This is a genomic window from Inquilinus sp. Marseille-Q2685 (assembly GCF_916619195.1).
Classification (GTDB): domain Bacteria; phylum Pseudomonadota; class Alphaproteobacteria; order DSM-16000; family Inquilinaceae; genus Inquilinus.
Map to the genome: position 1 here is coordinate 1 of NZ_CAKAKL010000010.1, position 115,343 is coordinate 115,343.

A 115,343-nucleotide genomic window follows, 5' to 3' on the forward strand; every position below is an offset into this window, starting at 1 on the left:
CGGCCCCGTCGCGGGCGCAGAGGTCGGCGGCGGCGCGGGAGCGGAGGTCGAGCGAGCGCTGCACCGAGCGGGAGAAGCGGCCGAAGGCCATCCCGGCCTCCTGCGCCTCGGCCCGGGCCGCCTGCACCGAAGCTTCGTCGGCCTCGGGCTGGGCGGCCCGGCCTGCGCTTCAATGGCGCGGGTGCCTTCGGCCTCGGCCAGCTGCATGGCGATCTCGGCCAGGCGGGTGAGCATCCGGACCTGCTGCAGCGCGAGGCTGCGGCAGGTGGCCTGGATGTCGAGATCGGAGTCCGCGCCTGTGTCCATAGAACATATCATGAACGAGGTGCAGGCGGTTAAGCAATGAACATTGCGTGAACCATATGCGTCCGGATCAGCACACCATTGCTACCGATTTCGGGAATCGGCGCGTCCTCGCAGACCAAGGTCTCGGGACCGCCATAGCATGGATGCGCCACGCTTTCATTTTTTCCCGCGGACGGTGATTGTTCCCCCCGTTCAAAGATTGCGCGCCCGCTCGGCCAGAAAGTCGGCGAACGAGGTTGGCACGATGTCGGGATAGCGACTATTGCCGAGGTCGGTCAGCTTCGCCTTCCCCGACACCATCGCCCATTGGTACTGGGCGGCAATCGGCGCCCAGAAATCGGCGTTGGCCGACCTTGTATTCGCGATCCAGCGCTCCAGCTCCGCGACCGTGCCGAGTTGCCGCACCTCAAATCGGCGGCCGAAAGCCTTTTCAGCCGCTGCAATAGCCTGGTTCATCGTGATCTGGTCACCAGCGACAGACAGCTTGCCCCTCGGCAGATCGGGGTCGAGGGCCGCCGCCGCTGTGTAGAGCGCCGTGTCGGCTACGGTGGTGACGTCAAAAACAGCGTCGCCATCGCCCCAATAGCTGACCTTACCGGCTTCCAGATCGAAAACCTGGAAAAAGGGGGCGATTACGACTTCGTGGAAGGCGCCGTTGAGCACATGGACATGCTCGAGGCCGCTTTTGGCGATCGCTTCGTCGGCCTCGCGTCGCCAGTCCAGCATGGGATGGCTGCCGGCCTCCAGCTTGAACAGGTCAATGGCGAAGTCCGACGGAATGATGCGCCGCACGCCGTTGCGCTTGGCAGCGTCGAGCAGAGCAAGCTGGCCATCAACGATCGTCTCGCGCATGCCTTGCACCGTCGAGATGACGACATCGACGGCGCGGGTCGCGGCGACAAGGCTGGCGGGCTCGGCGAGATCGCCCTCCAGGATCGTCGCCCCGCGGCTGGTCAGGCGCTCGAGCTCCGCCTTTCTCGTACCAGCCTCAAGCGTCCGTTTGCGAACCAACACCCTGAGTTCGACCTCAGGGCGGTCGAGCAACCTGTCGGCCACCTTTGTGCCCAGCATGCCCGTCGCGCCGGCAAGAAGAACGGTTGTTTTGCCTGTCATCTGAAGGTCTCCTGGATGGAACGTCCCCAGATCTATTGGCGTTCCACGGAGTGGACAATTCCGCCGAACAGGAACATCATGTTCCCATGGGCGAACACCTCATTTCCGATCTCAACCAGGTGCGACTGTTCGCGAAGATCGCGGAGTTGAAGAGCGTCACCGCCGCTGCCAGGTCGCTCGGCAAGCCAAAATCCACGGTCAGCCGCGACCTTGCGCGGCTGGAGGCAAGCCTTGGTGTGACGCTGATACTGCGCTCAAACCGCCGGCTGACGCTGACCGACAGCGGACGGCTTCTCCTGCAGCATGCACAGCGCATTCTCGGCGATTTGGCGGATGCGGAAGCCGCCGTCGGTCGGCTCAATGCCGTACCGCGCGGGCTTCTGCGTGTCAGCGCGCCCTTTACATCGGGCCATGCGTTGGTGGCGCCGCTGCTCCCAGGCTTCCTCGAACGATATCCTGAGGTGCAGCTCTCGCTGGAGCTGGAAAATCGCCGCGTCGACGTCATCGGCGAGGAATTCGATGTTGCTATTCGCGTCGGCCGCCTGGAGGATTCGAGCCTCACCGCCCGCAAGCTCGGTCATGTGGTGTTTGGATTGTTCGCCAGTCCGGCATATCTGGCGCGGAGGGGCCAACCCGAGAGCCTCGGCGATCTCGCGCACCACGACATTGTCGATAAAGGCGGCTTGCCCGGCCCGAAACGCTGGACAGTCGAAACGCCGGAAGGAAGCACTGAGCTCGAGGTAACGCCGCGTCTATCGATCAACGATCCTGCGGCGCTGCGGACCGTTTTGAGTGGCGGTGCCGGTATCGGCTGGCTGCCGACTTTCTTGGCATCGGCCGATGTAAAAGATGGCCGGCTTGAGCGGATGCTACCTGAGGTCCATCGCGATCGAGCTGACATTCACGCCTTGTTTCGGACGCGCAAAACCCTCGCGCTGAGCGTGAAAGCGTTCGTGGATTATCTCATTGAGAATTTTCGGATTTGATACGGTGAGCCAAGTGATCGTCATCCCGTGCGCGCTGCGGCGCGCAGTGCCGCTGCGCGGACACGGGATCCCGCTGCCATCGTCGAAGAGATCCCGGTTCTGCGGTGCACCACTTCGCGCTGCACCGCCCCCGGGATGACGATCGTGACGATGCCGGAAACAAAAGAGCCCGGCCCGAAGCATGGTGGGGGGAGCCCCGGGCCGGGCCGGGCGCCGTCATCGACGGAAGGCACCTGAGTCAGCTTGGACCGAAGCGGGCCGCCCATACAGGGTTGCCAGCCCCCCTATTTGCAGGCCCCGCCGACGGAACCCCGGTCTCGCCGCTGCCGTTGCGTTGACGACGCAGCGTGGAGGCCAGCATGACGACGCCCCGCAAGCCCATCGAGGAGCGGCCGCCGCAGGACCGGAAGACCGCCAACCGGAAGGTCGACGAAGCCTCGGCCGAGAGCATGGACGCGAGCGATCCGCCCTCCTTCAACCCCGGCACCGCCGGCGCCGGGGAGGATCGCCGCTCGGCGCCGGAGAAGCCGAAACCGCGGCGCTGAGCGGTCGTCCGCGCCGCCTTGCCGATCGGCAAGCGGACAGGCAGGGCCGGCCATGGCCGGATGAGCTCCGGCGCCGCCCCTCAGCAGCCGGCACCGATGCCCGGCCCGGCCTCTCCCCCAGCACTGGTCCGGGCCGGGCGCTTCTTTGTCGTCAGCGCCCCGGCCGCAGCCGCCAGCTGCGCAGCTCGAACGGCTCGAGGTCATGCGGCCGGCCGCGCGGCGCCGGCTCCTCCAGCAGCGACACCGCCTCGCCCAGGCGCCAGCCTTCCGGCACCGTGATCGACAGCGGACCGCGCGCGCCGGCCGGCTCGTAGAGGCGCAGCACCAGCCCCTCCCCTTCCTCCGCCGGCTTCAGCGCGGCGAGCCCGGCCTTGATGCCGGAGACCATCAGCGGCGTGTGCAGCCCGGCCGCGAGGCCGCGCGCCGGCAGCGCCAGCAGCGGCTGGTTCAGGTCCTCCGCCGCCTCGCGCACCCCGCCTTCGTGCCAGTTACCCTGATGCGGCAGGATCGCATAGGTGAACTCCTGCACGCCTTCATCGGCCAGCGGGTCGGGGTAGATCGGCGCGCGGACGAGGCTGAGACCCAGCACGTTGCCGAGCGCGCTGTGGCCGTATTTGCCGTCGTTCAGCAGGGCGACGCCGAAGCCCGGCTCCGACAGGTCGGCGAAGCGGTGGCCCGGCACCTCGAACCTGGCCTGGTCCCAGGAGGTGTTGCGGTGGGTCGGCCGCCGCACCACGCCGAAGGCGCATTCGAAGCTCGCCGTTTCCGCCCGCACCGCGACCGGCACCAAGGCGCGCAGCAGCACCCGGCGGTCGTGCCAGTCGAGCCGGGTGTGGATGTCGAGCCGCGGGGAATTGGCCCATAGCGTCAGGGTCTGGGTGACGGTCGAATCGCGGAAGCGGCGGACCAGCCGCAGCGCCGCCCGGTCCGGCCCGTCCTCGACCAGCTCCGACGTCTCCAGCCCGGTCAGCTCGAAGCCCTGGCGGTCGTAATCCGCCTCGATGTCCCAGGCGTCCCAGCTGCGCGGCTTGTCGGCCGGGTAGAGCCACACCTGGTTGCCGCGCCCGGCCAGCGCGTCGCGGCCGGTCGGCTGGTGCAGCAGGCGGGCGATGGTGCCGTCGGCGCCGATCTCGGCCCGCAGGAAGCGGTTCTCGAGATGGCTGCCCGTGGTCGACCACCCGGCCGACAGCCCGGGCGCCGGTCGCAATGCCGCCCGGTCGAGCACGACGATGCCGAGCGGCGGCACGGTCAGGTCGGGCGCTGCGGCCCGGCCGTCGAGCTCCAGCCGCAGCGGGCGCGGCGACAGGTCGGGGTTCACCCCCACCAGCGCGTCGGCCGTGCCGCCCGCCGGCAGGGCGGCGGCGATCGCCGCCATCGCCTCGGCCTGGCGGTCGAGGCCGGCGTCGCGCGCCGCCGCCAGCTCGCGCTCCGCATCCTCATAGACCTCACGGATGCTGGAGCCGGGCAGGATGTCGTGGAACTGGTTCTTCAAGAGGCCGCCCCAGGCCGGCTCCAGGCTGTCGAAGGCAGGGCCGCCGAGCAGCGTCGCCAGGCTGCCGGCGACCTCCGCGGCCAGCAGCGCCCGCTCGGCCTGGCGGTTCAGACGCTTGGTGCGGCCCTGGCTGGTCAGGGTGCCGCGGTGCAGCTCGAGATAGATCTCGCCCAGCCAGACCGGCAGCTCCTCGACCGCCGCCCGGTCCCGGATCCGGCCGAAGAACTCCTCCACCCGCGCCGGGCGCAGCTCCGGCAGCGCCGGGAAGTCGGCGAGCTGGGCCTGGCGCTCCAGCATCTCCGGCGTCACCCCGCCGCCGCCGTCGCCGAAGCCGATGGCGAGCAGGCTTTCGTCATGCGCCGTCTTGCCCCGGAAGTTGCGCCAGGTCGGCAGCACGCAATCGGCCCGGATGGTGCCGTTGTAGCCCTGGATCGGGTTGTCGAAGGTGTGGGCCAGGACCCGGCTGCCGTCGAGGCCTTCCCACTGGAACAGGTCATAGGGGAAGCGGTTGGTCTCCGACCAATTCACCTTGATGGTGAAGAAGCTGTCCATGCCGCCCTGGCGCAGGATCTGCGGCAGGGCGGGCGAGAAGCCGAAGCAGTCGGGCAGCCAGCACACGGTGTGGCGGCGGCCGAAGGCGCGCTCGAAATAGCGCTGGCCGTAGAGGGCCTGACGAACCAGGCTTTCGCCGGTCGGCATGTTGGTGTCGGGCTCGACCCACAGCCCGCCGATCGTCTCCCAGCGCCCCTCCGCCGCCCGCCTGCGGATCGCGGCGAACAGGTCCGGGTCGTCGGCCTCGACCTGGGCGTAATAGGCGGCGGTCGACTGGTTGAAGACGAAGCCGGGGAACTGCTCCATCAGCCGCAGGGCGGTGTGGAAGGTGCGCCGGGCCTTGCGCCTTGTCTCGGCATAGGGCCACAGCCAAGCCAGGTCGATATGGGCGTGGCCGGTGATGGCGAGCCTGCCCTGCGGCGGGAAGCGCTCCTTGAGCCCGCGCAGCGCCGCCGCCAGCCCGTCATGCGCCGCGACGGCCGAGGCCCGCTCCGCCTCGCCCAGCGCCGGCGGCTGCGGGTCGAGCTCGGGCAGGCGCCAGATCGCCTGCTGCTGCGGCAGCGGCGCGGTGCGGGCGAGATAGGATCCTGTCGCCGACGGCCAGTCGAGCGACCGCAGCGCCGCCTCGGCCGCCGCCAGCAGATGCGGCACCGCCTCGTGCCCCTCCAGCGCCAGCGCCGCCTCCCACACCTGGCGCAGCAGCAGCGCCAGGCGGTGCACCGCCGGGTCGATCCAGACCAGCCGGGCCTCGGCCAGGCGCGGGTGGTGCACCGGCTGGCCGAAGGGCAGGCGCGGCACGCTCTCGGTCTCGATCCGGACCCGGCGGGCGCGCAGCGGGAATTCGCGGTGATTGATGTCGAGGCCGAAGCGGGTCGGCCCGGCGCCGTCCTCATGCAGCGTCAGCAGGCTTTCGCCGCCGACATCGAGATGCAGCCGGACGTCATCCAGCGGCCAGGCGGCCGGAACCTCGGCTTCGGCGGTGAAAGCCAGGACGCCTTCCTTGTGCGGCCAGGGATCGCCGAGCGACAGGGGCCGGCCGTCGCAGCGCCAGCCCCCGATCGGCTCGCTCGCCCGCTCCCGCCAGCACAGGATCTCGGCGATGCGGCTTTCCAGGCGGTGCAGACGCTGGGCGACGGACAGGCTCATTCCGATCTCTCCGATGGGCAGGGCGGGGCGGCCGAGCCGCCTGCGAAACCTTGGGAGACGCGATTCGCTTCGCCCTCCTAGTTACCGCATTCCGACGCCGCAGGCACGGGGCCGCGACAAAGGCGGCCGCTCGCGCGAAGCCTCGCCGCAGGGCTTCGTTTCGCTTGGATTTTACAGATTTTATCGCTCATCTTGTCAGATATTTTGCGACGCAAAAAAGATTTCCTATTGCTTCGAAACTGATGATAGCTTACCCGGGACTTGGTTTCGGGTTCATGCACAGGCGGTCGTCGCAAAAGCCGTCATGCCGTCGGACAAGGATCGCACGATCCGGGCACCGGCAGACCAGGGGGAGCGTAACGTCCCGACAGGTTTCGGTCCGGACGATGGTTTCCCTTTGACGACCGTGCCGCCGGTTCCGGCGGCCGGACGACAGCTTGCAGAGGAGCAGGACGTATGGCTCAAGACCAGATCCTGTTCGACGTGACCCGGCTGGTGCGCCGATCCGGCAGTGCGACGCCGACGGGCGTCGATCGCGTCGAGCTCACCTATGGCCGGCACATGCTGGAGCGCTATCCGGGCGACGTCCAGTTCATCGCCCGCTGGCGGTCGCGTTACTGGCAGCTCTCGACCCCCGCCTTCGCCCAGTTCGTCGCCAGCCGGTGGGAGCGCTGGAGCTACGGCGCCCACCGCATCCGCAGCAGCGATGCGGAGCGGATCGCCCGCTTCATCGGCGTGCCGGCGGAGCAGTTCGGCAACGGCCGGGCCGTGACGGCCCCGGCCTTCACGCCCAAGCCTTCCGCGCCGCTGCTGCAGCTCGGCATGGACGCCCTGCTCGGCGCCCGCGGGCTGCTGTCGCGCATGATCAGCATCAGCGCCCGGCGGCAGCAGGCGATCTACGTCAATGTCTCGCATGAAGGGCTGCACCAGCCGGCGACGCTGCAGCGCCTGGTGTCGCGCCGCAAGCTGGCGCCGATCTACCTGGTGCACGACCTGATCCCGATCGACCATCCGGAATATGTCCGGCCCGGCCATGCCGAACGGCACGTCGCCCGGATCGAGGCGATCTCGACCACCGCCGCCGCGACCATCGTCAACTCGCAGCAGACCAAGCGCGACCTGCTGAAGCATGTGCAGCGCCACCACGGCAGCATGGACGACGTGTTCGTCGCGCCGCTCGGGGTCGACCGCCGCTTCGCGCCGCAGAAGGTCAACGACCTGGAGAGCGAGCCTTATTTCCTGATCATCGGCACCATCGAGCCGCGCAAGAACCACCTGTTCATGCTGCAGGTCTGGCGCGCCCTGGTGCAGAAGCTGGGCAAGGCGGCGCCGAAGCTGGTGATCGTCGGCCGCCGCGGCTGGGAGAACGAGAACGTCATCGACATGATCGAGCGCTGCGAGCAGATCTCGGACCATGTCATCGAATGCGGCCGGGTGCCCGACGCGGTGCTGCACCGGCTGATGATCGGCGCCCGCGCGGTGCTGTTCCCGTCCTTCGCCGAGGGCTACGGCCTGCCGCTGGTCGAGGGCCTGTCCTGCTCGGTGCCGGTGATCTGCTCCGACCTGCCGGTGTTCCATGAGCTCGGCAGCGGCATCCCGGAATATCTCGACCCGCTCGACGGTCCGGGCTGGATGGACATGATCACGGAATACGCCCAGCCGAACTCGCCGCGCCGCCAGGCGCAGATGGCGCGGCTGGCGCGCTTCAAGGCGCCGACCTGGGACCGGCACTTCGACATCTTCGACGACGTCGTCGAAGATGTGCGCCGGAAGTACAGCATCTGCTGAGAGACCGCCTGTAAATGCACCTGGCGCGGCCGTCTGGCGGCGGACTCGAAGCTTCCGGTGCTCACGCACCAAACGTGCGCTGCGCTCCGGTTCTCGAAACCACCGCCAGCCGACTCACGCCAGCGCATTTTCCAAACGGTCTCTGATGCAGCCGGTCACATCCCCCGGAACAGGGCCGCGACGATCGCCTCGGGCGCGTCCTCCTGCATGAGATGGCCGGATTCGGGGACGCGGGTCAGCGCCCCGCCGGTCAGCTTCGCCGCCAGCCGCTCGCCCTGGGCGATCGGGATCCAGGCGTCCTCCTCGCCCCACAGGATCTCGACCGGCCAGTCCATCGGGCCGTAGGACGGCGCGATCTCCTCGAGATAGCGGTCGTGCATCTGCGCGATCTGCCGGTAGAAGGCGGGCCGCCCCACCTCCCCCTGCCAGGGCCGCATGTGGATCGCCATCGCCGCTTCGGTGAGCGGAGCGTGCGCCGCGCCCTGGATATAGGCGCACAGCAGGGCGTCATGGGCGTAGTCCGGCAGCCCGGCGAAGGCCTGCTCATGCGCGGCGACGTGGCGGAAGAAGGGAGAGCCGGAGGGCGGCAGCGCCACCGGATCGACCAGGGTCAGGCGACGGTAGCGGCAGCCTTCGAGGTAATGCGCCCGCAGCGCGGCCATGCCGCCGAAATCATGGGCCAGGACCTCCGGGTCCTGCAGCCCCCATTCGTGCAGCAGCGCGGCGAACAGCGCGGTCTGCACGGCCGGGGACACGTCCTGGCCGTCGCGCTGCTCCGATTGCCCGTAGCCCAGCAGGTCGAAGACATGGACCCTCCGGCGCGTCGCGGCCAAGGGCGCGATCCGGCGCCAGACCTGAGACGAGAACGGGGTGCCGTGCAGCAGGACGAGCGGCGGCCCGTCGCCGATCGCACCCCAGGCCACGCTCTGGCCGCGGAAGGTGAAGCGCCGATCGAGGGTCAGCATGGACAATTCCCCTGGAGTTGCTCCTCTTACGACGGATCGTGCGCGACCTCGGTTCCTTGTGCGGCGGCCTCGAGGGAGTCCCTGCCCAGCCAGGAGCGGATGAAGCGGTTGATCTGCTCAGGCCGCCATTGCACCGGGGCGACGCTCCCGCCGCTTTCCCGGGGCGCGGCGCGGCCGCAGTCCAGGATCATGAAATCGGTGCGCCGCTCGCGCTCCGGATCCACCTCCTGCAGCACCGGCGCGTGGTCGCCGTAGAAGGCCAGCAGCACCCGTTCCGCCGCCGAGTCGAAATGCGCCGCCAGCCGGGCCAGCATCGCATCGGCGTGGCCGATATGGTGCAGATACTGCTGCAGCGGCGAGTCCTTGCCCGGCACGCGGCCGGGGCGGTAGGGGTCGTGCGCCTCCATGGTGACGCAGACCAGGAACAGCCGCATCCCGTCCGCCCGTGCCCGCCGCAGCTCGTCCTCGATCACCCCGGCCACCGCGGCGTCGGAGATGTAGTAGCCGCAGCGTTCGGCATCGGGCAGGTCGCGCCGGCCGATGAAGCGCTCGAAGCCGAGCGCCGGGATCGCCTCGCGCCGGCGGAAGAAGCGCTCGTCATAGGGGTGCAGGAACACCGTGCGCCAGCCCCGGCGCCGCAGCGCCGCCGCCAGCGAGGACGGGGCGAAGCGCCGCGGCCGCAGATACGGATGGAGGCCGTCGAAGGACTGCTCCTCCGCGCCGAGGCCGGTGATCGCCGAGATCTCCGGCCGCAGCGTGTAGGCGCCGAAGCACGGCACCTCGAGCAGGCCGTGCGCCAGGGCGCGGGGCCTGAGCCGGTCGAACTCCGGCAGCTCCGTCGCGATGCCGATGCGGCGCAGGTCCATGAAGGATTCGGACTGCACCACGACCACGGCGTCGACATCCTCCCGGGGATCGTCCGACGGCGGCGCAGGCAAGGGCCGGCGGCCCTCGCCCCGCCAGCGCAGCCAGGCGGTCGGCAGCGACAGGGCCAGGCCGAAGCGCCGGATCGTGTCGCGCGGGTCGCAGGGATCGGCGAAGGTCAGCGCCTTCGGCCAGGGAACGAAGGCCGCGACGCCCAGCAGCGCCGCCTCGCCCGCCAGCAGCGCCAGCTGCGCCGGCACGGGAAGGCTGCGCGGCTCGATCCCGACCCAGGCGGCGATCACCGCGACCAGCAGCGCGGCGCCGCCGATCAGGGCCGAGCCCTCGCGCCGCTCGATATAGAACAGGCTTGGATGCCGCAGCATCGGCAGGATGAAGGCGAAGTCCGAGAACACCAGCGGCTCGTAGAGGCTGCGCCGCTTCGCGTTCGAGATCGCCACCAGGATGGCGAGGGTGACGAGGCTGGCGGCCAGCGCGAACCAGAAGCGGCCGAACAGGCCGAGCCAGGCGCCGAGCAGCAGCAGGGACACGATCGCCCGGCCGGGGATGGCGGCAGGGCTGCCGCCGAAGATCCCCCGCCGCGGCCGGGCCAGGGCGTCCACCGCCTCCCAGGCGACGGCGCCGCCGGCCAGGCCGATCAGCTCGGGCACGACCGGCATGACGCCGCCTCCCCCCGCGGCCGGCCTCAGCCGCCGCCCGAGACCACCGTGGTCGCCGGGGTGCCGACCGAGATCGCGCCGCGCACCACCGACAGGAACTTCAGGAATTCGACCGAGGACGCGGTGCCGACATAGATCAGGTCGCGGGGGCGCACCGGGAACTGCTGGGCGTAGAAGAAGCCGCGCGGGTCCTCGAAGCTGAGGCGGTAGACCACCGGCACCGGCTGCCGCGCGGCGAGCAGCGGCGAGGTCGGCCGCATCGACTGGAACACCGCCCGCGATTCGAAGCGGAAGACGAAGACGGCGCTGGCGTCGGCGGCGTTCGGCGCCAGCCCGCCGGACCGGCCCAATGCCTGAGCCAGGGTGAACGGCTCCTGGTCGATCGGCAGCTCGCCGGAGCTGCTGACCGCGCCCAGAGCCGTGTAGGTCTGCGGCCGGCGGGTGACGTAGATGGTGTCGTCGGGCTGGATATAGATGTTCTCGGCCGGGTTCTGCAGGAGGGTCGGAAGGCCGACCGTCTCCGACACTCCGGCCCGGGTCAGGGTGATAAAGGTCTCGGCCGGCTGCGACCGGATGCCGCCGCCCTGGGCGACGACGTCGAGCAGCCTTTCGCCCCGGATGTTGAGCGGCACCCGCGCGGCACCGGTCTGGTCGCCCAGCACCGAGGCCGAGGCCGAGGCCGATTCCGGCACCGTCACGATCACCTGCGGCTGGCTGGCTTGGCTGGTCAGCGCCTTCTCGATCGCATCGGCGACCTGGGTCGGGGTCCGGCCGACGGCGCGGATCGGCGTCGCCGCGTAGGGCACGGAGATGTTGCCGCGCTGGTCGACGACCTGGGGCGGCAAAGTGACGCTGTGCGCGCCGTTATCGCCGGTCGGAGTGACGGCGCCGCCGCCACCGGCGGCGAACAGGCCGGTGCCCGCCTCCCAGATCGACACCGAGACGGTGTCGCCGACGCCGATCTGCTGCGACGGCGCCGGCGCCTTGTCGCCGAAGCGCTGCATCAGGCTGGGGCGCGGCGCCCGGCTGAACGCCGCGATCGTGGTCTCGTTGAGATCGACGATGGCGTAGCGGGTGTCGACCTCCTTGGCCGCCTCCGCCGCCGACGCCTTCTCGCCCGACGCCAGAATCTGGCCCGCCAGGGGACCGTTGCTCGGCAGCTCGCCACAGGCGGGCAGCGCGAGAACGGCAGGAACGAGCCAAGCCAGTCGCCAGGTCATGGAGCCGTCGTCTCTCTGCTATGCGCCGGAGCGCGAATGCTTGGTTGCATACCAGATTTCGAACCCGCGAGCCAACGTTACGTTCCCTCTCGCTTTCACTTTTGTGTCCTGAATCTAAGGCACCGTGCGGCCTTCAGGATCGCGAACCTGAAATTCCGGTTTTCGTGGACCTCTTTAGGTTTTATATCTATAGGGGCATGCCAAATCTCTGATGGCGGCACGGTCGCAGCTGTGTTCCGATACAGCGCACCGCCATCGGGGTGTGCCGGAGCCTTCGCTTCGAGTCGCAGGACAGCAGGACCACGCCGTGACGCCTCAGACGATCATGATCGACGGCTACAATCTCGGCCTCGAAACCGGGACGGGGGTGGCGACCTATGCCCGCAACCTCAGCTACGAGCTGCACAATCTCGGCTACCGGACCGAGGTGCTGTACGGCGGCAAGGCGGCCCCGAGCACCCAGCAGTTGCTGCGCGAGATCGCCTTCTTCGACCCCACCAATGTCGGCGAGCCGCCGCGCTGGCTGGAGTTCCTGCGCTACGTCAACGAGCTGATCCATTCGCCGGCGGGGGTGCGGGCCAAGCCGGTGCCGATCACCGGCAAGGTGATCGCCCGGACCTACCGGTCGCGGATGCCCTATTACGACAGCATCAGCTCGGTGCCGGACCTGTGGAACCGCGCCTACCGGCACTTCGCCATCTACCGCAACCGGATGACCGTGACGCTGCGCGACGCGCCGCAGCTGATGCACTGGACCTATCCGCTGCCGCTGCGCATGGCCGGCGCCCGCAACATCTACACCATCCACGACCTGGTGCCGCTGCGGCTGCCCTACACCACGCTGGACAACAAGCGCCGCTACCACCGGCTGACCCGGATGCTGCTGCGGAAGGCCGACCACATCGTCACGGTGTCGGAGACCTCGAAGCGCGACATCGTCGACCTGTTCGGCTACCCCGAGGAGCGCATCACCAACACCTACCAGGCGGTCGACATCCCGGCGAAATACGCCGAGAAGCCGGAGGAGGCGGTCAAGCGCGAGGTCGAGGGCACCTTCAACCTGACCTACAAGGGCTACCTGCTCTATTTCGGCGCAATCGAGCCGAAGAAGAACATCGGCCGGCTGATCGAGAGCTATCTCGGCAGCCAGATCAAGACGCCGCTGGTGATCATCGGCAAGCTGGCCTGGAAGACCGACCAGGAGCTGAAGCTGCTGAACGATTCGACCATCCGCTACCTGGAGCAGGTCGACACCCTGACCTTCACCCGCAACCGGGTGCTGCGCATCGACTACGCCCCCTTCCCGCTCCTGGTCAGCCTGATCCGCGGCGCCAAGGCGGTGACCTTCCCGTCGCTGTACGAAGGGTTCGGCCTGCCGGTGCTGGAGGCGATGCGCCTGGGCACGCCGGTGCTGGCCTCGACCGAAGGCGCCGTGCCGGAGGTCGCGGGCGACGCGGCGCTGCTGGTCGACCCCTACGACACCTACGCGCTGGCCGACGCGATCCGCGCCCTCGACGGCAATGCCGAGCTGCGCGGCGATCTGGCGCAGCGCGGCGCCCGCCAGGCGGCCCTGTATTCGCCGGAACGCTACCGCGCCCGGCTGGCCGAGATGTACCGGCGGCTGCTGCCGGCCGGGGCACGGGCGCCCGCCCTGGCGGAGCCGGAAGCGGCGACCGGGACGCCGGTTCTGGCGGATGCCGATCAAAGGTTTCGTTGAAGAATCCAGGGCGGAGAAACAAGGTTTGGTGGTTTCGCAGGTTTCCTCAGGGCACCCTCTCTGCTATGCTGCGGTGCAGCGAACGGAACCGCAGCCGCCACGACTCTCGTGAGGTATGGCTTGGGCAAGACACCGGACAACCCCTCGGAAGATCTCTCCGAAAAGCTGGACCAGCAGGCATCGGTCCCAGACTCCCAGGACGCTTCCCAGGATGCGCGGGTGTCGCGGCGGACCATTGCCGAGCTGCGCGCGGCCCGGGCGCGGATGGCGGCCCGGCGCGGCGGAGAGTCGCCCGATCAGGACACGGCGGCGCCGGCCGAGGCCGAGACGGGCCCGGCCGATGCCAAGGTCACCTCGCTGCCCAGCCGGCGGCGGCCGTCCGATGAGCTGGTGACCGGCTTCCGCGACGTGCCGGCGGTGCGGTCGGCGCCGCCGCCGACGGCCCGGCGCACGCCCCTCGAACGCCGCTTCGACAGCCAGGCCGAGACGCTGCGGCTGCCCAGCCGCAAGGCCAGGCTGTCGGTCGGGTTCTGGCTGTCGCTGCTGCTGATGGTGGTGCTGCCGACCGCGCTGGGTGCCGCCTATTACCTCTACTTCGCCGCCGACCAGTACGTCTCCGAGTTCCGCTTCGCGGTGAAGTCCTCGAACGCCTCGGCGTCCTCGGCCACCACCGACCTGGTCGGCGCCGCGCTGGGCCAGTCGGCCCGGCTGTCGGCGTTCAGCGACAACTTCATCGTCGCCGACTACATCACCAGCCGCGAGGCAGTGACGGACCTGCTGAAGACGGTCGACCTGCGGGCGATCTACAGCAACAAGAACGCCGACTATCTGGCCCGGCTAGACCCCAACGTGCCGATCGAGAAGCTGGTGGAGTACTGGCAGAACCGGGTCGACGCCAGCTTCGACGTGTCGACCGGCATCTCGATCGTCCAGGTCCGCGCCTTCACGCCCGAAGAGTCGCTGCGCGTCGCCAAGGCGCTGATCGCCTCCAGCGAGGACCTGGTCAACCGCATCGCCGAGCGCGCCCGCGAGGATTCGATCCGCTTCGCCGAGCGCGACGTCAAGAATGCCGAGGACCGGCTGCGCGAGGTCACCGCCAAGCTGCGCCAGTTCCGCAACGTGCAGCAGACGCCCGACCTGTCGACCAGCGCGTCCTCCACCCTCGGCCTGTCGCTGCAGCTGCGCACCAACCTGGCGCAGATGGAGGCGCAGCTGACCTCGCTGTCGACGCACATGTCGCCGGACGCGCCGACCATCAAGGTCTTGAAGAACAACATCGCCGCGACCCGGGACCAGCTGAACAAGATCGAGGGCGAGCTCGGCGCCGGCGCCGCCCCGGCCGACGACCCGTCCCGGGAAGGCTACGCCGCGACGCTGTCGGACTACGAGGACATCCGGCTCGAGCTGCAATTCGCGCAGCAGAGCTACCAGAACATGCTGACGGCGCTGGACCAGGTGCGCAGCAGCGCCATGTCCGACCGCACCTATCTGATGCCCTATGTCGAGCCGCAGCTAGCCGAGTACGCGCTGTATCCGGAACGGGTCGAGGACGTGCTGATCGTGTTCCTGATCGCCTTCGTCGCCTGGGCCATCACCATGCTCACGGTCCATTCCGTGCGCGACCACATGATCTGAGGCGGGCCGAATGACGCCGACGATCGCCCCCCCGTCCGGAGCCGCGCCATGACCGCGCTGGCGCGGCCCAGCCTCGGCACGGCCCTGGCGGTCCAGGTCCGGGTCCTGGTGTCGCTGATGCTGCGCGAGATGCGGATGCACGCCAAGCATTCGCGCCTCAGCTACCTGCTCGAGATGCTCGAGCCGATGCTGCAGCTGTCGATGATGATGGCGGTGTTCTCCGCCATCGGCCGGCAGGCGGATTTCGGCACCAGCATGCTGCTGTTCCTCGGCACCGGCATGATCCCGTACTTCACCTTCATGCACATCTCCTCCAAGGCGATGACGGCGCTGCGCGGCGGCGGGCTGACCAAGGGCGTGCCGCTGGTGAAGCCGCTGGACCTGCTGCTGGCCCGCGCCTTCCTGGAGACGCTGCAGCTCGCGGTCGTGGCGATCGTGCTGTTCAGCTTCATCCACATCATCATGGGGGTGCCGGAGGCGGCGCCGATCCAGCCGCTGAAGGTGGTCTCCGCCTTCCTGGTGATCGCGGCCACGGCGATCGGCGTCGGCATCGTCAACGGCGTGATCGGCACCTTCTTCCGGCTGTGGGCGGTGGTCTACGGCGTGTTCGGCCGGTCGCTGCTGTTCCTCAGCGCCGTGTTCTACGTGCCCGACTACATGCCGGCGCAGATCCGCGACTGGCTGGTCTGGAACCCGGTGCTGCACGGCGTGGAATGGTTCCGCACCGGCTTCTACCTGACCTATCCGACGATGTGCCTGGACAAGACCTACCTCCTGTCCTGGGCGCTGGGGTCGATCTTCCTGGGCCTGATCATGGAGCGGGCGCTGCGGCGCCGCCGGATGGCCGCGAGATGATCGTGCTGGACCGCGTCAGCAAGCGCTACAAGTCGCATGGCAGCGGCCACAGCAAGCTGGTGCTCGACGAGCTGAGCGCCGTGTTCGAGCCGGGGCAGACCGTCGGCATCCTGGGCCGGCGCGGCGCCGGCAAGTCGACGCTGATCCGCCTGATCGCCGGCTCCATCCCGCCGGATTCCGGCCGGGTGCTGCGCCAGGGGCGGGTGTCGTTCCTGGTCGGCACCGCCGGTCCCTTCGTCAGCACCATGACCGGGCGCGAGAATGTCTGGTTCACCGCCCGCATCTACGGCGCCGACGCGACCGAGGTGATCCGCTTCGTCGAGGCGCATAGCGGCATCGGCGCCGATTTCGACAAGCCGTTCTCGAGCCTCACCGGCGACAAGCGCAGCCGCCTGCTGTTCACCACCGCCTACGCCCTGCCCTTCGACATCTATCTCGCCGACGAATCGGTGATCGGCGGCCCGCCCGGCTTCCGCGACTGGTGCGAGCAGCTGGTCGATGCCCGGCGGCGGGAGGCGACACTGGTCTTCACCACCAAGCGGCCGCGGATGCTGCGCCGCTTCGCCGACACCGGGGCGATCCTGTCGGACGCCCGGCTGCTGACCTTCGAATCGGTGCGCGACACCATCCTGGCCTTCAAGGCCGATGATTTCGCCGCGGATGACGAGCCGCCGATCGAGTTCGACGAGGAGGACGAGGATGACGAGCTGCCCGCGCCGCTCCCCTGACCTCCGCCCGTCCGTCCCGACATGCTCGCCTGAGCATGCGCCACGGGCATGGGGCCGTCCCCATGCCTTCCACCGGGTGCGCGGCACCCATTTCCATCTAGAGGATCGTCGATGAACACCTCGGAGCTGATCGAACAGCTGGCCCAGGACCACAAGCTGTCGCGCGTGAAGGCCAAGCGCATCCTCACCAGCATCTTCCAGGCGATCACCGAATCGGCCGCGCGGGGTGACCAGGTCTCGATCTCGGGTTTCGGCCGCTTCAAGGTCGCGGTCCGGCCGGAGCGCGAGAGCCGCAACCCGACCACCGGGGCGCCGATCACCATCGCCGCCTCGAAGAAGGTGGTGTTCAGCCCGTCCAAGCCGGTCCGCGAAGCGCTGAACGCCTGAACCCTTTGAACCGGGATCCGGCCGCGCCGCCGGATCCCGGCTGATATCGACAATCGATCCGCTGCGAGGGCCCCGCCTTCGCCATTGACGCCGATCCGGAACCGCCGGGTCGGCGGTCGGATGTCCTTTGCCTGCCCCCGCCTCCCCTGCCGCCCCGAGGATCTCCCGATGCTGCCCAAGCCTTCCGCGTCGCTGGTTCCGAACACCTACGCCTTCGAGACCACGCCGCTGGTCAAGCCGACCGGCTTCCGCGAATACGACGCCCGCTGGTGGTTCGGGCATCCCGGATCGGACAAGCCGCCGGAGCTGAACCTGATGGGCGTGCAGGCGCTGGGCCTCGGCCTCGGCACCTATCTGCACGAGGCGGGCGTCAAGCCCGAGGTGGTGGTCGGCCATGATTTCCGCGGCTATTCCATGGCGATCAAGATCGCCCTGGCGCAGGGGCTGATGGCGGCCGGCTGCACCGTGCACGACATCGGCCTGGCGGTGTCGCCGATGGCCTATTTCGCCCAGTTCGCGCTCGACGTCCCCGCCGTGGCGATGGTCACCGCCTCGCACAACGACAATGGCTGGACCGGGGTGAAGATGGGCTGCAGCCGCCCGGTCACCTTCGGGCCGGAGGAGATGGGCCGGCTGCGCGACATCGTGCTGTCCGGCGCCTTCGTGCCGCGTTCGGGCGGCGGCTACCGCTTCGTCGAGGGCTTCGCCGAGCAGTATGTCCGGGAGCTGACCCAAGGCCGGAAGATCGAACGCAAGATGCGCGTCGTGGCCGCCTGCGGCAACGGCACGGCCGGCGCCTTCGCCCCGCGGGTGCTGGAGGCGATCGGGATCGAAGTGATCCCGCTGAACGTCGAGCTGGACCACACCTTCCCGAACTACAATCCCAACCCCGAAGACATGGAGATGCTGCACGCCATTGCCGCCAAGGTGCGCGAGACCGGGGCCGATTTCGGCCTGGGCTTCGACGGCGATGGCGACCGCTGCGGCGTGGTCGACAACGAGGGCAACGAGATCTTCGCCGACAAGATCGGCGTGATGCTGGCGCGCGACCTGTCGGCGCTGCACCCGGGCGCCCAGTTCGTGGTCGACGTCAAGTCGACCGGCCTGTTCGCGGCCGACCCGGTGCTGCAGGCCCAGGGCGCGAAGACCGACTACTGGAAGACCGGCCATTCCTACATCAAGCGCCGGGTGCGCGACCTGAACGCCCTGGCCGGCTTCGAGAAATCCGGCCATTTCTTCTTCAACCCGCCGATTGGCCGCGGCTATGACGACGGGCTGGTCACCGCCATCGCGGTCTGCGAGATGATGGACCGCAACCCCGGCAAGAGCATGGCCGACCTCTACCGCGCCCTGCCGCAGACCTGGGGGTCGCCGACCATGTCGCCGCACTGCGCCGACGAGGTGAAGTACGACGTCGTCGAGCGGGTGGAGAAGCGCTTCCGCGAGATCGCCGCCAATGGCGGGCTGGACGGCCACCGCATCGTCGACCTGGTCACGGTCAACGGCATCCGGGTAACGACCGAGGACGGCACCTGGGGCCTGGTCCGCGCCTCCTCCAACAAGCCGGAGCTGGTGGTGGTGGTCGAGAGCCCGGTGTCCAAGGACCGGCTGCACGAGATGTTCAGGGCCGTGGACGGCGTGCTGCGTGAGAATCCCGAAGTGGGCGCCTACAATCAGACGATTTGACGACAGGGACCTGCCGCTGGAGCCGATGTGATGAGCACCCCGAACCCGACCGAGCAGATGGCCAACCTGCAGGGCCTGCGCGACCGGCTGACGACCTGGCTGACCACGCAGGCCCTGCCGATCTGGTGGGAGGCCGGCGCCGACTGCGAACGCGGCGGCTTCCACGAGCGTCTGGCGCTGGACGGCAGCCCCTGCCTCGAGCCGCGGCGCGCCCGGGTGCAGGCGCGGCAGGTCTTCACCTTCGCCGTCGCCGGCCGGCTGGGCTGGACCGGCCCGTCGCGCCAGGCGGTGGAGCACGGCCTGGAGTTCTTCCGCCGCGCCTATGAGCGGCCGGACGGCACCTTCCGCACCCTGGTCGGGCCGGACGGGGCGACGCTGGACGACACCGTGGTGCTGTACGACCAGGCCTTCGCCCTGTTCGCGCTGGCCGTCGCCGGCACCGTGGTCGCCGACCCGGCGCCGCTGGCCGCGGCGGCGACGCGCCTCAGGCAGCGGCTGGAGACAACGCTGAAGCACCCGCTGGGCGGCTTCGAGGAGGCGGCGCCGCGCAAGCTGCCGCTCCTGGCCAACCCGCACATGCACCTGTTCGAGGCGTCGCTGGCCTGGGTCGAGCTGGGCCGGGGCGCCGACCAGGCGGCCTGGAACGCCCTGGCCGACGAGATCGCCGGGCTGGCGCTGTCGCATTTCATCGACCCGAAGACGGGATATCTGCGCGAGTTCTTCGACGGCGAGTGGCGGCCGGCCCCGGGCCGCGACGGCCGCATCGTCGAGCCCGGCCATCTGTTCGAATGGGCCTGGCTGCTGGTCCGCTGGGGCAAGCTGCGCGGCCGGGCGGACGCCGTCGCCGCCGCCCGGCGCATGGCCGAGGCGGCCGAGGCCACCGGCGTCGACCCGGTCCGCAACGTCGCGGTCAACGCCATCCTCGACGACGGCGCGCCGGTCGATTCCGGCGCCCGGCTATGGCCGCAGACCGAGCGGATCAAGGCCGCGGTGGCGCTGGCCGGCGCCGCCGAGACCGAGGCGGAGAAGGCACTGTGGCGCGGCCGCATCGCCGCCGGCGTGACAGCGCTGTTCACCTATTTCGACGTGCCGGTGGCAGGCCTGTGGCGCGACAAGCTGCAGCCCGACGGCACCTTCGTCGAGGAGCCGGCGCCGGCCAGCAGCTTCTACCACATCATCTGCGCCATCGAGGAGCTGGACAAAGCCTTCGCCGCCGGCGCGCTGGGACCGGTGCCCCTGGCCGGGGCGGCGTAAGGCAGCGGGCTGCTATTCAGGACGGACCGGCCCCCCGGTCGTCGTTCTCCCCTCCCCTCGCGGGAGGGGGCTTTCGGCCCTTCTTGTGGCCGTCATTCCCGGCACTGTGGTGCAGGCCACCTGCACCACAGTGCCGGCAGGCCGCAGAACGGTGCGGTCGAGCCGAACCCCCGCCAGCCCCAGGCCGGACCCCTGGAAGGTCGACAACGCGACACAGGCCGCGAGGATCAGGAACCGCATGGTCCTGGCGCCGCCTGGTTGATCCACCTCTTCGTTGTCATCCCGTGCGCGCTGCGGCGCGGAGTGCCGCGGCGCAGACACGGGATGACACTGGGTATGAACGCGCGTCAGCCCTGCTGCCGCGCCAGTTGGTCGCGGATCCGGACGGACAGGCCGCTCTTCCAGTCGTCGAAGCTGTAGTCGGCGAGGATCCGCGCCTGGCCCTTGAGCGCCCGGGCCTTGGCTGCCTCGCGGTCGGTCAGGATGGCGCGCATCGCCGCCGCCGCCTGGTCGATCCGCGGGCTGGCCCAGTGGCCGACATAGGACTTGCTGCGCATCTGCTCCGGCGGCGTCGGCACGATGTCGACCCCGACCAGGAAAGCGTTGCCGGGATCGCAGAAATCCTGGGTGCCGGAGTAGTTGGAGACGATCACCGGCTTGCCCAGCATCATCGCGTCGGCGATGCCGTAGCCGAAGCCTTCGGCCCGGTGCAGGGCGACGAAGACGTCGGAGGAATCGATCAGCGACCAGTACTCGGCGTCGGTCAGGTTGCCCTCGACGATCTCGATCCGGCTGTCACCGGTGATGCGCTCCTCCACCTCTTCCCAGTAGCCGTCGAAGTTGCTCCAGTGCCCGGGGTCGATCTCGCGCATCTTGAGCAGCAGCCGGACCTCCTCCTCGCCCTCGGGGAAGGCCTGCTGGAAGGCCTTGACCACCGCCAGCGGGTTCTTGCGGACGATCGAGGAGCCGAATTCGGCCAGAGTCAGGAAGATCAGCTCGCTGGGGCTGCGCCGGAAACGGTCGAGGAACGGGCTGAACACCCGGGCCGGCGGCTGTGCGAGGCCCTTGCGGATGTTGCTGATCGGGGTCGAGGTGATCTTGCGGTAGCCGTCGGCAACGAAGCCGGACGGGGCCCAGATCTCGTCCACCGCATTGGCGCCGAGCAGATGGGTCTCCGGCGGGGTGTCGGTCTCCCACAGGTAGAAGCCGATGATGTGCGCGTCCTCGCAGATCGGGGCGAAGCGGGCGATCATCTCCGGCGCCCGGTCGGCGTTGACGCAGAGCACCACCACCCGGGCGCGCAGGTTCATGTCCTCGCGGTACCGCCCCTCGGGATTGACGCACTGGCCGTCATCGGCGTTGAAGATCAGCGGATCGAAATCCGACAGCGCCTCGACGAACATGTTGAGGTTGCGGCCGAGGCCGGTGGCGTTGGCATGGCCGATGATCACCAGGTCGATGCGCTGGATCTCCGGCTCGTCCTCCGGCGCCGACGCCAGCTCGGGCGCCACGGCCGAGATCGCGGCCAGGCGCGGCGACCGGCTGTAGACCCGGTCGATCAACTGCCGGCGCAGCACCTCGGGCCCGCGCTCGGCGATCAGCTCCTCCGGCACCGCGCGGCCGTTCAGCAGCGAGATCAGGGCCAGGTCGAAGCGGGTGAAGTGGCCCGCCACCTCATGCGGCGTCGAGCCCCAGTAGGACATCCAGTTGCGCGGGTTGAAGGAGCAGCGGTTCTGCTCGATCAAATCGGCCAGCACCTCCTTGAACGACAGGGTCAGCGCGTAGCCAGCCTCCATCATCTTGTGGGTGGTGCCTTCGTCCTCGTGCCGGAACAGCCAGTACCAGCTCCACGGCAGGGCCCGGCTGCGGTAGGCGTCGACCACCGCGCTCAGCCGCTCCTTCAGCGCCTTGGAGATCAGCAGCTGGTTGTTCTTGTCGCTGATGAAGGGCGCGGTGGCGAACTTGTACTGGACCTTGCGCAGCCCCTCGTCGCTGAAGATGTCGATGTGCTGGTAGTGCCGGCGCCAGAAGGCGAACAGCGCCAGCGAGACGTCGTTCTTCAGGGCGCGCTTGTTGAACACGCCCTCGGACAGCGCCTCGTGGATCTCGTTGGTCATGCAGAAGATGCTGCGCCGGTCGGCATATTCCATGACGTCGGAGATGATCCACTGCGCCGTGCCCTGGTAGCCGACCAGGTTCTTGGTGTCGCAGTCGTACCGGTTCGCCATGTAGCGGACGAATTCCGGGATGCGGCCCTTGACCTTGTCGTCGCCCGAGGCGTCGAGCCGGGCCATGGTCTTCGGCAGATGGCACTTGGCGGCGTAGCGGGCGCCGAGATAGCCGGTGCGGTTGACCATGTCGGCCAAGTGGTCGGCCAGCTCGTTCAGCGCGTCGGGATCCTTCCAGAAGGACAGCGCGGTGAAGGCCGGGCCGGCGATCACCGTGCCGTCCAGCTCGAATCCGAGCGAACGGTGACGGCCGTGCAGCCGGGTGGCGGCGAAGGCGACGCGGCCAGTGGCCGGATCGGTCCGCGCATCGAAGATCCGGCGGCCGTCGATCACCAGGCCGAGGTCGACCGGCTGGGCCGGGTCGAGCTGGTTGATGCCCCAGAGATGGAGCATGCCGTCCTCGACGAAGATCCCGCCGATCGCCGGCCGGTCCAGCGGCGACAGCACGTGGTTGTGCTGGGAGAGGCAAAGCGCCGCGGCCGCCTTGGTCGCCGCCACGGGATCGAAATCCTCCTCCGAGTCCCGGGCCACGCTGTACAGCCGGTCGAGCAGGACGGTGCGCCGGGCCTGCGGCGTCCCCGCCGCCCCATCACGTGACGCGGCGGCGCGCGATTCCATCGAGCGGGCATTGACGCCGTCCCAATCCGCCGCATCGATCAGATCCTGCAGCTCGTTGGGATCGATCGTCGAACCGGAGGCATCAGGAATCACAGCTGCGACCAAGGCTTGAATCTTCATTGCCGACGATCCTTCGACCGAGGAAATCTGGGATTCGAACGGGCGACTGGACGTCCCGCTCGGAATCGAAGACTATGCTGCAGCGCACCTAAATTCAAATCATAACGACGCGAAACCTGATTTCGCATCAGCCCAGTGGCGGAAACCCCACAAGACCGGACGCCAGGAGAGTGTTCCGCGGCTTTCGGGCTTCATAACTCCGTATGAGATCATCGGAGGAAGTTCGGAATAGCGGAAGATTTTCCCGGATTTTGATGGTCTTCAAAGTGTTGAATTCGCAAACCTGATGGCTGATACAAGATCAGCGCCTGAAATCTGGAGCAGGTCATGAGCGTGATCGAGCGAGCTGTGGTGCCGGTGGTGTTGTCGGGCGGGTCGGGGACGCGGCTGTGGCCGCTGTCGCGGGCGGGCTATCCCAAGCAGTTCCTGCCGCTGGTGTCGGGCAGCACCATGATCCAGGAGACGGTGGCCCGGGTCGGCGAGGCCGACGGCTTCGCCGCGCCGGTGTTCATCTGCGCCGACGACCACCGCTTCATCGTCGCCGAGCAGATGCGCCAGATCGGCGTGGCGCCGGACGCCATCATCCTCGAGCCCTCGGCCCGCAACACCGCCCCGGCCGTCGCCGTCGCCGCCCGCTTCCTGGCCGACCGCGACCCCGACACGCTGATGCTGGTGCTGCCCGCCGACCATCACATCGCCGACCCCAAGGGCTTCCGGGCATCCATCGCCGCCGCGGCGCCGGCCGCCCGCCAGGGCTATCTGATGACCTTCGGCATGCAGCCGACCGCGCCCGAGACCGGCTACGGCTACATCCTGCCGGGCGACGCCATCGCACAGGCCCCCGGCGCCCGCACCGTCGCCCGCTTCGTCGAGAAGCCGCCGCGCGAGACCGCCGAGCGCTTCCTGGCCGAAGGCCGGCACCTGTGGAACGCCGGCATCTTCCTGTTCACCGCCGGCCAGTACCTGGCCGAATGCGCCCGCCACGCCCCCCAGGTCCTGGCCGCCGCCGACGCCGCGCTCAAGGCCGCCTCGCGCGCCCTCACCTTCCTGCGCCTCGACCCTGCTGCCTTCGTCCAGGCCCCCTCGATCTCGATCGACCACGCCGTCATGGAGAAGACCGACCGCGCCGGCATCGTCCCCGCCTCGATCGGCTGGACCGATGTCGGCTCCTGGTCCTCGCTCTGGGAGATCGGCGACCGCGACGCCGCCGGCAACCTGACCCAGGGCGACGCCCTGGCTCTGGCCTCCCGCAACTGCCTGGTCCGCTCCGACGGCATCCTCACCGCCGTCATCGGCCTCGACGACGCCATCGTCATCGCCACCGACGACGCCGTCCTGGTCGCCGCCAAGGACCAGGTCCAGGACGTCAAGGCCGTCACCGACGCGCTGAAGAAGGCCAGGCGCCCCGAGGCCGTGATCCACCGCGAGATCTACCGCCCCTGGGGCACCGTCAAGTCGCTGCATGCCGGCGACCGCTTCCAGGTCAAGCGCGTCCTGATCCATCCCGGCCAGGCCATCGCCCTGCAGCGCCACTACCACCGCTCCGAGCACTGGGTCGTGCTCTCCGGCACCGCCCGCGTCACCATGGAAGGCCAGTCCCGCATCCTGCGCGAGAACGAGGCCGTCTACCTCCCCATCGGCACCGACCACAAGCTCGAGAACCCCGGCAAGATCGACCTCGAGCTCATCGAGGTCCGCACCGGCCCCTATCTCGGCGAGGACGACGTCGTCCGCCTCGAGGCGGCCGACGAGCTGCTGTTCGGATGACCGATCGAGCAGGGCTGTTCCGGACCGAGCGTAGATTTAAAATCTATGGTGTCATGGAGGCCGCCATCGATTGCAGGTTTCGTAGCGCGCTTCCTACGGTAGAGTAGCTGCCGCTGCGGTCCGCTGCCCGCCCGCCCATGCCGAATCGTTGAAAGAAGACCGACATGCCAGCAGGCTCTCCGAGACTCCAGGACCAGCCCATCGCGGTGATCGGCATGGCCTGCCGGCTACCCGGCGCGGCCGGCCTCGACGACTTCTGGTCGCTGCTGCTGCAGGAGCGCTGCAGCGTCTCCACGCTCGGCAGCGACCGCTGGGCGATCGAACGGTTCTACCACCCCCGGCGGGGCGAGCCGGGCCGCAGCTACACCCTGGCCGCCGGGCTGATCGAGGATCCGAACGGCTTCGACGCCGGCGCCTTCCGGATCGCGCCGCGCGAGGCCGAGCAGATGGACCCGCAGCAGCGGCTGCTGCTGGAGCTGGTGTGGGAGGCGCTGGAGGATGCGGGCCTGCCGCCCTCCACCCTCGCCGGCCAGCCGGTCGGCGTCTTCGTCGGCGCCTCTTCGGTCGACGCCTATACCCGGATCGTGGGCGATGCCAGTGGTATCGACACCCATTTCATGACCGGCAACACCGCGTCGATCATCGCCAACCGCATCTCCTACATCTACGACCTGCGCGGGCCGAGCCTGACCATCGACACCGCCTGCTCCTCGTCCCTCGTCGCGCTGGACGCGGCGGTGCGGGCGCTGGCCCGGGGCGAGATCGACACCGCAGTGGTCGCCGGGGTGAACATCCTGGGCGCGCCGCAGGCCTTCTACGGCTTCTCCCGTGCCGGCATGCTGTCGCCGACCGGGCTGTGCCGGCCCTTCGCCGCGGCGGCCGACGGCTATGTCCGCGCCGAAGGCGGCGCCGTGCTGGTGCTGAGCCGCCTTGACGCCGCCCGTTCGAACGGGCGCGTGCCGCGCGCCATGATCGACGCGACCGGCGTCAATTCCGACGGCCGCACCGTCGGCCTGTCGCTGCCCTCCACCGACGCCCAGCGCCGCCTGCTGGAGCAGGTCTACGGCGAGGCCGGCATCGACCCGAACGGCCTCGCCTTCGTCGAGGCGCACGGCACCGGCACCCGGGTCGGCGACCCGGCCGAGGCCGAGGCGATCGGCCGCGCGCTGGGCCAGAAGCGGGACGCGCCGCTGCCGGTCGGCTCGGTCAAATCCAACATCGGCCATCTCGAGCCGGCCTCGGGCCTGGCCGGGACGATCAAGGCGATCCTGGCGATCGAGCACCGGCTGCTGCCGGCGACGCTGCATCTCGACAGCATCAACCCGGACATCCCGTTCGACGCGCTGAACCTGGTGCCCGCGCGCGGCCCCGTGGCGCTGCAGCCGGGGCGCGGCCCGCTGACGGCCGGCGTCTCCTCCTTCGGCTTCGGCGGCACCAACGCCCATGCGGTGCTGCGGGCGCCTCGGCCGGAGGAGATGCCGGAGCCGTCGCCCGACATCCCGGCCGGCATCCTGCTGCTGTCGGCCCATGGCGAGGAGGCGCTGCGCAGCCTGGCCGGGCGCTATGCCGAGGCGCTGGAGCGGCCGGACGCGGTGCCCGCCCGGATCGCCCGCCACGCTGCCTATGACCGGGAATGGCTGCCGCACCGCCTGGCCCTGCCCCTCGGCGACGACGCCGCAGCGCTGCTGCGACGCTTCGCCGAGGGCGACCTAGCCCCAGGCGACCAGTCGGGGCCGCTGCTGTCGGCCCGCGGCGAGGGGGCCGCCGGGCCGGTCTGCTTCGCCTTCTCCGGCAACGGCTCGCAATTCGCCGGCATGGGCCTGCGCGCCTACCGCGCCAGCCGGCCGTTCCGCGAGGCCTTCGACGAGATCGATGCGCGCTACGCCGCCCTGGCCGGCTGGTCGCCGGCCGAGGCGCTGCAGGACCCGGCGCTGGAAGAGCGGCTGCACGCCACCTCCACCGCCCAGCCGCTGCTGTTCGCGGTGCAGGCGGCTCTGACCGCGGCGCTGGCCGCGGAGGGGCTGCGGCCCGCCATGGTGATCGGCCACAGCGTCGGCGAGGTGGCGGCGGCGCTGGCCGCCGGCATGGTGACGCCGGACCAGGCGGTCCGGATCATCCACTGGCGCAGCCGCTGCCAGGAGCAACTGCGCGGCCTGGGCAGCATGGCGGTGCTGATGCTGTCGCGCGAGGAGGCCGAGGCGGTGCTGGCCGAGGCCGGCCTGGCCGGGGTCGTGGTGGCCGCGGTCAACAGCCCGGTCTGCGTCACCGTCTCCGGCCCCAGGGACGAGATCGAGGCGCTGCTGAAGCTGGCGCGGCAGCGCCGGGTCGCGGCGCAGCGCGTCGGGGTCGACTACCCGTTCCATTCACCGCTGACCGCGCCGATCGAGGCGCCGCTGAAGGCGGCACTGGCCGGCACCGTCGCGGCCGACGGCCGGATCCCGTTCATCTCCGCCGTCACCGGCGGCCTGCTGGCCGGCGCCGCGCTGGATGCCGACTACTGGTGGCACAACATCCGCCAGCCGGTCGATTTCGCCGCGGCGGCGCGGACCGCGCTGGACCTCGGCGCCGCGATCTTCGTCGAGATCGGCCCCCGGCCGGTGCTGACCGGCCATCTGCGCGACATCGCCAAGGCGGCGGAGCGGGAGGCGGCGATCCTGCCGACGCTCGACAACCGGCCCGGCAAGCAGGCGACCGAGGACGGGCGGGACCCGGTCCGGCCGGTCGCGCTGCAGGTGCTGCTGCGCGGCGGCGCCGTCGACCGGGGGCCGCTGTTCGGCGCCCGCCCCGCCGGCCGGCGCCAGGCCCTGCCGCACTATCCCTGGCAGCGCCGCGACCTGCGCCAAGCCCCGACGCCGGAGCGCATCGACCTGTCGCTGGCCAAGCCGGCCCATCCGCTGCTGGGCGCCCGCCTGGGCGAGGGCACGCCGGAATGGCACGGGCTGCTGGACCCCGAGCTGCTGCCCTACCTCGCCGACCACAAGGTGGCGGGCGAGGTGGTGGTGCCCGGGGCCGCGCTGCTGGAGATGGCGGTCGCCGCCGGCCGGCAGTGGTTCGGCGCCGACGCCGTCGAGGTCGAGGATTTCGACATCCTGCAGGCGCTGATGATCCCCGAAGGGACGACGCGCGAGACCTGGCTGCGGCTGGCGCCGGCCACCGGCGCCGTCGAGATCCTGGCGCGGCAGCGCATGGCCGGGGAGGACTGGACGCTGCACGCCCGCGGCCGGGTCGGCCCGAGCCCGGTCGCCGCCGCGCCGGAGCGGGACGGCGCCCGGGACGACGACGCCCTACGCCCGGTCGATCCGGCGTCGATCTACGCCGCGGCCGCGTCGGCCGGGCTGGACTACGGTCCCGGCTTCCGCCGCGCCGCAGCCATCGCCAGCGACGACGAGCGGAGGATCACCGTCGACCTGGCGCCGGAGGCCGCGCAGAACGGCCTCTACACCACGCCGCACGCGCTGCACCCGACCACGCTGGACGCCGCCTTCCACGGCTTGTTCGCGCTGTACGAGCGGCTCGGCGGCGGCGAAGGCGGCGCCTTCCTGCCGGTGCGCTTCGCCGCGCTGCGCGTCTACCGCTCCGCCCCGGCCTGCCGGGCGCGCCTGGACCTGCGCCGCGCCACGCCGCGGTCGATCCTGGTCGACATCGCGCTCGAGGACGAGGCGGGCTCGGGGGGGGCCGAGCTGCGCGGCGCCCGCTTCCAGCGCAGCGCCCTGCGCCTGGCGGGCGGGGACGAGCTGTTGTACCGCCCGGTGCGCCAGCCCTGGGACGACGGCACCGCCGCCGTCACCGCGGCGGATCTCGACCAGGCCGCCGCCGGGCTCCTGGACCGGCACCAGGCCGGCGACGACTGGCTGCTGCTGACCGCCTGGGCGCGGTCGATGGCACATCGCGCCGTGCGGGCGGTCGCCGGATCCTCCCGCTTCACCGTCGAGCGGCTGTGCCGCGGCGGGCGCCTGGCCACGGCCGCGGGGCCGCGCTTCGAGGGGCTGCTGCGGATCCTGGCGGAGTTCGGGCTGGCGACCGAGCAGAACGGCGCCTGGCACCTGGCCCCCGCCCGCCTGCCGTCGCCGCAGGCGATCCTGCGGTCGATCCTGGCCGCGCATCCGGAGCGCGGCGCCGAGACGGTGATGGCCGCCCGGCTGTCGCGCGATCTGGTCGCGGCGCTGCGCAGCGGCGAGCCGCTGCGCTTCTCCAAGGGCGTCGAGGCGCATGCCCGCGCCGCCTCGCCGCTGCTGCCGCTGGCGGCGGAGCTGGTCGGGCGGCTGGCCGCCGGCCGTGCCGCGCCCCTGGCCCTGCTGCTGGTCGACCCCGAGGGCGAGCTGGTGCCGGCGCTGCTGCCGCTGGTCCGCGAGCGCGCCCTGACCGTGGCGGTGACCGGGCCGGAGCCCAAGGCGCTGGCCGGCCTGGCCGCGCGGACCCCGCGCCTGCCCGGGCTGCGGATCCTGGACGACCAGGCCGCGGCGCCGGCGGGCCGCTTCGACCTCGCCTTGGCCGTCGACGCCGTGCCGGCGGGGGACCCGGCGCGGCTGGCCCAGCAGATCGCCGGGCTGCTGCGCCCCGGCGCTCCGGCCGTCGCCATCGACACCATCCCGGACACGGTGACCGCCCTACTGCTCGACGGCAGGACCGACGGCGCCGCGGCGCCGGACGGGCTGGCCGGGGCCCTGGTCCAGGCCGGCTTCCGGCCGGCCTCCAGGCACCGCGCCGGCACCAGCGGCGCGACGGCGCAGCTGGCGGTCTGGGACCGGCCGGCCGCCGCCGTCCCGGCCCGGTCGATCCTGATCCGGCCGCCGGCCGCCGAGGCCGAGCTGCTGACCGACCTGGCCGACCGGCTGCGCCGGCAGGGGCACCAGGTCCGCATCGACCCGGCCGCCGCCGCGGCCGAGGGCGACACCGTGCTGCTGCCGCTGATGCTGGACGCGGCGCGCGACCCCGTCACCTTCCTGAGCGGCGCGATCCTGGCGCTGCGGGCGGAGGCCGAGGCCCTGCCGGCCGGCAAGGCCACCCTGTGGCTCGTCGCCCGCTGCGGCAAGGTGAACGGCAAGGCCGATGGCGGCCGCGGCCTGGCCGAGGCGCTGGCGGCCGCCGGCCGCACCCTGGCCAACGAGCATTCCGGCCTCGCCCTCCGCTTCGCCACCCTGGCCCCGGCGCTGGCCGACGACGCCGCGGCCGCGGCGCTGGCCGGGCTGATCGCATCGGACCCGGCCGAGACCGAGTTCGAGATCGACCGCGACGGCATCTTCGTCGGCCGGGTGGAAGCGGTGCGGCCGGCGCCGCAGGAGAGCGCGGCGGAGGACCGGGCCGCCCGCCTAGTCCTGGCCGCGCCGGGCAGCCTGGGCCGGATCGGCTGGACCGCGGCCGAGCGCCGGGCCCCCGGGCCGGAGGAGATCGAGATCGAGGTCGAGGCCAGCGGGCTGAACTTCCGCGACGTGATGTTCTCGCTGGGCCTGCTGCCGGACGACTATCTGGAGGACGGCTTCGCCGGCCCGACGCTGGGCTTCGAATGCGCCGGCACCGTCCGCCGCGTCGGCGCGGCGGTGACCGGCCTGCAGGAGGGCGACCGGGTGATGGCCTTCGCCCCGGCCGCCTTCGCCACCCATGTGACGGTGCCGGCCCAGGTGGCGATGCGGGTGCCAGAGGGAATCGACCCGGCCGCTGCGGCGACCATGCCGGTCGCCTTCATCACCGCCTGGTACGCGCTGGTGCACCAAGCCCGGCTGGGCCGCGGCGAGAGCGTGCTGATCCACGGCGCCGCCGGCGGCGTCGGCCTCGCCGCGCTGCAGATCGCCAAGCTGCGCGGCGCCACCGTGGTGGCCACCGCCGGCAACGAGGACAAGCGGGCCCTGGCCCAGCTGCTGGGCGCCGACCTGGTGCTGGATTCCCGGTCGCTGGCCTTCGCCGACGAGATCCGCTGGAAGCTGGGCGGCGTCGACGTGGTGCTCAACTCGCTGTCCGGCGACGCGATGCGCCGCAGCCTGCGGGCGCTGAAGCCCTTCGGCCGCTTCGTCGAGCTGGGCAAGCGCGACTTCGTCGTCGATACCGCGGTGGGGCTGCGCGCCTTCGCCCGCAACGTCTCCTATTTCGGGGTCGACGCCGACCAGCTGCTGAACGCCCAGCCCGCCCTGACCAGGCGCCTGCTGCGCGACCTGGACCGGCTGTTCGCGCAGCGCCGCCTGACCCCCCTGCCGCACCGGGTGTTCCCGGCCGACCAGGCGGAGGAGGCGTTCCGGCTGATGCAGGGCGCGGGCCATATCGGCAAAATCGTGATCACCCCGCCGCGCGAGATCCCAGCGGCGCCGGCGGCCGAGGCCCGGTTCGAGGCGCAGGGCACCGGCTTCCACCTGGTCACTGGCGGCACCGGGGGCTTCGGCTTCGCCGCCGCGCTGTGGCTGGCGGAGCACGGGGCGAAGACGATCGTCGTCGCGTCCCGCCGCGGTACGCTGGGCCCGGCGGAGAAGGCCGAGGCCGAGCGGCTGGCGAAGCAGGGCGCGACCCTGGCGGCCGAGCGGCTGGACGTCACCGACCGGGCGGCCTGCGAGAAGCTGCTGGCCGGGCTGGAGCGCCGGCACGGCCCGCTGCGCGGCATCATCCACGCCGCCATGGTGCTGGACGACGGCTTGCTGCGCGACCTGGACGCGGCGCGGATCGAGCGGGTGCTGGCGCCGAAGATCAAGGGCGCGATCCATCTCGACCTGGTCAGCCGCACCCGGGCGCCGGACTATTTCGTGCTGTTCTCCTCCGCCACCACGCTGATCGGCAATCCCGGCCAGGCCAATTACGTCGCCGCCAACGCCTATCTCGAGGCGCTGGCGCGGACCCGGCGGGCCCAGGGGCTGCCGGCGCTGGCCGTGGCCTGGGGCGCCATCGCCGATGCCGGGGTGCTGGCCCGCGACGCGGCCAAGGGCGACGCGCTGAAGCGGCGGATCGGCCGGTCGTCGCTGAAGGCGGCCGAGGCGCTGGCGCAGCTGGGCCGGCTGCTGGCCCGGCCGGCGGCGACGCCGGAGGAGGCGGTGGTGGCCTGCGCCCGGATCGACTGGCAGGCGGCGACCCGCGAGCTGCCGATCCTGGCCACGCCGCGGCTGGCGGCGATGGCCGATGGCCGCCGGGCCGAGGCGGCGGAGGCCGAGGTCGACCTCTCCGCCCTGATCGCGGGGCGGACCGACGCCGAGGCGCAGCGGATCGTGACCGAGACCATGCTGGCCGAGATCGGGCGGATCCTGCGCATGCCGCCGTCCGACATCGACGGCGACCGCCCCTTCGCGGAGCTGGGCATGGATTCGCTGATGGGGCTGGAGCTGGACGCGGCGATGCAGAGCCGCTACGGCATCGACCTGCCCTTCCTGTCGATCGGCGCCGGGCTGACGCTGAACGAGCTGAGCGGCCGCATCGTCGCCAAGCTGCGCGGCGCGCCGGCCGCCGGCCCCGAGGTGCCGCCGCCGAGCGAGGAGGCGCAGCTGATCGCCAAGCATGTCGAGGCCGAGCTGGAGGCCGACGCCGCCGTGCTGGTGCGCGAGGCGGTGCGGGACCGGGCCAAGACCACCCGCCGGGTGCTGGGATGAGTTTGCGATGACCAAGGGACGTTTGTCGGACGCCGCGCTGCGGTCGCTGATCTCCGAGGTGCGCGGCAAGGCCGCGGCGCCGGTCGAGGTGCCGGCGGCGCCGGAGGCGCGGTCCTACGACACCGCCTTCGAGACCCTGCCGGGCTACGAGACGCTGCGGATGCAGCGCGCCGCGGCCGACCTGCTGGGCGTCGCCAGCCCGTTCTTCCGCACCCACGAGCAGCGCGCCGGGGCGGTGTCGCGGATCGCCGGTCAGGAGGTGATCAACTTCGCCTCCTACGACTATCTCGGGCTGAACGGCCACCCGGCCGTGGCCGCGGCGGCGAAGGCGGCGGTCGACGAGTTCGGCACCTCGGTCTCGGCCAGCCGCCTCGTGGCGGGCGGGCGGCCGTTCCATGCGGCGCTGGAGCGGCGGCTGGCCGAGGTGCACGGGGTCGAGGACGCGGTCGCCTTCGTCAGCGGCCACGCCACAAACGTCTCCGCCATCGGCCAGATCACCGGGCCGGCCGACCTGATCCTGCACGATGCGCTGATCCACAGCAGCGTGATCACCGGCGCCCAGCTGTCCGGGGCGCAGCGGCGGGCCTTCCCGCACAACGACCTTGACACGCTGGAAGCCATCCTGGCGGCCGAGCGCGACCGCTGGCAGCGCGTGCTGATCGTGGTCGAGAGCCTGTATTCGATGGACGGCGACACCGTCGACCTGCCCCGGCTGGTGGCGCTCAAGCAGCGCTTCGGCGCCTGGCTGATGGTCGACGAGGCGCATGGGCTGGGCGTGCTGGGCCCGACCGGGCGCGGCATCGCCGAGGCCGCCGGAGTCGACCCGCGGCAGGTCGACATCTGGATGGGCACGATGTCGAAGACGCTGGCCTCCTGCGGCGGCTACATCGCCGGGCCGGGCGCCCTGGTCGAATACCTGAAGCTGACGGCGTCGGGCTTCGTCTACAGCGTCGGCATGCCGGCGCCGGCGACGATGGCGGCGCTGACGGCGCTGGAGCTGCTGATGGCCGACACGGATGGCCGCGTGGCCCGGCTGCGGGCCAATTCCCGGCATTTCCTGGAGCGCGCGCAGGCCGCCGGGCTGGACACCGGCCTGGCCCAGGGCCATGCGATCGTCCCGATCATCCTGGGGGATTCGCTGCAGGCGGTGCTGCTGTCGAACCGGCTGCTGGAGCGCGGCGTCAACGTCTCGCCGATCGTGCATCCGGCGGTGCCGGAGAAATCGGCCCGGCTGCGCTGCTTCGTGACGTCGGAGCACACCCCGGACCAGATCGACCGAGCCGTCGCCATCATCGCCGAGGAGCGGGAGACGCTGCGGCGCGAGGCGCCGACGGTGGCAAGGCTGAAGTCTCTCGCATCCTGAGCTGATACCGTCCGGACCGGCAAACGCCGCGGCAGGCTCCCGACATCATCCGTTCATATGACGCGGCAGGCTTCGCGGGCCGGTATCTTGCGTCCGACCGGAGCCGATGGCGTCGGATGCCATCGGCTCCGCCGCAACCTCGACGAACGGGATCTGACCATGGCTGACGTCTATGGCGCGATCACGGATGCAGCGCTGAATAGGATTGTCGGGTTCGCGCATGTCCGCGCCCCGTTTCTGTTCAACTATGTCGCACCATCGCTCCAGGTGGTGCTGGATGCCGACCAGAATTTCGCGGGCCTGCAGGACCTTTGGCTGACATGCGCGCCGGTTCCGGACTCGCCCCTGCCCGGCGTGCCGAAATATCGCCGGATGCCGCCGTTCCAGCTTCCGGGCATTCCCATCGGGTTGCCATACTCGATCCAGATCGTCGATGCGAAGATCGATTTCCATCCGGGAAACGAGGTCGTGCTGCCGGAGGAGCTGCGGCCGCCGCTCGGAGGCCAGGGCATCGCGCTCAAGGCTCAGCTTCTATTCGGCCTCTCCTGCGTTCCCGACGGCATCGTCGAGACCTTGACCCGACAGCAGTTCGGGCTGACCGATACGATCCCGCGCTTCAGCGTGCTGCCGGTCACCCATCTGGAATGCTTCGTCCTCGACCTCTACGCGACCGGACAGCTGGCGGTGCGGACGACGCCGCAGCCCGGCCCCTACCCGCTGCAGCAGGTGCGGCTGGAGGTCGACGGCATCGAGATCGTCGACATCACGCCGAAGGGCCTGGAAGGCGCGATCGAATGCTACCTGCGCGCCATGCTCAAGGGTTATGTGCTGCCGAGGCTCGTGCTCGGTCTGGAGGACTTGGTGCTGCGCACGCTCGGCATCACCTTCACCCCGCATCTGACGCCAGCCCTGCCGAACAATCCGGCGGCCGAGCAGGACGAGTTGCGGGTCTGGTTGGACCTCGAGGTGAGCTAAGGGAGGCGGTGATGAGCGAGGTAACCTTCTCCGTCAGCGAGCGTGCGTTCACCGCGGTCTTCAACAAGATCTATCCCTCGGTGCAACTGCCCTTCGACGGGTCGAACACCGTGGCCGGGATCATATGGTATGGCGTCGACGGCGCGATCCACATCGAGGGCGCCGGCGAGATCCGGTTCGAGGACGGCAACACCTTCCTCCTCAAAGAACTCAAGATCGGCTGGGACAAGCTGATCCTACGCCTGGGAATCGACATCCCGGAGCTGACCATCGGCGGCTTCTGCCTGATCCGGGCGCCGCGGGGCACCCCGTTCATCGGCGGGCACTGCATCGTGCCGTTTCCCAAGATCTCGCTGTTCACGGCCAAACCCGACATCGGCCCGCTGACACTGAACCTGAACGCGATCGTCGCCTATCTCATTACCGAGATCAGCGGCCGCTTCTCCATCGGCATCCGCAAGGACGGCGACTTCCAGAAGATCTACGCCGATCCGCAGGCCGTCGATGTCGACCCGATCTCGATCAGCGACACCTTCGGCAAGCTGCCGACCATCGTTCAGGCCGGCGTCGCCGCGGCCAGTGCACAAATGCTGGCCCTGGTGCCGGCCGCCTGGATGGCCGACGTCATCCTGTCTCTGCTGGGCGCGCCGACGGTGACAGCCTATCTGCTCGATTTGCTCGACATCCATGACGACATGGAGGAGTGGCTGATGGACGTCCTCCATGTCAGCATTGGCCTCGACAACCTGCTGTATCAGGTGATCTTTGCATCGATGCTGGAGCGGACCGAGCTCTTCAAGATCGAGGATCCCTATCCTTTCGTGCCGGCGATGAAGCTCGACACAGCGGATTTCGGCGGCTTTCCTGTCGTCCCGGCGACACCCGACTTCATGATGCCGGAGGTTGCGGCCGCGATCCTGAATCCTTCGGTGCAGTTCGAGGCCGGCGTCATGACCGTCCGGTTCGATTTCGGAGGCTGAAGACCATGCGCAACATCCTCTCTTCGGCCTTCACGGTGGTCGATCTGGATTCGGCCGCACTCGCCGGCACGGCGACGGTCGCCCATCCTCTCCACGATGTCGGGGATCTCTGGCTTTCGGTGCATGAGGACGGGCGCGAGGCGTTGCCGGCGGCCATCATCAGCGTTCGCGACGACGAGGGGCCGATGCAGGTCTCGCTGGACCTTGCGGCCGAGCCGGCCGACTGCTCCGGCCGGGTCCGGCCTGGGCAGGCGCTGCACGTGGTCCGCAAAGGTGGCTATCTCTGCCTCGGGTCGAGCACGGAAGGTAGAGGCCGCTTCGCCACGCTCCAGAACGGCCAGAAGCCGAACCTGCCATGGGATTCCCGCAGCCTCGGCCCCGGCGATCTCTTCGCCTTCGTGGCAATGCGGCCCGGAACCTATGCGTTGGCGAACCGGATCGACGACGCCGCCTGCACCGTGACCGTGATCTATCCCGATCCACGGCGCAACAAGATGCGCTCGCCGCAGCCTCCGAAACCCATCCGCATCCGGTCGTCGAAGCTGGCGGGCCACAAGACCATCGCGATGAAACCCGGCCAGGGTATGGTGGTGGAGGTCGAAACGGCGGCAAGATTCACCTTGGATCTGCAGGCCGCCGACGACGGCCCTCCCGATCTCGCCGCATGGCGCCGCGCCCAGTCCCGGACGATCTGGCCGCGCACGCAGAGCCAGCGCAACGCCTGACGTCGCGGGCCTCACCGCCAGCACGGATGCGATGCGTCGCTACAGCGCCGCCGGGGCGTCGATCTCGAAGCGCAGGAAGCGGTCGATGAAGGCCGCCCGGACCGGGCGCGGGGCCAGCCGGCCCAGGCGGATCAGCCAGACCAGCGGCCAGGGGAAGGCGACCATGGCGCGGCCGCGCGCGGCGCCGGCGGCAATGTGCCCGGCCGCGCGCTCGGCGCTCCACTGGAACGGCCGGGCGCCGCGGTAGCGGTCGCTCATCCCGGTGGCGATGAAGCCGGGGCAGGCGATGGTGACGCGGATGCCGTCCGGCCGCAGCCAGGCCAGCAGCGCCTCGCCCCAGGCCATCAGCCCGGCCTTGGAGGCGGAATAGGCCGGCTGGTCGGCCAGCGGCATCAGCGCCGCCAGCGACGAGACCAGGACGATGCGGCCGAAGCGGCGGGCGCGCATCGGCTCGATCAGCGGCGACACCGTGGCGATCGCGCCTTCCAGGTTGATGCGCAGCTGCGCCGTGACCAGATCCTCCGGTTCGCAGCCGCGGCCCGGGGCCAGACCGGCCTCGACACCGGCATTGGCAATCACCACCGCCACCGGATGGCGGGCGTCGAAGCCGCGCAGGAAATCGCCCAGCCGGGCGCCGTCGCGCACATCGATCTCCGCCGTCTCCACCACCGCGCCGCGGCGCCGGCAGGATTCGGCGACCCCGGCCAGGCGGGCGGGGTTGCGGCCGATCAGGGCCAGCGCCACGCCCGGCGCCGCGTAGTGCCGGGCCAGCGCCGCGCCGAGACCGTGCGACGCCCCGGTCACGACAACCGCCGTCGCCTGGGCCGTCACGCTCATTCCCCGGCCTGCGCCCAGGCCGCAGCCTCGCGCAGCGGCCGCACCTCGCCGTCGAGGATGCGGCGGCGGGCGCCGTCGACCGCGAGGTCGATGCCCTGCAGCGAGAAGAAGCTGCCGCGGATCTGGGTCCGCGCCACCACGACGCGGCGGAACGCCTCCAGCAGGTCCGGCCGCGGCGGCTGCCCCTCGGCCCAGAAACGGTCGAGGCCGCCCTGGAAGCTGAGGCCCGGCAGGTCGAACACGGCGGTGCCCAACGTCTGCAGCGGCCGGCCGCGCTCGAGCGCGAACAGGCCGACGGTGGAGTTGACCACGACCACGCCGATGGCGCCGTCGACCAGTTGCTGCAAGTCGCCGCCGTCGATGAAGTCGACCCGGCCGGCGACGCCGTGCCGCGCCGCCAGCGCCTCGATCCGCCGCTGCTTGGCGACCGGGCGGAAGTCCAGCGGGTGCAGCTTCACCACCAGCCGGGTGCCGGGGTCGGCGCTGCGGGCGAAGGAGGCGATCACCTCCTCCGCCGCCTCGACCGTGTCGCGGAAGGGCGAATGGGTGCGGATCTGGAAATCGGTGTCGAGCTGCAGCGGGTGCAGGTAGTAGCGCCCGGCCTGCCCGGCCAGGCCCTGCATCACCCGGCGCGCCCGCCGCCTGGCCCAGGGGGCGCGGAGGAAGCGGCCCACCCAGCCGGCATATTCCACCAGCGGGTGGTCGAGGGCGTGGTGGCGGTAATGCGGGAAGGCCGGCATCAGCGCCACCAGCCCGGCCGTCCACAGCACGTCCCACACCGCCCGGTGCAGGAAGTAGGACGGCACCGGTGCCGGCGGCGGCGGCGGTTCGACGCCCCGCGCCAGGGCCAGGAACGCGGCCGGGCTGCGCGGCAGGTCGGAATGACCGTTGACGCCCCAGGCCTCGCAGGTGACCCAGCCGGGGCGCAGATAGCCCTCCTCGAACAGGTGCAGCCTGAGGCCGCGGCGGCGGGCGAGGTCAACCGCCACCCTGTGATGCGGCCGGCAGTCGCCGAACAGCACCAGGTCGGTGACGCGCTCGCGGTCGAGGATGTCCGCGACGAAGCCGCGCCAGTCCTCGAACCGGCCGCGGAAGGCGATGGCCGGCCGGCGCCAGAACACCACGTCGCCGCCGCAGATGTTGATCTTGACGATGCGGGCGCCCTCGGCCTCCAGCGCCGCCGCCAGGCGGCGCTGGAACGGCGTCGCCGCCCCCTGCAGGACCAGCACGACGCGCTGACGTCCGGTGCCGGACGGCGCCGGGATCGCCCGCGCCGCAGCCGGCTGTGGGGAGGCCGGCTGCGGCGGGACGGGCCGCGGCGGGGCCAGCGCACCGGCCAGCCGCGCCGCAGCGGCAAACGGGCGCTGGGGTCGCCCGTTCACGCTCGTCTCCCTCAGAAGGGGATGCGGGCGTAGACGTCGCCCGACACCGGCCACAGCGCGTCGTCGAAGGACACCGACTGCGCCACCGGGAAGGCCTCGAACAGGTCGCGGCCGTCATAGCGCAGCGGCTGCCAGGTCTCGTCGATCCAGGTGATCACGTCCTCCCACGGCGTCTCCAGGCTGCGGTCGCGGCAGAAGGCGATCACGCCCGGCTTGCCGACGCCGGAGTAGAAGTCGCGGATGCGGTGGTCGATCCGGTTCTCCGGATCGTCGACGTCGAGCAGCAGCCGGCCGCCTTCATAGGTGCCGAACCAGCCGCAGGGCACGCCGTAGGTCTCGGCGATCACCATCCCGTGCAGGCTGGTCGAGATGATCCGCTTGCACGACACGATCTCCTCCACCTTCGCGGCGAAGGCGTCGACCTTCGGCGCGGTGTAGGTGTTGATCAGCCGGATCGAGCCCGCCAGGCTGGGCGGGATGTTGTAGCGCTTCAGCGCCTCCTTCACCCCCGACTGCGGGTCCATCGAAGCCAGCTCGGAGATGTGCAGGATCACGCCGAGCTCATGCGTCTTCTTGACGTGCTTCATCGGCATGATGCGCGGCAGGAACCAGACCGGGTCGCCGAACACGTCGGGCACCTTGATGCCCTGGCCGCGCAGCACCGCCTGGGTCTTGCGGCCGCGCACGCCGTGCACGACGAAATCGGTGTTCTGCGGCCGGATGTACTGCCGGATCGAGCGGTCGACCGGGTTCAGCGTCGCATCCATGCCGGTGCCCCAGAAGTGCAGCACGCCGTTCTTCTGGGCATGGCCGATGGTGCCGACCGCGACCATCCGCTCCGACGCGTCGTCGAAGGCGGCGCGGCGCACCGGCAGGCCGGCGATGGCGGCGACCACCACGGCGCTGAGCGCGTCGCCGAGATTGGCGTGCGGATGCTCGCTGGTGGTGGCGACCCAGGACAGCGGAACCGACAGCCGCTTGGCGTTGAAGCGCAGCAGCGTCTCCAGCCGGTCGCGCGACACCGCATCGGTCTTGGCCACCGCCGGGGCGGCGACCGGGGTCGGGGCGGCCTCGACGACGGGTTCGGGCGCACGGGCGATGGCGGCGGAGCCGGCGGTCATCGGCGGGGCGGACGCGGAGGCAACGGCCGCGGCGGGCTTGGCCGGGGCGGGTGTCGAGGGTACGGTCATATCGGAAACAACCTTCAGGGCCGGGGCCGGCTTGGCGGGGGCGGCCGGAGCCGGAGCCGCGGCTTCGGCCTTGCCCCCGGCCGAGCGGGCCAGGGCGACGCGCTTGCGGTCCTCACGGCGCAGCTCGTCCACGGAATGCTGCAGCACCAGGCCGGTCAGCACCGGGTGGTCCCAGACGGTCTTGCCGGCCGGCGCCGTCAGCGGCTTGGCATCAAGAGGGAAGGCGTTGATCAGCGCATCCTCGTCGATCGATACCGGCTCCCAGACATCGTCGATGGTGTCGATCACGTCCTGCCAGTCGGTGGCGATGCCGCGCGGCTGGCTGTAGCTCCAGATCTTCTGCTTGCCGATGCCGGTGTAGAGGTCGACGATCCGCAGGTCGGTCGTGCCCTCGGGATTGAGCTCCGTCAGCGTCAGCCCGGGCTCGTCGCCCTGCGGCGAGAAGTACAGGCAGGGGATGCCGTAGCTTTCGGCGATCACCATGCCGTGCAGGCTGGTCGACACGATCCGCTTGCAGGCCAGGATCTCGTCGACCTTGTCCTTGAGCCCGCCGATGCCGATGGGCGTCACCGTGCTGATCAGGTGCACCTTGCCGGCGAACTCGGCCGGCACCTCGAAGCGCTTGTAGTCGGCGCGCGGATTCGCCTGGGCGAAGGACCGGTCCGCCAGCTCGGACAGGTGCAGGATGACGCCGACATCCCACTTCTTCTCGACCTTCGGCTTGTAGAAGCGCGGCAGCAGCCAGACCGGGTCGCCATAGACGCCGCCCTTGGCCTTGCCGCCCAGCAGCTTGGCCGAGACCGGGCCGCGGCTGGCCGGCACGTGGAAGGTGGAATCGGGCGGCACGGTGAAGGGCAGCCGCTCCGGCATCGGCGCCGAGGGATTCTTCCAGCCCGAGCAGCCGGTGCCCCAGAACCAGACCTCGCCGCCCTCGAACCCATGGCCGATCGTGCCGACGGCGGCCATGCGCACGGATTTCGACCTGGTCGGGACGCGGGCGATGTCCAGCCCGGACAGCAGGGCCACCATGACCGGACTGAGCGCATCGCCGAAGTTCAGATAGTCCATCTCCTTGGTCGAGCCGGCCCAGGAGAGCGGGATCTGTCCCGCGTCGCGCGTGGCCCGCAACAAGCTGTTCATCATGCGTCTCGTCCACTTCGATAGGGTCGGTTTCGGGTCGCCGGACCGGGGTGCCGCATCAGGCCCGGTCCGCCAGGGGCCGCCGCAGCAGCGCCGCCATGCGCTGCAGCGGCCCGGCCGCCGGCCGGCGTTCGGCGGCGGCGGGCCGGATCACCGTCTGCGGCCGGTGCTGCAGCGGGATCTGCCGCAGCACCGGATGCTCGAACACGGTCTCGCCGCGCCCCGGCCGCAGCGGGTTCAGGTCGAGCGGGAAGGCTTCCTGGAGCGGCGCCGTGTCGAAATCGGGCCGCTGCCAGGCCGTGTCGATCGCCGCCATCAGCGCCGCCCAGTCGGTGCGCTCGCGGCGCGGCTGGCCGTAGATCGGCAGGCTGGTGCGGCCGAGGCCGCGATAGAGGTCGACGATGCGGAGGTCGAGCGTGCCGTCAGGGTCGAGCTCGGCCGTGTGCAGCCCGCGCGGCGCCCGCGGCGAGAAGTACAGGCAGGGGATGCCGTAGCTTTCGGCGAAGACCATGCCGTGCAGGCTGGTCGACACGATCCGCTCGCATTCCAGGATCTCGTCCAGCCGGGCCCGCATCCCGTCCAGGCCGATCGGCGTCACCGTGTGGATCAGCCTGACGTCGCCGGCCAGCTCCGCCGGCACCTGGTAGCGGATGTGCTCCGCCTTCGGCCGGACCTCGAAGGAGCGGTCCTGCAGATCGGCCAGATGGATGATGACGCCGAGCTTCCACTTCTTGCGGCGCGGCCCGGGGTAGAATTGCGGCAGCAGCCAGACCGGGTCGCCGTAGACCGCCGGCCCCACCGCGTTCTCCTCGCCCAGGATCCGGCGCGACACCGGCCCGCGGGTCGCGGCGATGTGCAGGCGGGTGCCGGGCAGCGGCGCCACCGGGACGCGCTGATCGGCCGGGGCCGAGGGGTTGCGCCAGCGCGAGCTGCCGGTGCCCCAGACCACGACCTCGCCCTCCTTCAGGCTGTGGCCGATGGTGCCGACCGCGGCCATGCGCAGGCGCCGCGATTCATGCGCGACATGTTCGACCGGCAGGCCCGACAGCAGCGACACCATCACCGCGCTGAGCGCGTCGCCGAGATTGACATAGTCCTGCTCGCGCGTCGCCGCCACCCAGGTCAGCGGCACGATCTGCCGCTGCCTGACCGAGGCGGCCAAAGCGCGAATGGTCTCGTTGCCCGGCACGGCCATCGGGTTTCCATGATTCCAGTTTCGACCCAAAGGTTTTAAGCCGGAATCGTCGCCGCTGTCATGCGTTTTGCGGTGCGAAATCGCAGTGCGAAGCAAAAATCTGCATCTGTCTGCCTCGGAAGCACCTTTTGGTTTGGGTATAGAATCCGTTTTCAGATCAATATGATGTGCCGAGCAAACCTGAAACCGGCTTTTTCCGGGGCCCCCGGCGGATCCCGCGAATCACTCCCGCCAAGCAAAATCTATGAAAACTTCTCGTGCGACATCCGGCCGCTTCGCCGCAGCGACGGTTTCGACCATTCTGGCCGCGGGGGAGCCACGTCCGACAAGCAATCAGAGGCACTGCATGCAGCTCCGTTTCCTGGCCCTCCCCGCCGCCCTGGCGCTGGCCGCCGGCCTGGCCGCGGCGCCGCCGGCCCGGGCCCAGGCCCAGTCCGACAAGCTGGAAGACTTCATGATCATGGATGTCTGCGTCGACCAGCACGACCGGATCGAGCCGGCGCTGGTGCCGGGCGACCGCGACTGCACCCGGCGCCGCAACATCCGCGCCGGCGAGGCCGTGCCCTACCACCTGCACAACTACCCGGGGCCGGGCGCGCCCTGCCCGCAGCGCCTGGGCACGGTGTCGAAGGACAACATCCCGATCGAGAAGCGCGGCGTCACCCGCATCGTCAGCTTCTACGACCGCGGCGTCGACCACAGCTGCCCGGACGCCGACCCGGGGGCGCCCAGCTTCGGCAAGCTCGACACCGGCCGCGAGGGCGGGTCGGTGCAATGGGTCGACGAGCGCTGGGGCTACATCATGGGCAGCTGGAGCCCGGTCGCGCTGTCCTACTGGCTGACCCCGTCCTGCGCAGGCGCGCCCGACACCTCCGGCCGGTTCCGCTATGGCTGGGTGATCGGCCCGGCGACGCTGCCGCCCGAGGGCCAGGGCGGCTTCGAGACGTTCCAGAGCAAGCTGGTCACCGCCAAGGACGGCGGCGAGCCGGAGGCCGGCTGCCCGAAGCGCTTCGCCCGCCCCTTCACCCTGTGGATGCGCGACCGCTTCACCTACAAGGACGGCAAGTCGCTGGACACCCTGATCTCGCTGCGCTTCTCCAGCTCCAGCAAGGACGGCCAGGGGCCGGGCCCGGCGACCCAGGTCGAGATCACCTACTGGACCAAGGAGTTCGGCCTGACCCGCTGGGAGAAATGGGCCCGCGGCGACTGGGTCCATCCGCGCAACCGGCAGGCCGCGGCCACGCTGGGCAAGACGCTGTTCGAGCGCGACACCTGCAGCCCGCCCTACAGCTTCCGCAGCAGCCCGGTGCCGGAGCTGACGATCAGCGACAGCGGCAGCCGGGACGATTACAGCCGGACCCTGACCGACACGCGGACGGGCGAATCCCACAACTGGCACATGTCGCTGTGCAGTGACTACACCAACATCGTCAAGGATGCCGACGGCGGCCTCGTCCCGCCCTGGGGACAGGCGCTGAGCAACATCTTCTGGGCGGAGTAGCTGGACGGAACAGCCCGCCGCGGGCGTCCGGCGCTCGAAGCGCGATCGCGCTTCGACTCATAAGCCAATTTGAACGGGAGCGCCTCGCGCTTCCCGTTCAAATCATCCGGCTCTAGCGCCGGAAGCCGTCGGGCCGCGGCCCTTCCGAGCGGCGGCCGGACACCACCCCGGGCTTGACCCAGTCGAGCCGCAGCCCGGCGGGAGCGCCCCGGCGGTGCTGGCGGCGGGCCCGGCCCGCGCCGATCCGCCGGCTCTCCTCCTGCAGCCGCAGGGGAACCGGGTCGCGGCCGGCCCCGTCGGGCGGCGACGCCAGCCGCCGCCGCCAGGCCTGGCGCTCCTCATGCGACGGCGGCGGCACCATCGGATAGGCCGCGGGCAATCCCCAGCGCTGGCGATACTGGTCCGGGCTGAGCCCGTGCGCCGTGTCGAGGTGGCGGCCGAGGTCGCGGCAGACCCGGCCGTCCTCGAGGCAGATCAGGAAGCCGAGCCCGATGGTCTCCGGCAGCGGCACCGGCGGCATCCGCTGCGGCTCGGCGGCGTGGGGGATCTTCCGCGCCCGGGCGCGCGGCGGTTCGGACAGATCGTCGAACGCCGCCAGGATTTTCCGGATCAGCGTGGGATCCTCGGGCGCGGCTGCGGGCTGGCGTGACCGGAAGGCCCGCGCGATCTGGGCTGCGAAGTCCCGGTGATGCGACAGCGACCGCCGCAGATCCATGTCCATCCCGATCTGCTTCCGGCTCGCCTCATCAAGCTGGTCAACTCGCATTCGTTCGTCCCTCTGACGCACAGCTCCGAGGCCGGCCGGGCACACCGGAATCGCTGTCGGCAAAGGCTCGCGAAGGCGCTGTCCCCACCAACCCCACGATTCCATGGCCGGCCAGCCGACCGACATGGTTTCCCCCTCCCTGAATACCCTGTCTTGATTGCGACGCGGCCGCGCATACCTGGATATTCTACGATCCGAATCGCGAAATCAGCGTATCAGCAAGCGCGCGACAGGTTAATCCTTAAAAACTATTGCGGAAGTCCATTTTAAGTGAAATCGGCCGCCTTGAGCCCTGCCGTCGGTCTGACGCGAAGAGGCGGCCGGATGTTCCGCGCCCCTGGAATCCTCCCGGATTCCCGATATCCGAGCCTCTCCGAAGATTCGTCATCGCGGGTATCGTGAAAATATGCGGAGATTTCGATGCAAACGCTCGCGAGATCTGGCCACGATCCGCCGAATAGGCCGCGGCAGGCGCCGCCCGGACGGGCCGCAGCCCGGTCCTACAACCCACGGATTGCAGTGTCGCCGGCGATCGACAGGGAATCGAGACGATCTCCCCGGCCGTCCCGCCCCCGAAAACCGGCATTTATGCCGCAGGCACTATATCGCGGCAGCCTTGCGTTATCATCTTGCGGAAATCGCACGAAACATCCTAAAATTGAAACTAGATTCTTTGCCATCCAGTGGAGGGAGGCGATTCGAATCCTTCGGCGGCCGCATTTTAACCGCGCCACGCCGACCCGGACGGATCGCTAACTAAGAAAGAGCGCCATGCCCCGCCCAAGCGAAACCGAGATCCTGAGGTTCACCAAAGAAATCGTCGTCGCCCACGTGTCCCGCAACACGCTCGACAGCGAAAGCCTGCTCGACCTGATCCGGAACGTCTACACCACCCTCAGCTCGACCCAGGGCCCGGCGGCCGAGGGCGAGATCGAGGGCGAGGCTGACCGTGCCGAGGCAAGCGGCGACGGTGCGGCCGAGGCCGGCCAGGACGTGACCGAGACGCATGCGGCGCCTCCGGTCCCGGCCGTGCCGATCGAGGAATCGGTCACCCCGGACTACATCGTCTGCCTGGAGGACGGCCGCCGCTTCAAGACCATGAAGCGCTGGCTGCGGGCGACCTACGGGCTGAGCCCGGAGCAGCACAAGGAGCGCTGGGGCCTGCCGGCGGACTATCCGCTGACCGCGCCGAACTACACCAAGGCGAAATCGGCCGACGCCAAGCGCCAGGGCCTTGGCTCCGGCCGCCCCGCCCGCGTGGCCCGCGCCAGCCGGCCCGGCCGCCAGCGGATCGCGCGCCCGAGCGAGCAGAAGACCAAGCGCTGAGCCTGCGCACCGGCCGCTGCGGGACGCGGCCGGACCGGGATCGAGCGCTTCGGACGGCATGCGCCTGAGCGCCGGCCGGCGTGACCGTGCCCGGCACGGAGTTCGGACTCGACAGAACCGCGCTTTGTTCTATATTCGTTCCAAGTCGTTCACCACGACCTGGACCGTCATGGGGCATATCCAGCAACTGGCTTTCGCGCTCGGGCCGATCGAGACCAAGCCGGCCGCGCCGGCGCGGCCCCGCGCTGCCGGACGACCGGCGAGGGCGGCGGCGCCATCGGCGCAGCCGCTGCTGCCGGACGTCCCTGCCGCCCTCGCCGCAGCAACCGCTCCGGCGGTCGCTGCCGCCCCTGCCGCCCCGGCCCGGGCATCGCCCCCCTTACCCGTCGCGGACGGGCCGGCTTCCGGCTCGATGCCCGGCGCTCCGGCGCCCCTGGTCGTCGAAAGGCCGCTGTCCGACGACGCGGCGCCGTCGCCGGTCAAGGCGGCCCTTTATCTGGTGATCGGCTTCGCGCGGGGGCGCGAGCGGCGGCGCGGGTGGCAGCGCCTGACGGAACAGGGCTTCGCCAGCCGGCGCCTGGCCGAGGAGCACGCGGCGCGGCTGCTGGCGCGCGGCCGCGCCGATGGCGCCCTCCTGGCCCGGCAGGAGCTCACGGCCGACATGGATGCAGCGGAGGAGCCGGTGCTTCTGGCGCGCTTCGGTGACCTGCCGGCCGAGTTGCTGGAGGGCTGACGCAGGAAGGGCGCCGCAAGGGCGCCCTTGTCTGTCGCAAGATTGGCGCTCGTGCCGGTCAGTGCACGCCGCTCAGTTGCCGCAGGCTCTGCCGCGCCCGCCCCAGGCGGGACCGGATGGTGCCGACCGGCACGCCGAGCGCGTCCGCCGCCTCGTCATAGGAGGCGCCGCCCACCGCCACGACCTCGAGCACCTCGCGGTGGTCATGGCTGAGCCGCGACCAGGAGTCCTGAATGCGGGCGATCTCCACCCTCTGCTCCTGGTTGACCGGGACCGCGATCTCGCACTCCTCCACCGGGAACTGGCCGGCGGCGCGATTGGCGGGCCCGACGAATTTCGACAGGAAGATCCGGCGCATCATCACCACCAGCCAGGCCATCAGATTGGTGCCGGGCTGCCAGAGATGGAACTTGCAGTAGGCCCGCATCAGCGTTTCCTGCAGCAGGTCCTCCGCATCCACCGGATCGCGGGTCAACGAGGCCGCATAGCGCCGGAGGTCCGGCATCCGCGGCGACACCAGGGACGTGAAGTTGGCGGACGGGTCGATCCTGTTCGTCATTCTCCCACCCTTTCCTGCCCGGCCGCCGCCGGCGGCGGGCAAAGTCTCTCCGTCTCCGGAATCGAGGCCCAACCCCTCCTCCGGATGATGCGCAATGATCAGACGATCGATTGCCTCTTCGGCGTGAACTGGTGATGAAACGCCCAACTACTTTCCATGTTCCGACAAATTTCTGCCGAAAAATCGCCTTGCCCTCCGGTATCCATCGGCGCCGCATCCTCCGGCACGCTGCATATCGCCGTTTCGCTTCGCCGTCTCTAACATTTGATAAGAGAAAAAATAGTTCATCAAGTCAGACGATTACATCATTTGATATACAGCATACTGCGGTCGACACGAAAGGAAGGCCGCCGTACTTGACCCGAAGGAGACGCGGGATCGGTCCCGGCGATGGTTGAAAGCAGACGTCGCGGCACGGCTGCATAACCGCGTCCTGCGCCGGCGGAAGCACTCGCAGCCGATTGAGCTTCGGGCCGTAAACAATCGTCAGACAAAGGGATTCCGGCTTCCGCAGCCCCGGCCGCTTGGCGTATGGAGTCGATACGCCGCCGGGCCGCTTGGCTCGGCTGGACCGTCGAGGTTCGGGCCTGGCCCCACCAAGATCCGCCGCGTTCGACGGCGGAGAATGCCTGCGCGTTCGCGCGGGCGTCGAACAGGAGAAGGCATAGGGAATGCTCAAGACGTATCTGACGGCGACGGCGGCGAGCCTTCTGGCGCTCACGGCCGCGGCCTATGCCCCCTCCGCGGCCGCGCAGGCCAAGGAGGAGGTCGAGGTGATGCACTGGTGGACCTCCGGCGGCGAGGCGGCCGCCCTCAACGTCCTGAAGGAGCAGTTGCAGAAGGAAGGCGTGTCCTGGAAGGATGCGCCGGTGGCCGGCGGCGGCGGCGATGCGGCGATGACCGCGCTGCGGGCGCGGGTGACGGCCGGCGACAAGCCGACTTCGGTGCAGCTTCTCGGCCTGTCGGTTCACGACTGGGCGGCGGAAGGCGTGCTGGCCGACCTGACCCCGCTGGCGGAGAAGGAGCATTGGGCCGACCATATCCCGCCGGCCATCCAGGCCTTCTCGACCTATGAGGGCAAGTGGGTCGCGGCTCCGGTCAACATTCACCGCACCAACTGGCTGTGGATCAACAAGAAGCTGCTCGACAAGGTCGGCGGCAAGGCGCCGACCAACTGGGACGAGTTCCAGGCCCTGGCCAAGCAGTTCAAGGACGCCGGCGTTACGCCGCTGGCCCATGGCGGCCAGCCCTGGCAGGAATCGACCACCTTCGACGCCATCGTGGTCGCCGTCGGCGGCAACGACTTCTACAGACAAGCCTTCGTCGACCTCGACCCCGAGGCACTGGGCAGCGACACCATGCAGAAGGCGTTCGACCAGCTGCGTGTGCTGCGCGGCTGGGTCGACCCGAACTTCTCCGGCCGCGACTGGAACCTGGCCTCGGCCATGGTGATCAACGGCGAGGCCGGCATGCAGGTGATGGGCGACTGGGCCAAGGGCGAATTCATCAAGGCCGGGCTGAAGCCGGGCGTGGACATCGTCTGCGTGCCCTATCCGGGCAGCGAGAAGGCGTTCCTGTTCAACGCCGACCAGTTCGCCATGTTCAGCCTGGACGACAAGGCCCGGCAGGACGCGCAGCTGAAGCTGGCCAGCGCCATCGAGAGCCCGAGCTTCCAGGAGAGCTTCAACCTGGTGAAGGGGTCGATCCCGGCCAACACCCAGGTGAAGCCGGACAAGTTCGACAGCTGCGGCCAGAAGTCGATGGCCGACCGCGATGCCTTCAAGGACACCGGCGGCATGCTGCCGAGCCTGGCGCACGGCCACGCCGCCTCGGCCGCGGTCAAGGGCGCGATCTACGACGTCGTCACCAACTTCTTCAACTCGAACCAGTCTTCCGCCGACGCGGCGAAGGCCCTGGTCGACGCGGTGGCGCTCGCCAAGTAACCCGCGCGCGGGGGCCGGCCGCCAGCCCCCGCCGCTTTTTCGCCCCTGCACATCCGAGGGCCTGCCGATGGCCGTGATCTCCGAGCCCGCAGCCGCGGGCCGCCGATCCCCATTCGATTGGCTCCAGACGATCCTGCCCAAGCTCGTTCTGGCGCCGTCCTTCGCCGTGACCATCGTCTGCGTCTACGGCTTCATCCTGTTCACGCTGTATCTGTCGATGACCAACTCGACGATGATGCCGCGTCTCGACAGCTGGGCCGGCCTCGTCCAGTACGAGAAGCTGTGGTCCGACCCGAAATGGACCATCTCGCTGGTCAACCTGGCGATCTACGGCGTGCTCTACATCGGCATCAGCACCGCGATCGGCCTGCTGCTGGCGATCCTGCTGGACCAGCGGATCCGGATCGAGGGGGCGCTGCGCACCATCTACCTGTACCCGATGGCGATCTCCTTCATCGTCACCGGCACCGCCTGGAAGTGGATCCTCAACCCCGGACTCGGCCTCGACAAGCTGATGCACGACCTGGGCTGGACCGGCTTCACCTTCGACTGGCTGATCAACGGCGACATGGCGATCTACACCGTCGTCATCGCCGGCGTCTGGCAGTCCTCCGGCTTCGTCATGGCGATGTTCCTGGCGGGGCTGCGCGGGGTGGACAGCGACATCCTGAAGGCGGCCGCGATCGATGGCGCCACCCTGCCGCAGACCTACCGGCGGATCATCATCCCGCTGATGCGGCCGGTGTTCCTGTCGGCCTTCGTGGTCTCGGCCCATCTGGCGATCAAGAGCTTCGACCTGGTGATGGCGCTGACGGCGGGCGGCCCCGGCACCTCGACCTGGATGCCGGCCTTGTACATGTACAACCTGACCTTCACCCGCAACCAGATGGGGCTGGGCGCCGCCAGCGCCGTGATCATGCTGGCCACGATCAGCGCGATCATCGTGCCCTATCTCTATTCCGAGCTGCGGGGTGCCCGCCGTGACTGATGCCGCATTGATGGTGCCCGGCCCGCGCTCGGGCCTGTCGGTGGCGCTGCGCTGGGGGCTCTTCGCCACCCTCGGCGTGTTCGCGCTGATCTACCTGTTCCCGCTCTTCGTCATGATCGTCACCTCGCTGAAGACGCTGGACGAGGTGCGCGCCGGCAACCTGCTGTCGCTGCCGCAGCAGCCGACCGTGGAGCCCTGGGTCAGCGCCTGGAGCACCACCTGCGTCGGCCTGACCTGCGAGGGGCTGAAGGGCTATTTCCTGAACTCGATCCTGATGACGGTGCCGGCGGTCGCGATCTCGGCCGTGCTCGGCGCGCTGAACGGCTACGTCCTGACCAAGTGGCGGTTCCGCGGCGACGGCATCGTCTTCGCCCTGATCCTGTTCGGCTGCTTCATCCCGTTCCAGATCGTGCTGCTGCCGATGGCCCGGACGCTGGGCTTCCTGGGCCTCGCCTCCTCCACACCCGGGCTGATCTTCGTCCATGTGGTGTACGGGCTGTGCTTCACCACGCTGTTCTTCCGCAACTACTACGCCGCCTTCCCGAACGACCTGGTGAAGTCGGCGATGATCGACGGCGCCGGCTTCTTCCGCATCTTCTGGCGGATCCTGCTGCCGAACTCGATCCCGATCATCGTGGTGACGGTGATCTGGCAGTTCACCAATATCTGGAACGACTTCCTGTTCGGCGTGTCCTTCGCCGGCGGCGGCACCGCCATGCCGGTGACCGTGGCGCTGAACAACATCGTCAACAGCTCGACCGGGGTGAAGGAATACAACGTCCACATGGCCGCGGCGATCATCGCCGCGCTGCCGACGCTCGTCGTCTATGTGCTCGCCGGCCGCTATTTCGTGCGCGGCCTGATGGCGGGCGCGGTGAAGGGATAACCGCACCATGGCCTCTCTCACGATCCAGAACGTGATCAAGCGCTACGGCGCGATCGAGATCCTGAAAGGGATCAATATCGACATCGACGACGGCGAGTTCCTGGTGCTGGTCGGCCCGTCCGGCTGCGGCAAGTCCACGCTCTTGAACATGATCGCCGGGCTCGACAGCATCTCGGACGGCACCATCGCCATCGACGGCCGGCGGGTGAACGAACTGCACCCGAAGGACCGCGACATTGCCATGGTGTTCCAGTCCTACGCGCTGTACCCGAACATGTCGGTCGAGCAGAACATCGGCTTCGGCCTGGAGATGCGCGGCGTGCCGAAGGAGGAGCGGGCGAAGGCGATCGCCGACGTCGCCCGTCTGCTGCAGATGGAGCACCTGTTGAAGCGCAAGCCCAGCCAGCTGTCCGGCGGCCAGCGCCAGCGCGTGGCGATGGGCCGGGCGCTGGTGCGCAACCCGAAGGTGTTCCTGTTCGACGAGCCGCTGTCCAACCTGGACGCCAAGCTGCGGGTGGAGATGCGGACCGAGATCAAGAAGCTGCACCAGCGCCTGAAATCGACCATCGTCTACGTCACTCACGACCAGATCGAGGCGATGACCCTGGCCACCCGGATCGCGGTGATGCGGGCGGGCGAGCTGCAGCAGCTGGGCACGCCGCGGGAGATCTACGACCGGCCGGCCAACACCTTCGTCGCCGGCTTCATGGGGTCGCCGCCGATGAACCTGATCAAGGCCAAGGTGGTGGACCACGACGGCGGCCCGCACGCCGCGATCGACCGGATGCACGACGGCGAGATCGTGCTGCCGCTGCCGGCCAATGACGGGCTGCGCGGCGCCGCCGGGCGCGAGATCATCCTGGGCTTGCGGCCGGAGAACATCACCGACCCGCAGGGCGCGGTGACCGGCGCCGGCCCGGTCCTGGAGACCGACTGCCTGATCGAGGTGACGGAGCCGACCGGCCCGGACCTGATCGCGGTGGTCGAGATGGGCGGCAAGGAGGTGCTGGCCCGGCTGCGCCCCGACGCCGAGGCCCGGCCCGGCCAGCGCAGCCGGCTGGTGTTCGACATGGGCAAGGCCGTGGTGTTCGACGCCGGAACGGAAGCACGCATCGCATGACCCTGCGCATCGGACTGATCGGCTACGGCCCCGCCGCGCGGGTGTTCCACGGCCCGCTGATTTCCGCCTGCCGCGGCGCCGAGCTGGCCGCGGTGGCGGTGCGCAGCCCGGAGAGCGTGACGGATGCGCCGCCCGGCCTGCCGGTCGTCAGCGTCGACGCGCTGCTGGCCGATCCGTCGGTCGAGGCGGTGGTGGTGGCGACGCCGAGCGGCAGCCACCACACCGTCGCCCGCCGGGCGCTCCTGGCCGGCAAGCATGTCGTGGTCGACAAGCCGGTCACGGTGACCGCGGCCGAGGCCGACGACCTGATCGCGCTGGCGGCGGAGCGGAAGCGGGTGCTGACCGTGTTCCACAACCGGCGCTGGGACGGCGACTTCCTGGCGTTGCGGGGCCTGATCGACGAGGGCCGGCTGGGCCGGGTTCTGTCCTTCGAATCCAACTACGACCGCTTCCGGCCGACCGTGCGGGCGCGCTGGCGCGAACAGGCGGTGCCGGGATCGGGGCTGCATTACGACCTGGGATCGCACCTGATCGACCAGGCGCTGGTGCTGTTCGGCCGGCCGGATGTCGTGCGGGCCGAGCTGCGCGCCATCCGTCCGGGCGCCGAGGCGGTGGACGACGCCGTCTTCACCCTCGGCTTCGGCCCGGCCCGCGCCTTGCTGCGCTGCCGCATCCTGGTGGCGGAACCCGGGGCGCGGCTGGTGGTGCAGGGGGACCGCGCCACCTTCCGCAAGATGGAGATCGACCCGCAGGAGGACCATCTGCGCGCCGGCACGGCCCAGACCGAGCCGGAGACCGGCTGGCTGACCATGGGGCAGGAGACGGGGAAGCCGGAGCCGCAGCGCCTGGCGATCCCTCCCGGCCGCTACGGCGCCTTCTATGACGGCTTCGCCGCGGCGGTGCGCGACGGCGCCCCGCCGCCGGTCGACCCGCGCGACGGCCGCGACGTGATTCGGGTGATCGAGGCCGCGATCGAAAGCTCCGCCACCGGGCGCGACGTCCGGCTGGACTGGTAGGCTCTCAGCTCGACTGGCGCCGGACCAGGGAGAAGCCGAGGTCGATGATCCGGCTCTCGGCCGGCTCCGTGCTCTTGCCCAGCCGGGCCAGGATCAGCTCGCCGGCGCGGCGGCCCATCTCGTAGGCGGGGATCCGGATCGTGGTCAGGGCCGGCCGCAGTTGCCGGCCGATCTCGAGGTCGCCGAGGCCGACGATGGCGATGCGGCCGGGGACGTCGATCCCGCGCCGCTGGCATTCCAGCAGGCCGCCGACCGCCATCACGTCGGTGGCGAAGAACACGCCGTCGAGGTCCGGGGCGTGGGCCAGCAGCCGGTCGAGCGAGACCCGGCCGGCCTCGATCGACAGGTCGGCCGGGATCTCGGTCTCGGGCGGGGCGGCGCCGGCCTCGGCCAGGGCCTGCGAGAAGCCGGACAGCCGCGCCGCGGCCCGGCTTTCGGCCGCGCCGACGAAGGCGCAGCGCCGCCGGCCGCGTTCGACCAGATGCCGCGCCACCTCCACGCCCGCCGCGACATTCGAGAAGCCGACGGCCATGTCGATCGGGTCGTCCGACAGCTCCCAGGTCTCGACCACCGGGATGCCGTGCCGGCGCAGCAGGACCCGCACCGCCTCGTCCGGCACGGCGCCCACCAGCACCAGCGCGTCCGGCCGGCGGCCGACCAGGGCGCGCACCAGCTGGCGGCGCTTGTCGTCGGAATAGGCGTAGTCGCCGATCACCAGGTGCAGCCCGGCGCCCTCCGCCGCGTCGGCGACGCCGCGCACGGTCTCGGAGAAGACCGAGTTGCCGATGGTCGGCACCAGCACCGCCAGGATGCCGCTGCGGCGCGAGGCCAAGCTGCTGGCCGACAGATTGGGGACGTAGCCCAGCGATTCGACTGCGGCCTGGATCCGCGCCAGCGTCTCCGGCGTCACCTTTCCCTCGCCGCGCAGGGCGCGCGACACCGTCATCGGCGAGGTGCCCGCCAGCGCGGCCACATCCTCGATGCGGGGCTTCCGGCCCGGTTTCGATGCTGTCTCGTCTCGCATGGCGCAGACCTTGAAGCGAAGCCGCTGCGATTGGCAAGCCGGCCGAAGGCGTTGACGACCTTATGCGGTAGCGCTACCATCCTATCACGGTAGCGCTACCGAACCCCAAGGGAGAAAACGCCATGATCAAGGACGAAGAGGTTGCTGCGTATCGCAGGGACGGGGTGGTGGTGATCGAGGACGTGCTGGATTCGGCCCAGCTGGCCGAGGCCCGGCGGGTGGTGGCCGAGTTCATCGAAGGGTCGCGCGCGATCACCGCGCACACCGATGTCTACGACCTGGAGCCGGGGCATACGCCCGAGGCGCCGCGGGTCCGGCGGATCAAGACGCCGCACAGACACCACCCTCTGTTCCGGGACATCGCCCGGTCGCCCCGGCTGGTGGCGATCCTGCAGCGGCTGCTGGGGCCGGGCGTGCGGCTGCACGGGTCGAAGATCAACCTGAAATCGCCGCAGTTCGGGTCGCCGGTCGAATGGCACCAGGACTGGGCCTTCTACCCGCACACCAATGACGACATCCTGGCCGTCGGGGTGATGCTGGACGACTGCACGGTCGAGAACGGGGCGATGCTGGTGCTGCCCGGAACCCATCAGGGCCCGGTCTACGACCATCATTCCGACGGCTATTTCTGCGGCGCCATGGACCCGGAGGCTTGCGGCCTGGATTTCAGCCGCGCGGTGCCGGCGGTCGGCCGCGCCGGGTCGATGAGCTTCCACCATGTCCGCGCCGTGCACGGCTCGGCCCAGAACACCTCGGACAAACCGCGCGCGCTGCTGCTGTACGAGTTCGCCGCGGCCGACGCCTGGCCGCTGATGGGCGTGCCGGACCTGGCGGAATTCGACAGCCGCATCGTGGCGGGCGAGCCGACCATCGCGCCGCGGTTGGCCGATGTGCCGGTGCGCATGCCGCTGCCGCCGGCGCCGCGCCAGGGCTCGATCTACGAGAACCAGAGCACGGCTAGGTCGCGCTACTTCGCGAACAGCAAGTCCGCGGCTTGAGCAAAGCCCGGTCCCGCACGGGGCCGGGCCGCCGAACCATCAATAACCGGCCCAAGCCGGATCGAGGGAGAGGACGCCTTATGGGAAATGCACCCCCGCAGGGGGCGGGCGCGAAGCGCCCGCTGACCCGGGTCATGTTCGCCGCGGCCGTGGGCTCGGCGTTGGAATGGTACGACTTCTTCATCTACGGCACCGCCGCCGCCCTGGTGTTCGGCGAGCTGTTCTTCCCGAAATTCGACCCCAGTACCGGCATGCTGGTGTCGCTGGCGACCTTCGGCGTGGGCTTCCTGGCCCGGCCCTTCGGCGGCCTGCTGTTCGGCCATATCGGCGACCGCTGGGGGCGAAAGCCGGTGCTGGTCATCACCATCCTGATGGTGGGCGGCAGCACCTTTCTGATCGGCCTGTTGCCGACCTACGACCAGATCGGGCTGTGGGCGCCGATGCTGCTGGTGCTGATGCGCCTGCTGCAGGGGCTGGGGGCCGGTGCCGAATATGGCGGCGCGGTGCTGCTGGCGGTGGAATACGCGCCGGACGGGCGGCGCGGCTTCTTCGGCAGCTTCGCGCCGATGGGCGTGACCATCGGCAACCTGCTGGCGGCCGGCGTGTTCGGGCTGGTCACCCTGCTGCCGCAGGAGGACCTGCTGGCCTGGGGCTGGCGCATCCCGTTCCTGGTCAGCCTGCTGCTGCTGGCGTTCGGCGTGTTCATCCGCATGCGGATCGACGAGACGCCAGTCTTCGCTGAGACGCAGGAGCGGCAGCCGCCGATCCGGGCGCCGGCCCTGGCCGCGCTGCGCCGCCACCCGCGCAACTTCGCCGTCGTGGTCGGGGCGCGGATGGCCGAGAATGGCCTGGGCTACCTGTTCCCGGTGTTCGGCCTGAGCTACATCATCAACACCCTGCACCTGCCGCGCGACGTGGCGCTGCTGGGCGTGTTCGGCGGCAACTTCGCCGAGATCTTCGGCATCCTGTTCTTCGGCTGGCTGTCGGACAAGGTCGGGCGGCGGCCGGTCTATATGGGCGGGGCGCTGTTCTCGGCGGTGATCGCCGTGCCCTTCTTCATGATGCTGAACACCGGCGACACCACCGCCATCCTGCTGGCCTTCGTGCTGATCATGGGCATCGGCGGCGGCGCCATGTTCGGGCCGCAGGCGGCCTATTTCGCCGAGCTGTTCGGGCCGCGGCTGCGCTTCAGCGGCTTCGCCTTCGCGCGGGAGCTGGGGTCGATCCTGGCCGGCGGCCCCGCCCCCGCCCTTTCGGCGATGCTGGTGATCTGGTTCGACGGCGCGCCCTGGGGCGTCGCGCTCTACGTCATCGCGCTGTCGCTGATCACCGTCGCCGCCGTCTGGTGGGGGCCGGAGACCAGCGAGAGCGACCTCAGGGTCGACTATTCGACGGCGGAGGAGCCGCGGCCGGAGCGGGCGCAGGCGGTCCCGGTCCGGCCGATCGCCTAGGCTCAGGCCGCGGCGATCACCTCGATCTCGACCAGCCAGTCCGGCGACAGGGTCTGCGCCACCAGGGCCGTGGTCGGCACCACATGGCCGTCGAGCGCGGCGATGCGGGCCGCCTGGTTGGCCTCAGCATAGGCCGGGTCGCGCAGATAGCTGGTGATCCGCACGATGTTGCGCACCGTCATATCGGCGCCGGCCAGGATGGTGCGGATATTCGACCAGATCAGCTCCAGCTGCTGCTCCAGCGTCGCGCCGGGCATGCCTTGCGCGTCGAGCCCCATCGTGCCGGCGACATAGAGGATCCGGTCCGGCTGCCGCACCTCCAGCGCATGGATGTAGTCGGGCGTCGCCGGGTAGATGCCGTCGGTCGGGTTGTGCGGAACGGTCTGCATGGGTCTCCTCCCCTCGCTTTCATCCTGCATCGCACCGATCGGCGCAGCCCCGCAACCCGCCGCGCTTGACAGCAGGGGAGCCGGCTTCCGACACTCCGCCCCGCCCAAGAGCAAGACCGCGGCGGAGGCTGAAGCATGAGTGAGGAGAGCCGGCTGACCGGCGGGCCGGACTATCGGCCGCTGGACGAGGCATCGATCCGCCCCTATCTGGCCGGCCTGCCCGCGATCCGCGACGTGCTGGGTGGCGACCCGGCCGGCTGGCAGGTGACCGAGGTCGGCGACGGCAACCTGAACCTGGTCTTCATCGTAAAGGGTGCCGCCGGCGGCCTGGTCGTGAAGCAAGCCCTGCCCTATGTCCGGCTGGTCGGCGACAGCTGGCCGCTGCCGCTGGACCGCGCCTGGTACGAATGGCATGCGCTGTCCGAACAGGCGCGGCACGTGCCGCACCTGGTGCCGAAGCTGCACCATTTCGACCCGGCCATGGCGCTGATCGTGATGGAGTGGCTGACGCCGCACATCATCCTGCGCAAGGGGCTGATCGCCGGCACCCGCTATCCGCTGCTGGCCGGCCATATGGCGGAGTTCCTGGCCCAGACGCTGTTCAAGACCTCCGACCTGCACGCCCCGGCCGCCGAGAAGAAGGCGAAGATGGCGCCGTTCTGCGGCAACACCTCTCTCTGCAAGATCACCGAGGACCTGGTCTTCACCGATCCCTACCGGATTGCCGAGCTGAACCGCTGGACCTCACCGCAGCTGGACGGGATCGCCGCCGAGTTCCGCGCCGACGCCGCCGCCAAGGTGGCGGTGCAGGAGCTGAAATGGGCCTTCCTGACCCGGGCCGAGGCGCTGGTGCATGGCGACCTGCACACTGGGTCGATCATGGTGACGGAGACCGACAGCCGCGCCATCGACCCGGAATTCGCCTTCTACGGCCCGATGGGCTTCGATGTCGGTGCCCTGCTGGCCAATTTCTTCCTGGCCTATTTCGCCCAGGAAGGCCACGCCACGGCGGCCGACGACCGTGACGCCTACCGCAGCTGGCTGCTGGTCCAGGCCGAGGCGATCTGGACCGGCTTCGAGAAGCGCTTCCTGGAGCTGTGGCGGGCGGAGAACACGGGCGACGCCTTCAGCCGCGACCTGTTCGCCGACGGCGACGGCGCCCTGGCGCTGGACGCCCACCGCAAGGCGACCATGGCCCGGCTGTTCCGCGACACGGTCGGCTTCGCCGGTGCCAAGATGGTCCGCCGCATCCTGGGGCTGGCGCATGTCGCCGACCTCGAGACCATCGCCGACCCGGACCGGCGCGCCGCCTGCGAGACCAAGGCGCTGCGCCTGGCCCGCGCCTTCCTGGTCGAGCGCGACCGCCTCACCGGCCCGGCCGATCTGCGCCACGCGGCCGAGACCGTCTTCCGCGAGGGTTGAGCCATGAAGATCGACGGCAAGTCCTACCGCACCATCTGGCCGGCCGAGGACGGCTGGCGGGTGGTGATCATCGACCAGACGAAGCTGCCGCACGGCTTCGAGACGGTGGTGCTGGAGAGCGAGGACCAGGCGGCCCACGCCATCCGCAGCATGCAGGTGCGCGGCGCGCCGCTGATCGGCGCCACCGGCGCCTACGGCCTGGCGCTGGCGCTGCGCGCCGACCCGTCCGACGCCGCCCTGGCCGGCGCCTATGACCGCCTGCTGGCCACCCGCCCGACCGCCGTGAACCTGCGCTGGGCGCTCGACGACGTGCGCGGCCGGGTGGCGCCGCTGAAGCCGGCGGAGCGCGCCGCCGCCGCCTATCGCCGCGCCGCCGAGATCTGCGACGACGACGTCGCCACCTGCCGCGCCATCGGCGAGCACGGCCTGGCCGTGTTCCGCGAGGTCTGGGAGAAGAAGGGCCGGCCGGAGCGGCTGAACGTGCTGACCCATTGCAATGCCGGCTGGCTGGCCACGGTCGACTGGGGCACCGCCCTGGCGCCGATCTACATGGCGCATGACAGCGGGGTGCCGGTGCATGTCTGGGTCGACGAGACCCGGCCGCGCAACCAGGGCGCCAGCATCACCGCCTTCGAGCTGGGCCGCCACGGCGTGCCGCACACTGTGATCGCCGACAATGTCGGCGGCCATCTGATGCAGCACGGCATGGTCGACCTGTGCATCGTCGGCACCGACCGCACCACCGCGACCGGCGACGTCTGCAACAAGATCGGCACCTATCTGAAGGCGCTGGCGGCGCATGACAACGGCGTGCCGTTCTATGTCGCCCTGCCCTACACCACGATCGACTGGACCCTGACCGACGGCATCCGCCAGATCGAGATCGAGCAGCGCGATGCGCGCGAGCTGAGCCACATCACCGGCCGCACCGCGGACGGGCGGATCGAGACGGTCGGCATCCTGCCGGAGGGCAGCGCCGCGGCGAACTGGGCCTTCGACGTCACCCCGGCGCGCTATGTCACCGGGCTGATCACCGAGCGCGGCGTCTGCCCCGCCAGCCGGGAGGGTTTGGCCGGGCTGTATCCCGACCGCGCGGCGTAAGGGCCCAACAGCCCGTCAGATCACCGTCCCGGGCAAGCGACCTGTGCTCGCCACGCCTGCCGCCCGGGCAGCCTGACCTGTGCCGAAGGCGAGGTTCGCTCGTCCTTTGATGTGCCGAACCACCGGTCGGCACAATGGCGGAGGCCGTCCGGAATCCGCGATTCTTCCCGCTTCCGGGCGCCGGCCGTGCGCCCGGAAGCGGGAGGTGAAGCCATGATATCGTCATCGGCGAGACCGGCCTTGTCGCGGCGGAGGCCGGCGTCCGACGCCGCGCAGCGCGTTCCGGCCGACCTCTTGACCCGCCTGAAATGTATACGGTACGGTATCGTACTAATTTGACGCAGCGCGGGCCGCGGACAGGAGACGGGAGCTGCCGATGAAGCGCATTGCCAAGCGTGTGGCCGCCGGGACCGCTCTTCTCTCCATCATCGCCGCGGGCGGCACCTGGGCCTGGTGGGACGAAGGCCGCTCCAGGGAATGGACCGACAACGCCTATGTCCGCGCCGACATCACGGCGATCGGCCCCAAAGTGTCCGGTTACGTGGCCGAGGTGCTGGTCGACGACAACCAGATGGTCGAGGCCGGGGACGTTCTGCTGCGGATCGCCGACGAGGATCACCGGGCCCAGCGGGACCGCGCCGCGGCCGCTGTCGCCCAGGCCGAAGCCGCCGCCGAGAATCTGGACCGCCGGAAGGACCTGCAACTGGCGAAGATCCGCGAGGCGGAGGCGGCGATCGATGTCGGCCGGGCCGATATGGAGCTGTCGCGCCGGGAGCTGGCACGGGCGACCCGCCTGGTGGGCCAGGGCTGGACGCCGCAGCGCAACCACGACATGGCCGCCACCGACGCCGAACGCGCCCGCGCCGCGCTGGCGCAGGCGGAGGCCGCCGCGGCAGCCGCGCGCGAGCAGCTGGCGGTGCTCGGCTCCGAGGCCCGGCAGATCGCCGCCCGGCTGGCGGAGGCGCGCGCCAACCTGCAGCTGGCCGAGATCGCGCTGGCGGACACGGTGATCCGCGCGCCCGTCGCCGGCGTCGTCGGGAACCGCCGCGTCCATCCGGGCGAGTATGTGCGGCCCGGCGCCGCCCTGCTCTCCGTGGTGCCGGTCGACGCCGTCTGGGTGGTAGCGAACTTCAAGGAGACCCAGGTCGCTCGCATGGCGGTGGGCCAGCCGGCGGAGATCCGCGTCGACGGCTATTCGGACGCGGTCATCACGGGGCGGGTGGACAGCTTGGCGCCGGCGAGCGGCGCCGCCTTCAGCCTGCTGCCGCCGGACAACGCCACCGGCAACTTCGTCAAGATCGTCCAGCGCGTGCCGGTCAAGATCACGCTGCCCGCCGGCCACGGCCTGCTCGGCCGGCTCGTGCCCGGCCTGTCGGTCGACGTCGCCGTCGAGGTGGGCTCCAGTCCAGGCGGGGCGGCGGCGTCCGAGAGCGGACCGGCCCGGGGCGGCGCCGCGATCTTCCGGACGGCGGACGACGCGTCGTGACCGCGGCGGCCGATCCCGCCCCGTCGCCGGCCGGACCCGCAGCGCTGCCGGCGGCGCGGTCCTGGCTGCTTCTCGGCGTCCTGACCGTCGCCGCCGCGATGGATGCGGTGAACAGCACCGTCCTGGTGGTCACCCGCGGCCATGTCATGGGCGGCATCCATGCCACCCAGGACGAGGTCGCCTGGGTCAACATCGCCTATCTCGTGGCCAAGCTGACCGCTTTTCCGCTGGCGGCGTGGCTGACATTGCGCCTGGCGCCGCGCCGGCTGCTGGCGGGCGCGATCCTGGTGCTGCTCGCCAGCGCCCTCGGGGCCGCGGCGGCCGGCGGCCTCGGCGTCCTCGTGGCGTGGCGGATCGCGCAGGGCGTCGCCGGCGCCGTCCTGCTCGTCACCGGCCAGTCGCTGCTGTTCCGGGTCTTTCCCCGGTCCCGCCAGGGGCTGGTCCAGGCCGTCTTCGCCTTCGCCACGACCGTGGCACCCACGACCCTGTCGCCGGCCCTGCAGGGCTGGACCGTCGACACGCTCTCCTGGTCCTGGATGTTCCTCGCCAATGTGCCGCTCGGCCTGGCAGGGCTGGCGGCCGTGCTGCTCGCCCCCACCCACCGCGACCGGCCGGCGGCGACGGGCCGGCCGGACTGGCCCGGCCTCGTGCTGCTGGGCGCGGCGATGACCGCCTTCGTCTACGTCACCCAGGAGGGCAGCCGCCACAACTGGTTCGACGAACCCGAGATCGTGCATGTCAGCCTCGCCGGGCTTGCCGCCGCCACCGCATTCCTGGCCTGGCAAGCCCTGAGGCCGAAGCGCGGGGCGCTGATCGACGCCGCCGTCTTCCGCGACGAGCATTTCAGCTTCGGCTTCATCGTCAGCTTCGTCGCCGGCGGCGCGCTGTTCGGCAGCGCCTTCGTCATCCCGGCCTTCGCCACCGGCGTGCTGGGCCTGTCGCCGACCTATGCCGGGCTGCTGCTGCTGCCGAGCGGCGCGCTGGTCTGCATCGGCCTCCTCGGCGCGGGCGCCGTGATCCAGTTCAGGCAGCTGGATCCGGCCAAGCTGGTGCCCTTCGGCATCGTCTGCTTCATGACGTCGATGTGGATGCTGTCGGGCTCCACCTCCGAAAGCGGCCTGCCCGACATGGTGCCGGCCCTGCTGCTGCGCGGCCTGGGCCTGGGCCTCCTTTTCGTCTCGCTGACCGTGGGCACGCTGCGCGACCTGCGCCCGGAGGTGCTGGCCCAGGGCGTGGCGCTGTTCAACATCGGCCGCCAGATGGGCGGCCAGATCGGCGTCGCCGGCCTCGCCACCTATCTCGATCACCAGAACGCGCTCAACCGCACGGTGCTGGCCCAGCATCTCGCGCCGGGGAACCCGGTGCTGGCCGACCGGCAGGAGGCCATCGCGGCCGTGCTGACCGCGCGGGGCTATCCCGCCGAGGAAGCGGGCTCCGCGGCGAACGCCGTCATCCAGCAGGCCTTCGCACAACAGGTGGCGACGCTGTCGTTCAACGAATGCTTCCTGGCGATCGCGCTGCTGTTCCTGGTCGCGGCACCGGTTCTGGTGGCCACCAAGCTCACCCTCGCCCGCCTGACGGGGCACGCGTCGCACGCGGCCCACGGACGCCATCCACAAATATCCTGACCGCGGAGTCGACGGCCGCCCGGGCTTCGGCGGGGGTCGGCGGCGGCCGCAGCCCGAGCACGACCTGGAGATGGAGGTCGTCGCGGATCAACCCCAGGAAATGCTCGGCCAGCCGCTTCGGATCGCCGGCTTCGATCCCCCACTCCCGCCCCCTGTCCTCCAGCACGCGCGCCAGATTCGCGCTCGTCCGGCCCGGTCCGGCGTCGAAGAACACCTTGGCGAGGTCGGGAAAGCGGCTGCCCTCGCCCACCACCGTGCGATAGAGTTGCAGCGCCTCGGGCGACATGATGACGCCGAGATAGCGCAGCCCGGCCTCCCGCAGCGTGGCCTCGAGATCCGCCCGGGCGAAGTCGGCTTCGGCCAGGGGGCCCATGGCGTTGCGGACGATCTCCCGCACCACCGTCGCGAACAGCTGCTCCTTGTTGCCGAAATAGCTGTAGATGGTGCGCTTGGAACCGCCGACCCTGGCGATGATCTCGTCGACGCTGGCTCCGGCGAAGCCGGAGGTGAAGAACACTTCGGTGGCCGCCCGCAGGAACTCCTCGTGGCGGGCCTCCTGCCGCGCGGCGCGAGGCGCCGTCCTTCCCTCATCCTTCCCGGCCGGCGGGCGACGTCTTCCGGTCATGGCGGCGATCCTTCTGCCCCGGAGCCGCGACAGCAAGGCTCACCAGGGCGTGCAAAAGAGCAGAGCTTCCACCCAGCCTAGACGGTACCGTACCGTTTGACGATCTGCCGTCGACCGGATCGCGACACCAATCACCAGCCCTGCAGGGAGAGCTTCATGTCCCGTTTCCTCGGCGCCACGGCGCTGGCGCTCGTTCTGGCGGCCGGCGCGGCCTCGGCCGATGCCAAGACGCTGGTCTACTGCTCCGAAGGCAGTCCGGAGAACTTCAACCCCCAGATCAACACCACCGGCACCAGCCTGGACGCCTCGGTGCCGGTCTATGACGGGCTGGTGGCGTTCGAGCGCGGCGGCACCAGGGTGGTGCCGGCCCTGGCCGAATCCTGGGACGTGTCGGACGACGGCACCGTCTACACCTTCCACCTGCGGAAGGGCGTGAAGTGGCATTCGAACGAGGCCTTCACCCCGACGCGCGACTTCAACGCCGACGACGTGCTGTTCTCGTTCAACCGGATGTGGAAGGAGGACAGCCCCTACCACAAGATCTCCGGCGGATCGTACGACTACTTCGGCGACATGGGCATGCCGACGCTGCTGAAGGCGATCGACAAGGTCGACGACCACACCGTCCGCTTCACCCTGACCCGGCCGGAGGCGCCGTTCCTGGCCGACATGGCGATGAACTTCGCCCAGATCCTGTCGGCGGAATATGCCGATGCGATGATGAAGGCCGGCACGCCGGAGGATGTCGACCAGATCCCGATCGGCACCGGCCCGTTCCGCTTCGTGCAGTACCTGCCGGACGCGATCATCCGCTACAAGGCCTTCGACGAGGCCTGGAGCGGGCGAGAGAAGATCGACACGCTGGTCTTCGCCATCACGCCTGACTCATCGGTCCGCTACGCTAAATTGAAAGCCAACGAGTGCCAGGTGATCCCGTCGCCGAACCCGGCCGATCTGCCGGCGATGGAGAAGGACCCGGCGGTGACGGTGATCGGCCAGCCGGGGCTGAACACCGGCTACCTGGCCTTCAACGTCACCAAGAAGCCGTTCGACGACGTCCGCGTGCGCCGCGCCATCAACATGGCGGTGAACAAGCAGGCGATCCTCGACGCCGTCTATCTGGGTGCGGGCCAGGCGGCGAAGAACCCGATCCCGCCGACCATCTGGTCCTACAACGACAGCGTCCAGGACTATAAGTACGACCCGGAGGCGGCGAAGACGCTACTGGCCGAGGCCGGCCTGGCCGGCGGCTTCGACACCGATCTGTGGGCCATGCCGGTGCAGCGCCCCTACAACCCGAACGCCCAGCGCATCGCCGAGCTGATCCAGGCCGACCTGGCCAAGGTCGGGATCCGGGCGAAGATCGTGTCGTATGAGTGGGGCGAGTATCGGAAGCGGGCGCAGGCCGGCGAGCACCAGATGGCGCAGTTCGGCTGGGGCGGCGACAATGGCGACCCGGACAATTTCTTCAACAACCTGCTGGGCTGCGATGCGGCGCGGGAGGGGGGCGGGAATATCGCGAAGTGGTGCGATCAGGAGTTCGAGACGCTGATCCAGAAGGCCAAGGTCACCTCGGATCAGGCGGAGCGCACGAAGCTGTACGAGCAGGCGCAGGTGGTCTTCCACGACCAGGCGCCGTGGCTGCCGATCGCCCATTCGGTCGAGTACCAGGCGATCCGCAAGGAGGTGCTGAACTACGTCATCACCCCCGTGCGCATCCACGACTTCCGCGGCGTGGACATCCGGGAGTAGCGTGGCGACATCTCGATTCGTAGGGAGACAACCCCATGTCCCGCTTCCTGTCCGCCACGGCGATGGCGCTGGCCCTCGCCGCGGGGATGGCCGCGTCGGCCGAGGCCAAGACGCTGGTCTACTGCTCCGAAGGCAGCCCGGAGAACTTCAACCCGCAGATCAACACCACCGGCACCAGCTTCGACGCCGCGCTGCCGGTCTATGACGGGCTGGTGGCCTTCGAGAAGGGCACCACCAAGGTGGTCCCCGCGCTGGCCGAGTCCTGGGACGTGTCGGACGACGGCACCGTCTACACCTTCCACCTGCGCAAGGGCGTCAAGTTCCACTCGAACGAGAATTTCACCCCGACGCGCGACTTCAACGCCGACGACGTGCTGTTCTCGTTCAACCGGATGTGGAAGGAGGACAGCCCGTACCACAAGGTGTCCGGCGGGTCGTACGACTATTTCGGCGACATGGGCATGCCGACGCTGCTGAAGGCGATCGACAAGGTCGACGATTACACGGTGAAATTCACCCTGACCCGGCCGGAGGCGCCCTTCATCGCCAACATGGCGATGAACTTCGCCGAGATCCTGTCGGCCGAATACGCCGACGCGATGATGAAGGCGGGGACGCCGGAGCAGGTCGACCAGGTGCCGATCGGCACCGGGCCCTTCCGCTTCGTGCAGTACCAGCCGGACGCGCTGATCCGCTACAAGGCCTTCGACGAGGCCTGGAGCGGCCGCGAGAAGATCGACAACCTGGTCTTCGCCATCACCCCGGACGCGGCGGTGCGCTACGCCAAGCTGCAGGCCGGCGAATGCCACGTCATGCCGTACCCGAACCCGGCCGACCTGCCGGCGATGCAGAAGGACCCGAACCTCAACGTGCTGAGCCAGCCCGGGCTGAACACCGGCTACCTGGCCTTCAACGTCACCAAGAAGCCGTTCGACGACGTGCGCGTGCGCCAGGCCGTCGACATGGCGGTGAACAAGCAGGCGATCCTGGAGGCGGTGTACCAGGGCACCGGCCAGGCGGCGAAGAACCCGATCCCGCCGACCATCTGGTCCTACAACGACGGCATACAGGACTATCAGTACGACCCCGAGGCGGCGAAGAAGCTGCTGGCCGAGGCCGGCTATGCCGACGGCTTCGAGAGCGACCTGTGGGCCATGCCGGTGCAGCGCCCCTACAACCCGAACGCCCAGCGCATCGCCGAGCTGATCCAGGCCGACCTGGCCAAGATCGGCATCAAGACCAAGATCGTTTCGTACGAGTGGGGCGAGTATCGGAAGCGCACCCAGGCCGGCGAGCACCAGATGGCGCAGATGGGCTGGTCGGGCGACAACGGCGACCCGGACAACTTCTTCAACAACCTGCTGGGCTGCGATGCCGCGCGCGAAGGCGGCAGCAACATCGCGAAATGGTGCAACCAGGATTTCGAGAAGCTCATCCAGAAGGCCAAGGCTACGGCCGACCAGGCCGAGCGCGCCAAGCTGTACGAACAGGCGCAGGTGATCTTCCACGACCAGGCCCCCTGGCTGCCGATCGCCCATTCGGTGGTCTATGAGCCGATCCGCAAGGAGGTCTCGGGCTACAAGATCATCCCGGTCGGGCTGCACGACTTCCGCGGCGTCGACATCGCGGAATAAGCGGCGGCGCCGAGCAACAAACGGGCGGGAAAGCAGCGATCCGCTTTCCCGTCCGTTTCTTTTCGGCCCGCCCAGGTTTCGATCCGCCGGAGGGCGGTTCGGGGCGCGCCTATATTGGGAACGGATTCAATTTGCCCGACAAAACCGGCCAGTTGACATCACCCCCGCCCCCTGCGGTAATCCCCTGCAACCCACGGTTTGGGCAATACAGCTATGCGGCAAGCCCGGGCCGAAGGACCACCATAGGGGAGAGTTTCATGTCCCGCTTCCTGTCCGCCACGGCGATGGCGCTCGTCCTCGTCGCGGGGGCGGCGGTGTCCGCCGAAGCCAAGACATTGGTCTACTGCTCCGAGGGCAGCCCGGAGAATTTCAATCCGCAGATTAACACCACCGGCACCAGCTTCGACGCGTCCGGCCCGATCTACGACCACCTGGTCGAGTTCACCAAGGGCACGACCAAGACCGAGCCCGGCCTGGCGGAGTCCTGGGACATCTCGGACGACGGCACGGTCTACACCTTCCACCTCCGCAAGGGGGTGAAGTGGCATTCCAACGACAAGTTCACGCCGACCCGCGACTTCAACGCCGACGACGTGCTGTTCACCTTCAACCGGATGTGGAAGGACGACCACCCCTACCACAAGATCTCCGGCGGCCAGTACGACTACTTCGGCGACATGGGGATGGGCACCCTGCTGAAGGCGATCGACAAGGTCGACGACCACACCGTCAAGTTCACCCTGAACCAGCCCGAGGCGCCGTTCATCGCCAACCTGGCGATGGAGTTCGCATCGATCCTGTCGGCCGAGTATGCCGATGCGATGATGAAGGCGGGCACGCCGGAGCAGGTCGACCAGGTGCCGATCGGCACCGGATCCTTCCAGTTCGTGCAGTACCAGCCGGACGCGCTGATCCGCTACAAGGCCTTCGACCAGGCCTGGAGCGGCAAGGAGAAGATCGACAACCTGGTCTTCGCCATCACCCCGGACGCCGCGGTGCGCGCCGCCAAACTGAAGGCCGGCGAGTGCCACGTGATGCCGTATCCGAACCCGGCCGACGTCCCGGCGATGCTGAAGGACCCGGCGCTGAACGTGCTGAGCCAGCCCGGCCTGAACACCGGCTACCTGGCCTTCAACACCACCAAGAAGCCGTTCGACGACGTGCGCGTGCGCCAGGCCGTCAACATGGCGGTGAACAAGCAGGCGATCCTGGACGCCGTGTACCAAGGCGCGGGCGAGGCGGCGAAGAACCCGATCCCGCCGACCATCTGGTCCTACAACGACGCCGTCCAGGACTACAAGTACGACCCGGAGGCGGCGAAGAAGCTGCTGGCCGAGGCCGGTTATCCGAACGGCTTCGAGAGCGACCTGTGGGCGATGCCGGTGCAGCGCCCGTACAACCCGAACGCCCAGCGCATCGCGGAGATGATGCAGGCGGACCTGGAGAAGGTCGGCATCAAGGCGAAGATCGTTTCGTACGAGTGGGGCGAGTATCGGAAGCGCCTGCAGGAGGGCGACCACCAGATGGGCCAGCTGGGCTGGACCGGCGACAACGGCGACCCCGACAACTTCCTGTACAACCTGCTGGGCTGCGACGGGGCGCGGCCGGGCGGGTCGAACATCGCGAAGTGGTGCCACAAGCCCTATGACGAGATCGTGAAGAAGGCCAAGACGATCTCCGACCAGGCCGAGCGCACCAAGCTGTACGAGCAGGCCCAGGTGATCTTCCACGAGCAGGCCCCGTGGCTGCCGATCGCGCATTCGGTGGTCTACGAGCCGACCCGCAAGGAGGTCTCGGGCTACAAGGTCAGCCCGTTCGGCCGCCACGACTTCAGCGACGTCGACATCACCGAATAAATCGGAGTAAGGGGGAGCCGGGCGGGGGAGCAGGGGGATGCTCCTCCGCCCGCGTCTTTTCCGGCCCGGCACCCGTGACCCGATGGCATCATGCTGCGCTTCATCCTGACCCGCTTCGCCATGGCGGCGATCACCTTCCTGGGGATCACCGCGCTCAGCTTCTTCCTGATCCGGGCCGTGCCCGGCGACCCGATCCAGGTGCGGGCGGGCGAGCGCGGCATCTCGCCCGAGCGCCATGCCGAGCTGATGCACGAGATGGGCCTGGACCGGCCGGTCGCGGTGCAGTTCGTGTCCTATATCGGCGAGGTGCTGCAGGGCGACCTCGGCGCCTCGACCACCACGCGCCGGCCGGTGCTGGGCGAGTTCCTGAAGCTGTTCCCGGCGACGCTGGAGCTGGGCCTCTGCGCCATCCTCTTCGCCGTCGTCGTCGGCCTGCCCGCCGGCATCATCGCCGCCACCAACCGGTCGTCCCCGATCGACCACGGCATCATGGGCGCCAGCCTGGTCGGCTATTCGATGCCGATCTTCTGGTGGGGCCTGCTGCTGATCCTGATCTTCTCGGTCGGCCTCGGCTGGACCCCGGTCTCGGGCCGGATCTCGGCGATGTACTATGTCGAGCCGCAGACCGGCTTCATGCTGATCGACAGCCTGCTGTCGGACGAGAAGGGCGCCTTCGTCTCCGCCCTGCGCGCCCTGATCCTGCCGACCATCGTGCTGGGCACCATCCCCCTGGCGGTGATCGCGCGCATGACCCGGTCGGCCATGCTCGAGGTGCTGGGCGAGGACTATATCCGCACCGCCCGGGCCAAGGGCCTGGGCGTCAAGCGGGTGATCGGGCTGCACGCCCTGCGCAACGCCCTGATCCCGGTCGTCACCGTGATCGGCCTGCAGGTCGGCACCCTCTTGGGCGGCGCGATCCTGACCGAGACCGTCTTCGCCTGGCCCGGCGTCGGCAAATGGCTGATCGAGGCGATCAACCGCCGCGACTACCCGACGCTGCAGGGCGGCGTGCTGCTGGTCGCCACGCTGGTGATCGGCGTCAACCTCCTGGTCGACCTGGCCTACGGCCTGCTCGATCCCCGCATCCGGCACGTGAAGTAAGCCGATGAGCACCCTTCTCCACTCCGCCGCCGATGGATCGCCCCGGCTCCGCCCTCGCCTTCTATCCTCCCCCTCCCCTCGCGGGAGGGGGAGGATAAAATGTCTATACCGGAAGGGCGAAGACATTCTGAAAAGGCCCCGCTTGCGGGAGAGGCAAAGGAAACTACGCCGCAAGGATCTGCAGATACCCTGTCGCGAAAGCGGGCATCTCCATCCGGGCAGAATTGAGAGATCCCCGCCTGCCGCTTGCGTGGGGATGGCGGCTTCGGGGGAGGCAAGGTCCTGTCTCCACGACCCGCCGCCGGGGATTTTCCTCAAATTGCAACGGCTTGTTGCCGTGGCGCCACAGGGGCGGCGTCGGCGCCACGAATGGGACGCCGTGACAATTATTGGGACGCCCAGCGGAGTGACGGCATCCGACTCATAAGGAATTCTTGCATCGTCCGGTTTCTGGAAAAGATTTGAGAAACAAGGCCCTCCCGAGGGACGCCGTTGGGTGAAGATGGGAACGGCCTTTACTTCGATCTTCTTCGGCCCGGCGATGCGGAAGGACGATGGTCCTGGCCAATCCTGCGCGACCGCCGTGATCCGGCGGGCTCGGCAGGTATCGGCCGGCCATGCGGGGGAGGGGTGGATGACTCGATCGGATGATCGGTCCCCGGATGTCGGGGCGGCGGGGCCAGGCGCATCCGCCGACGGCGTATTTGCGGGCGGGCCGGGCGGCCGGCCGCCGGATCCGCGGCACGGGCCCACATCCGAGTCCTTCATCCAGCAACCGCCGGACGCACCGGCGGCGCACGCGTTTCAGACAGGCATTTCGCGAGGGAGTGACATCATGAGCGGCAGGCAGATCGAGTCCCGGCAGAGCGTCCGGCGTCATTCCCATTTCGCGAACAACTGGGTCGCCGGTGCCGACCAGCCCAGCAAGTCCCTGCGGCGACGCCTGATGGCGGCGCTGCGCCGGGCGCATCGCGCGCTCGGCATGAAGCGGGACCGGCTCGGGCTGGGGGCCCTCGGCACCGGCGGCACGGTCGGCGGCGCCACCCTCGCCGCCGGCGGTGCCGAACCGGCCACCCTGTTCGGGGTGCTGCGCCGGGCCAGGGGGCTCTACGCCGCCATCTCGCTGGCGACGCTCGTGGCGCAGCTTCCGACGCAGGCCTTCGCGCAGGCCATCTTCGGTCCCGGCAGCAGCGGCACCGGCGGCAACCCGACCGCCATCGGCAACGGCGCCACGGCGACCGGCAACAACTCCACGGCGCTGGGCACCGCCACCAGCGCAACCGGCGACGGTTCGATCTCGATCGGCTATCAAAATGGGTCCAACGGCCTGAACGCGATCGCCATCGGCGTCTTCTCGAACGCGACCGGCGTCAATGCCCTGGCCGTCGGCGGAAACGCCCGGGCCCTGGTGGACGGGGCATCGGCCTTCGGCGTCAACTCCACGGCCAGCGCCGTCGGTTCGCTCGCCCTCGGCGCCACCTCCTCCGCCCTTGCGGGAAATGCGACGGCGCTGGGCATCAGCTCGAAGGCCAGCGGCGGCAATTCGATCGCCGCGGGCACCAGCGCCACGGCGAGCGGCGCCAGCTCGGCGGCCTTCGGCCCCGGCGCGCTCGCCAGCGCCATCCAGTCGACAGCGCTGGGCTTTTCGGCACAATCGACCGCCGAGAACTCCGTCGCGGTCGGGTCCTCCTCCATCGCCAGCGGCCTCGGCTCGGTGGCCATGGGTCTGTCGGCCAATTCGAGCAACAACAGCTCGATCGCGATCGGCTGGCAGTCGATCTCTTCGGCCGTGAACTCGGTCTATCTCGGCGCGCGCACCGTCGCGGGAACGGGCGCCACCGCGGAGAGCGCCATCGGCATCGGCACCGATGTGACGGCCTCTGCAGTGGACGCGCTCGCCATGGGCCGCGTCTCGAAGGCGACGGGTGTTCGTGCCGTCGCGATCGGGACGGTCGCCAACGCCGCGGGTGAGAGCGCCGTCGCGGTCGGCCCCACCGCCAGCGCGGCCGGCAACTTCTCGCTGGCCACGGGCAACGGGGCCGTGTCGAGCGGGGTCGGCTCGGTGGCGTCGGGGTCGGGGGCTCAGGCCACGGGTGTTTCCGCCTCGGCGGTCGGCAACAACGCCGCTGCGCTCGCCGACAACGCGACCGCGTCGGGGGCGGGCGCCGTGGCGGGCGGTCTGAACTCCGCGGCCGTGGGCGCTTTCGCCAATGCCACCGGGGCGAACGCGTCGGCCTTTGGCAACCAGGCCAATGCCAGCGGCACCAATGCCCTGGCGGCCGGCTACACGACCCAGGCGTCGGGCAACAACTCGGCCGCCGTCGGCGTCAGCTCCACGGCGTCGGCCGATGGCGCGATGGTGCTCGGCAACAACTCCACCGCTTCGGCTGTCAATTCCGTCGTGGTGGGCACCAGCGGCACTGCCAGCGGCCTCAACGGCATCGCCATCGGCACCGAGGCCAATGCCTCGGCAGGCGCGGCCACCGCGATCGGTGCGCTGTCCGCGGCCTCCGGCATCGGCTCGCTGGCTGTCGGCGACGTCGCGACGGCATCGGGCGCGCGCTCGACGGCGCTCGGCGCGTCCTCCAAGGCCCTCGCCGACTCGACGGTGGCGCTGGGCGACACCAACACGGTGGCGGCGGCGGCCGGCCCCGGCTCGGTCGCGATCGGCCACAATTCGACGGTGAACGGCGGCACGGGCGCGGTGGCGATCGGCGAGGGCCAGGTCGTCAACGGCAACGGCGCGGTGGCGATCGGCGACCCGAACACGGTGACCGGCACCGGCGCGGTCGGCATGGGCGCCAACAACACCGTCAACGGCACCGGCGCGGTCGGGCTCGGCAACGGCAACACCGCGACGGGCCAGGGCTCGGTCGCGCTCGGCAATGCCAGCAGCGCCGCGGGCGCCGGCTCGCTCGCCTTCGGCGACGCGGCCAAGGCCACCAATGCCGGCGATGTGGCGCTGGGCTCGGGCTCTGTGACGGCGGCGGCGGTTGGCACCGCCAGCACCAAGATCGGCGGCACCACCTACAACTTCGCGGGCACGACGCCGGCCAGCACGGTCAGCGTCGGCGCCGCGGGGGCGGAGCGCACCATCACCAATGTCGCGGCGGGGCGGGTCGCGCCCGACTCGACCGACGCGATCAACGGCAGCCAGCTCTTCGCCACCAACAAGGCGATCGAGGCCATCGCTGCCGGCAACTCGCCGCATTACTACAGCGTGAACAGCGCCACCCAGCAGGCGAACTACACCAACAACGGCGCGACCGCCGCCAATGCGATGGCGGCCGGCGTGGCCGCCGCCGCGTCGGGCACGAACGCGACGGCGGTCGGCTTCCAGACCAAGGCCAGCGGGAATCAGTCCTTCGCGGCCGGCGACTCGGCGAACGCAACGGCCAGCCAGTCGGTCGCGATCGGCACGACAGCCGCAGCGGCGGGAGCGAGCGGCTCGACCGCGGTCGGCGCCGGTTCCATTGCCGGCGCCACCAACAGCTTGGCGGTCGGCGTCTTCTCCAATGCAGCGGCCGAAGGTGCCACGGCTGTCGGCCCCGGCGCGGGCGCCACGGCGGTACGCGCCGCGGCGATCGGACCGAACGCACGTGCCAGCAACGAGGCGGCCTCGGCACTGGGCTTCCAGGCCAATGCAACAGGCCTCAATTCTACGGCAATCGGCGCCGGGTCGGTTGCGTCCGGCGCGGCGGCGGGCGCTTTCGGGGTCAGCGCCAAGGCCAGCGGCAATAGCTCTCTGGCCATGGGCGGCGGCGCCATCGCCTCATCGGATTTCTCGATGGCCGTCGGCCGCGCCGCCCAGGCGACAGCGGCGAACGCCACCGCCGTTGGCCTTCTTGCCACTGCCAGCGGCGAAGGTTCATTCGCGGGTGGCCAGAAGGCCAATGCCGCAGGGCTGTTTTCGACTGCACTCGGGAATGCGTCCGTCGCAGCGTCCGACGGTGCCACGGCCCTGGGGAATCAGACCAACGCGACCGGCGTCAACGCCACCGCGGTGGGCAATGCCGCGCGCACCAGCGCCACGCAGGCCGTGGCACTCGGAGATGGCGCCACGGCTGGCAATGCCGGCGCGGTGGCGCTGGGCTCGGGCTCGGTGACGGCGGCGGCGGTCGGCACCGCCAGCACCAAGATCGGCGGCACCACCTACAACTTCGCCGGCACGACGCCGGCCAGCACGGTCAGCGTCGGCGCGGCGGGCGCCGAGCGCACCATCACCAATGTCGCGGCCGGCCGGATCGCGATCGACTCGACCGACGCGATCAACGGCAGCCAGCTCTTCGCCACCAACAAGGCCCTGGAGGCGACCATCGCGGGCGCGGCCGTCCACTACTACAGCGTGAACGACGGCGGCACGCAGCAGGGGAACTACAACAACGACGGCGCCACCGGAGGCAACTCCATCGCGGCGGGCGTCGGGGCGTCGTCCTCGGGCCTCGGCTCCACCGCGATCGGCCTCCTCGCATCGTCCTCCGGCTCGCAGTCCGCCGCGCTCGGCCGGAATGCGAATGCCGGCGGCGACTTCTCGGTGGCGCTCGGCTTCACCGCCTTGGCACCGCAGGCGAACGCCACCGCGCTGGGTGCCCTCGCCAACGCCACCGCGGAGAGCGCGACAGCGCTCGGGCACTGGTCGAACGCGACCGCCAACGTGGCCACCGCGGTCGGCAACAACACCCAGGCGTCGGGTGTCGCCGCCCTGGCCGCGGGCAATTCGGCGAACGCGACCGGCCTGTCCTCCACCGCCGTCGGCAACGCCGCGCACGCCTTCGCCGACTACACGACGTCGGTCGGCTTCCTCGCGACCACGACGGCCGCGAAGGCCACCGCAATCGGCGCCAACGCCAATGCGGGGGCTGCGAACGCGACGGCGGTGGGCAACGCCTCGCAGGCGCTGGCGGCTTCGACCGTGGCGATCGGCGACACCAATACAGTGGTGGCCACGGCCGGCACCGGCTCGGGGGCCATGGGCCACAACTCGAAGGGGAACGGCGGCACCGGGGCGGGGGCGATCGGCGAAGGCCAGGTCGTCAACGGCAACGGCGCGGTCGCGATCGGCGACCCGAACACGGTCACCGGCACCGGCGCCGTCGGCATGGGCGCAAACAACACGGTCAACGGCACCGGCGCGGTCGGGCTCGGCAGCGGCAACACGGCGACCGGCCAAGGCTCGGTCGCGCTCGGCAATGCCAGCAAGGCCACGGGTGCCGGCTCGCTCGCTTTCGGCGACGCGGCCAAGGCCACCAATGCCGGCGACGTGGCGCTGGGCTCGGGCTCGGTGACCGCGGCGGCGGTCGGCACCGCCAGCACCACGATCGCGGGCAGCACCTACAATTTCGCCGGCACCAGCCCGACCTCGACCGTCAGCGTCGGCGCGGTGGGTGCCGAGCGCACCATCACCAACGTGGCGGCGGGCCGCATCGCGCTGGACTCCACCGACGCGATCAACGGCAGCCAGCTCTTCGCCACCAACAAGGCGGTCGAGGCGCTCGCCGCCAGCAACCCCGTCCACTACTACAGCGTGAACGACGGCGGCACGAAGGGCGCCAACTACATCAACGACGGCGCCACCGGCCTCAACGCCATGGCGGCCGGTGTCGGCGCCACGGCCTCGGGCGGACAGTCGGTGGCGGTCGGCTATAACGCCGCCGCGTCCGGCGGGACCACGATCGCCGTCGGCCCCAACGCAACAGCCACCAGCGGCGGCACCGGCGGAGCCATAGCCCTGGGGCGCTCCGCCAAGGCCACCGTGTCGAGCGGCGACGGCTCGCCGATCGCTATCGGCATCAATGCCAATGCGAGCGGGGCGGCCGGCACGGCGCTGCCCGGCGGCTTTGCGTCCTTCGAAGCGGTCGCGATCGGCAATGGCGCGGCCGCCACGGGGCAGGGCGGCGCGGCCTACGGGACCTCGGCCAATGCGGCGGGCACCTGGTCCACCGCCCTCGGCGTCTCCAGCACGGCGTCCGGTGATCGCACGACGGCGGTCGGCGACCTGGCCAATGCGGCGGGGGCCGAAGCCCTCGCCGTCGGCAGCGAGTCCTCGGCCGCCGGGCAGGGCGGGATCGCCCTGGGCGCCAAGGCCAGCGCCGCCGGCAACCGCGGCGTCGCGCTCGGCTACCAGACCAAGGCGAGCGGTCTGGAGGGCGTCGCGATCGGCAACCTGACCGAGGCCACCGCGACCAACGCCACCGCCCTGGGTAACCAGATCATCGCGGGAGGCGAGGGCAGCGTCGCGATCGGCGCCAACACCGGCCTGGCCACCGACGCGGCCTCAACCAACAGCGTCGCCATCGGCTGGGGGGCGAAGGTCGCCAATGCCCCGTCCTCGGTGGCCCTGGGCGACACGGCGGCCGCCAATGCGGCGGATGCCCTGGCCCTCGGCCACAACGCCACCGCCGGCCAGGCCGGCGCCGTGGCGCTGGGCTCGGGTTCGGTGACCGCCGCGGCGGTCGGCACCGGCGGCACCACGATCCGCGGAACGAACTACACCTTCGCCGGGGCGACCCCGACCTCGACGGTCAGCGTCGGCGCGCCGGGGGCGGAGCGGACGATCACCAATGTGGCCGCCGGCCGCATCGGGCTGGACTCGACCGATGCCATCAATGGCAGCCAGCTCTTCGCCTCCAACCAGGCGATCGAGAATCTGGTGAGCAGCACGGCGACGCACTACTACAGCGTCAACGACGGCGGCACCAAGGGCGGGAACTACGACAATGACGGCGCCACCGGCCTCAACTCCGTGGCGGCCGGCGTCGGGGCCGTGGCCAGCGCCCAGAGCGCGACGGCCATCGGCGACAGCACCGTGGCCAGCGGGCTGCAGTCGCTGGCGGTCGGCTCGAACGCGAAGGCCACCGACACCAACGACATCGCCATCGGCAGGGACACCACGGCCGCCGGGCTGTACTCCACGGCCATCGGCGCCGGGACCGTGGTCAACGGCCAGAACGGCACGTCGCTGGGCGTCGCCGCCAACGCGACGGGGGTGAACACCACCGCCCTCGGCGGGTTCGCCGCGGCGTCGGCCGCCAACGCCACGGCGGTCGGCATCAACGCCAAGGCGTCGACCGCGGATGCGCTCGCCCTCGGCAACGGCGCCACGGCTGGCACCAATGCGGGCGACGTGGCGCTGGGCTCGGGCTCGGTGACCGCGGCGGTGGTCAACACGCCCAGCACCGTGATCGGTGGCAAGAGCTACACCTTCGCCGGCACCGCGGCGACCAGTACGGTCAGCGTCGGCGCGCCGGGGGCGGAGCGGACGATCACCAACGTCGCGGCGGGCCGCATCGCGCTGGACTCGACCGACGCGATCAACGGCAGCCAGCTCTACGCCACCAACAAGGCGCTGGAGTCCAGCATCGCGAGCGGGGCCGTCCACTACTACAGCGTGAACGACACCGGCAAGAATTCGCCGAACTACAACAATGACGGCGCGACGGGCGCTTATGCGATGGCGCTCGGCCCGGCGGCGATCGCCGCCGGCGACGGGGCGGTCGCGATCGGGCGCGGCGCCGGCATCGGCTCGACGACCGGCAGCACCAACTCCATCGCCATGGGCCTCGGCGCCGGCCAGTTCGTCAGCGGCGCCCAGAATGTCGGCCTCGGCGCCGGCATCAACGGCACCATGCGGGGTGCCGGCACGGGCGTGACCGGAACGCGGAACGTCGCGATGGGCTCCGGCGACGGCACCGTCGACTATGACGCCACGTCGAAGGCCTCCGCGGGCAACCTGGTCACCGGCGACGACAACGTCGCGATCGGCACCAATGCCGGCATCGGGGTCGCGGCCGACAAGACGACCTCGATCGGCTACAACGCGAATGCGTCCGCCGACAACGCGATCGCGGTGGGCACGCAGGCCGTCGCCGACGCCGCCGATGCGGTCGCCATCGGCACCGGCGCCAAGGCCACGGGCGGCAAGGCGGTCTCGATCGGCACGGGCAATGTCGCCACCGGCGACGGCGCCGTGGCGATCGGCGACCCGAACACCGTGACCGGCACCGGCGCGGTCGGCATGGGCGCCAACAACACCGTCAACGGCACCGGCGCGGTGGCGCTGGGTAACACCAACACCGCGACGGGCCAGGGCTCGGTCGCGCTCGGCAACGCCAGCAAGGCCACGGGCGCCGGCTCGCTCGCCTTCGGCGACGCGGCTTCGGCCGGGAATGCCGGCGACGTGGCGCTGGGCTCGGGTTCGGTGACCGCGGCGGCGGTGGGCACGGCCAGCACCAAGATCGGCGGCACGACCTACAATTTCGCCGGCACGACGCCGACCAGCACGGTCAGCGTCGGCAGCGCCGGCGCCGAGCGGACCATCACCAATGTAGCGGCGGGGCGGGTCGCGCCGGGCTCGACCGACGCGGTCAAAGGCAGCCCGCTCTTCGCCCCCAACCAGGCGATCGAGGCCATCGCCGCCAGCACCCCGCTGCACTACTACAGCGTCAACGACGGCGGCACGCCCCGCGGGAACTACATCAACGACGGGGCGACCGGCCTCAATGCCATGGCAGCGGGTATCGATGCCGTGGCCGGCGGAGGGCAGGCGGTCGCCATCGGGTACCAGTCCAATGCGAGCGGTCTGGAAAGCACGGCCCTGGGCTACCGGAGCATTGCGACCGGCGTGAATGCGACCGCGCTCGGCAACCAGATCCAGGCGGACGCGGACGGCAGCATCGCGATCGGTGCGAACACCGGGATCGCGGTGGACGCAGCGTCGACCAACGGCGTCGCCATCGGCTGGGCGGCGAAGGTCACCAACGCGCCGTCCGCCGTGGCCCTGGGCGATACGGCGACGGCAACTGCCGAGGACGCGCTCGCCTTGGGCGCCGGGGCAACCGCCGGCAATGCCGGCGCCGTGGCGCTGGGCTCCGGCTCGACGACGGCGGCCGCGGTCGGCACCGCCGGCGCGACGATCGGCGGCAAGGCCTACACCTTCGCCGGCGCCATGCCGGACAGCACGGTCAGCGTCGGCGCCGCGGGGGCCGAGCGGACCATCACCAACGTCGCGGCGGGGCGGCTTTCGGACACCTCGACCGACGCGGTGAACGGCAGCCAGCTCTTCGCCACCAACCAGGCGGTGGACAGCGTCACGACGACGGTGACCAACATCAACAACGGCGCGGGCATCAAGTACTTCCACGCCAACTCGACCGAGCCGGACTCGCAGGCGCTGGGGACGGACTCCGTCGCCATCGGCCCGAACGCGGTGGCCAACAACGAGGGCGACATCGCGCTCGGCTCCGGCTCGACGACGGATGCGGCGGTCGGCACGGCCGGCGCGACCATCGGCGGCAAGGCCTACACCTTCGCCGGTGCGACCCCGGCCTCGACGCTCAGCGTGGGTTCGGCGGGGGCGGAGCGGACCATCACCAATGTGGCGGCTGGGCGGCTGTCCGACACCTCGACCGACGCGGTGAACGGCAGCCAGCTCTTCGCCACCAACCAGGCGGTCGACAGCGTCACGACGACGGTGACCAACATCAACAACGGCGCGGGCATCAAGTACTTCCACGCCAACTCGACCGAGCCGGACTCGCAGGCGCTGGGGACGGACTCCGTCGCCATCGGCCCGAACGCGGTCGCCAACAACGAAGGCGATATCGCCCTCGGCTCCGGCTCCACCACGGACGTGGCGGTCGGCACGGCCGGCGCGACGATCGGCGGCAAGGCCTACACCTTCGCCGGCGCGACCCCGAGCTCGACGCTCAGCGTCGGGTCGGCGGGGGCGGAGCGGACGATCACCAACGTGGCGGCGGGGCGGCTTTCCGACACCTCGACCGACGCGGTGAACGGCTCGCAGCTCTTCGCCACCAACCAGGCGGTGGACAGCGTCACGACGACGGTGACCAACATCAACAACGGCGCGGGCATCAAGTACTTCCACGCCAACTCGACCGAGCCGGACTCGCAGGCGCTGGGGACGGACTCCGTCGCCATCGGCCCGAACGCGGTGGCCAACAACGAGGGCGACATCGCGCTCGGCTCCGGCTCCACGACCGCGGCAGCAGTCGGCACGGCCAGCACCAAGATCGGCGGCACCACCTACACCTTCGCCGGCACCACGCCGACCTCGACGGTCAGCGTGGGCGCGCCGGGGGCGGAGCGGACGATCACCAATGTCGCGGCTGGCCGGATCGCGCTGGACTCCACCGATGCGATCAACGGCAGCCAGCTCTTCGCCTCGAACCAGGCGATCGAGACCCTGGTGAGCAGCACGGCGACGCACTATTACAGCGTCAACGATGGCGGCACCAAGGGCGCCAACTACGACAATGACGGCGCCACCGGCCTCAACTCCATGGCGGCCGGCGTCGGGGCGTCGGCCACGGCCGCCGACGCAGCGGCGATCGGCTCCGGCGCGACGGCCGGCAATGCCGGGGCCGTGGCACTGGGCTCGGGCTCGGTGACGGCGGCTGCGGTCGGCACGGCCAGCACGACGATCGCCGGCACCACCTACAATTTCGCCGGTGCGACGCCGACCAGCACGGTCAGCGTCGGCAGCGCCGGGAACGAGCGGACCATCACCAATGTGGCGGCCGGCCGGGTCGCGCTGGACTCCACCGACGCGATCAACGGCAGTCAGCTCTTCGCCACCAACACCTCGGTCGACACGCTGAACACCAAGGTCGACAACATCAACAACGGCGCGGGCATCAAATACTTCCGCGCCAACTCGACCCTGGCCGACAGCCAGGCGACGGGGATCGACAGCACGGCGGCCGGTCCCGAGGCGGTGGCCTCGGTGCAGGACGGCGTCGCGGTCGGCCACGGCGCCACGGCGGGCGCCAATGTCGGTGACGTGGCGCTGGGCTCGGGTTCGGTGACCGCGGCGGCGGTCGGCACGGGCGGCGCGACGATCGGCGGCAAGGCCTACACCTTCGCCGGCGACACGCCGACCTCGACGGTCAGCGTCGGGTCGGCGGGGGCCGAGCGGACGATCACCAACGTGGCGGCGGGGCGTCTCTCCGACACCTCGACCGATGCGGTGAACGGGTCGCAGCTCTTCGCCACCAACCAGGCGGTCGACAGTGTCACGACCACGGTGACCAACATCAACAACGGCGCGGGGATCAAGTACTTCCACGCCAACTCGACCGAGCCCGACTCGCAGGCGCTGGGTGTGGACTCCGTCGCCATCGGCCCGAACGCGGTGGCCAACAACGAGGGCGATATCGCCCTCGGCTCCGGCTCCACCACGGACGTGGCGGTCGGCACGGGCGGCGCGACGATCGGCGGCAAGGCCTACAGCTTCGCCGGCGCGAACCCGACCTCGACCCTCAGCGTCGGTTCGGCCGGGGCCGAGCGGACCATCACCAATGTCGCGGCCGGGCGGCTCTCCGACACCTCGACCGACGCGGTGAACGGCTCGCAGCTGTTCGCCACCAACACGGCGGTGGACAGCGTCGCCAACGAGGTCACGACCATCACCGGCAAGTTGACGCACTACTACAGCGTCAACGACGGCGGCACCAAGGGCGCGAACTACGACAATGACGGCGCCACCGGCACCAATTCGGTGGCGGCCGGCGTCGGCGCCAGCGCCACGGCAGCGGATGCGCTGGCCCTGGGCAGCGGAGCCACGGCCGGCGATGCCGGCGCGGTGGCCCTCGGCTCGGGCAGCACGACGGCGGCGGCGGTCGGCACCGCCGGCACGAAGATCGCCGGCAACACCTACACCTTCGCTGGGACGACGCCGAGCAGCACGGTCAGCGTCGGCAGCGCCGGCAACGAGCGGACCATCACCAACGTCGCCGCCGGGCGGATCGCGCTCGACTCCACCGACGCGGTGAACGGCTCGCAGCTCTTCGCCACCAACACGGCGGTCGACACGCTGAACACCAAGGTCGAGAACATCAACAACGGCACGGGGGTCAAATACTTCCACGCCAACTCGACCGAGCCCGACTCGCAAGCCCTGGGAATTGACTCCGTCGCCATCGGTCCGAACGCGGTGGCCAACAACGAGGGCGACATCGCCCTCGGCTCCGGCTCGACGACCGCGGCAGCGGTCGGCACGGGCGGCGCGACGATCGGCGGCAAGGCTTATACCTTCGCCGGTGCGACGCCGACCTCGACGGTCAGCGTCGGGTCGGCGGGGGCCGAGCGGACGATCACCAACGTGGCGGCGGGGCGTCTCTCCGACACCTCGACCGATGCGGTGAACGGGTCGCAGCTCTTCGCCACCAACCAGGCGGTCGACAGCGTCACGACCACGGTGACCAACATCAACAACGGCGCCGGCATCAAGTACTTCCACGCCAACTCGACCGAGCCGGACTCGCAGGCGCTGGGGACGGACTCCGTCGCCATCGGCCCGAACGCGGTGGCCAACAACGAGGGCGATATCGCCCTCGGCTCCGGCTCCACCACGGACGTGGCGGTCGGCACCGGCGGCGCGACCATCGGCGGCAAGGCCTACACCTTCGCCGGCGCGACCCCGACCTCGACGCTCAGCGTCGGGTCGGCGGGAGCGGAGCGGACCATCACCAACGTCGCGGCGGGGCGTCTCTCCGACACCTCGACCGATGCGGTGAACGGCTCGCAGCTCTACGCCACCAACCAGCAGGTGACGGCCAACACCACCGATATCGACACGATCAACAACATCATCGGCGACATCAACAACGGTGGCGGCATCAAGTACTTCCACGCCAATTCGACCGAGCCTGACTCCCAGGCCCTGGGTGTGGACTCCGTCGCCATCGGCCCGAACGCGGTGGCCAACAACGAGGGCGACATCGCCCTCGGCTCCGGCTCCACCACGGACGTGGCGGTCGGCACCGGCGGGGCGACCATCGGCGGCAAGGCCTACACCTTCGCCGGCGCCACCCCGACCTCGACGGTCAGCGTCGGGTCTGCGGGGGCGGAGCGGACCATCACCAACGTCGCCGCCGGCCGTCTCTCGGACACCTCGACCGATGCGGTGAACGGGTCGCAGCTCCACGCCACCAACCAGCAGGTCACCGCCAACACCACCGATATCGACACGATCAACAACATCATCGGCGACATCAACAACGGCGCGGGGATCAAGTACTTCCACGCCAACTCGACCCTGGCCGACAGCCAGGCGACCGGCACGGACAGCGTGGCGGTCGGGCCGACGGCCGTGGCGCTGGTGCAGGACGGCCTCGCCATCGGCCACGGGGCGAGCGCAGGCGCCAATGTCGGCGACGTCGCCCTCGGTGCCGGCAGCGTCACCGCGGCGGTGATCAGCACGTCGGGGACGACGATCGCCGGCAAGGCCTACACCTTCGCCGGGGCCAACCCGACGAGCACGGTCAGCGTGGGCGATGTCGGGGCCGAGCGCACCATCACCAACGTGGCGGCAGGGCGGCTCTCCGACACCTCGACCGACGCGGTGAACGGCAGCCAGCTCTTCGCCACCAACCTGGCGGTGAACACGCTGGGCACCCAGATCAACAACGGCGGCATCGGCCCGGTCCAGTACAGCAACCCCGGCACGCCGACGACGCCGAACGGCGGGGTGCCGACCTTCGATCTGACCCTGGTGGGCAAGGGCTCCGGCCCGGTCAAGCTGCACAATGTCGACGTCGGCTTGGTATCCAAGACCTCGACCGACGCCATCAACGGCAGCCAGCTCTACGGCGTCTCGCAGAGCGTCACCAACATCCTCGGCGGCAACTCCAAGGTGAACCCGGACGGCACCGTCACCGGCCCCACCTTCAACATCCAGGGCAAAGGCTACACCACCATCTACAACGCCTTCGAGGCGGTGGACGGCAGCCTGACGAACATCAACAACCAACTGGACAACATCAACAACGGCGGCGGCATCAAGTACTTCCACGCCAATTCGACCCTGGCGGACAGCAAGGCGGTCGGCACGAACTCCGTGGCGATCGGGCCGGCCAGCACGGCGGGCGGCAACGACAGCTTCGCCGCGGGCAACGGGGCGACCACGGCGTCCGGGGCGACGGGGGCCGTCGCGCTGGGCAGCTCCTCCTCCGCCGGTGCCTCGGGCGCCACGGCGCTGGGCCAGGGGGCGACCGCGACCAACGCCAACGACGTGGCGCTGGGCGCGGGCTCGAAGACCGCGGCCGCGGTCGGCACCTCGAGCGCGTCCTTCAACAACTTCACGCTCGACAACTTCGCCGGGACCAACCCGACCAGCACGGTCAGCGTCGGCGACGTCGGGGCCGAGCGCACCATCACCAACGTGGCGGCGGGGCGGATCTCCGCCACCTCGACCGACGCGATCAACGGGTCGCAGCTCTATTCGCTGGCCAATGTGGTCGACAACGCGGTCATCGGCGGCGGGGGCATCAAGTACTTCCACGCCAATTCGACCCTGGCGGACTCCGTCGCCTCCGGCACCAACAGCACCGCCATCGGCCCGGCCTCGACCGCCAGCGCCAGCAACGCGATCTCGATGGGCAACGGGGCGGGCGCCTCGGCCAACAACGCGATCGCGATCGGCGCCGGGGCGCAGGCGACCAAGGCCAACTCCCTGGCCCTGGGCGCGGGCTCCACGACCATGGCCAACCTCTCCGACGCGGCCTACGCGCCGGTGGTGGGCATGAAGACCGCGGGCGTGGCCACCGGCGAGGTGTCGTTCGGGTCGTCGGGGTCGGAGCGGCGCCTGACCAACGTCGCCGCCGGCTCGGCCTCGACCGACGCGGTGAATGTCAGCCAGCTGACGGCGCTGGCGAATGTCTCGGTGAAGTACGACACCGACGGCTCCGGCAACCTGACCAACCGGATCACGCTGCAGGGCGGCAACCCGAATGCTCCGGTCACGATCGGCAATGTCGCGCCGGGCGTGAACGGCACGGATGCGGTCAATGTCGACCAGCTGAACGGCGCCTTCGACTCGCTCAACGGCAAGATCAAGGCGGCGCGGCGGGAGGCCTGGCAGGGGGCGGCGATCGGCATCGCGGCATCCTCGCTGCAGTTCGACCCGCGTCCCGGCAAGGTCAGCGCCGCGATCGGCGGCGGCATGTGGCACGAGCAGGGGGCCCTGGCCCTCGGCCTCGGCTACACCGCCGAGACCGGCTGGGTGCGGGTCAACGCCCGGGCCGTCACCAGCGGCGGGGACTGGGGCGCCGGCATCGGCGTCTCCTTCACCCTCAACTGAGGACGGAAGGGCCGATGCGGCTGGCGGGATGCATCGTGGCGGGCCTGATGGCGATCTCCGGGAACGCCTTCGCGGTGGGGTGGGTGCAGCTGCCCTCCACCTACACCGTGAAGCCCTCGGAGGTCGCCGTCCCCGACGGCGAGGAACTCGGCCAGTACCGGCGGGTGGTCCAGCCGTTCCGTAACTGGACGCTGATCTGCGACGAGAGCCTGAAGTCGAAGCGCCGCGTGTGCAACCTGACCCAGTCGATCGTCGACCAGCGCGGGGCGGCCGTCTTCAACTGGTCCTTCGTGGCCACCGAGGATGGCGAACCCCTGGTGGTGATGCGGGTGCCGGGGGCCGTGGGCGTCGGGCAGCCGATCGGCCTCTCGCTGGGCGACAAGCCGGACCGGATCGTCGCCCAGACCGACCGCTGCGACGGGGCGTTCTGCACCGCCACGATCGCGATCGGCCGGATGCTGCGGCGGCATATCCAGGCCGGCACCGATTGCACCGTGACCTACGCGGTGCCGGACCGCGGCGACGTCTCGTTCCAGGCCCCCCTCGACGGGCTGTTCGCCGCGCTGTCGGCGATGAAATGACCCGGGCTCCCGATGGGGTGCCCTTCAGAGAAGGATGAGATTCATGCGAGTGGCCAAGACTCTACTTCTGGGGACCGTCTCGGTCGCGATCATTGCCGGCGCGGTCATCGCGTTCGACCTGATCGGCTTCGCCCAGCTGCCGGCCCAGGCGGCGGATTCGAAGAAGCCGGCGGCGGCCGAGGCGCCGAAGGCCAATGAGCAGGCGGCCCAGACCCAGCAGCAGGCCGCCGCCGCCCCGGCGGCGCAGACCTCCGTCTTCGAGGACCATGCGAAGCAGGCCAAGCTCGGCGCCTGCGCCAACGTCCTCAACGTCCTGGGCCGCGGCGTCGCGGCCGACGCGCCCTACACCGTGCAGACCCAGTGGAACAGCAAGGCGGCCGACGCGCACACGGTCGAGTCGATCGTCGCGCTGGCCGGCGACCCGTCGACCGAAGGGCAGCCTGCGGCGGGCGTGGTGTTCACCGCGCCGGTCGGGCGTTCCTGCGAGGGCGCCCTGGTGCGGGTGACGCCGGTCAAGGCCACCTGCCAGGCGGTCGCGACCCAGCTGGTCAACCAGCAAAAGGGCCAGGCCGGCGCGCTCGGCGACCTGCCGTTGGTGTCCCTGCCCAACGGGGCGCGGGTCGTGCTGGTGCCGCTCGACAACAACTGCGTGGCGATGACGAGCCTGCGCGCCGCCGGCTGATGGAACGCCGCCTGCGGCAGCGGCGGCCGGGATTGCGGGAGATGAAGATGCTTCGACCGATCGCTCTGGTTCTCACCTCCTGGGTCTGCTTCGCTGTCGCGGCCGGGGCGGCCGATCCGCCCGTCGCGCCGGCGCCGGCCGGGGTTGAGACGATCGCTGCCGTTCCGGACCGCAGCTACTTGGTGTTCTTCGACTTCGACAGCTCGCATCTGACCCCGGAAGCCAGGCAGGTCGTGGCCTCGGCCGCGGCTGACGCCCTGCAGGGCAGGACCACCCGCATCGACGTCACCGGTCACACCGACCGTTCGGGCTCGGTCCAGTACAACCAGGCTCTCTCGGTTCGTCGTGGCGAGTCGGTCCGTCGCGAGCTGGTGGCTGACGGCGTCGCCGACAGCCTGATCGCGGTCAGGGGCGTCGGCGAATCCGACCCGCTGGTCCCGCCCGCCGACGGCGTCCGCGAGCCGCAGAACCGCCGCGTCGAGATCGTCCTGTCACCGACCCGGCCGGCGACGGGGCAGAGCCTCGGGAGGGGCATCTGGGGCGCAATCGCCTATTCGGCGCCGGACCAGAAGCGCGGCTTCTTCTGGGGCGCCGACAAGGCCGACGAAGCTCAGGAGATCGCCCTGCGGCACTGCGTGCACAGGGGTGGCCAGGACTGCAGGGTCGTCTCCCTGTTCCGCAACTACCGCCACTGGTGGGATGACGACGACAAGAGCGGCTTCCCCTACGAGCATTGTGCCGCCCTGTCGGTCGGCAAGCCTCACGCCGCCAGCCGCCCGGCCGCCTGGGGTGCGGCTTCGGCCACGACCCGGCGCGAGGCGGAGGAGAAGGCGACCGCGATCTGCGGCGGTGACGCCAATGACTGCGAGATCCACGAATGGGTCTGCACCTGAGCCGGCAGCCCCCTTTCGTTTCGCACCACATATCAGTCACTCGAGAAACCGAGATGCTTCCCGTTTCCGCCCTGCGGTCGATGAACGTGCTCTGGGCCACGCCCTGCTATATCTCGGCCGTCTCGATGAACTATGTGACGAGCATGTTCCTGCTCACCCATGAGGCGATCCGCCTTGGGCTGTCCTCGTCCCTGCACATGCGCGCCGAAAGCCTCGTCACCCGGGCCCGGAACGAGATCGTCAAGTTCTTCCTGATGCATGAGGAATACACGCATCTCTTTTGGATCGACTCGGATATCGAATTCCAGCCGCAAGCGGCAATCCGCCTCCTGCTCTCGGACCATGACGTGGCGGCCGGGATCTACCCCATCAAGCGGTTCAACTGGCCACAACAGGGCGTGCCGGCCGGGACGACGAAGGAGGCGTTCGAAGCGCTCTATACCGACTATCCGTTCAATCCGATCGGCCTCGGCTCCGACACTTCGTCCAGCGCCGCCACAGGGAACGGGTTCGTCGAGGTCGCCGAGGCCCCGACCGGATTCATGGTGATCAAGCGGCCCGTCTTCAGCCGGCTGATGGAAAGCTACCCGGAGCTCAACTACGTCCCGGACGGACTGCCGGACAATCCGGAGGCGCCGTTCTACTGGCTGTTCTTCGACTGCATGGTGGATCCGGATTCCAGGCGCTACCTGTCCGAAGACTATGCCTTCTGCCGCCGCTGGCGGGACATCGGCGGCAAGGTCTACGCGGATCTCCAGTCGGATCTCGGGCATCTCGGCCAGCACATGTTCCGCGGCAACTTCGCCGAGAGCGTCAGGCCCCGGGCCCACGCTCCATAGGACTCTGTCCTGGAGGAACGCCGGCTGATGCAGCCGTCGTGTGCCGGCCGGCGGGTGAAGGGCGCCTTCCGGAACAGTGGATGGGGTTCGGGCCATGAAGCAGGGGCGGTGGGGCAGATCGACGGACGATGCGAAGGTCGTCTTTCTGCGAGGGAGATGGTCGTCATCCGCCGACGGGGCGCATCGGGAGCCGATGTCGCAAGGCCAGGCGGCGCCCGGCGCCGGCAGGCTCCCGCTGATCGTCTATCGCGGGGACGGCACGCCGAAATCCGAATGGTGGTTCGTTCCCGGCGGACCCGGCCGGATCCGCGGCCCCGCCTATGTTCAGCGTCGCCCCGACGGCAGCCGCATCGAGCATTGGTATCGGGAGAGCCGGCTGCATCGCACCGACGGCCCGGCTGTGATCGAGTGGACGGGAGACGGCCGCATCCGGAGAGCGGAATGGTGGATCGACGGAGAGAACGTCACCTCCACGGCAGAGGCGTTCCTGTCCGATACGCGCGCGCGATGGCCGCTCGATCCCGGCCATGAGAGCGTCTTTCTGTGTCGGCAGGTGATCCGCGGGGAGGGAGGCGCGACGATCGCCGACCGCCTCAGCTGGCATTCCCTCGTCGTCGGCCTGTGTCTCGTCGGGCCGTTCTGGATGCTGGTCACCCTGTCGATCGTCTTCCTGGATTAGCAGCGGGCCATCGGCGCAGCCTCGGCGTCCGAACCGGGGCGGCATCGTGTGACCCAGGCGGTCACTCGGTCTTGACCACCGCCGCGTAGCTGGCCTTCGGCTGCAGGACCAGGCCATCGACGGCGGTGCGGTGCGCGGCGACCAGGGTCTGCTGGAACAGCAGGACAAACGGCCCCTCGGCCTGAACCTCGCGCTGCAGCCGGCCGTAGAGGGCGGCGCGCTTGGCCGCGTCGGGCTCGCGCAGCGCCTCGGTCACCGTCTGGTTCCATCCGGCATCGAACCATCGGTTGCGCCAGGCCAGGGTCTTCGGCGCGTCGGCGTCGTCGACGTCCCTGTCGAAGGCGAAGGCGTCGGCATTGCTGTGCGGGTCGCGATAATCCGGGCCCCAGGTGCCGATAGTGATATCGTGCTGCCGGGCCCGGTACTTGGTGAGGGTCTGCTTGCCGTCGCCGGGCAGGATCTCCAGCCTGATCCCGGCCTTGGCGAAGCTGGCCTGCAGCGCCTGGGCGATGTCGGCGAAGGGCGCGACGTTGCGCACGTCGATGGTGACGGCGAAGCCGTCGGCCAGGCCGGCGCGGGCCAGCAGGGCCTTGGCCCGGTCGACGTCCAGCCGGTACGGCGCGTCGTCGACGGCGCCGAGATAGCCTGTCGGCAAAAAGCTCTGGCGCGTGGTCCAGGTGCCGCTCAGCAGGCTGTCCTCGATGCCGCGGTAGTCGACCAGCCATTTCAGCGCCTCGCGCACCTCGGGCTTCGCCAGGTTCGGATTGCCCTGGTTCAGGCCGAGATAGAGGAGCAGGTCGCCGGGCTCGGTCTGCAACGCCACGCCGGGCGCGTCCTTCAGGGCCAGGATCTGGTCGCGGGTCAGGTCGCGGGCGTAGTCGACGTCGCCCTTCTCCAGCAGCAGCCGCTGGCTGGCCGGCTCGGGCACGTGCAGGAACACCAGATGCGGAGTCTTCGGCCCGGTGTGCCGCCAGTGCGGGTTGCCCTCCAGCACCACCCGCTCGTTCGGCACCCAGCGCTGCACCGCATAGGGGCCGCTGCCGGCGCTGTGGGCCTTCAGCCAGCCGTTGCCCAGGTCGCCATCGGCCTCGTTCGCCTGCACCAGCTTGGCGTCGACCACCGAGGCGACGGTGGCGGTGAGGGTGTTGAGGAAGAAGGTCGGCGCCACCGCCCGGTCGATCCGGATCTCGAGCGTGCGGTCGTCGACGGCCCGGATCCGGTCCGCGGCATTGTCGGCGGTGAAGCCGAACTGGGTCAGGATGAATGCGGGCGACTTGTTCAGCCGCACAGCGCGCTGCAGCGACCAGGCGGCGTCCTGCGCCGTCACCGGGTTGCCGCTGGCGAAGGCGAAGCCGGGCTTCAGCGCGAAGCGCCAGGTCAGCCCGTCATCGGCGACCGACCAGGAGTCGGCGAGGTCGCCGACGATGGTCGGGTCGGTGGCGCTGCGATAGCCAACCAGCTGGTCGTACAGGTTCTGCGTCACCTCGCCGACGCCCGGCTCGAACGCCTCGGCCGGGTCCAGGGAGATGAACTGGTCGATCTGCTTGGCCACCACGATGGTGTCGCGCGGCGTGCCGGCGAAGGCGGTGCCGAAGACCGGCAGGAGCAAGAGGGCGCCGAGCAGCGGCGCCGTGATGCGTCTCATGGGACTCTCCTGAAGCGGATGAGATTATCTAATTAAATTTGTAAATTTTATATTCTATTGACAGTAGAATGTGTATTTACTGAGATAACAACACGAATCTTCGTGTTCATGGCGACCGCCATGGACCTGCACGCACGTCATCCCGGGGATGATCGGCATGAGTTATCTGTTGAGCCTGCTCGACAAGAGCCCGGTCGCCGAGGGCGAGGGCGCCGCCGAGGCGCTGGCGCGAACCGTCGCCCTGGCGCAGCGCGCCGAGCGCCTGGGCTTCCACCGCTTCTGGGTGGCCGAGCACCACGATACGCCGCGGCTCGCCAGCCCTTCGCCCGAGGTGCTGATCGCCTATCTGCTGGCCCGGACCACGCGCATCCGGGTCGGGTCAGGCGGCGTCATGCTGCAGCACTACAGCCCGTACAAGGTGGCCGAGACCTTCAACCTGCTGGCCGCCCTGGCGCCGGGGCGGGTCGATCTCGGCGTCGGCAAGGCGCCGGGCGGGCTGCCGCTGTCGACCCGGGCGCTGCAGGCCGGGATCGACCCGGCGCGCAAGCCCTCCTTCGCCGAGCAGCTGGCGCAGCTCGACGCCTTTCTTGACGATACGCTGGCCGACGAGGATCCCCTGGCCGGGGTCAAGGCCACGCCGCGGCCCGACGTGAAGGCCGAACGCTTCCTGTTGGGCGCCAGCGTCGAGAGCGCGCAGCTGGCGGCGGCGGAGGGCTGGTCCTATGTCCATGCCGGCCACCTGAACGGCGACGCGGCGTTGCTGGAGCGCGTCTTCGCCGCCTACCGCTCGGTCAGCGCGGGCTGGGCGCCGCTGCTGGCCGTCGGTGTGATCGCGGCCGAGACCGAGGCGCGGGCCGAAAGGCTGGCGGCCAATCTGCGCATGTTCAAGGTGCATGTCGACACCGGCCAGAGCGTCACGGTCGGCAGCGTCGCCCAGGCCGAGGAATTCGTCCGCCAGGCCGGCGCCAAAGAGTACCGGATCGAGGAGAAGGCGCCGAGCGTGATCCACGGCACCGCGGAACGCGTGCGGGCCGAGCTGGAGCGGCTGCACCGGCAGCACGGCGTGCGCGAATTCATCGTCGACACCCCGATTGCCGACGGCGAGGAGCGCCTTGCCTCGATCGACCTGCTGGCCCGGGTGCATTTCACCGCCGCCGCGGCCTGATTCCTCCCGCCTTCAAGGACATCATCCATGAGCAAGCGTCAGATCACCTTCGGCGTCATGCTGCAGGGCCCCGGCGGCCACATGAACGCCTGGAAGCACCCCAGCGTGCCGCCCGACGCCAGCGTCAATTTCGGCTTCTACCTGGACAATGCGCGCAAGGCCGAGGCCGCCGGCATCGCCTTCGCCTTCATCGCCGACGGCCTCTACATCAACGAGAAGTCGATCCCGCATTTCCTGAACCGCTTCGAGCCGATCTCGGTCCTGTCGGCGCTGGCCGCGGTGACCTCGAAGATCGGCCTGGTCGGCACGCTGTCGACCTCCTACAGCGACCCGTTCACCGTGGCCCGGCAATTCGCCACGATCGACCTGATCAGCGGCGGCCGGGCCGGGTGGAACGCCGTGACCTCGCCGCTAGAAGGCTCCGGCCGGAACTACAGCCGGCCGCATCCCGAACACGCGCTGCGCTACGAGATCGCCCAGGAATATCTCGAGGTGGTCAAGGGCCTGTGGGACAGCTGGGACGACGACGCCTTCATCCGCGACCGCGCCACCGGCCGCTTCGTCGATTTCGCCAAGATGCGCCGGCTGAACCACCAGGGCCGGTTCTTCTCGGTCGAGGGGCCGCTGAACATCGGACGGTCCGCCCAGGGCCAGCCGGTGTTGTTCCAGGCCGGCGCCTCCGACGACGGCATCGCCCTCGCCGGCCACCACGCCGACGCCGTGTTCACCAATGGCGGCCCGATCGAGGAGGCGAAGGTCTTCTACAAGCGGGTCAAGGACAGCGCCGTGGCCCATGGCCGCCGGCCCGAGGACGTGAAGATCTTCCCCGGCATCGGGCCGATCGTCGGCGCCACGGCGGAAGAGGCGGAGGAGAAGTACCGCGCCATCCGCGACCTGCTGTCGGTCGACGAGGCGCTCTTGTATCTCGGCCGCTTCTTCGACCATCACGACTTCAGCCAGTACCCGCTGGACGGGCCGTTCCCGGATCTCGGCGACATCGGCAAGAACAGCTTCCGCGCCACCACCGACGGGATCAAGCGCACCGCCAGGGAGCGCAACCTGACCCTGCGCGAGGTGGCGCTGGAGACGGCGACGCGGCGGACGCTGATCGGCACGCCGCAGCAGGTGGCGGACGAGCTGGTCCGCTGGGTGGAAGAAGGAGCGGCCGACGGCTTCATCCTCGGCTTCCCGGTGCTGGGCCAGGGGCTGGACGACTTCATCCGTCATGTCCTGCCGGTGCTGCAGGAGCGCGGCTATCACGACCCGGTGCTGCGCGGCACCACCCTGCGCGACCATCTTGGCCTGCCTTATCGCGAGAGCCGGTACGCCGGAGAGCCGGCGCGGGAGCCGGCCCTGGCTGCGCAGGGGAGACGCTGAGGGGGCGCCGCCTGTACCGTCATTGCGCAATCCAGGGGGCGGTGCGCACCGGCCCCTGGATTGCTTCGTCGGCTTCGCCTCCTCGCAATGACGATGGGGTGTGGGTCAGGCGGTCTTCCGAACCGCCGGCGCCAGATGGCTGATGTCCTTCTCGAAGGGCAGCTTGCCGTGGATCTCCGGGTCCACCGTGGTGTCGAACAAAGCGGTGTAGCCGGAGCGGAGATAGAGAGTCGCGGCCTCCGGCTGGCGGAAGCCGGTGGTCAGATAGATCCGGCTGTAGCCCTGCCGCGCCGCCTGCGCCTCCAGCTCCTGCAGCACCCGGCGCGCCAGGCCTTGCCGGCGCAGGTCGACATGGGTCCAGACCCGCTTCATCTCGGCGGTCTGCTCGTCCAGGCGCTTGAAGGCCCCGCCGGCGATGGCGGCGCCGTCGCGCAGCAGCAGCAGGAAGGCGCCGTCCGGCGGCGCGAACAGCTCGGCCGGGTAGCGGTTCATTTCCTTGACCCCGTCCCCCGCGCCCCAATAGTCGCCGTAGCGCGTCTCGTATTCCCAGGTCAGGGCCTGGATCAAGGGCTGCGCCAGCGGATCCAGCGGCGTGGTGTAGAGAAATCTGTCGGTCATCGCGGTCATGCCTGTTCGGGGCGGGAAGCGCGGCCGCGATGGGCGCGGCCGCGCGTCGTGGCTCAGACTTTGGGAAGGCCCGGCGGGTTGGTGCGGGACTGCTCGATCGCTTCGGCGCCCAGATTCCAGCGCTCCAGCGCCTCGCGGTACTTGCCGTTCTGGATCAGCGTGTTGATCGCCAGGGTCAGGGCGTCGGCCAGGCCGCTGCCCTTGCGCGTGGTGATCGCGATCTCGGCCGTCAGCGGCCAGCCGCCATTGATGATGCCGACCGGGCGGGTCTTGCCGCTGACCGCCGCGGCATAGGCCAGGCGCGAGTTCGGGTTGATCTCGACATCGGCGCGGCCGGAGGTCAGCGCCAGCTGGGACGCGCCGTTGTCGTCGAAGTAGAGAAACTCGGCCGGCTTCAGTCCGGCGGCGACGTTCTGCCGATCCCACTCGACCACGATCTTCTCCTGGTTGGTGCCGGCGCCGACGATCACCTTGAGGCCGGCGATGTCCTTGGGCTCCTTGATCGACTGGATCGAGCTGTTCAGCGCGACATAGGCGCCGAGGACGTCCTGGCGGTAGGAGGAGAAGTCGAAGCGCTCCTTCCGCTCCTCGGTCACGGTGACGTTGCTGATCACGGCGTCGAAGCGGCCCGACACCAGGCCCAGCGGCCAGTCGGCCCAGGCCACCGGCACGAACTCCACCTTCCGGCCCAGCGACTCCGCCACCAGCGACGCGAGATCCGCATCGGTGCCGACCACCGTCTTGGCATCCGAGGCGTAGGTGTTCAGCGGCGGGTCGCCGACGCTGACGCCGACGGTGAACACCCCGTCCTTGACGAACTTGAAGTCGGGGGAGACGGCGGCGACGACCGCATCGACCTTTTCCGTGTGGATACGGCCGGCCTGCTCGGGGCTGAGGTCGAAGGCCTTGCCGCTTTGCGCCTGGGCGCCGGCGGCCGAGAGGAGGGCGGCGACGCCGATGGCCGCGGCTGCCGCGTTCCGGCGGATGGACATGCTCTGGCTCCTGATCTCTGGAGGGGTGGGGCCGGCCGCGGGACGGCCGGCGGGCAGCGGCGGCGTGGGGGATCCGGCCGTGGGCCGGGAAGGGGCTACAGCACCTTGGCCAGGAACTCGGCGGTCCTGGGATGGCTCGGCGCGGTGAAGACCTGGGACGGCGGGCCCTGCTCCAGGATCCGGCCGCCATCCATGAACACCACGGTGTCGGCGACCTCGCGGGCGAAGCCGATCTCGTGGGTGACGATCACCAGCGTGGTGCCGGACCGGGCCAGGGTGCGGATCACGTCCAGAACCTCGCCGACCAGCTCGGGGTCGAGGGCGGAGGTCGGCTCGTCGAACAGCAGCACCTTGGGCTTCAGCGCCAGGGCACGGGCGATGGCCACGCGCTGCTGCTGACCGCCGGACAGCTGGCGCGGATAGGCCTGGGCCTTGTCGCTCAGCCCGACGCGGGCCAGCAGGGCCAGGGCCTCCTCCGTCGCCTCCACCTTCGACCGCCGGCGCAGCGCGACCGGCGCCTCGATCACGTTCTCCAGCACCGTCAGATGCGGGAACAGGTTGAAGGTCTGGAACACCATGCCGACATCGACCCGGCGCTTCAGGATCTCGGCTTCCTTCAGCTCGTACAGGATGTCGCCGCGCTCGCGGTAGCCCAGCAGCGCGCCGTCGACGGTGATGAAGCCGGTGTCGACCTTCTCCAGATGGTTGATGCTGCGCAGCAGCGTCGACTTGCCGGAGCCGGAGGGGCCGAGGATCACGGTGACGTCGCCGGACGGGATGGTCAGGCTGACCTCGTCCAGCACCTTCAGCGCCCCGAAGCTTTTCGACACGCCCTGGATCCGCACCTCGCCCCGGCCGGCGGACAGCGGCTGCCAGGCGGGCTGGGGCACCGCCGGCTTCGGCGCGGCGGCGATCCGAGCCTGCGGGAGTCCGGCCGCCACCGACTCGGTCCTGCGGCCGGCATGCCAGGCGCGCAGCCGCTGGATCGGCGTCGGCGGCAGGGTGCGCAGCGCGCCGCGGGCGAAGTGCCGCTCGATGTAGAACTGGATGACCGACAGCACGATCATGATGATCAGGTACCAGACGGTCGCGACCATCAGCAGCGGGATCACCGCCAGGTTGCGGCGGTAGATCACCTGCACCGTGTAGAACAGCTCCGGCAGCGCCAGCACGTAGACCATGGACGTGCCCTTGGCCAGGCCGATCAGCTCGTTGAATGCGGTCGGCAGGATCGCCCGCATCGCCTGCGGCAGGATGATGCGGAAGGCCTGGCGCCGGCGCGGCAGGCCCAGCGCGGCCGCGGCCTCCAGCTGGCCCTGATCGACCGACAGGATGCCGCCGCGGATGATCTCGGCCGAGAAGGCGGCCTGGTTCAGGCTCAGGCCCAGCAGCGCCGCGGCGTAGGGGCCCAGCAGCGAGACCGTCGGGACCTCGCCGAAGACGATGTCGGTGAAGGGGATGCCCAGCCGCACCGACTCGTACAGGTAGCCCAGGTTGAACAGGATCAGCAGCAGCACGATCAGCGGGATCGACCGCAACAGCCAGATGTAGCCCCAGGCCAGGCCGGACAGCAGCGGCGACTTCGACACCCGCGCCAGGGCCAAGCCGGTGCCCAGGAGGAAGCCGAGGGCGGAGCCGGCGGCGGTCAGCAGCAGGGTGCGGCCCAGCCCGTCCATCACCGGCTCTGCGAAGAACCATTCGGCGAAGACGCCCCATTCCCAGCGCGGATTGGTCAGGATCGAGTGCAGCGCCGCGACGATCACGGCCGCCGCGAACAGCGTGCCGGCGGTGCGCCCGGGATGGCGGGCGCCGACGACCCGATGGCGGGAATAGTCGCGCGCCTCAGGCGGCTCGCGGCGGCGGATGGCCTCGGGCACGGCCTCCGACAGGCGGGGCAGAAGGCGCGGGCGGTCCTGCAGGTCGATGTCTGGGCTGGTCATGCGGTCTCGCAATCCCTGTCGCTGCGTGGGTGCCGCCGGACCTCTTCCGGTCCGCCGATCTAAAAACAATCCAAAACTGCAAAATATGCAGTTTCAACATATCTATTGCGCATATGTATCTTCATACTGTCAACTGAGTCTGTATATAGACCGGCGCGCCACGGTCTCCGGAGGGAAGGAATGTTCGGATTCATGTCCAGACGGGCGGCCGCCGCCCTGGTTCTCGGCCTCGCCGCCGCCACGGCGCCGGGCGTCGCCACGGCGCAGAGCTTCGACCTGAGCCCCGAGCAGCCGGGCCGCCCGCGGGCCGAAAAGGTCGAGGCCATCGCCGCCGCCGTCCCGAAGGACTTCAGGTTCATCGAGGACGGCGTGCTGACGGTGGCGATCGCGCCCGGCCAGCCGCCGATCGCCACTTACGCCACCGATGCGCGGACCGTGATCGGCGCCGATCCGGACCTGATCCAGCTGGTCGCCGACCTGCTCGGGCTGAAGCTGAAGATCGTGGCGGTGGCCTGGGCGGACTGGCCGCTGGGCCTGTCTTCGGGCAAGTACGACGCCGTCATCTCCAATGTCGGCGTGACCGAGGAGCGCAAGCAGCGTTTCGACTTCTCGACCTACCGCAAGGGGCTGCACGGCTTCTATGTGAAATCCGGCAGCCCGATCACGGCGATCCGCGAGCCAAAGGACATTGCCGGCCTGCGGATCATCACCTCCTCCGGCACGATCCAGGAGAAGATCCTGCTGGAATGGGACCGGCAGAACCGGGCCCAGGGCCTGGCCCCGGCCGAGCTGCAATACTACGACGACGAGGCGGCCTGGAACCTGGCGGTCCAGTCCGGCCGGGCCGACGCGATGTTCAGCGTCAACGCCGCCCTGGCCTATCAGGCGGCGCGGGAGGGCAACCTCAAGCAGGTCGGCACGGTCAGCGCCGGCTGGCCGCTGACGGCGGAGACCGGCATCACCACCCGCCGCGGCAGCGGCCTGGCCGACCCGCTCACCGCCGCGCTCAACGAACTGATCGCCGACGGCCGATACGCCGCGGTGCTGGCGCGCTGGAACCTGACGGCCGAGGCGGTCGACCGGTCCCGCACCAATCCGCCCGGCCTGCCAAAGTTCTGAGGACCGGTCATGGCATCGATCGACCATGCGGGGTTCCTGACCCCGGGCAGCTTTCCGGAGGCCGACCCGCAGGACGGGCTGGAGAAGGCGCTGCGGCTGTTCGCCTTCGGCGAAAAGCTGGGCTTCGACAGCGCCTGGATCCGGCAGCGCCATCTCGAGCCCGGCGTGTCCTCGGCATCGGTGTTCCTGGCGGCGGCCAGCCAGCGCACCCGCCGCATCCAGCTCGGCAGCGCCGTGATCCAGATCGGCTATGAAAGCCCATACCGCCTGGCCGAGGACCTCTCCACCGTCGACGTGCTGTCGGGCGGCCGGCTGAATGTTGGGCTCAGCGCCGGCGTGCCGCCGCATGCCGACCTGCTGGGGCCGCTTGTCTTCGACGGCGACTGGACCGGCTACGACCTGTCCTACGGCCGGGTGGAACGGCTGCTGGACAATCTGCGCGGCCGCTATCTCGGCGAGCCGGACCGGGTCGTGGTCAACGCCGCCTGCCGCCACCGGCCCCGGCTGCAGCCCGTGGCCGAGGGGCTGGCCGACCGCGTCTGGTACGGCGGCGGGTCGTTGCGCTCCGCCGAATGGGCCGGGCGCGCCGGGCTGAACCTGCTGATCGGCAACGTCACCTCGGGCGAGGGCACCGACGACGTCTTCACCGCCCAGCTTCGGCAGCTGGATGCCTATCGCGCGGCGTATCGCGGATCCCGCCCGGCCCGCGTGGCCCTGGGCCGGGTGATCGTGCCCTTCGACAGTGCCGACGACTGGACCCGGGCCCGCTACGCCGAATACGCCGCCGGCCGCCGTGAGCGCACCCTGGCGCCGCAGGGCGAGCGCCGGACCCTGTTCGCGCCGGACCTGGTCGGGACCTCGGACCAGATCCTCGAGACGCTGGCCCGCGATCCGGTGCTGGCGGAGGTGTCGGAACTACGGCTGGAGCTGCCCTACGAGTTCCGGCCCTTCGAGTACGAGCAGATCCTGGGCGACGCGGTGCGCCACATCCTGCCGCAGCTGGGCTGGAAGCCGGCGGCGGAGCGCCGGCCGGCGCCCCAGCACGTGTCCGAGAGCTGGGGCGCGCAAGGCAAATAGGCCGGTCCTGTCGGCCTCACCAGCCCGCGTCGAGGCCGAGCAGCCGCAGCGCCTCGTGCCGCAGCGCGGCCAGATGCGGGTCGCCGCGGTGGCGCGGATAGGGGCGGTCGTTGACGATCTCGGCCAGGATCCGGGCCGGGCGGTCGCTCAGCACGATCACCCGGCTGGCCAGGATCAGCGCCTCCTCGACGTCATGCGTGACCAGGAGGGCGCTGAACCCGCGGCGCCGCCACAGCTCGACCAGCTCGCCCTGCATGGTCAGGCGGGTCAGGGAGTCGAGCTTGCCCAGCGGCTCGTCCAGGATCAGCAGGCTGGGGTCGTTGACCAGGGCGCGGGCCAGGGCCACGCGCTGGGCCATGCCGCCGGACAGCTGCCGCGGCCAGGCGCGGCCGAAGCCGGCGAGCCCGACCAGCCGCAGCGCCTCGTCCACCCGGCCGCGCCGGCTGCGCAGCAGGCCCTGTGCCTGCGGCCCCAGCGCGACATTGTCCCAGACCGTGCGCCACGGGAACAGGGTCGGGTCCTGGAACACCACGACGCGGGAGGGCGAGGTCGAGCGGATCTCGGCGCCGTCGGCGAGGATCGCGCCCGCCGTCGGCGGTTCCAGCCCCGCCACCAGCCGCAGCAGGGTCGACTTGCCGCAGCCCGAGGGGCCGAGCAGGGCGACGAACTCGCCGGGCTCGATGGTCAAGCTGATCCGGTCCAGCACCGGCAGGGCGGCGCCCTCCAGCTCGAACTGGTGGCTGACGTCGCGGATCTCGATGCCGGCGCCCGGCGTGGCCTGCGGCGCCGCCGCCGCCTCGTGGATCGCCGCTACCATCGCACCACCCCTTTCTGCCAGGCCAAGAGCCGGTCGCGCAGCCGGAACAGCAGCGTGATCAGGCCGGAAAACACCAGCGCCATCACGATCAGCGCCGCATACATGTTGGAGTAGGAGGCCCAGCCCTGGGCCCATTGCAGGTACCAGCCTAGGCCCGACTTCACGCCCATCATCTCGGCCGCCACCAGCACCGAGAAGGAGGCGCCGAGGCCCATGAACAGGCCGACGAAGACATGCGGCAGGGCCGCCGGCACGGCGACGCGCAGCACCAGGAAGCGCTCGCCGGCGCCGAGGGTGCGGGCGACGTCGTAATAGGCGCGGTCGACGCTGGCGACGCCGGACCAGGTCAGGACGGTGACCGGGAACCAGGTGGCCAGCGCGATCAGGAACACCGCCGCCGCCCAGCTCGACGGAAAGAAGAAGAAGGCCAGCGGCAGGAGGGCGGTCGACGGGATCGGGCCGAGCAGCCGCAGCACCGGATGCACCCAGTAGCCCAACGCCCGCGACCAGCCGACCGCGACGCCGGTCAGGAAGCCGGAGACGGCGCCGAGGACATAGCCGTTGGCGAGCAGCCAGAGCGAGTTGACCAGGCTGTCGCCGAGGCGGGGCCAGTCGTCGGCATAGACCTCGATCAGCGCCTGCGGCGGGGCGAAGAACGGGACGGGGAGGAGGGCCAGCTTGGCCGTCGCCACCTCCCACACCGCGAGCAGCACCGGCAGCGCCACCAGCCAGGGGCCGGCAGGGCGCAGCCAGGCGAAGACCGGCCCCAGCCGCCGGCCCAGCACCGCCGCGGCGGCCAGGAGCGCCGCGAAGACGGCGACGCCGATCGCGAACTCGGTGGTGTAGGCCCAGTCGGCGAAGCCGACCTTGCGGTTCGGCCATTGCCAGGTCAGCGCCGCCAGCCCCAGCCAGGCCAGGGCGGCGACGAGCCCGCTGGTCCAGGGGCGGGCGGGCTGCGCCGGGCGTGCGGCGGCGGCCGGCGGTGCGCCGGCCAGGCTTTGGTCAAGCGAGGACATCGGGGGCGATCACCTTGGCGAATTCGGTGGCGTCGGTGCCGGGCCGGATCACGCGGATCAGCTTCAGATCCTCGGTGAAGGCGGCCAGCTCGCCGCGCAGATGGGCACCGGTCGAAGCGTGCTGGTGGGTGTGGCTGCGCAGGATCGCCTCGACATCCTCCGGCTTGACGTTGCCGGGGACGAAGGGGGCGAAGATCTGCGCCGTCTCGGCCGGGTTCGCCGCGGTCCAGTGCTGGGCGTCGATGAAGGCGCGGGCCAGCGAGGCCGCGACCTCGGGCTCGTCGCGCAGCAGGCTGCCGCGGATGCCCAGCACACAGCAGGTCTTGCTGGCGTAGTCCCCGTCCAGATTAGTGGCGATCTCGGTCAGCCCGTCGCGCTCGCGCAGGAACCAGGCGTGCGGGTCCTCGATGGCGACGGCCTGGACCTCGCCCTTCTTCACCACCTCGGGGAACAGGTCGCCCGGATACTGCCGCCAGTCGACCTGGTCCGGGTCGATCCCCTCCTTGGCCAGGCGGATGGCGAAGAAGTTCTTCACCGGGCTGGCCTGGTCGGTGACGGCGACCGACTTGCCGCGCAGATCGGCGATCTTGGCGATGCCGGAGGCGGCGGGGGCCAGGAGGCGCATGCAGCCGCCATGGGTGCCGACGGCCAGGCGCACGTCGAAGCCCTGCTCCAGCGGCTTCAGCCAGCGCAGCGCCATGCCGATGCCGCCATCGGCGTGCCCGGTCGCGATCGCCTCCAGCAGCTGGTCGGTCGGGCCGCTGTACTGGATGTGCTCGACCTCCAGCCCGTATTTGCCGAAGAAGTCGCGCTTCAGCGCCACCGAGATCGGCGACTGGCAGACCGCGGTCTGGCTCCAGGCCAGCTTCAGCTTGCGCGGCGCGGCGGTCTGGGCCAGTGCCCGGCCGCCCGGCAGCGCGAAGGGGGCGATGGCGCCAGCCGCCGCCGCTGCCCGCAGCAGCTTCCGGCGGGAGACGGTGCCGCAGCCGGCCATCGGGGAAACGGGCGCCGTCGAGGCTGTCCGGTGGTCGGTCATGACAGCACGTCCTCGGTCACGGTCTCGGCGAACAGCGTGGGGTCGGTGCTGGAGCGCAGCACGTTCACCAGCTTGAGGTCCTCGGCGTAAGCCTTGATCTCGGCCCTGAGCTCCAGCCCGGCCGGGTGATGGCCGTGGGTCAGGGTGCGCAGCACCGCGGTCAGATCGGCCGCGCTGGCGGTCGACATCGAGGTGCAGATCTCGGCCGTCGCCTCCGGGTGCTGGACCACCCAGTCCGATGCCTCGAGGATGGCGCGGCTCAGCGCCGCCGCGGTCGGCTTGTCGTCCTGGATCAGGCTGCCGCGGATGCCCAGCACGCAGCACACCTTCTCGCGATATTCGCCGGACAGGTTGGTGGCGATCTCGACCAGGTCGGGCTGGGTCTTCTGCAGCAGGTACAGGTTCGGGTCGCCGTCGGCGATCGCCTGGATCTCGCCCTTCTGCACCGCCAGCCCCAGCAGGTTGGCGGGGTACTGGCGCCAGGTGATCTCGCGCTCCGGGTCGATGCCGTGCTTGGTCAGGTAGATGGCGAAGAAGTTCTTGCCCGGGCTGGCCAGGTCGCTGACGCCGACGGTCTTGCCGCGCAGGCTCTCCAGCGTCGTCACCCCGGCGGCCTGGGAGCCGACGAGGCGGGAGCAGCCGCCATGCGAGCTGGCGGTCAGCTTGACGTCGAAGCCCTGCTCCAGCGCCTTCAGCCAGCGATGCACCATGCCGATGCCGGCATCGGCCTTGCCGGTGGCGATCGCCTCCAGCAGCTGGTCGGTCGACCCGGCGAAGTTGATCAGTTCCACGTCCAGATTGTGCTTCTGGAAGATGCCCTGGGTGACGGCGACCGGGATCGGCGACAGGCAGATCGCGGTGGCGTTCCAGGCCAGCTTGACCGGCACCGGCTTGGCGTCGGTCTGGGCCCAGACCCGGGTGCCGAGCGCCGCCACCGGGGCCGCGGCGGCGGCGAGGCCGCCGGCGCGCAGCAGGTCGCGGCGGGACAGGTCGAAACGTGACATGGGATGTCCTCCTCGTGGCGCCGTCATTCCGCCGCGACCGCGGCCGGGGCCTGGGTCAACCGGATCTCGCCGGCGATGGCCTGCGGCTGGCGCAGCAGGTTCAGGATCGGGCAGTTGCGCTCCACTGCCTGGCGCAGCGCCTCGATCTCCGCCGGTGCGGCCGGGGAGGCGATCGACGCCGCGTAGCGGATGCCGTGCGGATAGATCGGCACCGCCTCGAAGCCGGGGGAGCCGGCGCGCGGGTCGATCGTGCCGGTGACCTCGAGATCCAGCGAGTCGAGCGGCACGCCCAGCGCCGCCGCCTGGATCAGGAAAGTGTGGGTCAGGCAGCTGCCGAGCACGCCGAGCTGCAGCTCCGGCGAGCTGGGGCCCAGGTCGTAGCCGGCGAAATCCGCCTCGCTGTCGCTGATCACCTGGAAGTCGCGGATGCGGATGCGGCGGACGCCGCTGCGCCCCTCGGCCCGCACCCGCGCCGTCAGCGTCCTGGGGCCGGATTCGCCGGCGGCGACACGGGCCTTGCGGGCGGCGATCGCCTCGCGCTTCTGGCCGAGATACTCGTTGAGCGTGGTCATCCTCTGGTCCTTGCGCAGGGCCCTCTCGGCGGCGTCAGGGCGGGGCGTCAGCGTCTCGGGAGAGCATCTTCCGAAATATGCTGATGTTTGATGTAAATTAAACTTCTAATTCAGTATGAATTGGTAATTAAGACTCGGACAACATGAATCTTCCGAAATTTTGGGAATCGCGGAACTGGCCGGATTCAATTGACCATATAAAATTTGTATTTTCTTGTGAAAAGTGCGCGGTGTACGGTGAATTATGCCGAACAGCGAGATAAGGGATGGCCCGCTGTGCGGGCTTCTTGCGTGCGGAAAGTACGTGTGAAAAGTGACAATCCAGACGGTCGTGCATTCCGGAAGGGGTAATCGTGTCGATCAACACTCATCTGGGCAGTCTGCTGGCCCTGGCGGTCGCGGCTCTGGCGGCAGGTCCTTCCCTGGCGGCCGACGAGGCGCCGGTCACCGGAGGCACGCTGATCTATCTGGAGCAGCAGGCCCACACCAACCTGTATCCCCCGGCAGGCGGCTTCTACCCGAATGGCGGCATCCTGAACCAGATCACCGACAAGCTGACCTGGCAGGATCCGAAGACGCTGGAGATCAAGCCCTGGATCGCCGAGTCCTGGACCGTCAATGCCGACGCCACGGAATACACCTTCAGGATCCGCCGCGGCGTCACCTTCTCCGACGGCACGCCGCTCGACGCCGATGCGGTGGCGAAGAACTTCGACACCTACGGTCGCGGCAACCCGGCGCTGAAGCTGCCGGTCTCCGAGGTTATTAACAATTACGACCGCAGCGAGGTGGTCGATCCTTATACGGTGCGCTTCTTCTTCAAGAAGCCGTCTCCCGGTTTCCTGCAGGGCACTTCGGTGATCGGGTCGGGCTTGGTCTCGCCCGCCACCCTGGCGCGGCCCTTCGACGAGCTGGGCGATGCCACCAGGATCATCGGCTCCGGCCCCTTCACGGTCGAAAGCGAGACGCTGGGCAAGGAGCTGGTGCTGAAGGCGCGCGCCGATTACGCCTGGGGCCCGGCGCCGCTGGCGCATCAGGGCCGCGCCTATCTCGACGGCATCAAGTACATCGTGACGCCGGAGGACAGCGTGCGCATCGGCGCGCTGCTGGCCGGCCAGGCCGACTTCATCCGCCAGGTCCAGGCCTATGACGAGCCGCAGGTGAAGGACCAGGGCTACACCGTCTATGCCGCGCCGACCCGCGGCGTGAACAACAGCGTGGTGTTCCGCCCGGACAACCCGCTGGTGGCCGACGTCCGGGTGCGGCAGGCGCTGCTGCACGCGACCGACAGCGACGAGATCGTCGGCACGCTGTTCTCCGAGAACTATCCGAAGGCGACCTCGATCATCGCCTCGACCGCGCTGGGCTATGTCGACCTGTCGGCGAAGCTGACCCATGACGAAGCGCTGGCGAAGCGGCTGCTCGACGAGGCCGGCTGGACGCTCGGGTCGGACGGGCTGCGCCACAAGGACGGGAAGACGCTCGAGCTGACCGCCTACGAATCCCTGCCGCAGCCGCAGAACAAGGAGACGCTGCAACTGGTGGCCCAGCAATGGGCCCGGGTCGGCGTCAAGCTGAACGTGCTGGCCGGCGATTCCGGCAGCGCCACGGTCGACAATCTCGACCCGGAGAAGACGCCGGTCTCGCCGGCCATGGTCGGCCGCGCCGACCCCGACGTGATCAAGAGCCAGTACCACCCGGCCAACCGCGACGTGCTGCGCCAGAAGGGCGGCGCCAGCAGCAAGGTGAAAAGCTTCGTCGACGACAGGCTGAACGGCCTGCTGGTGGCGCTGTCCTCCGAGCCGGACTCCGCGAAGCGGCTGCAGATCGCGGGCGAGGTCCAGGCCTATGTCATCGACCAGGCCTACGCCATCCCGATTTTCGAGGAGCCGCAGGCCTATGCCGGCGCCCCCTATGTCAAGGGCATCGCCTTCGAGGCGGTCGGGCGGCCGTACTTCTACGACACCTGGCTGGCCGAGCACTGAGGCGGACCGATGAGCAACGGCGCCGCCCGATTCCCCCTCACCCTCCCGGCCCAAGCGGGCCGGGCCCCGCCCTCTCCCCGAGGAGAGGGGATCTTCACCTCTCCCCCGGGGAGAGGTCGGAATCGCGTAGCGATTCCGGGTGAGGGGGCGGCACCAGCCTCGACGGTTCGCGCATCATGACCCGCTATCTCCTCGGCCGGGTGGGGCAGGCGGCGCTGGTGCTGTGGGCGGCGTTCACCGCCGCCTTCATCCTGCTGCAGGCCCTGCCGGGCGACGCGATCCTGATCAAGTTCCAGAACCCGGAGCTGGGGCTGAGCCCGGACCAGATCGCCGAGATCCGGCAGTCCTACGGCGCCGACAGCCCGGTCTGGTCGCAATACCTGCACACGCTGGGCAACTTCCTGACCGGCGATTTCGGCACCTCGGTGCAGGCCGGCGTGCCGGTCGGGCATACGCTGCTGGCCAATTTGCCGCCGACCCTGTGGCTCGCTGGCCTCGGCTTCGCCCTGGCGCTGCTGCTGGCGGTGGCGATCGCCGCCCTGTCCAGCCTCGCCGCCTTCGCCTGGCTGCGCTCGGCGATCCAGTCGCTGCCGTCGCTGTTCGTCTCGGTGCCGACCTTCTGGCTCGGCATCATGCTGATCCAGGTCTTCTCCTTCCGGCTGAAGCTGATCCCGGTGATCAACCCCGGGCCATGGGAGGGGCTGGTCCTGCCGGTGCTGACCCTGGCGGTGCCGATCTCGGCCCCGCTGGCGCAGGTGCTGGTGCGCAGCATCGACGAGGTCTCGACCCATCCCTTCGTCGCCGTGGCCCGGGCCAAGGGCGCCTCGCGCGCCGGCGTGCTGTGGCGGCACGTGGCGCGCAACGCGCTGCTGCCGACCCTGACCATCGCCGGCGTGCTGTTCGGCGAGATCCTGGCCGGCGCCGTGATCACCGAGACGGTGTTCGGGCTGAACGGCCTGGGCACGCTGACCGAGCGCGCGGTGCGCAACCAGGACACCGCGGTGATCCAGGCCGTCGTCGTGCTGTCTGCCGCCGGCTTCGTCGTCGTCAATCTCATCGTCGACCTGCTAGCCCCGGTGCTGGACCCGCGCCTGCGGTCCCGCGGAGCCGCCGCATGACCTCGCTGCAGACCACCGACCGGGCGCTGCCCGCCCGGCCGCCCCGTCGTCCCGTCGTCTCCCGGCTCGGCCGGGTGCAGCCCAGCCTGCTCTTGTCCTGGGCGGTGATCGCCATCGTCACCGCCTGGGCCGTCGCCCCCGGCCTGTTCACCGGCTACAACCCGGTCGCCGGCGTGCCGCGGCAGAAGTTGCGCGCGCCCAGCGCCGAGCACCTGCTCGGCACCGACGCGCTCGGCCGCGACCTCTTCGCCCGCATTGTCCACGGCGCGGTGAACTCGCTCTCCGGCGCCTTCGTCGCGGTCGCCGTCGGCCTGCTGGTCGGCACCGCGATCGGGCTGATCGCCGGCTCGACCGGCCGGCGGATCGACGCGGTGCTGATGCGCATCGTCGACGTGCTGCTGTCGGTGCCGTCGCTGCTGCTGTCGCTGGCGATCATCATCCTGCTCGGTTTCGGCACGGTGCATGCCGCGATCGCCGTCGGCGTCACCTCGATCGGCCGCTTCGCCCGGCTGGCCCGGTCGGAGGTGATCCTGGTGCGCCGATCCGACTATGTCGAAGCCGCCTTCGGCAGCGGCGGCCGTTTCGGCGCGGTGCTGTGGCGGCACATTCTGCCGAACTCCGTGACCTCGGTGATCGCCCTGGCCGCGGTGCAGTTCGGCACCGCGATCCTGCAGATCTCGACCCTCGGCTTCCTCGGCTACGGCGCGCCGCCGCCGACGCCGGAATGGGGGCTGCTGATCGCCGAAGGCCGCAACTACATCGCCACATCCTGGTGGCTGACCACCGTGCCCGGCCTGGTCGTGGTGCTGGTGGTGCTGGCCGCCAACCGCATCGGCCGGTCGATCGGGCGGAGGACGATATGACCGTGCCGGTGCTGGAGGTCGAGAATCTCAGCGTCTCGTACAGGGGCGACCGCGGCGGGGCGCAACGCGTGGTCGACGGCGTCTCCTTCCGCATCCGGGCGGGCGAGGTGGTGGCGCTGGTCGGCGAATCCGGCTCCGGCAAGACCACCACGGCCCAGGCGGTGATCGGCCTTCTGGCCGAGAACGGCCGGGTCGACGGCGGCGCCATCCGCCTCGCCGGCACCGACATCTCCGGCTGGTCGCAGAAGCGGCTCGACGCCATCCGCGGCGCCCGCATCAGCCTGATCCCGCAGGACCCCGGCAGTTCGCTGAACCCGGTCAAGACCATCGGCGCCCAGGTCGAGGAGATCCTGAGCATCCACCGCCGCGGCGACGGGGCTTCCAACCGGGCGCGCGTGGTCGAGCTCCTGGCCCGGGTCGGCCTGTCGCGGCCGGAGCTGCGGGCGCGGCAATACCCGCACGAGCTGTCGGGCGGCATGAAGCAGCGGGTGCTGATCGCCATCGCCATCGCGCTGCAGCCGTCGCTGATCATCGCCGACGAGCCGACCAGCGCGCTCGACGTCACGGTGCAGCGCCGGATCCTCGACCTGATCGACGAACTGCGACGGGAGTTCGGCACCGCCGTGCTGCTGGTGACCCACGACCTCGGCGTCGCCGCCGACCGGGCCGACCGGCTGATCGTGCTGCAGGGCGGCCGGATCCAGGAGCAGGGGCCGGCCGCCGAGATCCTGGGCGCGCCGAAGAGCGCCTATACGAGGCAGCTGCTGGCCGACGCGCCGTCCCTGGCGAAGGCCGAACGCCGCGGCCCGCGGCCGGCGGCGGGGCAGGACGACGACGCCATCGTGGTCGAAGGGTTGGTCCAGGATTTCGACCTGCCCGGCCGGGGCGGCCGCTTCCGCGCGGTCGACGGCCTGTCCTTCGCCGTGCGGCGCGGCACCACCCACGCCCTGGTCGGCGAATCCGGCTCGGGCAAGACCACCACGGTCCGCGCCGTGGTCGGGTTCCAGCGGCCCACCGCCGGCCGCGTCCTGATCGGCGGCGCCGACCCGGCGGCGCTGAAGGGCGAGGCGCTGCGCCGGTTCCGCCGGACCATCCAGCTGGTCTACCAGAACCCGTTCGGATCGCTCGACCCGCGGCAGAGCATCTTCGAGATCATCGAGGAGCCGCTGCTGAATTTCGAGCGCCTGCCGAAGCCCGACCGCGCCCGCAAGGTGCGCGACATGCTCGACCGGGTCGGCCTGCCGCAGGCGGTGCTGGACCGGCGGCCGCGGGCGCTGTCGGGCGGCCAGCGCCAGCGCGTCGCCATCGCCCGAGCCCTGGTGCTGGACCCGCAGGTGCTGGTGCTGGACGAGGCGGTGTCGGCGCTGGACGTCACCGTCCAGGCCCAGATCCTCGGCCTGCTCGACACGCTGCAGCGCGACCTCGGCCTGACCTATCTGTTCGTGTCGCACGACCTCGCGGTGGTCCGGCAAATCGCCGACACCGTCTCGGTGCTGCACAACGGCCGCCAGGTCGATGCCGGGCCGGTGGAGGCGGTGTTCCGCAACCCCAGCAGCGACTACACGCGCGAGCTGATCGACGCCATCCCCGGCCGCCGGCTCGCCCTCTCCGCATGACCCCGAAAGGCTTTCTCCCGTGACCATCCAGCGGCTCGGCTTCTTCACCCGACTCCTCGACGAGGCGAGCGCGCAGGAGCGCTACCGCCTGGCGACGGAGCAGATCGCGGCGGCGGAGCGGCACGGCTTCGACAGCGCCTGGGTCGCCCAGCACCATTTCCACGAGCCGGAGGGCGGGCTGCCGGCGCCGCTGGTGTTCCTGGCCCAGGTCGCGGCCCGCACCTCGCGCATCCACCTCGGCACCGGCATCATCACCCTGCCGCTGGAGAACCCGGTGCGGGTGGCGGAGGACGCGGCGGTGCTGGACCTCCTGTCCGACGGCCGGCTGGAGGTCGGGCTCGGCACCGGCGGCACGCCCTCGGCCTTCGCCGCCTTCGGCCTCGACAGCGCCGAGCGGTCGCAGATCTTCGCCCGGCACCTGCAGGTGCTGCTCGACGCCTGGGGCGGCAGGCCGCTCGACGGCGCCGACACCCGGCTGTATCCGGCGGCGCCGCAGCTGCTGGGCCGGATCTGGCAGGCCACCTTCTCGGTCGCCGGCGGCGCCCGGGCCGGGGCGGCCGGCGACGGGCTGATGCTGTCGCGCACCCAGCCGCGCCCGGCCGAAGCGCCCGACGCCACCTTGGCCGAGATCCAGGACCCGATCATCGACGCCTATCTGGCGGCGCTGCCGCCGGGGAAGGAGCCGCGCATCCTGGCCTCGCGCAGCGTCTTCGTCGCCGAGGCCCGGGAGACGGCGCGGCGCTTCGCCGGGCGGGGGCTGCGCCGCCAGGCCGCCCGTTCCGCCCCCGCCGGCCGCGGCGCTCCGGGCGACACGCTCGATCAGCTGATCGCCGCCTTCGACGTCCATCTCGGCACGCCGGACGACGTGATCGCCTCCCTCAGCGCGGACGGCACGCTGCGCCGCGCCACCGCCCTGGTGGTGCAGGTGCATTCGGTCGACCCGCCGCACCCCTTCATCCTGCGCTCGATCGAGCTGGTGGCGCAGGAGGTGGCGCCCGCCTTCGGCTGGGCCCGCCGGGACATCCGCCTCGCCGCCGCGTCCTGCTGACGCCGCGAGATCATTCGTGAAAAGGACCAGACGATGAGCGAACCGACGGCCGACGTCATCGACCTCCTGGCGGGGGTCGAGCGTGGCTCCGCCCTCGACCGGATCCGGGCCCAGCGCCCCGCCGCCCGCGAGAATGCGCAGAAGAGCTGGGCGGCGCTGTTCCAGCCGGAAGATCCCGGCACGGTGTCGGCGCTGGAGCGCCACGCCGTCGCCGCCTTCGTCGCGGCGCTGCACCGCGAGCCGGCGCCGGCCCGCTTCTACGCCGAGGCGCTGGCCGGGCACGATTCCGGTCTTGCCGCCGCCGTGGCCGCCGAGGCCGAGCGGGCGGCCACGGAGGGGCCCTATGGCCGCTATCCGGCCGGGCCGCTGAGCGCCGAGGACAAGGACGGCCCGGTCCATCATGTCTCGGATGAGAGCCGCCGTGTGCTCGGCCCGCGCATCGCGGCGGCGCTGGAGCACACGCATCTGCTGGTCTTCCGCCCGCGCGACGCCAGCGCCGCGGCGCTGCAGGCGCTGCTCGACGCCGGCTGGTCGACCACCGACATCGTCACCCTGTCGCAGCTCGTCGCCTTCCTGTCCTTCCAGATCCGCGTCGTCGCCGGGCTGCGCGCCCTGGCCGCCGCCTGAGGCCCGCCATGACCGAGACCGTCCTGACCCATCCCGACAACCAGGAGCCGACCGTCTTCACCCAGGACGAGCTCGGCTGGCTGCCCTGGCTCGAACCCTATCCCGCGGACCAGCTGACCGACCGGCACTGGGCCGGCCTGGTCGACGCGGCCCGCGCCAAATCCGACTATTTCCGGCTGCTGGTGCGCGACCCGGACGTGCTGCAGGCGCGGACGAAGACCGACAAGGACATCTTCTACAACCCCGAGGGCGGCCTGCCGCGGGCGGAGCGCGAGCTGGCGGCCACCGCGACCTCACGGCTGAACGGCTGCATCTACTGCGCCTCGGTCCATTCCCGCTTCGCCACCGTCCATTCCAAGCGCGGCGACGACGTGCAGCGGCTGCTGGACGAGGGCGTCGGCGCCGATCTCGGCGAGCGCTGGAACGCCATCGTCGCGGCGTCGGTGGCGCTGACCGAGACGCCGGGTTCCTTCGGGCCGGAGCATGTCCGGCGGCTGCGCGCGGCCGGGCTGGACGACGCGGCGATCGCCGACGTGATCCAGGGCGCCGCCTTCTTCAACTGGGCCAACCGCCTGATGCTCTCGCTCGGCGAACCGCAGGTCCAGGCGAAGCCCTGACCGCAGCAAGGCGACCGGATAAAGAATCCAGATGCCACCACTCTTGTCATTGCCGGGCTTGACCCGGCAATCCAGGGGACACCCAGAGCGGGCTCGACATTTCCTGGATGCCCGGGTCAAGCCCGGGCATGACAATGGGGTGAGGGGCTGATCCCCTTTTCCGGTCGCCAGGCAGACCAAAGCCTTAGAACAGGAGACGACCATGAGCCTGTCGCTGGATCACGTGGTGATCGCCGTCCGCGACCTGGAGCGGACCGTCGCCGATTACCAGGCGCTCGGCTTCACCGTGGTGCCGGGCGGCGAGCACACGCACGGCGCCAGCCGCAACGCGCTGATCGTCTTCGCCGACGGCGCCTATGTCGAGCTGATCGCCTTCCGCCGGCCGAACCCGGAGTTCCGCTGGTGGCGGGTGCTCAGCGAGGCCGGCGACGGGCTGGTCGATTTCGCCCTGCTGCCCGGCGACATCGCGGCCGACGTCGCCGCGGCCAAGGCGCGCGGCCTCGAGCTCGAGGGGCCGACCGACGGCGGCCGGCTGCGGCCCGACGGACAGCGGCTGGAATGGCGCACGGCGCGGGCCGCGACCTCGGACCTGCCCTTCCTGTGCGGCGACGTCACGCCGCGGCAACTGCGGGTGCCCGAGGGCGATGTCCGCCGCCACCCCAACGGCGCGCTCGGCATCGCCGGCATAGAGATCGCGGTGGCGGACGCCGGGGTCAGCGCCCGGCGCTACGGCGCCCTGCTCGGCACCGCCGTCGATCCCGGCGCGCCGGTCGCGCTCGGCGACGGCCAGTCCGTCCGTCTGCTGGGTCCGGACCGTGCCGGGGCGGCCCTGGCGACGCGCGGGGAGGGGCCGGTCTCGCTGACGCTGCGCGTCGCCCCCGGCAGTGCGACGGGCGATCTCGACCCGGCCCGGACCCAAGGCGTCCGGATCGGCCGGGTCGCTTCGGATCAGGGATAGGCGCTTCCGGCCCCGGCCGGTCACTTCTCCGGCATGATCGAAGAATGGTGCGAGGCGATCAGCCAGGCGCCATCGGCGAACTCATAGGTGTAGGTGTAGCGCGCCGGGACCTTGCTGCCGTCGGCCAGCGTGAAGGTGTAGGTGCCGGCGTCGGTCACCGTGTTGCAGCCGATCCAGATCACCCGGCTGTCGACGGCGCCCTGCGGCCGCTGCTCCAGGAAATGCTTGAAGTACTCGACCCGCTGCTCCTGGGTCAGGCGCGGCGTGTTGGACAGCGTCGGCAGCAGGATGGCGTCCTCGGCATAGTTGGCCGCCACCGCCTCGGCCTTAAGCGTGGCGAGGGAGGCATTCCAGCGGTCGAACAGACCGGCCACCTCCGCCTCCGTGATCGGCTCGCAGCGGGTCGCCGCAGCGGCGGGCTGCGTGGCGGCTGCCGGTTGGCCGGCGACCGCGGTCTGCAGCGAGAGGACGGAAAGGGCCAGGGCACCGGCCAGGACGAAACGCATCATGGTCTCCTGTGTTGATGGGCGCCGGGGATGTCCGGCTCCCGATGGCCGGAGATCTGGTCCGCCGGGCGGGGCCGCGCGTCTGCCGGACGGATCTGCCGAACGGCATAGGGCGCCGGGCCGGGCGCTGCGGTATGCTGCGCCGCGCCACCCGTCCGGAACGGAGCGAAAGTCGGACCATGCCCTTGCCGTCGGAGGCTGCCGAGGCTTCCACCGTCGACGAACTGCGCCGGCTGTACCGGGACGCCGAGGCGCGCGCGGCGCGGCTGCGCTTCATCGTCGAGACCCATACCGGCCTGGAGCGCGGCCGATTCGAGGATGTGGCCGGGACGGTGCTGGCGCAGGTCTCGGCCTTCGCCGGGGCCGGATCGGCCGCGCTGGAGATCGAGGCCTCGCACGGGCAGCCCGCCTGGCGGGTCGGCGTCGGGCGGGCCGGCGATGCCGGCGCGGCCGTCGACCTCGTCGCCGGCGACGGCGGGGCGACGGTCCGGCTGGCGCTGCGCCTGCTGCCGGGGCGGCGCGGCCCGGCGGCGGAGGACCGTGACGCGCTGGACGTCGCCCTCCGCGGCATCGCCGCCGCCGTGGGCCTGCAGCGCCAGGCGGCGGAGCGGCAGCGGCTGCTCGACGACATCGCCGGCAAGCGGGCGGAGCTGGCGGCGCTGGTCGGCCGCCTGATCGAGGCGCAGGAGCAGGAGCGGCGCCGGGTGGCGCACGACCTGCACGACGGCTCGGCCCAGACCTTGGCGGCGCTCGGCTACCGGCTGCAGGCCGTGACCGCCGGGCTGCCGGACGATGCGCCCCTGCGGCGGGAGCTGGCGGAGATCGCGGATCTGGCGCGCCGATCGGTGGCCGAGATCCGCGCCGCGATCGCCGATCTGCGCCCGCCCGAGCTCGACGGCCTCGGCCTGGCCGCGGCGCTGCGGGCGCGGCTGGACACGCTCGGCGGCCTCGCCGTGTCGGCCGAGCTGTCCGCGGCGGCGAATCGCTGGCCTGCGGCGGTCGGCCTCGTGCTCTACCGCGTCGCCCAGGAGGCGCTGGCCAATGTGCTCAAGCATGCCGGGGCGGGGCGCGTCACCGTGCGGCTGTTCGAGGAGGGGCGGCAGGCCCATCTCCACATCGCCGATGACGGCCGAGGCCTGGTCGCCGCCGGGGCGCCCGGCGCCGCCGGCGAGCGCCTGGGCATCGCCGGGATGCGCGAACGGCTGGCGCTGATCGGCGGCCGGCTCGAACTGGACGGCGCGGCGGGGCAGGGCACGGCCGTGCGCGCCGCCGTGCCCTTGCCGGCCGGGGAGGGGCGGTCGTGACCGCATCGGTGTTGATCGCCGACGATCACGATCTGGCCAGGGCCGGCCTAGCCGCGATGATTGGCCGCGAGGAGGAGTTCCGCATCGTCGCCGAGGCCCGGACCGGAGCCGAGGCCATCGCCGCCTGCCGGGACCGGCCGCCCGACCTCGCCATCCTCGACATCCGCATGCCGGAACCGGACGGCCTCGCTGCGACGCGGGAGATCCGGCGGGTGGCGCCGCAGACCCGGGTGCTGATCCTGACCATGCACGACAGCCTCGACTATCTCGAGGCCGCGATCGAGGCGGGCGCCTCGGGCTATCTGCTGAAGGACGCCAGCCGCACCGACATCCTGGCGACCATGCGGCGGGTGCTGGAGGGCGAGGCCTTCTTCAACGCCGAGCTGGTGGCCAGGCTGCTGCGCCGGGTCGCCACCCGCCCGGTCCCGCCGGCGAGCGTCCTCGACAGCCTGACCGGGCGCGAGCGCGAGGTGCTGGCCAAGGTCGCGGAAGGCCTGACCAACAAGGAGATCGCGCGCAGCCTCGGCATCGCCCCCGGCACGGTGAAGATCCATGTCGAGCGGATCATCGCCAAGCTGGGCGTCGGCGACCGGACCCAGGCGGCGGTCCTGGCCGCACGCAGTGGGTTGCTGCCGGGGGTGGCCGCGCCGCCATGACCGGGACCCGCCGCCGGCTCGGACGCTTCACAGACCTGCCACTGAAGACCAAGGGTATCATCGTCGTCGCCGTGCCGCTCGCCCTGCTGCTCGGCGCCCTGGTCTTCGCCTTCCTGGCCGACCGGCAGAGCGCCGTTGCCGAGGACCGGATCCGCCTGACCCTCGCGATCCAGTCCGACATCCAGGAGATCCACGCCCAGATCGCCGAGGCGGCGACCGGCGTGCGGGGCTATCTGCTGACCGGGGAGGACTCGTTCCTGGCGCCCTATGACCGGGCGGTGGCCGGGCTGCCGGTGGTGATCGAGCGGATGGGCGGCCGCCTCGTCGACCCCGAGCAGAAGGAGCGGCTGCAGCGCATCCGGACCATGGTCGCGGCCAAGCTCGACAGCCGGGCGGCGCTGCGGCGGGCCGCAACCGCCGGCCCGGCGGACCAGCCGGCGTTGACCGTGGCATTGGCCGAGAGCAAGGCGGATCTCGACGCCCTGCGGGCGGAGATCGACACGATGACGCGGCGGGAAGCGGAGCTGCTGGCCGCCCGCTCCGAGGTGGCGGAGGAGGCGCGCTGGCGCTCCCAGGCCCAGCTGGTCGCGGCCGGGGTGCTCGGCCTCGGTGGCGCACTCGCCGCCGTCATCCTGTTCTCGACCGGCATCGTCCGCCGCGTCCACGCCCTCGAAGGGGCGGCGCATCGCCTGGCGCGCGGCGAGAGCGTCGCGGCGCCGCATCCGGCGGGCGACGAGATCGGGCATCTCGAACAGGCGCTGCACCAGGCCAGCATCCTGCTCCGTCGGCGCGAGGCCGAGCTGCGCGAGAGCGAGCGCAACCTGGTCGCCGCGCGGGAGGAGGCGCTGCAGGCCAGCCGGGCCAAGAGCGAGTTCCTGTCGCGCATGAGCCACGAGCTGCGCACGCCGCTCAACTCCATCCTCGGCTTCGCCCAGCTGCTGGAGCTGGACCTGAAGGACGAGGAGGCGCGCGAGAGCGTGGCGCAGATCCTGCGCGCCGGGCGGCACCTGCTGAGCCTGGTCGGCGAGGTGCTGGACCTGGCTCGGATCGAGGCCGGGGGGATGGACCTGGCGATCGAGCCGCTGGCGGTTGCCGAACTCCTGGCCGAGGCCGTGACGCTGGCCGCGCCGCTGGGACAGCCGCGGGGCATCGCGTTGGCGCTGGCGGCGCCCGGCGGCGCCGGCCTTTCGGTGCTGGCCGATCGGCGCCGGCTGCTGCAGGTGCTGCTCAACCTCCTGTCCAACGCGGTCAAGTACAACCGCGACGGCGGGCGCGTCGTCCTCGACCACCGGCCGGCAGATTCGGCGCGCGTCCGCATCACCATCCGCGACACCGGGCCCGGCATCCCGCCGGAACGGGCGGAGCGTCTGTTCGCGGCCTTCGAACGGCTCGGTGCCGACCGTTCCGCGGCGGAAGGCTCGGGCCTCGGTCTTGCGCTCTCGCGACAGCTCGCCGAGGCGATGGGCGGCCGGCTGCTCCACGAAAACCTGGCGGAAGGCGGTTCGGCCTTCCATCTTGAATTGCCGCGGCCGCGCGGCCAGTTGGACGACGGTGCCGATGAAGCGCGGGGCCGATGACGAGGGGACG

The 115,343-nt window shown here is 70.4% G+C and carries 80 protein-coding genes and 1 pseudogene; 55 read left to right on the forward strand and 26 right to left on the reverse strand.

The features are described 5' to 3' along the window. Nucleotides 1-498: 498 nt before the first annotated feature. Nucleotides 499-1,419, reverse strand: coding sequence for an NmrA family NAD(P)-binding protein (locus LG391_RS30190; protein ID WP_225772080.1), 921 nt, complete (start codon nt 1,417-1,419; stop codon nt 499-501). A 50-nt stretch (nt 1,420-1,469) separates the two neighbouring features. Here LG391_RS30190 and LG391_RS30195 point away from each other — a divergent pair, with 50 nt between their 5' ends. Both LG391_RS30195 and LG391_RS30200 read left to right on the forward strand, forming a co-directional pair. Further along, nucleotides 1,470-2,405: a LysR family transcriptional regulator gene (locus tag LG391_RS30195; protein WP_225772082.1), complete on the forward strand. Its 936-nt coding sequence runs from the start codon at nt 1,470-1,472 to the stop codon at nt 2,403-2,405. A 359-nt stretch (nt 2,406-2,764) separates the two neighbouring features. After that, nucleotides 2,765-2,950 (forward strand): hypothetical protein, encoded by a 186-nt coding sequence (locus LG391_RS30200; RefSeq protein WP_225772084.1) that lies wholly within the window; start codon nt 2,765-2,767, stop codon nt 2,948-2,950. A gap of 151 nt (nt 2,951-3,101) precedes the next feature. Here LG391_RS30200 and LG391_RS30205 read toward each other — a convergent pair whose 3' ends face one another. Next, a complete protein-coding gene (locus LG391_RS30205) occupies nt 3,102-6,140 on the reverse strand; it encodes a glycoside hydrolase family 38 C-terminal domain-containing protein (RefSeq protein ID WP_225772086.1) in 3,039 nt (1,012 codons plus the stop codon). A 456-nt stretch (nt 6,141-6,596) separates the two neighbouring features. Here LG391_RS30205 and LG391_RS30210 point away from each other — a divergent pair, with 456 nt between their 5' ends. Further along, nucleotides 6,597-7,928, forward strand: coding sequence for a glycosyltransferase family 1 protein (locus tag LG391_RS30210; RefSeq protein WP_225772088.1), 1,332 nt, complete (start codon nt 6,597-6,599; stop codon nt 7,926-7,928). Between the two features lie 155 nt (nt 7,929-8,083). Here LG391_RS30210 and LG391_RS30215 read toward each other — a convergent pair whose 3' ends face one another. From LG391_RS30215 to LG391_RS30225, 3 genes are read right to left on the reverse strand one after another with little or no spacing between them, the layout of a single operon-like run. Beyond that, nucleotides 8,084-8,893, reverse strand: a complete 810-nt coding sequence (locus LG391_RS30215) for an alpha/beta fold hydrolase (protein WP_225772089.1) — start codon at nt 8,891-8,893, stop codon at nt 8,084-8,086. A gap of 26 nt (nt 8,894-8,919) precedes the next feature. Continuing rightward, entirely contained in the window at nt 8,920-10,434 is a 1,515-nt protein-coding gene (locus LG391_RS30220; protein WP_225772091.1) for an LTA synthase family protein, read from the reverse strand. 26 nt (nt 10,435-10,460) lie between these two features. After that, entirely contained in the window at nt 10,461-11,654 is a 1,194-nt protein-coding gene (locus LG391_RS30225; RefSeq protein WP_225772093.1) for a polysaccharide biosynthesis/export family protein, read from the reverse strand. Nucleotides 11,655-11,961: 307 nt separating this feature from the next. On the opposite strand from LG391_RS30225, the gene LG391_RS30230 reads away from it, so the two are divergent. From LG391_RS30230 to LG391_RS30260, 7 genes are all read left to right on the forward strand, one after another. Then, nucleotides 11,962-13,371, forward strand: coding sequence for a glycosyltransferase family 1 protein (locus LG391_RS30230; RefSeq protein ID WP_225772095.1), 1,410 nt, complete (start codon nt 11,962-11,964; stop codon nt 13,369-13,371). Between the two features lie 219 nt (nt 13,372-13,590). Beyond that, nucleotides 13,591-15,006, forward strand: coding sequence for a hypothetical protein (locus tag LG391_RS30235; protein WP_225772097.1), 1,416 nt, complete (start codon nt 13,591-13,593; stop codon nt 15,004-15,006). A gap of 48 nt (nt 15,007-15,054) precedes the next feature. Beyond that, on the forward strand, nt 15,055-15,861 hold the full coding sequence (locus LG391_RS30240) for an ABC transporter permease (RefSeq protein ID WP_225772099.1): 807 nt from the start codon (nt 15,055-15,057) through the stop codon (nt 15,859-15,861). Further along, the gene (locus LG391_RS30245; protein ID WP_225772101.1) at nt 15,858-16,589 is read left to right on the forward strand and encodes an ABC transporter ATP-binding protein; all 732 of its coding nucleotides are present in this window, start codon (nt 15,858-15,860) and stop codon (nt 16,587-16,589) included. Before LG391_RS30240 ends, LG391_RS30245 begins: the two co-directional genes overlap by 4 nt. A 48-nt stretch (nt 16,590-16,637) precedes the next feature. Beyond that, on the forward strand, nt 16,638-16,976 hold the full coding sequence (locus LG391_RS30250) for an HU family DNA-binding protein (RefSeq protein WP_255646936.1): 339 nt from the start codon (nt 16,638-16,640) through the stop codon (nt 16,974-16,976). Between the two features lie 168 nt (nt 16,977-17,144). Beyond that, nucleotides 17,145-18,662, forward strand: coding sequence for a phosphomannomutase/phosphoglucomutase (locus tag LG391_RS30255; RefSeq protein WP_225772105.1), 1,518 nt, complete (start codon nt 17,145-17,147; stop codon nt 18,660-18,662). A gap of 30 nt (nt 18,663-18,692) precedes the next feature. After that, complete coding sequence (locus LG391_RS30260) at nt 18,693-19,916, forward strand: AGE family epimerase/isomerase (RefSeq protein WP_225772107.1); 1,224 nt, start codon at nt 18,693-18,695, stop codon at nt 19,914-19,916. Between the two features lie 347 nt (nt 19,917-20,263). On the opposite strand, the gene LG391_RS30265 is transcribed toward LG391_RS30260, so the two are convergent. Next, on the reverse strand, nt 20,264-22,855 hold the full coding sequence (locus LG391_RS30265) for a glycosyltransferase family 4 protein (protein WP_225772109.1): 2,592 nt from the start codon (nt 22,853-22,855) through the stop codon (nt 20,264-20,266). A gap of 354 nt (nt 22,856-23,209) precedes the next feature. Here LG391_RS30265 and LG391_RS30270 point away from each other — a divergent pair, with 354 nt between their 5' ends. From LG391_RS30270 to LG391_RS30295, 6 genes are all read left to right on the forward strand, one after another. After that, entirely contained in the window at nt 23,210-24,649 is a 1,440-nt protein-coding gene (locus LG391_RS30270) for a mannose-1-phosphate guanylyltransferase/mannose-6-phosphate isomerase (protein WP_225772110.1), read from the forward strand. A gap of 164 nt (nt 24,650-24,813) precedes the next feature. After that, a complete protein-coding gene (locus LG391_RS30275) occupies nt 24,814-32,208 on the forward strand; it encodes a type I polyketide synthase (protein ID WP_225772112.1) in 7,395 nt (2,464 codons plus the stop codon). A 7-nt stretch (nt 32,209-32,215) separates the two neighbouring features. Continuing rightward, complete coding sequence (locus tag LG391_RS30280) at nt 32,216-33,571, forward strand: aminotransferase class I/II-fold pyridoxal phosphate-dependent enzyme (protein WP_225772114.1); 1,356 nt, start codon at nt 32,216-32,218, stop codon at nt 33,569-33,571. Nucleotides 33,572-33,730: 159 nt separating this feature from the next. Beyond that, nucleotides 33,731-34,546, forward strand: coding sequence for a hypothetical protein (locus tag LG391_RS30285; RefSeq protein WP_225772116.1), 816 nt, complete (start codon nt 33,731-33,733; stop codon nt 34,544-34,546). 11 nt (nt 34,547-34,557) lie between these two features. Further along, nucleotides 34,558-35,526: a hypothetical protein gene (locus LG391_RS30290; RefSeq protein ID WP_225772117.1), complete on the forward strand. Its 969-nt coding sequence runs from the start codon at nt 34,558-34,560 to the stop codon at nt 35,524-35,526. Between the two features lie 5 nt (nt 35,527-35,531). After that, nucleotides 35,532-36,251 (forward strand): hypothetical protein, encoded by a 720-nt coding sequence (locus LG391_RS30295; protein ID WP_225772119.1) that lies wholly within the window; start codon nt 35,532-35,534, stop codon nt 36,249-36,251. 39 nt (nt 36,252-36,290) lie between these two features. Here LG391_RS30295 and LG391_RS30300 read toward each other — a convergent pair whose 3' ends face one another. The 4 genes from LG391_RS30300 to LG391_RS30315 are packed head-to-tail and all read right to left on the reverse strand — an operon-like array spanning nt 36,291 to nt 41,995. Further along, entirely contained in the window at nt 36,291-37,088 is a 798-nt protein-coding gene (locus tag LG391_RS30300) for an SDR family oxidoreductase (RefSeq protein ID WP_225772121.1), read from the reverse strand. Beyond that, the gene (locus tag LG391_RS30305) at nt 37,085-38,470 is read right to left on the reverse strand and encodes a capsule biosynthesis protein (protein WP_225772123.1); all 1,386 of its coding nucleotides are present in this window, start codon (nt 38,468-38,470) and stop codon (nt 37,085-37,087) included. Before LG391_RS30305 ends, LG391_RS30300 begins: the two co-directional genes overlap by 4 nt. Before the next feature lie 11 nt (nt 38,471-38,481). Next, a complete protein-coding gene (locus tag LG391_RS30310; protein WP_225772124.1) occupies nt 38,482-40,800 on the reverse strand; it encodes a polysaccharide pyruvyl transferase family protein in 2,319 nt (772 codons plus the stop codon). Between the two features lie 58 nt (nt 40,801-40,858). Continuing rightward, nucleotides 40,859-41,995 carry a polysaccharide pyruvyl transferase family protein gene (locus LG391_RS30315; RefSeq protein WP_225772126.1) on the reverse strand — a complete coding sequence of 379 codons (1,137 nt, stop codon included), beginning with the start codon at nt 41,993-41,995 and terminating at the stop codon, nt 40,859-40,861. Between the two features lie 346 nt (nt 41,996-42,341). On the opposite strand from LG391_RS30315, the gene LG391_RS30320 reads away from it, so the two are divergent. Beyond that, a complete protein-coding gene (locus LG391_RS30320) occupies nt 42,342-43,496 on the forward strand; it encodes a hypothetical protein (protein ID WP_225772128.1) in 1,155 nt (384 codons plus the stop codon). Between the two features lie 112 nt (nt 43,497-43,608). Here the strand turns inward: LG391_RS30320 and LG391_RS30325 are convergent, their stop codons facing one another. Next, nucleotides 43,609-44,217 carry a MucR family transcriptional regulator gene (locus LG391_RS30325; protein ID WP_225772130.1) on the reverse strand — a complete coding sequence of 203 codons (609 nt, stop codon included), beginning with the start codon at nt 44,215-44,217 and terminating at the stop codon, nt 43,609-43,611. A gap of 816 nt (nt 44,218-45,033) precedes the next feature. Between LG391_RS30325 and LG391_RS30330 the strand changes: the two genes are divergently transcribed. Together LG391_RS30330 and LG391_RS30335 are read left to right on the forward strand one after the other, a co-directional pair. Then, a complete protein-coding gene (locus LG391_RS30330; RefSeq protein WP_225772133.1) occupies nt 45,034-45,588 on the forward strand; it encodes a MucR family transcriptional regulator in 555 nt (184 codons plus the stop codon). Nucleotides 45,589-45,646: 58 nt separating this feature from the next. Next, the gene (locus tag LG391_RS30335) at nt 45,647-46,321 is read left to right on the forward strand and encodes a hypothetical protein (RefSeq protein WP_225772135.1); all 675 of its coding nucleotides are present in this window, start codon (nt 45,647-45,649) and stop codon (nt 46,319-46,321) included. A 58-nt stretch (nt 46,322-46,379) separates the two neighbouring features. On the opposite strand, the gene LG391_RS30340 is transcribed toward LG391_RS30335, so the two are convergent. Further along, the gene (locus LG391_RS30340; RefSeq protein WP_225772137.1) at nt 46,380-46,880 is read right to left on the reverse strand and encodes a sigma-70 family RNA polymerase sigma factor; all 501 of its coding nucleotides are present in this window, start codon (nt 46,878-46,880) and stop codon (nt 46,380-46,382) included. Between the two features lie 671 nt (nt 46,881-47,551). On the opposite strand from LG391_RS30340, the gene LG391_RS30345 reads away from it, so the two are divergent. The 5 genes from LG391_RS30345 to LG391_RS30365 all read left to right on the forward strand — a co-directional run bounded on the left by LG391_RS30345 (nt 47,552) and on the right by LG391_RS30365 (nt 52,833). Continuing rightward, nucleotides 47,552-48,823, forward strand: a complete 1,272-nt coding sequence (locus tag LG391_RS30345) for an ABC transporter substrate-binding protein (protein ID WP_225772139.1) — start codon at nt 47,552-47,554, stop codon at nt 48,821-48,823. 76 nt (nt 48,824-48,899) lie between these two features. Then, nucleotides 48,900-49,811: a carbohydrate ABC transporter permease gene (locus LG391_RS30350; RefSeq protein ID WP_374200813.1), complete on the forward strand. Its 912-nt coding sequence runs from the start codon at nt 48,900-48,902 to the stop codon at nt 49,809-49,811. A gap of 10 nt (nt 49,812-49,821) precedes the next feature. Next, entirely contained in the window at nt 49,822-50,697 is an 876-nt protein-coding gene (locus LG391_RS30355; protein ID WP_225772328.1) for a carbohydrate ABC transporter permease, read from the forward strand. A gap of 7 nt (nt 50,698-50,704) precedes the next feature. Continuing rightward, the gene (locus LG391_RS30360) at nt 50,705-51,817 is read left to right on the forward strand and encodes an ABC transporter ATP-binding protein (RefSeq protein ID WP_225772142.1); all 1,113 of its coding nucleotides are present in this window, start codon (nt 50,705-50,707) and stop codon (nt 51,815-51,817) included. Continuing rightward, complete coding sequence (locus LG391_RS30365; RefSeq protein WP_225772144.1) at nt 51,814-52,833, forward strand: Gfo/Idh/MocA family oxidoreductase; 1,020 nt, start codon at nt 51,814-51,816, stop codon at nt 52,831-52,833. The genes LG391_RS30360 and LG391_RS30365 overlap by 4 nt, the downstream gene beginning before the upstream one ends. 4 nt (nt 52,834-52,837) lie before the next feature. Here the strand turns inward: LG391_RS30365 and LG391_RS30370 are convergent, their stop codons facing one another. Beyond that, nucleotides 52,838-53,806, reverse strand: coding sequence for a substrate-binding domain-containing protein (locus tag LG391_RS30370; protein ID WP_255646937.1), 969 nt, complete (start codon nt 53,804-53,806; stop codon nt 52,838-52,840). 173 nt (nt 53,807-53,979) lie between these two features. Here LG391_RS30370 and LG391_RS30375 point away from each other — a divergent pair, with 173 nt between their 5' ends. Together LG391_RS30375 and LG391_RS30380 are read left to right on the forward strand one after the other, a co-directional pair. Further along, nucleotides 53,980-54,855 carry a phytanoyl-CoA dioxygenase family protein gene (locus LG391_RS30375; protein WP_225772147.1) on the forward strand — a complete coding sequence of 292 codons (876 nt, stop codon included), beginning with the start codon at nt 53,980-53,982 and terminating at the stop codon, nt 54,853-54,855. Nucleotides 54,856-54,935: 80 nt separating this feature from the next. Next, complete coding sequence (locus tag LG391_RS30380) at nt 54,936-56,306, forward strand: MFS transporter (protein WP_225772149.1); 1,371 nt, start codon at nt 54,936-54,938, stop codon at nt 56,304-56,306. A 2-nt stretch (nt 56,307-56,308) separates the two neighbouring features. Here the strand turns inward: LG391_RS30380 and LG391_RS30385 are convergent, their stop codons facing one another. Continuing rightward, complete coding sequence (locus tag LG391_RS30385; RefSeq protein ID WP_225772151.1) at nt 56,309-56,695, reverse strand: RidA family protein; 387 nt, start codon at nt 56,693-56,695, stop codon at nt 56,309-56,311. Nucleotides 56,696-56,830: 135 nt separating this feature from the next. Here LG391_RS30385 and mtnK point away from each other — a divergent pair, with 135 nt between their 5' ends. The 4 genes from mtnK (at nt 56,831) to LG391_RS30405 (ending at nt 62,332) form a co-directional block, all read left to right on the forward strand. Further along, a complete protein-coding gene (gene mtnK / locus LG391_RS30390; RefSeq protein ID WP_225772153.1) occupies nt 56,831-58,117 on the forward strand; it encodes an S-methyl-5-thioribose kinase in 1,287 nt (428 codons plus the stop codon). Between the two features lie 3 nt (nt 58,118-58,120). Further along, a complete protein-coding gene (mtnA, locus tag LG391_RS30395; RefSeq protein WP_225772155.1) occupies nt 58,121-59,218 on the forward strand; it encodes an S-methyl-5-thioribose-1-phosphate isomerase in 1,098 nt (365 codons plus the stop codon). 376 nt (nt 59,219-59,594) lie between these two features. Further along, nucleotides 59,595-60,704: an HlyD family secretion protein gene (locus LG391_RS30400; protein WP_225772156.1), complete on the forward strand. Its 1,110-nt coding sequence runs from the start codon at nt 59,595-59,597 to the stop codon at nt 60,702-60,704. Beyond that, entirely contained in the window at nt 60,701-62,332 is a 1,632-nt protein-coding gene (locus LG391_RS30405; RefSeq protein WP_225772158.1) for a DHA2 family efflux MFS transporter permease subunit, read from the forward strand. The genes LG391_RS30400 and LG391_RS30405 overlap by 4 nt, the downstream gene beginning before the upstream one ends. Here LG391_RS30405 and LG391_RS30410 read toward each other — a convergent pair. Further along, on the reverse strand, nt 62,265-62,957 hold the full coding sequence (locus LG391_RS30410) for a TetR/AcrR family transcriptional regulator (protein WP_225772160.1): 693 nt from the start codon (nt 62,955-62,957) through the stop codon (nt 62,265-62,267). The two genes, LG391_RS30405 and LG391_RS30410, sit on opposite strands and share 68 nt — an antisense overlap. A gap of 156 nt (nt 62,958-63,113) precedes the next feature. On the opposite strand from LG391_RS30410, the gene LG391_RS30415 reads away from it, so the two are divergent. The 10 genes from LG391_RS30415 to LG391_RS30460 all read left to right on the forward strand — a co-directional run bounded on the left by LG391_RS30415 (nt 63,114) and on the right by LG391_RS30460 (nt 88,071). Next, a complete protein-coding gene (locus tag LG391_RS30415; RefSeq protein WP_225772162.1) occupies nt 63,114-64,709 on the forward strand; it encodes an ABC transporter substrate-binding protein in 1,596 nt (531 codons plus the stop codon). Nucleotides 64,710-64,744: 35 nt separating this feature from the next. Then, nucleotides 64,745-66,343 (forward strand): ABC transporter substrate-binding protein, encoded by a 1,599-nt coding sequence (locus tag LG391_RS30420; RefSeq protein ID WP_225772164.1) that lies wholly within the window; start codon nt 64,745-64,747, stop codon nt 66,341-66,343. A gap of 257 nt (nt 66,344-66,600) precedes the next feature. Beyond that, entirely contained in the window at nt 66,601-68,199 is a 1,599-nt protein-coding gene (locus LG391_RS30425; protein WP_225772166.1) for an ABC transporter substrate-binding protein, read from the forward strand. 90 nt (nt 68,200-68,289) lie between these two features. Further along, the gene (locus LG391_RS30430) at nt 68,290-69,300 is read left to right on the forward strand and encodes an ABC transporter permease subunit (protein ID WP_225772168.1); all 1,011 of its coding nucleotides are present in this window, start codon (nt 68,290-68,292) and stop codon (nt 69,298-69,300) included. 835 nt (nt 69,301-70,135) lie between these two features. Further along, nucleotides 70,136-84,397 carry a hypothetical protein gene (locus LG391_RS30435; RefSeq protein WP_225772170.1) on the forward strand — a complete coding sequence of 4,754 codons (14,262 nt, stop codon included), beginning with the start codon at nt 70,136-70,138 and terminating at the stop codon, nt 84,395-84,397. Between the two features lie 14 nt (nt 84,398-84,411). Then, nucleotides 84,412-84,978 (forward strand): invasion associated locus B family protein, encoded by a 567-nt coding sequence (locus LG391_RS30440; protein ID WP_225772172.1) that lies wholly within the window; start codon nt 84,412-84,414, stop codon nt 84,976-84,978. A 43-nt stretch (nt 84,979-85,021) separates the two neighbouring features. After that, nucleotides 85,022-85,660 carry a hypothetical protein gene (locus tag LG391_RS30445; RefSeq protein WP_225772173.1) on the forward strand — a complete coding sequence of 213 codons (639 nt, stop codon included), beginning with the start codon at nt 85,022-85,024 and terminating at the stop codon, nt 85,658-85,660. 47 nt (nt 85,661-85,707) lie between these two features. Then, the gene (locus tag LG391_RS30450; protein ID WP_225772175.1) at nt 85,708-86,553 is read left to right on the forward strand and encodes an OmpA family protein; all 846 of its coding nucleotides are present in this window, start codon (nt 85,708-85,710) and stop codon (nt 86,551-86,553) included. Then, nucleotides 86,538-87,392 carry a hypothetical protein gene (locus LG391_RS30455; RefSeq protein WP_225772177.1) on the forward strand — a complete coding sequence of 285 codons (855 nt, stop codon included), beginning with the start codon at nt 86,538-86,540 and terminating at the stop codon, nt 87,390-87,392. Before LG391_RS30450 ends, LG391_RS30455 begins: the two co-directional genes overlap by 16 nt. Before the next feature lie 94 nt (nt 87,393-87,486). Beyond that, the gene (locus tag LG391_RS30460; RefSeq protein WP_225772179.1) at nt 87,487-88,071 is read left to right on the forward strand and encodes a hypothetical protein; all 585 of its coding nucleotides are present in this window, start codon (nt 87,487-87,489) and stop codon (nt 88,069-88,071) included. Between the two features lie 61 nt (nt 88,072-88,132). Here the strand turns inward: LG391_RS30460 and LG391_RS30465 are convergent, their stop codons facing one another. Beyond that, entirely contained in the window at nt 88,133-89,716 is a 1,584-nt protein-coding gene (locus LG391_RS30465) for an ABC transporter substrate-binding protein (RefSeq protein ID WP_225772181.1), read from the reverse strand. 157 nt (nt 89,717-89,873) lie between these two features. On the opposite strand from LG391_RS30465, the gene LG391_RS30470 reads away from it, so the two are divergent. Both LG391_RS30470 and LG391_RS30475 read left to right on the forward strand, forming a co-directional pair. Beyond that, complete coding sequence (locus LG391_RS30470) at nt 89,874-90,881, forward strand: LLM class flavin-dependent oxidoreductase (protein WP_225772183.1); 1,008 nt, start codon at nt 89,874-89,876, stop codon at nt 90,879-90,881. A 27-nt stretch (nt 90,882-90,908) separates the two neighbouring features. Beyond that, the gene (locus LG391_RS30475) at nt 90,909-92,258 is read left to right on the forward strand and encodes an LLM class flavin-dependent oxidoreductase (protein WP_225772185.1); all 1,350 of its coding nucleotides are present in this window, start codon (nt 90,909-90,911) and stop codon (nt 92,256-92,258) included. 105 nt (nt 92,259-92,363) lie between these two features. On the opposite strand, the gene LG391_RS30480 is transcribed toward LG391_RS30475, so the two are convergent. From LG391_RS30480 to LG391_RS35090, 4 genes and pseudogenes are all read right to left on the reverse strand, one after another. Further along, nucleotides 92,364-92,876: a GNAT family N-acetyltransferase gene (locus tag LG391_RS30480; RefSeq protein WP_225772187.1), complete on the reverse strand. Its 513-nt coding sequence runs from the start codon at nt 92,874-92,876 to the stop codon at nt 92,364-92,366. A gap of 62 nt (nt 92,877-92,938) precedes the next feature. Then, the gene (locus tag LG391_RS30485) at nt 92,939-93,877 is read right to left on the reverse strand and encodes an ABC transporter substrate-binding protein (protein WP_225772189.1); all 939 of its coding nucleotides are present in this window, start codon (nt 93,875-93,877) and stop codon (nt 92,939-92,941) included. A gap of 95 nt (nt 93,878-93,972) precedes the next feature. Next, nucleotides 93,973-94,743: an amino acid ABC transporter ATP-binding protein gene (locus LG391_RS35085; RefSeq protein ID WP_374200814.1), complete on the reverse strand. Its 771-nt coding sequence runs from the start codon at nt 94,741-94,743 to the stop codon at nt 93,973-93,975. A 168-nt stretch (nt 94,744-94,911) separates the two neighbouring features. Beyond that, a pseudogene (locus tag LG391_RS35090) lies at nt 94,912-95,817 on the reverse strand (amino acid ABC transporter permease); the annotation flags it as partial. 180 nt (nt 95,818-95,997) lie between these two features. Here LG391_RS35090 and LG391_RS30500 point away from each other — a divergent pair. Both LG391_RS30500 and LG391_RS30505 read left to right on the forward strand, forming a co-directional pair. Continuing rightward, nucleotides 95,998-96,936 carry an ABC transporter substrate-binding protein gene (locus LG391_RS30500; RefSeq protein ID WP_225772192.1) on the forward strand — a complete coding sequence of 313 codons (939 nt, stop codon included), beginning with the start codon at nt 95,998-96,000 and terminating at the stop codon, nt 96,934-96,936. A gap of 9 nt (nt 96,937-96,945) precedes the next feature. Beyond that, nucleotides 96,946-98,013, forward strand: coding sequence for an LLM class flavin-dependent oxidoreductase (locus tag LG391_RS30505; protein WP_225772195.1), 1,068 nt, complete (start codon nt 96,946-96,948; stop codon nt 98,011-98,013). Nucleotides 98,014-98,029: 16 nt separating this feature from the next. Here the strand turns inward: LG391_RS30505 and LG391_RS30510 are convergent, their stop codons facing one another. Genes LG391_RS30510 through LG391_RS30530 form a run of 5 tightly spaced genes read right to left on the reverse strand, consistent with a single transcriptional unit; the run spans nt 98,030 to nt 102,458 of the window. Then, on the reverse strand, nt 98,030-98,830 hold the full coding sequence (locus LG391_RS30510) for an ABC transporter ATP-binding protein (RefSeq protein ID WP_225772197.1): 801 nt from the start codon (nt 98,828-98,830) through the stop codon (nt 98,030-98,032). Then, nucleotides 98,824-99,846, reverse strand: coding sequence for an ABC transporter permease (locus LG391_RS30515; RefSeq protein WP_225772198.1), 1,023 nt, complete (start codon nt 99,844-99,846; stop codon nt 98,824-98,826). The genes LG391_RS30510 and LG391_RS30515 overlap by 7 nt, the downstream gene beginning before the upstream one ends. After that, complete coding sequence (locus tag LG391_RS30520; RefSeq protein ID WP_225772200.1) at nt 99,833-100,882, reverse strand: ABC transporter substrate-binding protein; 1,050 nt, start codon at nt 100,880-100,882, stop codon at nt 99,833-99,835. The genes LG391_RS30515 and LG391_RS30520 overlap by 14 nt, the downstream gene beginning before the upstream one ends. Continuing rightward, on the reverse strand, nt 100,879-101,886 hold the full coding sequence (locus LG391_RS30525; protein ID WP_225772202.1) for an ABC transporter substrate-binding protein: 1,008 nt from the start codon (nt 101,884-101,886) through the stop codon (nt 100,879-100,881). Before LG391_RS30525 ends, LG391_RS30520 begins: the two co-directional genes overlap by 4 nt. Nucleotides 101,887-101,909: 23 nt before the next feature. Next, nucleotides 101,910-102,458 carry an OsmC family protein gene (locus tag LG391_RS30530; RefSeq protein ID WP_225772204.1) on the reverse strand — a complete coding sequence of 183 codons (549 nt, stop codon included), beginning with the start codon at nt 102,456-102,458 and terminating at the stop codon, nt 101,910-101,912. Between the two features lie 353 nt (nt 102,459-102,811). On the opposite strand from LG391_RS30530, the gene LG391_RS30535 reads away from it, so the two are divergent. From LG391_RS30535 to LG391_RS30570, 8 genes are all read left to right on the forward strand, one after another. Then, complete coding sequence (locus LG391_RS30535; RefSeq protein WP_225772205.1) at nt 102,812-104,443, forward strand: TIGR04028 family ABC transporter substrate-binding protein; 1,632 nt, start codon at nt 102,812-102,814, stop codon at nt 104,441-104,443. Nucleotides 104,444-104,619: 176 nt separating this feature from the next. After that, nucleotides 104,620-105,561 carry an ABC transporter permease gene (locus LG391_RS30540; RefSeq protein WP_225772208.1) on the forward strand — a complete coding sequence of 314 codons (942 nt, stop codon included), beginning with the start codon at nt 104,620-104,622 and terminating at the stop codon, nt 105,559-105,561. Then, the gene (locus tag LG391_RS30545) at nt 105,558-106,424 is read left to right on the forward strand and encodes an ABC transporter permease (RefSeq protein ID WP_225772210.1); all 867 of its coding nucleotides are present in this window, start codon (nt 105,558-105,560) and stop codon (nt 106,422-106,424) included. The genes LG391_RS30540 and LG391_RS30545 overlap by 4 nt, the downstream gene beginning before the upstream one ends. Beyond that, nucleotides 106,421-108,040, forward strand: coding sequence for an ABC transporter ATP-binding protein (locus LG391_RS30550; protein ID WP_225772212.1), 1,620 nt, complete (start codon nt 106,421-106,423; stop codon nt 108,038-108,040). The genes LG391_RS30545 and LG391_RS30550 overlap by 4 nt, the downstream gene beginning before the upstream one ends. Nucleotides 108,041-108,059: 19 nt before the next feature. Then, nucleotides 108,060-109,088, forward strand: a complete 1,029-nt coding sequence (locus LG391_RS30555; RefSeq protein WP_225772213.1) for a putative FMN-dependent luciferase-like monooxygenase — start codon at nt 108,060-108,062, stop codon at nt 109,086-109,088. A 33-nt stretch (nt 109,089-109,121) separates the two neighbouring features. After that, complete coding sequence (locus LG391_RS30560) at nt 109,122-109,715, forward strand: CMD domain protein (protein WP_225772215.1); 594 nt, start codon at nt 109,122-109,124, stop codon at nt 109,713-109,715. Nucleotides 109,716-109,723: 8 nt separating this feature from the next. Further along, nucleotides 109,724-110,332 (forward strand): alkylhydroperoxidase domain protein, encoded by a 609-nt coding sequence (locus LG391_RS30565; protein WP_225772217.1) that lies wholly within the window; start codon nt 109,724-109,726, stop codon nt 110,330-110,332. Between the two features lie 202 nt (nt 110,333-110,534). Next, nucleotides 110,535-111,290, forward strand: a complete 756-nt coding sequence (locus tag LG391_RS30570) for a VOC family protein (protein WP_225772219.1) — start codon at nt 110,535-110,537, stop codon at nt 111,288-111,290. A gap of 20 nt (nt 111,291-111,310) precedes the next feature. Here the strand turns inward: LG391_RS30570 and LG391_RS30575 are convergent, their stop codons facing one another. Further along, nucleotides 111,311-111,799 carry an SgcJ/EcaC family oxidoreductase gene (locus tag LG391_RS30575; protein ID WP_225772221.1) on the reverse strand — a complete coding sequence of 163 codons (489 nt, stop codon included), beginning with the start codon at nt 111,797-111,799 and terminating at the stop codon, nt 111,311-111,313. A gap of 176 nt (nt 111,800-111,975) precedes the next feature. Here LG391_RS30575 and LG391_RS30580 point away from each other — a divergent pair, with 176 nt between their 5' ends. From LG391_RS30580 to LG391_RS30590, 3 genes are read left to right on the forward strand one after another with little or no spacing between them, the layout of a single operon-like run. Further along, nucleotides 111,976-113,100: a sensor histidine kinase gene (locus tag LG391_RS30580; RefSeq protein WP_225772223.1), complete on the forward strand. Its 1,125-nt coding sequence runs from the start codon at nt 111,976-111,978 to the stop codon at nt 113,098-113,100. After that, nucleotides 113,097-113,756, forward strand: a complete 660-nt coding sequence (locus LG391_RS30585) for a response regulator transcription factor (protein WP_225772225.1) — start codon at nt 113,097-113,099, stop codon at nt 113,754-113,756. The genes LG391_RS30580 and LG391_RS30585 overlap by 4 nt, the downstream gene beginning before the upstream one ends. After that, nucleotides 113,753-115,333, forward strand: a complete 1,581-nt coding sequence (locus tag LG391_RS30590) for an ATP-binding protein (RefSeq protein WP_225772227.1) — start codon at nt 113,753-113,755, stop codon at nt 115,331-115,333. Before LG391_RS30585 ends, LG391_RS30590 begins: the two co-directional genes overlap by 4 nt. The last annotated feature ends 10 nt before the right edge of the window (nt 115,334-115,343 follow it).

What these genes read in the sequence shown, in the direction of transcription:
- LG391_RS30190 (WP_225772080.1), bottom strand. Translation starts at nt 1,419, where the DNA reads ATGACAGGCAAAACAACCGTTCTTCTTGCCGGCGCGACGGGCATGCTG.
- LG391_RS30200 (WP_225772084.1), top strand. Translation starts at nt 2,765, where the DNA reads ATGACGACGCCCCGCAAGCCCATCGAGGAGCGGCCGCCGCAGGACCGG.
- LG391_RS30205 (WP_225772086.1), bottom strand. Translation starts at nt 6,140, where the DNA reads ATGAGCCTGTCCGTCGCCCAGCGTCTGCACCGCCTGGAAAGCCGCATC.
- LG391_RS30210 (WP_225772088.1), top strand. Translation starts at nt 6,597, where the DNA reads ATGGCTCAAGACCAGATCCTGTTCGACGTGACCCGGCTGGTGCGCCGA.
- LG391_RS30215 (WP_225772089.1), bottom strand. Translation starts at nt 8,893, where the DNA reads ATGCTGACCCTCGATCGGCGCTTCACCTTCCGCGGCCAGAGCGTGGCC.
- LG391_RS30220 (WP_225772091.1), bottom strand. Translation starts at nt 10,434, where the DNA reads ATGCCGGTCGTGCCCGAGCTGATCGGCCTGGCCGGCGGCGCCGTCGCC.
- LG391_RS30225 (WP_225772093.1), bottom strand. Translation starts at nt 11,654, where the DNA reads ATGACCTGGCGACTGGCTTGGCTCGTTCCTGCCGTTCTCGCGCTGCCC.
- LG391_RS30240 (WP_225772099.1), top strand. Translation starts at nt 15,055, where the DNA reads ATGACCGCGCTGGCGCGGCCCAGCCTCGGCACGGCCCTGGCGGTCCAG.
- LG391_RS30245 (WP_225772101.1), top strand. Translation starts at nt 15,858, where the DNA reads ATGATCGTGCTGGACCGCGTCAGCAAGCGCTACAAGTCGCATGGCAGC.
- LG391_RS30250 (WP_255646936.1), top strand. Translation starts at nt 16,638, where the DNA reads ATGGGGCCGTCCCCATGCCTTCCACCGGGTGCGCGGCACCCATTTCCA.
- LG391_RS30255 (WP_225772105.1), top strand. Translation starts at nt 17,145, where the DNA reads ATGCTGCCCAAGCCTTCCGCGTCGCTGGTTCCGAACACCTACGCCTTC.
- LG391_RS30260 (WP_225772107.1), top strand. Translation starts at nt 18,693, where the DNA reads ATGAGCACCCCGAACCCGACCGAGCAGATGGCCAACCTGCAGGGCCTG.
- LG391_RS30270 (WP_225772110.1), top strand. Translation starts at nt 23,210, where the DNA reads ATGAGCGTGATCGAGCGAGCTGTGGTGCCGGTGGTGTTGTCGGGCGGG.
- LG391_RS30275 (WP_225772112.1), top strand. Translation starts at nt 24,814, where the DNA reads ATGCCAGCAGGCTCTCCGAGACTCCAGGACCAGCCCATCGCGGTGATC.
- LG391_RS30280 (WP_225772114.1), top strand. Translation starts at nt 32,216, where the DNA reads ATGACCAAGGGACGTTTGTCGGACGCCGCGCTGCGGTCGCTGATCTCC.
- LG391_RS30285 (WP_225772116.1), top strand. Translation starts at nt 33,731, where the DNA reads ATGGCTGACGTCTATGGCGCGATCACGGATGCAGCGCTGAATAGGATT.
- LG391_RS30290 (WP_225772117.1), top strand. Translation starts at nt 34,558, where the DNA reads ATGAGCGAGGTAACCTTCTCCGTCAGCGAGCGTGCGTTCACCGCGGTC.
- LG391_RS30295 (WP_225772119.1), top strand. Translation starts at nt 35,532, where the DNA reads ATGCGCAACATCCTCTCTTCGGCCTTCACGGTGGTCGATCTGGATTCG.
- LG391_RS30300 (WP_225772121.1), bottom strand. Translation starts at nt 37,088, where the DNA reads ATGAGCGTGACGGCCCAGGCGACGGCGGTTGTCGTGACCGGGGCGTCG.
- LG391_RS30310 (WP_225772124.1), bottom strand. Translation starts at nt 40,800, where the DNA reads ATGAACAGCTTGTTGCGGGCCACGCGCGACGCGGGACAGATCCCGCTC.
- LG391_RS30315 (WP_225772126.1), bottom strand. Translation starts at nt 41,995, where the DNA reads ATGGCCGTGCCGGGCAACGAGACCATTCGCGCTTTGGCCGCCTCGGTC.
- LG391_RS30320 (WP_225772128.1), top strand. Translation starts at nt 42,342, where the DNA reads ATGCAGCTCCGTTTCCTGGCCCTCCCCGCCGCCCTGGCGCTGGCCGCC.
- LG391_RS30325 (WP_225772130.1), bottom strand. Translation starts at nt 44,217, where the DNA reads ATGGACATGGATCTGCGGCGGTCGCTGTCGCATCACCGGGACTTCGCA.
- LG391_RS30330 (WP_225772133.1), top strand. Translation starts at nt 45,034, where the DNA reads ATGCCCCGCCCAAGCGAAACCGAGATCCTGAGGTTCACCAAAGAAATC.
- LG391_RS30335 (WP_225772135.1), top strand. Translation starts at nt 45,647, where the DNA reads ATGCGCCTGAGCGCCGGCCGGCGTGACCGTGCCCGGCACGGAGTTCGG.
- LG391_RS30340 (WP_225772137.1), bottom strand. Translation starts at nt 46,880, where the DNA reads ATGACGAACAGGATCGACCCGTCCGCCAACTTCACGTCCCTGGTGTCG.
- LG391_RS30345 (WP_225772139.1), top strand. Translation starts at nt 47,552, where the DNA reads ATGCTCAAGACGTATCTGACGGCGACGGCGGCGAGCCTTCTGGCGCTC.
- LG391_RS30355 (WP_225772328.1), top strand. Translation starts at nt 49,822, where the DNA reads ATGGTGCCCGGCCCGCGCTCGGGCCTGTCGGTGGCGCTGCGCTGGGGG.
- LG391_RS30360 (WP_225772142.1), top strand. Translation starts at nt 50,705, where the DNA reads ATGGCCTCTCTCACGATCCAGAACGTGATCAAGCGCTACGGCGCGATC.
- LG391_RS30365 (WP_225772144.1), top strand. Translation starts at nt 51,814, where the DNA reads ATGACCCTGCGCATCGGACTGATCGGCTACGGCCCCGCCGCGCGGGTG.
- LG391_RS30375 (WP_225772147.1), top strand. Translation starts at nt 53,980, where the DNA reads ATGATCAAGGACGAAGAGGTTGCTGCGTATCGCAGGGACGGGGTGGTG.
- LG391_RS30380 (WP_225772149.1), top strand. Translation starts at nt 54,936, where the DNA reads ATGGGAAATGCACCCCCGCAGGGGGCGGGCGCGAAGCGCCCGCTGACC.
- LG391_RS30385 (WP_225772151.1), bottom strand. Translation starts at nt 56,695, where the DNA reads ATGCAGACCGTTCCGCACAACCCGACCGACGGCATCTACCCGGCGACG.
- mtnK (WP_225772153.1), top strand. Translation starts at nt 56,831, where the DNA reads ATGAGTGAGGAGAGCCGGCTGACCGGCGGGCCGGACTATCGGCCGCTG.
- mtnA (WP_225772155.1), top strand. Translation starts at nt 58,121, where the DNA reads ATGAAGATCGACGGCAAGTCCTACCGCACCATCTGGCCGGCCGAGGAC.
- LG391_RS30400 (WP_225772156.1), top strand. Translation starts at nt 59,595, where the DNA reads ATGAAGCGCATTGCCAAGCGTGTGGCCGCCGGGACCGCTCTTCTCTCC.
- LG391_RS30410 (WP_225772160.1), bottom strand. Translation starts at nt 62,957, where the DNA reads ATGACCGGAAGACGTCGCCCGCCGGCCGGGAAGGATGAGGGAAGGACG.
- LG391_RS30415 (WP_225772162.1), top strand. Translation starts at nt 63,114, where the DNA reads ATGTCCCGTTTCCTCGGCGCCACGGCGCTGGCGCTCGTTCTGGCGGCC.
- LG391_RS30420 (WP_225772164.1), top strand. Translation starts at nt 64,745, where the DNA reads ATGTCCCGCTTCCTGTCCGCCACGGCGATGGCGCTGGCCCTCGCCGCG.
- LG391_RS30425 (WP_225772166.1), top strand. Translation starts at nt 66,601, where the DNA reads ATGTCCCGCTTCCTGTCCGCCACGGCGATGGCGCTCGTCCTCGTCGCG.
- LG391_RS30430 (WP_225772168.1), top strand. Translation starts at nt 68,290, where the DNA reads ATGCTGCGCTTCATCCTGACCCGCTTCGCCATGGCGGCGATCACCTTC.
- LG391_RS30435 (WP_225772170.1), top strand. Translation starts at nt 70,136, where the DNA reads ATGAGCGGCAGGCAGATCGAGTCCCGGCAGAGCGTCCGGCGTCATTCC.
- LG391_RS30440 (WP_225772172.1), top strand. Translation starts at nt 84,412, where the DNA reads ATGCGGCTGGCGGGATGCATCGTGGCGGGCCTGATGGCGATCTCCGGG.
- LG391_RS30445 (WP_225772173.1), top strand. Translation starts at nt 85,022, where the DNA reads ATGCGAGTGGCCAAGACTCTACTTCTGGGGACCGTCTCGGTCGCGATC.
- LG391_RS30450 (WP_225772175.1), top strand. Translation starts at nt 85,708, where the DNA reads ATGCTTCGACCGATCGCTCTGGTTCTCACCTCCTGGGTCTGCTTCGCT.
- LG391_RS30455 (WP_225772177.1), top strand. Translation starts at nt 86,538, where the DNA reads ATGGGTCTGCACCTGAGCCGGCAGCCCCCTTTCGTTTCGCACCACATA.
- LG391_RS30460 (WP_225772179.1), top strand. Translation starts at nt 87,487, where the DNA reads ATGAAGCAGGGGCGGTGGGGCAGATCGACGGACGATGCGAAGGTCGTC.
- LG391_RS30465 (WP_225772181.1), bottom strand. Translation starts at nt 89,716, where the DNA reads ATGAGACGCATCACGGCGCCGCTGCTCGGCGCCCTCTTGCTCCTGCCG.
- LG391_RS30470 (WP_225772183.1), top strand. Translation starts at nt 89,874, where the DNA reads ATGAGTTATCTGTTGAGCCTGCTCGACAAGAGCCCGGTCGCCGAGGGC.
- LG391_RS30475 (WP_225772185.1), top strand. Translation starts at nt 90,909, where the DNA reads ATGAGCAAGCGTCAGATCACCTTCGGCGTCATGCTGCAGGGCCCCGGC.
- LG391_RS30480 (WP_225772187.1), bottom strand. Translation starts at nt 92,876, where the DNA reads ATGACCGACAGATTTCTCTACACCACGCCGCTGGATCCGCTGGCGCAG.
- LG391_RS30485 (WP_225772189.1), bottom strand. Translation starts at nt 93,877, where the DNA reads ATGTCCATCCGCCGGAACGCGGCAGCCGCGGCCATCGGCGTCGCCGCC.
- LG391_RS30500 (WP_225772192.1), top strand. Translation starts at nt 95,998, where the DNA reads ATGTTCGGATTCATGTCCAGACGGGCGGCCGCCGCCCTGGTTCTCGGC.
- LG391_RS30505 (WP_225772195.1), top strand. Translation starts at nt 96,946, where the DNA reads ATGGCATCGATCGACCATGCGGGGTTCCTGACCCCGGGCAGCTTTCCG.
- LG391_RS30510 (WP_225772197.1), bottom strand. Translation starts at nt 98,830, where the DNA reads ATGGTAGCGGCGATCCACGAGGCGGCGGCGGCGCCGCAGGCCACGCCG.
- LG391_RS30515 (WP_225772198.1), bottom strand. Translation starts at nt 99,846, where the DNA reads ATGTCCTCGCTTGACCAAAGCCTGGCCGGCGCACCGCCGGCCGCCGCC.
- LG391_RS30520 (WP_225772200.1), bottom strand. Translation starts at nt 100,882, where the DNA reads ATGACCGACCACCGGACAGCCTCGACGGCGCCCGTTTCCCCGATGGCC.
- LG391_RS30525 (WP_225772202.1), bottom strand. Translation starts at nt 101,886, where the DNA reads ATGTCACGTTTCGACCTGTCCCGCCGCGACCTGCTGCGCGCCGGCGGC.
- LG391_RS30530 (WP_225772204.1), bottom strand. Translation starts at nt 102,458, where the DNA reads ATGACCACGCTCAACGAGTATCTCGGCCAGAAGCGCGAGGCGATCGCC.
- LG391_RS30540 (WP_225772208.1), top strand. Translation starts at nt 104,620, where the DNA reads ATGACCCGCTATCTCCTCGGCCGGGTGGGGCAGGCGGCGCTGGTGCTG.
- LG391_RS30545 (WP_225772210.1), top strand. Translation starts at nt 105,558, where the DNA reads ATGACCTCGCTGCAGACCACCGACCGGGCGCTGCCCGCCCGGCCGCCC.
- LG391_RS30550 (WP_225772212.1), top strand. Translation starts at nt 106,421, where the DNA reads ATGACCGTGCCGGTGCTGGAGGTCGAGAATCTCAGCGTCTCGTACAGG.
- LG391_RS30560 (WP_225772215.1), top strand. Translation starts at nt 109,122, where the DNA reads ATGAGCGAACCGACGGCCGACGTCATCGACCTCCTGGCGGGGGTCGAG.
- LG391_RS30565 (WP_225772217.1), top strand. Translation starts at nt 109,724, where the DNA reads ATGACCGAGACCGTCCTGACCCATCCCGACAACCAGGAGCCGACCGTC.
- LG391_RS30570 (WP_225772219.1), top strand. Translation starts at nt 110,535, where the DNA reads ATGAGCCTGTCGCTGGATCACGTGGTGATCGCCGTCCGCGACCTGGAG.
- LG391_RS30575 (WP_225772221.1), bottom strand. Translation starts at nt 111,799, where the DNA reads ATGATGCGTTTCGTCCTGGCCGGTGCCCTGGCCCTTTCCGTCCTCTCG.
- LG391_RS30580 (WP_225772223.1), top strand. Translation starts at nt 111,976, where the DNA reads ATGCCCTTGCCGTCGGAGGCTGCCGAGGCTTCCACCGTCGACGAACTG.
- LG391_RS30590 (WP_225772227.1), top strand. Translation starts at nt 113,753, where the DNA reads ATGACCGGGACCCGCCGCCGGCTCGGACGCTTCACAGACCTGCCACTG.